General features: G+C 43.0%; 101 protein-coding genes, 2 tRNA genes and 1 pseudogene (1 of these 104 running past the window's edge). 50 read left to right on the top strand and 54 right to left on the bottom strand.

Going from position 1 to position 115,343, the window contains the following annotated elements; translation table 11 throughout:
* Positions 1–1,722, bottom strand: partial view of a response regulator gene (locus H571_RS0102340; RefSeq protein WP_036217301.1) — the 5' portion only. It extends 954 nt beyond the left edge of the window; the window shows 1,722 of its 2,676 coding nt (coding positions 1–1,722); its start codon is at positions 1,720–1,722; the stop codon falls past the left edge of the window.
* A 32-nt stretch (positions 1,723–1,754) separates the two neighbouring features.
* On the opposite strand from H571_RS0102340, the gene H571_RS0102335 reads away from it, so the two are divergent.
* Together H571_RS0102335 and H571_RS15405 are read left to right on the top strand one after the other, a co-directional pair.
* Entirely contained in the window at positions 1,755–2,507 is a 753-nt protein-coding gene (locus tag H571_RS0102335; RefSeq protein WP_027847901.1) for an NRDE family protein, read from the top strand.
* A complete protein-coding gene (locus H571_RS15405; protein ID WP_051168085.1) occupies positions 2,485–4,290 on the top strand; it encodes a L,D-transpeptidase family protein in 1,806 nt (601 codons plus the stop codon). Before H571_RS0102335 ends, H571_RS15405 begins: the two co-directional genes overlap by 23 nt.
* Here the strand turns inward: H571_RS15405 and ptsP are convergent.
* Together ptsP and H571_RS0102320 are read right to left on the bottom strand one after the other, a co-directional pair.
* On the bottom strand, positions 4,255–6,546 hold the full coding sequence (ptsP, locus tag H571_RS0102325; RefSeq protein ID WP_425411337.1) for a phosphoenolpyruvate--protein phosphotransferase: 2,292 nt from the start codon (positions 6,544–6,546) through the stop codon (positions 4,255–4,257). The genes H571_RS15405 and ptsP overlap by 36 nt on opposite strands.
* A complete protein-coding gene (locus H571_RS0102320; RefSeq protein WP_027847899.1) occupies positions 6,543–7,034 on the bottom strand; it encodes an RNA pyrophosphohydrolase in 492 nt (163 codons plus the stop codon). The genes ptsP and H571_RS0102320 overlap by 4 nt, the downstream gene beginning before the upstream one ends.
* 120 nt (positions 7,035–7,154) lie before the next feature.
* Here H571_RS0102320 and H571_RS0102315 point away from each other — a divergent pair, with 120 nt between their 5' ends.
* A complete protein-coding gene (locus H571_RS0102315; RefSeq protein WP_027847898.1) occupies positions 7,155–7,811 on the top strand; it encodes a histidinol-phosphatase in 657 nt (218 codons plus the stop codon).
* Between the two features lie 4 nt (positions 7,812–7,815).
* Positions 7,816–8,505: a tRNA (N6-threonylcarbamoyladenosine(37)-N6)-methyltransferase TrmO gene (gene tsaA / locus H571_RS0102310; RefSeq protein WP_027847897.1), complete on the top strand. Its 690-nt coding sequence runs from the start codon at positions 7,816–7,818 to the stop codon at positions 8,503–8,505.
* A gap of 41 nt (positions 8,506–8,546) precedes the next feature.
* Here tsaA and purC read toward each other — a convergent pair whose 3' ends face one another.
* The 4 genes from purC to dapA are packed head-to-tail and all read right to left on the bottom strand — an operon-like array spanning position 8,547 to position 11,945.
* Positions 8,547–9,260: a phosphoribosylaminoimidazolesuccinocarboxamide synthase gene (purC, locus tag H571_RS0102305; protein WP_027847896.1), complete on the bottom strand. Its 714-nt coding sequence runs from the start codon at positions 9,258–9,260 to the stop codon at positions 8,547–8,549.
* 35 nt (positions 9,261–9,295) lie between these two features.
* Positions 9,296–10,081: an MBL fold metallo-hydrolase gene (locus tag H571_RS0102300; RefSeq protein WP_036217299.1), complete on the bottom strand. Its 786-nt coding sequence runs from the start codon at positions 10,079–10,081 to the stop codon at positions 9,296–9,298.
* A complete protein-coding gene (locus tag H571_RS0102295; protein ID WP_027847894.1) occupies positions 10,078–11,064 on the bottom strand; it encodes an outer membrane protein assembly factor BamC in 987 nt (328 codons plus the stop codon). Before H571_RS0102295 ends, H571_RS0102300 begins: the two co-directional genes overlap by 4 nt.
* Positions 11,061–11,945, bottom strand: coding sequence for a 4-hydroxy-tetrahydrodipicolinate synthase (gene dapA, locus H571_RS0102290; RefSeq protein ID WP_027847893.1), 885 nt, complete (start codon positions 11,943–11,945; stop codon positions 11,061–11,063). The genes H571_RS0102295 and dapA overlap by 4 nt, the downstream gene beginning before the upstream one ends.
* 147 nt (positions 11,946–12,092) lie before the next feature.
* On the opposite strand from dapA, the gene H571_RS0102285 reads away from it, so the two are divergent.
* Entirely contained in the window at positions 12,093–12,560 is a 468-nt protein-coding gene (locus H571_RS0102285; protein WP_027847892.1) for a peroxiredoxin, read from the top strand.
* A 20-nt stretch (positions 12,561–12,580) separates the two neighbouring features.
* Here the strand turns inward: H571_RS0102285 and H571_RS0102280 are convergent, their stop codons facing one another.
* Positions 12,581–14,029, bottom strand: coding sequence for a M48 family metalloprotease (locus H571_RS0102280; protein ID WP_084482620.1), 1,449 nt, complete (start codon positions 14,027–14,029; stop codon positions 12,581–12,583).
* Positions 14,030–14,092: 63 nt separating this feature from the next.
* Here H571_RS0102280 and H571_RS13910 point away from each other — a divergent pair, with 63 nt between their 5' ends.
* The 3 genes from H571_RS13910 to H571_RS0102265 are packed head-to-tail and all read left to right on the top strand — an operon-like array spanning position 14,093 to position 16,285.
* On the top strand, positions 14,093–14,368 hold the full coding sequence (locus H571_RS13910; protein WP_051168084.1) for a sulfurtransferase TusA family protein: 276 nt from the start codon (positions 14,093–14,095) through the stop codon (positions 14,366–14,368).
* Position 14,369: 1 nt separating this feature from the next.
* Complete coding sequence (locus tag H571_RS0102270) at positions 14,370–15,467, top strand: AI-2E family transporter (RefSeq protein WP_027847890.1); 1,098 nt, start codon at positions 14,370–14,372, stop codon at positions 15,465–15,467.
* Positions 15,468–15,487: 20 nt separating this feature from the next.
* Positions 15,488–16,285, top strand: coding sequence for an undecaprenyl-diphosphate phosphatase (locus H571_RS0102265; RefSeq protein WP_027847889.1), 798 nt, complete (start codon positions 15,488–15,490; stop codon positions 16,283–16,285).
* A 61-nt stretch (positions 16,286–16,346) separates the two neighbouring features.
* On the opposite strand, the gene nadA is transcribed toward H571_RS0102265, so the two are convergent.
* The 8 genes from nadA to H571_RS0102225 form a co-directional block, all read right to left on the bottom strand.
* On the bottom strand, positions 16,347–17,381 hold the full coding sequence (gene nadA / locus H571_RS0102260; RefSeq protein WP_027847888.1) for a quinolinate synthase NadA: 1,035 nt from the start codon (positions 17,379–17,381) through the stop codon (positions 16,347–16,349).
* Positions 17,382–17,539: 158 nt separating this feature from the next.
* Positions 17,540–17,614 (bottom strand) — tRNA-Lys (locus tag H571_RS0102255).
* A gap of 37 nt (positions 17,615–17,651) precedes the next feature.
* Positions 17,652–17,726 (bottom strand) — tRNA-Lys (locus tag H571_RS0102250).
* Between the two features lie 69 nt (positions 17,727–17,795).
* Entirely contained in the window at positions 17,796–18,689 is an 894-nt protein-coding gene (gene rluB, locus H571_RS13905) for a 23S rRNA pseudouridine(2605) synthase RluB (RefSeq protein ID WP_051168083.1), read from the bottom strand.
* A gap of 35 nt (positions 18,690–18,724) precedes the next feature.
* Positions 18,725–19,465, bottom strand: coding sequence for an SMC-Scp complex subunit ScpB (gene scpB / locus H571_RS0102240; RefSeq protein ID WP_027847887.1), 741 nt, complete (start codon positions 19,463–19,465; stop codon positions 18,725–18,727).
* Positions 19,462–20,280: a segregation and condensation protein A gene (locus tag H571_RS0102235; protein WP_027847886.1), complete on the bottom strand. Its 819-nt coding sequence runs from the start codon at positions 20,278–20,280 to the stop codon at positions 19,462–19,464. The genes scpB and H571_RS0102235 overlap by 4 nt, the downstream gene beginning before the upstream one ends.
* Before the next feature lie 3 nt (positions 20,281–20,283).
* A complete protein-coding gene (locus H571_RS0102230) occupies positions 20,284–20,907 on the bottom strand; it encodes an L-threonylcarbamoyladenylate synthase (RefSeq protein WP_027847885.1) in 624 nt (207 codons plus the stop codon).
* 11 nt (positions 20,908–20,918) lie between these two features.
* Positions 20,919–21,764 carry a PHP domain-containing protein gene (locus tag H571_RS0102225; RefSeq protein ID WP_036217289.1) on the bottom strand — a complete coding sequence of 282 codons (846 nt, stop codon included), beginning with the start codon at positions 21,762–21,764 and terminating at the stop codon, positions 20,919–20,921.
* Positions 21,765–21,822: 58 nt separating this feature from the next.
* Here H571_RS0102225 and H571_RS0102220 point away from each other — a divergent pair, with 58 nt between their 5' ends.
* On the top strand, positions 21,823–22,122 hold the full coding sequence (locus tag H571_RS0102220) for a YciI family protein (protein ID WP_027847883.1): 300 nt from the start codon (positions 21,823–21,825) through the stop codon (positions 22,120–22,122).
* Positions 22,123–22,146: 24 nt separating this feature from the next.
* On the opposite strand, the gene H571_RS0102215 is transcribed toward H571_RS0102220, so the two are convergent.
* The 6 genes from H571_RS0102215 to H571_RS13900 all read right to left on the bottom strand — a co-directional run bounded on the left by H571_RS0102215 (position 22,147) and on the right by H571_RS13900 (position 29,446).
* On the bottom strand, positions 22,147–23,826 hold the full coding sequence (locus tag H571_RS0102215) for a flagellar assembly protein A (protein WP_027847882.1): 1,680 nt from the start codon (positions 23,824–23,826) through the stop codon (positions 22,147–22,149).
* Between the two features lie 134 nt (positions 23,827–23,960).
* Positions 23,961–24,275: a DMT family transporter gene (locus H571_RS0102210; RefSeq protein WP_036217287.1), complete on the bottom strand. Its 315-nt coding sequence runs from the start codon at positions 24,273–24,275 to the stop codon at positions 23,961–23,963.
* Positions 24,272–24,652 (bottom strand): SMR family transporter, encoded by a 381-nt coding sequence (locus tag H571_RS0102205; protein ID WP_027847880.1) that lies wholly within the window; start codon positions 24,650–24,652, stop codon positions 24,272–24,274. The genes H571_RS0102210 and H571_RS0102205 overlap by 4 nt, the downstream gene beginning before the upstream one ends.
* A gap of 326 nt (positions 24,653–24,978) precedes the next feature.
* Positions 24,979–26,346: an efflux transporter outer membrane subunit gene (locus H571_RS0102200; RefSeq protein ID WP_027847879.1), complete on the bottom strand. Its 1,368-nt coding sequence runs from the start codon at positions 26,344–26,346 to the stop codon at positions 24,979–24,981.
* A 2-nt stretch (positions 26,347–26,348) separates the two neighbouring features.
* A complete protein-coding gene (locus H571_RS0102195) occupies positions 26,349–28,301 on the bottom strand; it encodes a MacB family efflux pump subunit (protein WP_027847878.1) in 1,953 nt (650 codons plus the stop codon).
* Complete coding sequence (locus H571_RS13900) at positions 28,301–29,446, bottom strand: efflux RND transporter periplasmic adaptor subunit (RefSeq protein WP_036217285.1); 1,146 nt, start codon at positions 29,444–29,446, stop codon at positions 28,301–28,303. The genes H571_RS0102195 and H571_RS13900 overlap by 1 nt, the downstream gene beginning before the upstream one ends.
* A gap of 72 nt (positions 29,447–29,518) precedes the next feature.
* On the opposite strand from H571_RS13900, the gene H571_RS0102185 reads away from it, so the two are divergent.
* On the top strand, positions 29,519–30,211 hold the full coding sequence (locus H571_RS0102185; protein WP_245562311.1) for a class I SAM-dependent methyltransferase: 693 nt from the start codon (positions 29,519–29,521) through the stop codon (positions 30,209–30,211).
* Between the two features lie 43 nt (positions 30,212–30,254).
* On the opposite strand, the gene H571_RS0102180 is transcribed toward H571_RS0102185, so the two are convergent.
* The 4 genes from H571_RS0102180 to H571_RS0102165 form a co-directional block, all read right to left on the bottom strand.
* A complete protein-coding gene (locus H571_RS0102180) occupies positions 30,255–30,974 on the bottom strand; it encodes a YebC/PmpR family DNA-binding transcriptional regulator (protein WP_027847876.1) in 720 nt (239 codons plus the stop codon).
* A 160-nt stretch (positions 30,975–31,134) separates the two neighbouring features.
* The gene (locus H571_RS0102175; protein ID WP_027847875.1) at positions 31,135–32,790 is read right to left on the bottom strand and encodes a nuclease-related domain-containing DEAD/DEAH box helicase; all 1,656 of its coding nucleotides are present in this window, start codon (positions 32,788–32,790) and stop codon (positions 31,135–31,137) included.
* Positions 32,791–32,845: 55 nt separating this feature from the next.
* Positions 32,846–34,624, bottom strand: a complete 1,779-nt coding sequence (locus H571_RS0102170) for a hypothetical protein (RefSeq protein WP_027847874.1) — start codon at positions 34,622–34,624, stop codon at positions 32,846–32,848.
* A 72-nt stretch (positions 34,625–34,696) separates the two neighbouring features.
* On the bottom strand, positions 34,697–34,978 hold the full coding sequence (locus H571_RS0102165) for a DUF503 domain-containing protein (protein WP_027847873.1): 282 nt from the start codon (positions 34,976–34,978) through the stop codon (positions 34,697–34,699).
* A gap of 331 nt (positions 34,979–35,309) precedes the next feature.
* Here H571_RS0102165 and H571_RS0102160 point away from each other — a divergent pair, with 331 nt between their 5' ends.
* The gene (locus H571_RS0102160; RefSeq protein WP_027847872.1) at positions 35,310–35,732 is read left to right on the top strand and encodes a PACE efflux transporter; all 423 of its coding nucleotides are present in this window, start codon (positions 35,310–35,312) and stop codon (positions 35,730–35,732) included.
* A gap of 13 nt (positions 35,733–35,745) precedes the next feature.
* Here the strand turns inward: H571_RS0102160 and H571_RS0102155 are convergent, their stop codons facing one another.
* The 11 genes from H571_RS0102155 to H571_RS0102100 form a co-directional block, all read right to left on the bottom strand.
* A complete protein-coding gene (locus H571_RS0102155; protein ID WP_027847871.1) occupies positions 35,746–36,048 on the bottom strand; it encodes a helix-turn-helix domain-containing protein in 303 nt (100 codons plus the stop codon).
* Positions 36,045–36,392, bottom strand: a complete 348-nt coding sequence (locus tag H571_RS0102150; RefSeq protein WP_027847870.1) for a type II toxin-antitoxin system RelE/ParE family toxin — start codon at positions 36,390–36,392, stop codon at positions 36,045–36,047. Before H571_RS0102150 ends, H571_RS0102155 begins: the two co-directional genes overlap by 4 nt.
* Positions 36,393–36,493: 101 nt before the next feature.
* Positions 36,494–37,231, bottom strand: a complete 738-nt coding sequence (gene elyC / locus H571_RS0102145) for an envelope biogenesis factor ElyC (protein WP_051168082.1) — start codon at positions 37,229–37,231, stop codon at positions 36,494–36,496.
* Between the two features lie 45 nt (positions 37,232–37,276).
* Positions 37,277–37,579, bottom strand: a complete 303-nt coding sequence (locus H571_RS0102140; RefSeq protein WP_027847868.1) for a CopG family antitoxin — start codon at positions 37,577–37,579, stop codon at positions 37,277–37,279.
* A gap of 29 nt (positions 37,580–37,608) precedes the next feature.
* Positions 37,609–37,896: a hypothetical protein gene (locus H571_RS0102135; RefSeq protein WP_027847867.1), complete on the bottom strand. Its 288-nt coding sequence runs from the start codon at positions 37,894–37,896 to the stop codon at positions 37,609–37,611.
* Between the two features lie 79 nt (positions 37,897–37,975).
* Positions 37,976–40,102, bottom strand: coding sequence for an exodeoxyribonuclease V subunit alpha (gene recD / locus H571_RS0102130; protein WP_027847866.1), 2,127 nt, complete (start codon positions 40,100–40,102; stop codon positions 37,976–37,978).
* Positions 40,099–43,941 (bottom strand): exodeoxyribonuclease V subunit beta, encoded by a 3,843-nt coding sequence (recB, locus tag H571_RS0102125; protein ID WP_027847865.1) that lies wholly within the window; start codon positions 43,939–43,941, stop codon positions 40,099–40,101. Before recB ends, recD begins: the two co-directional genes overlap by 4 nt.
* A complete protein-coding gene (recC, locus tag H571_RS13895) occupies positions 43,938–47,507 on the bottom strand; it encodes an exodeoxyribonuclease V subunit gamma (protein ID WP_036217279.1) in 3,570 nt (1,189 codons plus the stop codon). Before recC ends, recB begins: the two co-directional genes overlap by 4 nt.
* A gap of 60 nt (positions 47,508–47,567) precedes the next feature.
* The gene (locus H571_RS0102115; protein ID WP_027847864.1) at positions 47,568–48,815 is read right to left on the bottom strand and encodes a type II toxin-antitoxin system HipA family toxin; all 1,248 of its coding nucleotides are present in this window, start codon (positions 48,813–48,815) and stop codon (positions 47,568–47,570) included.
* Positions 48,812–49,135, bottom strand: coding sequence for a helix-turn-helix domain-containing protein (locus H571_RS0102110; protein ID WP_027847863.1), 324 nt, complete (start codon positions 49,133–49,135; stop codon positions 48,812–48,814). The genes H571_RS0102115 and H571_RS0102110 overlap by 4 nt, the downstream gene beginning before the upstream one ends.
* 228 nt (positions 49,136–49,363) lie before the next feature.
* A complete protein-coding gene (locus H571_RS0102100; RefSeq protein WP_027847862.1) occupies positions 49,364–51,292 on the bottom strand; it encodes an acyltransferase family protein in 1,929 nt (642 codons plus the stop codon).
* Positions 51,293–51,404: 112 nt separating this feature from the next.
* Here H571_RS0102100 and H571_RS0102095 point away from each other — a divergent pair, with 112 nt between their 5' ends.
* On the top strand, positions 51,405–51,788 hold the full coding sequence (locus tag H571_RS0102095) for a transcriptional regulator (protein WP_027847861.1): 384 nt from the start codon (positions 51,405–51,407) through the stop codon (positions 51,786–51,788).
* 15 nt (positions 51,789–51,803) lie between these two features.
* Here the strand turns inward: H571_RS0102095 and H571_RS0102090 are convergent, their stop codons facing one another.
* A complete protein-coding gene (locus H571_RS0102090; RefSeq protein WP_027847860.1) occupies positions 51,804–52,841 on the bottom strand; it encodes a WYL domain-containing protein in 1,038 nt (345 codons plus the stop codon).
* Positions 52,838–53,782: an ADP-ribosylglycohydrolase family protein gene (locus H571_RS0102085; RefSeq protein ID WP_051168080.1), complete on the bottom strand. Its 945-nt coding sequence runs from the start codon at positions 53,780–53,782 to the stop codon at positions 52,838–52,840. Before H571_RS0102085 ends, H571_RS0102090 begins: the two co-directional genes overlap by 4 nt.
* Before the next feature lie 108 nt (positions 53,783–53,890).
* On the opposite strand from H571_RS0102085, the gene H571_RS13890 reads away from it, so the two are divergent.
* From H571_RS13890 to H571_RS0102065, 4 genes are read left to right on the top strand one after another with little or no spacing between them, the layout of a single operon-like run.
* Positions 53,891–55,054, top strand: a complete 1,164-nt coding sequence (locus H571_RS13890) for an ATP-binding protein (RefSeq protein ID WP_084482618.1) — start codon at positions 53,891–53,893, stop codon at positions 55,052–55,054.
* Positions 55,051–56,325: a vWA domain-containing protein gene (locus H571_RS0102075; protein ID WP_027847858.1), complete on the top strand. Its 1,275-nt coding sequence runs from the start codon at positions 55,051–55,053 to the stop codon at positions 56,323–56,325. Before H571_RS13890 ends, H571_RS0102075 begins: the two co-directional genes overlap by 4 nt.
* Positions 56,326–56,333: 8 nt before the next feature.
* The gene (locus H571_RS0102070; RefSeq protein WP_027847857.1) at positions 56,334–56,987 is read left to right on the top strand and encodes a hypothetical protein; all 654 of its coding nucleotides are present in this window, start codon (positions 56,334–56,336) and stop codon (positions 56,985–56,987) included.
* The gene (locus tag H571_RS0102065) at positions 56,959–57,519 is read left to right on the top strand and encodes a hypothetical protein (RefSeq protein ID WP_027847856.1); all 561 of its coding nucleotides are present in this window, start codon (positions 56,959–56,961) and stop codon (positions 57,517–57,519) included. Before H571_RS0102070 ends, H571_RS0102065 begins: the two co-directional genes overlap by 29 nt.
* A 13-nt stretch (positions 57,520–57,532) precedes the next feature.
* On the opposite strand, the gene H571_RS0102060 is transcribed toward H571_RS0102065, so the two are convergent.
* Both H571_RS0102060 and H571_RS0102055 read right to left on the bottom strand, forming a co-directional pair.
* Positions 57,533–58,768, bottom strand: a complete 1,236-nt coding sequence (locus H571_RS0102060; RefSeq protein ID WP_036217277.1) for a type II toxin-antitoxin system HipA family toxin — start codon at positions 58,766–58,768, stop codon at positions 57,533–57,535.
* Positions 58,761–58,997, bottom strand: a complete 237-nt coding sequence (locus H571_RS0102055) for a helix-turn-helix transcriptional regulator (protein ID WP_160169810.1) — start codon at positions 58,995–58,997, stop codon at positions 58,761–58,763. The genes H571_RS0102060 and H571_RS0102055 overlap by 8 nt, the downstream gene beginning before the upstream one ends.
* 152 nt (positions 58,998–59,149) lie before the next feature.
* Between H571_RS0102055 and H571_RS0102050 the strand changes: the two genes are divergently transcribed.
* The 12 genes and pseudogenes from H571_RS0102050 (at position 59,150) to H571_RS0102000 (ending at position 74,360) form a co-directional block, all read left to right on the top strand.
* The gene (locus H571_RS0102050; RefSeq protein WP_027847853.1) at positions 59,150–60,067 is read left to right on the top strand and encodes a metallophosphoesterase; all 918 of its coding nucleotides are present in this window, start codon (positions 59,150–59,152) and stop codon (positions 60,065–60,067) included.
* A gap of 24 nt (positions 60,068–60,091) precedes the next feature.
* A complete protein-coding gene (locus H571_RS0102045) occupies positions 60,092–61,015 on the top strand; it encodes an ADP-ribosylglycohydrolase family protein (RefSeq protein WP_027847852.1) in 924 nt (307 codons plus the stop codon).
* A 20-nt stretch (positions 61,016–61,035) separates the two neighbouring features.
* The gene (locus H571_RS0102040) at positions 61,036–61,779 is read left to right on the top strand and encodes a hypothetical protein (RefSeq protein WP_027847851.1); all 744 of its coding nucleotides are present in this window, start codon (positions 61,036–61,038) and stop codon (positions 61,777–61,779) included.
* A 260-nt stretch (positions 61,780–62,039) separates the two neighbouring features.
* On the top strand, positions 62,040–62,585 hold the full coding sequence (locus H571_RS0102030; RefSeq protein WP_027847850.1) for a hypothetical protein: 546 nt from the start codon (positions 62,040–62,042) through the stop codon (positions 62,583–62,585).
* A 45-nt stretch (positions 62,586–62,630) separates the two neighbouring features.
* A complete protein-coding gene (locus H571_RS0102025; RefSeq protein WP_036217272.1) occupies positions 62,631–65,480 on the top strand; it encodes an SNF2-related protein in 2,850 nt (949 codons plus the stop codon).
* Between the two features lie 154 nt (positions 65,481–65,634).
* Positions 65,635–66,594 (top strand): Abi family protein, encoded by a 960-nt coding sequence (locus H571_RS13885; RefSeq protein WP_051168078.1) that lies wholly within the window; start codon positions 65,635–65,637, stop codon positions 66,592–66,594.
* Between the two features lie 75 nt (positions 66,595–66,669).
* Positions 66,670–69,138, top strand: a complete 2,469-nt coding sequence (locus H571_RS13880) for a DNA methyltransferase (protein ID WP_051168077.1) — start codon at positions 66,670–66,672, stop codon at positions 69,136–69,138.
* A pseudogene (locus H571_RS16070) lies at positions 69,138–69,227 on the top strand (hypothetical protein); the annotation flags it as partial. The gene H571_RS13880 and the pseudogene H571_RS16070, both read left to right, overlap by 1 nt.
* 69 nt (positions 69,228–69,296) lie before the next feature.
* Complete coding sequence (locus tag H571_RS13875; RefSeq protein ID WP_245562309.1) at positions 69,297–70,103, top strand: hypothetical protein; 807 nt, start codon at positions 69,297–69,299, stop codon at positions 70,101–70,103.
* A gap of 10 nt (positions 70,104–70,113) precedes the next feature.
* Positions 70,114–73,461 carry a DEAD/DEAH box helicase family protein gene (locus tag H571_RS0102010; protein ID WP_027847848.1) on the top strand — a complete coding sequence of 1,116 codons (3,348 nt, stop codon included), beginning with the start codon at positions 70,114–70,116 and terminating at the stop codon, positions 73,459–73,461.
* Positions 73,462–73,830: 369 nt separating this feature from the next.
* Positions 73,831–74,055, top strand: coding sequence for an addiction module protein (locus H571_RS0102005; protein WP_027847847.1), 225 nt, complete (start codon positions 73,831–73,833; stop codon positions 74,053–74,055).
* The gene (locus H571_RS0102000; RefSeq protein ID WP_027847846.1) at positions 74,052–74,360 is read left to right on the top strand and encodes a hypothetical protein; all 309 of its coding nucleotides are present in this window, start codon (positions 74,052–74,054) and stop codon (positions 74,358–74,360) included. Before H571_RS0102005 ends, H571_RS0102000 begins: the two co-directional genes overlap by 4 nt.
* Positions 74,361–74,491: 131 nt before the next feature.
* Here the strand turns inward: H571_RS0102000 and H571_RS13870 are convergent, their stop codons facing one another.
* The 6 genes from H571_RS13870 to H571_RS0101970 all read right to left on the bottom strand — a co-directional run bounded on the left by H571_RS13870 (position 74,492) and on the right by H571_RS0101970 (position 82,264).
* Positions 74,492–74,725: a hypothetical protein gene (locus tag H571_RS13870; protein WP_051168076.1), complete on the bottom strand. Its 234-nt coding sequence runs from the start codon at positions 74,723–74,725 to the stop codon at positions 74,492–74,494.
* Positions 74,722–74,934: a hypothetical protein gene (locus tag H571_RS0101990; protein WP_027847845.1), complete on the bottom strand. Its 213-nt coding sequence runs from the start codon at positions 74,932–74,934 to the stop codon at positions 74,722–74,724. Before H571_RS0101990 ends, H571_RS13870 begins: the two co-directional genes overlap by 4 nt.
* A 229-nt stretch (positions 74,935–75,163) precedes the next feature.
* Complete coding sequence (locus tag H571_RS0101985; RefSeq protein ID WP_027847844.1) at positions 75,164–78,589, bottom strand: AAA family ATPase; 3,426 nt, start codon at positions 78,587–78,589, stop codon at positions 75,164–75,166.
* On the bottom strand, positions 78,589–79,806 hold the full coding sequence (gene sbcD / locus H571_RS0101980) for an exonuclease subunit SbcD (protein WP_027847843.1): 1,218 nt from the start codon (positions 79,804–79,806) through the stop codon (positions 78,589–78,591). The genes H571_RS0101985 and sbcD overlap by 1 nt, the downstream gene beginning before the upstream one ends.
* A gap of 66 nt (positions 79,807–79,872) precedes the next feature.
* Entirely contained in the window at positions 79,873–80,271 is a 399-nt protein-coding gene (locus tag H571_RS15400; RefSeq protein ID WP_051168075.1) for a gamma-glutamylcyclotransferase family protein, read from the bottom strand.
* 88 nt (positions 80,272–80,359) lie between these two features.
* Positions 80,360–82,264: a DNA topoisomerase III gene (locus H571_RS0101970; protein ID WP_027847842.1), complete on the bottom strand. Its 1,905-nt coding sequence runs from the start codon at positions 82,262–82,264 to the stop codon at positions 80,360–80,362.
* A 228-nt stretch (positions 82,265–82,492) separates the two neighbouring features.
* On the opposite strand from H571_RS0101970, the gene H571_RS0101965 reads away from it, so the two are divergent.
* Entirely contained in the window at positions 82,493–83,470 is a 978-nt protein-coding gene (locus H571_RS0101965; protein ID WP_027847841.1) for a malate dehydrogenase, read from the top strand.
* A 32-nt stretch (positions 83,471–83,502) separates the two neighbouring features.
* On the opposite strand, the gene H571_RS0101960 is transcribed toward H571_RS0101965, so the two are convergent.
* From H571_RS0101960 to H571_RS0101950, 3 genes are read right to left on the bottom strand one after another with little or no spacing between them, the layout of a single operon-like run.
* Positions 83,503–84,477, bottom strand: coding sequence for a 5-oxoprolinase subunit C family protein (locus tag H571_RS0101960; protein WP_036217266.1), 975 nt, complete (start codon positions 84,475–84,477; stop codon positions 83,503–83,505).
* Entirely contained in the window at positions 84,470–85,165 is a 696-nt protein-coding gene (pxpB, locus tag H571_RS0101955) for a 5-oxoprolinase subunit PxpB (protein WP_027847839.1), read from the bottom strand. The genes H571_RS0101960 and pxpB overlap by 8 nt, the downstream gene beginning before the upstream one ends.
* Complete coding sequence (locus H571_RS0101950; RefSeq protein WP_027847838.1) at positions 85,165–85,902, bottom strand: 5-oxoprolinase subunit PxpA; 738 nt, start codon at positions 85,900–85,902, stop codon at positions 85,165–85,167. Before H571_RS0101950 ends, pxpB begins: the two co-directional genes overlap by 1 nt.
* Positions 85,903–86,124: 222 nt before the next feature.
* Here H571_RS0101950 and H571_RS0101945 point away from each other — a divergent pair, with 222 nt between their 5' ends.
* Genes H571_RS0101945 through H571_RS0101930 form a run of 4 tightly spaced genes read left to right on the top strand, consistent with a single transcriptional unit; the run spans position 86,125 to position 89,598 of the window.
* Positions 86,125–87,120 carry a TRAP transporter substrate-binding protein gene (locus H571_RS0101945; RefSeq protein WP_036217263.1) on the top strand — a complete coding sequence of 332 codons (996 nt, stop codon included), beginning with the start codon at positions 86,125–86,127 and terminating at the stop codon, positions 87,118–87,120.
* 38 nt (positions 87,121–87,158) lie between these two features.
* Positions 87,159–87,698, top strand: a complete 540-nt coding sequence (locus tag H571_RS0101940; protein ID WP_027847836.1) for a TRAP transporter small permease — start codon at positions 87,159–87,161, stop codon at positions 87,696–87,698.
* A gap of 9 nt (positions 87,699–87,707) precedes the next feature.
* On the top strand, positions 87,708–89,006 hold the full coding sequence (locus H571_RS0101935; protein ID WP_245562315.1) for a TRAP transporter large permease: 1,299 nt from the start codon (positions 87,708–87,710) through the stop codon (positions 89,004–89,006).
* Between the two features lie 31 nt (positions 89,007–89,037).
* Positions 89,038–89,598 carry a winged helix DNA-binding protein gene (locus H571_RS0101930; RefSeq protein ID WP_051168074.1) on the top strand — a complete coding sequence of 187 codons (561 nt, stop codon included), beginning with the start codon at positions 89,038–89,040 and terminating at the stop codon, positions 89,596–89,598.
* A gap of 8 nt (positions 89,599–89,606) precedes the next feature.
* Here H571_RS0101930 and H571_RS0101925 read toward each other — a convergent pair whose 3' ends face one another.
* Both H571_RS0101925 and H571_RS0101920 read right to left on the bottom strand, forming a co-directional pair.
* On the bottom strand, positions 89,607–90,227 hold the full coding sequence (locus tag H571_RS0101925) for a flavin reductase family protein (RefSeq protein WP_027847833.1): 621 nt from the start codon (positions 90,225–90,227) through the stop codon (positions 89,607–89,609).
* A 26-nt stretch (positions 90,228–90,253) separates the two neighbouring features.
* Positions 90,254–90,979: an SH3 domain-containing protein gene (locus H571_RS0101920; RefSeq protein WP_169445755.1), complete on the bottom strand. Its 726-nt coding sequence runs from the start codon at positions 90,977–90,979 to the stop codon at positions 90,254–90,256.
* Positions 90,980–91,436: 457 nt separating this feature from the next.
* On the opposite strand from H571_RS0101920, the gene H571_RS0101915 reads away from it, so the two are divergent.
* Genes H571_RS0101915 through rep form a run of 4 tightly spaced genes read left to right on the top strand, consistent with a single transcriptional unit; the run spans position 91,437 to position 96,426 of the window.
* Positions 91,437–92,156 (top strand): response regulator, encoded by a 720-nt coding sequence (locus tag H571_RS0101915; protein ID WP_027847831.1) that lies wholly within the window; start codon positions 91,437–91,439, stop codon positions 92,154–92,156.
* 33 nt (positions 92,157–92,189) lie between these two features.
* Positions 92,190–93,848, top strand: coding sequence for an ATP-binding protein (locus tag H571_RS0101910; protein ID WP_036217260.1), 1,659 nt, complete (start codon positions 92,190–92,192; stop codon positions 93,846–93,848).
* Positions 93,849–93,855: 7 nt separating this feature from the next.
* On the top strand, positions 93,856–94,353 hold the full coding sequence (gene trmL / locus H571_RS0101905) for a tRNA (uridine(34)/cytosine(34)/5-carboxymethylaminomethyluridine(34)-2'-O)-methyltransferase TrmL (protein WP_027847829.1): 498 nt from the start codon (positions 93,856–93,858) through the stop codon (positions 94,351–94,353).
* A gap of 36 nt (positions 94,354–94,389) precedes the next feature.
* Positions 94,390–96,426: a DNA helicase Rep gene (gene rep / locus H571_RS0101900; protein WP_036217257.1), complete on the top strand. Its 2,037-nt coding sequence runs from the start codon at positions 94,390–94,392 to the stop codon at positions 96,424–96,426.
* A gap of 37 nt (positions 96,427–96,463) precedes the next feature.
* Here rep and H571_RS0101895 read toward each other — a convergent pair whose 3' ends face one another.
* The gene (locus tag H571_RS0101895; protein WP_245562308.1) at positions 96,464–96,898 is read right to left on the bottom strand and encodes a c-type cytochrome; all 435 of its coding nucleotides are present in this window, start codon (positions 96,896–96,898) and stop codon (positions 96,464–96,466) included.
* 247 nt (positions 96,899–97,145) lie between these two features.
* Between H571_RS0101895 and H571_RS0101890 the strand changes: the two genes are divergently transcribed.
* The 9 genes from H571_RS0101890 (at position 97,146) to H571_RS0101850 (ending at position 105,362) form a co-directional block, all read left to right on the top strand.
* Complete coding sequence (locus H571_RS0101890) at positions 97,146–98,513, top strand: V-type ATP synthase subunit B (RefSeq protein ID WP_027847826.1); 1,368 nt, start codon at positions 97,146–97,148, stop codon at positions 98,511–98,513.
* Positions 98,514–98,527: 14 nt separating this feature from the next.
* Positions 98,528–99,133: a V-type ATP synthase subunit D gene (locus H571_RS0101885; RefSeq protein WP_027847825.1), complete on the top strand. Its 606-nt coding sequence runs from the start codon at positions 98,528–98,530 to the stop codon at positions 99,131–99,133.
* Entirely contained in the window at positions 99,130–100,911 is a 1,782-nt protein-coding gene (locus H571_RS0101880; RefSeq protein WP_027847824.1) for a V-type ATP synthase subunit I, read from the top strand. Before H571_RS0101885 ends, H571_RS0101880 begins: the two co-directional genes overlap by 4 nt.
* Complete coding sequence (locus H571_RS0101875; protein WP_027847823.1) at positions 100,899–101,345, top strand: ATP synthase subunit C; 447 nt, start codon at positions 100,899–100,901, stop codon at positions 101,343–101,345. Before H571_RS0101880 ends, H571_RS0101875 begins: the two co-directional genes overlap by 13 nt.
* 9 nt (positions 101,346–101,354) lie before the next feature.
* A complete protein-coding gene (locus tag H571_RS0101870) occupies positions 101,355–102,038 on the top strand; it encodes an ATPase (protein WP_027847822.1) in 684 nt (227 codons plus the stop codon).
* The gene (locus H571_RS0101865; protein ID WP_027847821.1) at positions 102,038–102,733 is read left to right on the top strand and encodes a hypothetical protein; all 696 of its coding nucleotides are present in this window, start codon (positions 102,038–102,040) and stop codon (positions 102,731–102,733) included. The genes H571_RS0101870 and H571_RS0101865 overlap by 1 nt, the downstream gene beginning before the upstream one ends.
* Positions 102,733–104,583 (top strand): V-type ATP synthase subunit A, encoded by a 1,851-nt coding sequence (locus H571_RS0101860; protein WP_027847820.1) that lies wholly within the window; start codon positions 102,733–102,735, stop codon positions 104,581–104,583. Before H571_RS0101865 ends, H571_RS0101860 begins: the two co-directional genes overlap by 1 nt.
* A 106-nt stretch (positions 104,584–104,689) precedes the next feature.
* Entirely contained in the window at positions 104,690–105,064 is a 375-nt protein-coding gene (locus H571_RS0101855) for a type II toxin-antitoxin system RelE/ParE family toxin (RefSeq protein ID WP_027847819.1), read from the top strand.
* On the top strand, positions 105,057–105,362 hold the full coding sequence (locus H571_RS0101850) for a helix-turn-helix domain-containing protein (protein ID WP_027847818.1): 306 nt from the start codon (positions 105,057–105,059) through the stop codon (positions 105,360–105,362). The genes H571_RS0101855 and H571_RS0101850 overlap by 8 nt, the downstream gene beginning before the upstream one ends.
* A 26-nt stretch (positions 105,363–105,388) precedes the next feature.
* Here H571_RS0101850 and H571_RS0101845 read toward each other — a convergent pair whose 3' ends face one another.
* Complete coding sequence (locus tag H571_RS0101845) at positions 105,389–106,144, bottom strand: helix-turn-helix domain-containing protein (protein ID WP_211219747.1); 756 nt, start codon at positions 106,142–106,144, stop codon at positions 105,389–105,391.
* Positions 106,145–106,289: 145 nt separating this feature from the next.
* Between H571_RS0101845 and putA the strand changes: the two genes are divergently transcribed.
* The 4 genes from putA to H571_RS0101825 all read left to right on the top strand — a co-directional run.
* Positions 106,290–109,520, top strand: coding sequence for a bifunctional proline dehydrogenase/L-glutamate gamma-semialdehyde dehydrogenase PutA (gene putA, locus H571_RS0101840; RefSeq protein WP_027847816.1), 3,231 nt, complete (start codon positions 106,290–106,292; stop codon positions 109,518–109,520).
* Positions 109,521–109,538: 18 nt separating this feature from the next.
* Positions 109,539–111,023, top strand: a complete 1,485-nt coding sequence (gene putP, locus H571_RS0101835) for a sodium/proline symporter PutP (protein WP_027847815.1) — start codon at positions 109,539–109,541, stop codon at positions 111,021–111,023.
* A gap of 243 nt (positions 111,024–111,266) precedes the next feature.
* Positions 111,267–113,084 (top strand): ShlB/FhaC/HecB family hemolysin secretion/activation protein, encoded by a 1,818-nt coding sequence (locus tag H571_RS0101830; RefSeq protein ID WP_027847814.1) that lies wholly within the window; start codon positions 111,267–111,269, stop codon positions 113,082–113,084.
* Positions 113,029–115,343 (top strand): two-partner secretion domain-containing protein (locus H571_RS0101825; protein WP_156887826.1); only part of this gene is annotated, 2,315 nt, incomplete at its 3' end. The genes H571_RS0101830 and H571_RS0101825, both read left to right, overlap by 56 nt.

Raw genomic sequence — 115,343 nt, 5'->3', positions numbered from 1 at the left:
CGTTAGTTCATCATCAAAGCCGCGTGCATTTTGCAGCAGTTCCAGCAACAGCTCATTGGCATCACTAACAGCAACCTGAAAAAACTCAGCCTTCATTTTTGCCGCTAAACGTGCCCTTTGGCGCTCCCCCCTTAACTGCTGCTGTATTTGTTTACTTTCGCTAATATCGAGTAAAAGTAACAAGCCTTGCCCAGTTGGTGAGTAGTGCAAGCTTATCCAAAAACAGGTTTTTCCTTGCTGGGCTACAGACAGTTCAACTTCTTTCACTTCACTTGTTACTAAGGATCTTTTTATATCTAACAAATCAAAAAGGTGGCGTCCTTTTAAGTTGTTTTGGGTGCTGCCAGCCAGGTGCTCAAATGCTGAGTTACAAGCTAAAATAAGCCCGTCTTTATCAAACTTACAAACAATTAGAGGGCCTGTAATTAAAGAAAAAAAGTCTAACTCATCAAGATTTTTCTTAATAACAGCAGGTTTGTTGGTTTCTTTTATTAAAAAACTATTTTGATCAGCTAATTCAAACTGCTTATCACGACGAAAAACCAAATAAATTAGCAGGAAAAACATAAAAACCAAAAAAACACTTACTGAATAAAGCACCAATTTATAGTCATCTATTAACTGATTTTTAACGCTATAAGCTTTATCTAAGTTAGCTACATTAAGTAGCTTCCAACCGGTAGGTGAAACACTAGACCAGCTTAAAAGTAAGTTTTGTTCACTAACTTTAAGGTTAACTAACCCTGATGCATCTGAGCGCAGTGGACCAAGTTTATCTAGTAAATCACTCGCATTCATATTTTGCCAATCTGCTATAGCCTGATAAGGAAGTACCAACAGCTTCCCTTCAGCATCCATCAATAAGCTATAACCACCCCAAGGCACAGACATCTTGGTTAAATATTGGCCTAAAGAGTCTAATGAAATATCTAAACCACTAACTCCGGTCAACTCACCCTGATGAATAATAGGGTTTATTAAGGTTAGCGTTTTACTCTTATTAGTATTTTCCTTGTAGTTACTACGCCAAATAGCAACATTTTGCGAAGTATCTATACCTTTAGACAGTTTATAATAATCTAACCCTTTAACACTTGATGAAATAGGAAAAAAACCAGTTAAGTCTGGGTAAGGATAGATAAGCGTTTCAGCTTCAGACGTGTTGATATAGACTCTGTTAATTAAATTATGGCTAGTGTAAATGCTTTTCATCAAGGGCGAGAGAAGTGCAAGCTGCTGTAACTTCCGCTCTTTTTTATCTTGGTTTTGCTGGCTTTTAAAGGGTAAAAAAATAACTGGCTGGTTAGTGGTTTGACCAAAAATTGCGCCTTCAGGGCTGTGCTGTAACTTCTTAGCCAAGGTAGTTGGTGTGCTTATGTTTGGTGCATTTAATAATAGCTTAGTTTGCTGTGCCAACAGGTCACCCAAGCGTTCTAGCTGCTGAAGTTCACCTGATAATTTTTGTGTCATTTGGCTTATAGAAACAAGCATCCGTTCTTCAACTTCTTTTTCAGCCATATTTTCTATGGCATGAAAACTAAGATTCATCAGCAAGCCTATCAAGGCAAACAGAAGAGAACCTATACTAGCCATAGGTATTAACAAACTTAACCAACGACTTTTTGTTAGGCGTTGCTTTATATTTGATGATGACTCAAGCGCAGGCAAAGAAAGCCCCTTGTTTAATACAATTAAAAAAACGAGTATAACAATACTGGCCAAAAAATAATCGCCTTTCACGCTGGATTCAACTTATGTGCTTACTAGCTTTATCTTGGAAACAAGACCAACGTTACCCCTTTTTAATCGCCGCTAATCGTGACGAGGCCTATCAGCGTCCAACACGTCCTGCTTGCTTTTGGCCTGAGCAACCTAATATTTTGGGTGGTAAAGATTTAGAAGCAGGTGGAAGTTGGTTACTGGCTAGCAAACAAGGCCGCTGGGCAACACTTACGAATTATAGGGATGGTAAAAACCTAGCTGCAGGAAAAGTTTCGCGTGGTGAACTCGTTTTACAAGCACTAGAGCAACCTCTAGCTGAGTTACCCACTTGGTTGCTAGCGAATCAACAAGATTTTGCTGGTTTTAACCTAGTGTGGGGAGACAGTAATGAAGCTTGGTACTTTTCTAATCGGCTAGCCGAAAAACCTAAACAGCTTAACCCTGGGCTTTATTTACTAAGCAATGCCACCTTAAATACAGACTGGCCTAAAACACGCCGTTTAAGGCAAGCAATGGAAGCTTGGCAAGCCGCAGATAACTGCCATCCTCGTCAGCTTTTTGCTACACTTGCAGACCAAACAAGAGCAGCTGATGCAGACCTACCTAATACTCATGTAGGTTTAGAAATTGAACGCCTTTTATCACCTATATTTATTAAAGGTGAAAACTATGGCACACGCAGCTCAACACTTTTATGGTTAGAAGCTGATAACTCTTGGCACTTACATGAAAGAAACCACTCAACTAACACGAAGCTAAGTAATGAACAGTATTTTAACTGGTAAACTAATCTACCTACTTAAAATGGGATTTAATCAAAAAAAACTACCTGTTTACTGCCTACTTTTATTGCTAGCCTCCTTGCCTGCCTGCGCTTCTATTTCTAAATCGTCTAAACCAAATCAGCCCAGAACACTGAATTCTGTTGCCAGCCAAGAAACCCTAACCAACTGGGTGGATTCCACGCTAGCAACCTACTACCCTCAACAAAAATTAAAGCACCGTAATTACCTAGCAAAACTTTACCAACAAGCAGAGTTTAATAATTTCTGGTTTGATACCACCGGTCAACCCAACGCAGCTGCCCGCTTACTGTTCCATGATTTAAAACCTTGGTTAACACTTGAACCCCACCCTAAACTAGAAGTATACAAACAGCTTGCTGAATTACTCCATCAGCCAGTGAATACAGGGCTACCTAGACACCGCCAAGCAACTGACCTGCTTATTACTGATCTTTTTCTTAGTTACCAAGATGACCTACTCAAGGGTTACTGGACCAAGTTTGATCTAGACCAAGATCATGGTGTAACCAATGCTTATGAACGCTGGGACAACTGGCCAGATGAAGTTGTTAGGCAGCATTTAGCTGATATTTTTCCTAGCTGGCTACAAGAACTACAAGATCAGCAACCCGTAGTTTGGGCTGTTGCACGCATTCAAGAAACCCAACCTACAAGTCGCTATTACCTACCCTGGCGAAAAGCCTTTTCACAACTAGAAGAAATAGCCCTACTAGGTGATTGGCCACAGGTAGACAACTACCTAATGCTAGGTTCAAGAAATTCAGAGGTAACTCGGCTGGCTGTACAGCTTAAGCATCTAGGTGACCTTCTAGATTTACAAAACTACTTTCCTACAGCAAGTCAGCAACCTTTATTTGATGAACAGCTAGAACAAGCATTAAAAAACTTTCAGCTAAGGCATAACTTAAAAGTCACGGGCACAACCAATAAAGTTACCCGACAAAAACTCAACCTAACCCCTCAAGAAAAAATGAGGGTATTAGCCCACAATCTGCGTCGCCTGCATCATCTACCCAAAACCCCAAATAGCCGTCACCTGATGGTTAATATGGCTGATCAGCGCCTTGCTTTTATTGAAGACAACCAACTTAAACTAGACATGAAAATTATCATTGGACGTGACGGTTTACGTACACCCATAATGAACCAGTGGTTAACCTCTCTTGTATTAAATCCACTCTGGAATGTGCCTGACAGCATTGCTAGGCAACGTATTTTTCCACGTGCCCTACAAAATCCTCAGTACCTCAGCTCTCGAGACTATGCCCTGGTCGACGGCTGGCATACCCCTTCTCGCTTTGTTTCTTTAGATGAAGTATCAGCCAGTGACTTTCAAGATGAGAAATCTAGCTACCGAATAGTGCAAAAAACAGGCAGGTACAATCAGTTAGGTAGAGCAAAATTCCGGCTTTCTAACCAACAAGCAATTTATCTACACGACACACCCTACCGCCAAGCATTCAATCAGGATAACCGTGATATTAGTTCTGGCTGTGTGCGTTTAGAAGATGCTGATCAGCTGGTACTTGCTTTACTTAATCACAACAAAAACTGGACAGAAGAAGCTATCAATGAGGTTTATCAACAGGGTGAGGAGCGCTACTTGCAAGTAAGACCTAAAGTAGCCGTCTACTTAATGTATTGGACAGCCTGGACAGATAACGCAGGGCGCTTACACTGGCGGGATGATATTTACCATAAAGATAGCTTAAAAGATAACAAGCGCTTAGCTCTTGGGCCCCGAAAGCCAGCCCAAACCTAGCTCGCCCATAAATACACCCAAGTGCCCAACAACCTGATCTGTGCTAGCACACTTGAGCACCCTTGCCAGCAACTCCCTAGCTTGACCAATACTTACTCGACGAATAGCCGCCTTAACCCTAGGCAAGCTGGCTAGATTCATCGAAAGGTTTTGATAGCCCATACCCAAAAGCAACACAGCACCTGCTGGATCGCCCGCTAGCTCACCGCAAATACTAACAGGCAAGCGAGCAGCATGGGAGTCTGCGGCTATTTTAGCCAACACCTGTAACACAGACGGATGATAGCCACTGTACAACCTGGCTACCCGTGGATTATCGCGATCTACCGCCAACATATATTGGGTTAAGTCATTACTGCCCACCGACAAGTAGTCGACCCGCTCTGAGAGTGCGCGGATTTGGAAAATAGCCGCAGGCACTTCAATCATTGCGCCCACCAATGGCTTAGCAATGCGTAGACCTTCATTTTGACGTAATTCAACCCAAGCACGGCGAATTAAAGCACGGGCTTCTTCTACTTCACGTACCGAAGAAATCATTGGCAAAAGAATGCGTAGGTTATCTAACCCTTCACTTGCCCTAAGCATGGCTCTTACTTGGGTTAAGAATATTTCTGGATGGTCAAGAGTAAAACGTATGCCTCGCCAACCTAAACAAGGGTTGTCTTCTTCAATAGGAAAATAGGGCAGCGGCTTATCACCACCGATATCGAGGGTACGCATGGTGACTTCACGTGGTGCAAAAGCTGATAGCTGTTGTCGATACAGGCTGACTTGCTCTTGTTCACTAGGAAAGCGATCGGCCATCATAAACTGCACTTCGGTGCGATACAGGCCAACACCCTCTGCACCATAGGCAAGCGCTCTAGCATGGTCGGCAGCTAAACCAGTATTTAATAATAAAGGTACGCGATGCCCGTCACGTGTAATGCAAGGCAACCCTGCTTCTGCTTCTAATGCATCAGAAAGTGCTCTGTCTTCTTCAATAAATTCTACATACTGGCGGCGTAGCAGTTCATCTGGGTTAGTAATAACCTGACCACGGTAGCCATCAAGGATTAACAACTGCCCTTCTAATTGAGCAAAGGGCAGGTCTGTTAACCCCATCACCACAGGAATACCCATAGCCCGTGCTAAAATTGCCAAGTGGGAGTTACTAGAGCCTTTAACCGTTATTAAACCAGCTAGTTTTTCTTTAGGCACTTCACCCAACAAAGCAGGTGATAACTCTTCACCTACTAGGAGAGTGTTGTCTTCATAATCTCGTGGCGCTTCACCACCAGCCTGCAAGTAAGACAACACTCGGCGGCCTAAATCACGTATATCGGCTGCTCGCTCACGCAAATAAGAATCTTCAACTTTTTCTAGGTACTTAACATGCCGCCTTACAACAAAAGCTAAAGCGCCCTGCGCCCACTGCCCTTCTTCTATGTGTTTTAAAACCTCCGCACCCAAAGAATCTTCATCTAGCATTTGAATGTAGGCTTCAAATAAGGCTTGTTCTTGTGCACTAACACGGTTCGCCAGCTTTAAACCTACTGCACGAATATCATCTCTAACCGATTTGAGTGCGGCTAAAAAGATAACTTTTTCATCTTCTATCGACTCACACTCTCGGTCAGGCACACTGTCTAAGTCGGCAGGCGGCATAATAACGCGAGCTTTTCCTATGGCAGCACCTGGAGAAGCGGGAAGGCCTTCAAAGCGCACCATCTCTTGGCGCTGACCCGGAATAATTTTTAAACTACCACTTAGTTGAGCATGGGCAAGCACAGCGGCTAGCTGGGCTGCAATAGTTACTAAAAAGGCTTCTTCGCCTTCATCAAACTTGCGCTTATCCATTTGCTGCACAACCAGCACACCCATAGCACGCCGCTGATGAATTATGGGTACACCTAAAAAGCTGTGATAACGTTCTTCGCCTGTTTCTGGTAAATAGCGAAAACGTGGATGCAGGGGTGCATTATCTAAATTTATTGGTTCTTCACGCTGCCCCACATAACCAACCAAACCTTCTGAAGGGGCTAAACTAGCAACACCCACAGCAGCAGCATTTAAACCCAGAGTATTCATCAACACATAACGTTCTTGACGTGAGTCCATTAAATAAACTGAACAAACATCGGTATTCATTGCTTTACGCACTCTACGTACAACAATAGACAGGGCCGTATGCAAATCTCTAGCCGTGCTAACTTCCTGCACAATTTTGCGCAGAACATCTAACATATTTAGAGTGGTTGGTGTGTCAGTCATGAGTTTTCACGTAGCATCCTATGAATTCTAGGGCCTAACTCCAATAGAGCTCGACGGTATACATCTCGTTTAAAAGGCACCACCTGACCTAGCGGATACCAATAGCTAACCCAGCGCCAGCTATCAAACTCTGGCTTGGGAGAACAATCAAAACACACTTGCGAGTCGGCACAACGTATTTGCAATAAAAACCACTTTTGCTTCTGGCCAATACACAAAGGGCGGCTATTGCGACGCACCATACGTTTAGGTAAGCGGTAACGCAGCCAACCACGCGTTGCCCCTAAAAGCTCAACCTGATCAGGACACAAGCCTATCTCTTCTTTTAATTCGCGATAGAGTGCCTGTTCTGGCGTTTCATCATTTTTAATACCGCCCTGAGGGAATTGCCAAGCATCCTGCCCACAGCGCCTTGCCCAAAGCAGCTGACCATCACTATTCGTGATTATAATTCCAACATTCGGGCGGTACCCATCCTCATCAATCACCCTTGCGCCCTCAAAAAAGTCTTTATTACTTAATCTTCCGTAAAGAATCAAAAGTATTCAATTTAACACTGATGTAAAATGTATTAAACCTTCTCAACTAGTAACTTGGAGCTTTATAAAGTGAGTTTAGCCTTGTTTGACCTCGACAACACCCTGATAGCGGGTGATAGTGACCACGCTTGGGGTGAATTTTTGGTAAGTAAAGAGCTGGTCGATGCTGAAGAATATAAAAAAGCTAACGATCGCTATTTTATAGATTACCAACAAGGCACTTTAGATATCCATGATTATCTTGCCTTTTCATTACGACCTTTAACTCACTACTCTACCCAAGAAATGCTTGCTTGGCGTGAAGTTTTTATTGAAGAGTGTATCCGCCCGTTACTACTTCCTGCTGCTACAGAACTCTTAAACAAGCACCGTGAAGCGGGTGATGAGCTTCTTATTATTACTGCTACCAACCGTTTTATTACTGAACCCATTGCGCGTTTATTGGGTGTAAATGAACTAATAGCAGCTGAGCCAGAGTTTATTAATGGTAGTTATACTGGCAAGGTTGTTGGCATACCTAGCTTTAGGGAAGGTAAGGTTACTCGCCTGAATCAGTGGCTTGCAGAAAAAGACCTTAGCTTAAAAAACAGCTGGTTTTATAGCGACTCACATAATGACCTACCTTTATTAGAGATTGTTGATAACCCAGTTGCTGTTGACCCAGACGAAGCTTTGCATCAACGTGCAACCCAAGAGGGCTGGCCAATACTCAGCCTGCGTAGCTAAGCGTATGAGCTGGTCACTGGAAACGCTAGGTAGAATACATTCTTGTTATCAAGAAAAGTTTGCCGTACCTCGCCAGCCAGGACTAGCTCCTAGCGCCTTTGCTACACTTGAATTGCTACCACCCTACAATCAGGCTGCCTTAGTCGAGGGCTTAGAAACCTTCTCTCATCTTTGGATAAGCTTTATCTTTCATCAGAATTTAGAACAGGGCTGGAAGCCAAAAGTACGCCCACCCAGATTAGGCGGCAATAAAAAAGTCGGTGTTTTTGCAAGCCGTTCAACTTTTCGCCCCAACGGTTTAGGTTTATCGGTCGTAAAACTAGAAGGGATAGATTTAACCTCAGGGGTAAAGCTTTATCTATCAGGCATCGATTTAATTGATGGTACGCCCGTGGTGGATATTAAGCCTTATATTCCTTGGGTAGACAGCCAGCCTACGGCTTTATCAGCTTGGGCGGCTGAACCACCAGAAAGCCTAGTGGTTAGCTTTTTACCTAAGGCGGAGCAAAAGTTGGCTAGCCACCCTCAAGGCAGTCATTTAAAACAGCTAATAATTGAAGTGTTGGCACAAAACCCTCGCCCTGCCTACCAAAAAATAACGACTGAGCGTATTTATGGAGTGAAGCTGGCAGACTTAAATGTACAGTTTTGTTATTTAGATACTAAACATTTGGAAGTGGTAGCCGTTGACTAAATTCAACAACTGCCACTTACACAAGAAATAACTAAGCGGTTTTAATTAAAATTAATGCCTAAACGGCGACCCACTTCTTCATAGGCTTCAACTACACCACCTAAACCTTGGCGAAAACGGTCTTTGTCTAGTTTTTCACGGGTTGTTTTATCCCACAAACGGCAACCATCGGGTGAAAACTCATCGCCCAACACCACCTCACCTTTAAATACACCAAACTCTAGCTTGTAATCGACTAGCAACATACCTGCTTCATCAAAAAGCTGTTTTAAAACACCGTTTACTTTATAGGTTAGTTGTTTCATCTCAGCTAGCTGTGCTTCCGTTGCCCAGCCAAAGGTAAGGCACAAGGATTCGTTAATCATTGGGTCGCCCTGAGCATCATTCTTTAAGAAAAGCTCATAGGTAGGTGGGTTTAGCTCTAAGCCTTCTTCCACACCTAAGCGACGCACAAGACTACCAGCGCTGACATTACGTACAACACATTCAACTGGCATCATCGCCATACGCTTTACTAAAGATTCACGGTCATTTAAACGCTTTTCAAAGTGCGTAGGAATGCCTGCTGCTTTAAGCTTTTCCATAATAAAGGCGTTAAATATATTGTTGACCTTACCCTTACGCTCCAGCTGCTCAAGCTTTTTGCCATCAAAAGCACTGGTATCATCACGAAAATGCATAATAAGTAGATCGGGATCATCAGTTTTATAAACTGATTTGGCTTTTCCTGCATAAAGTTCTTCGCGCTTTTCCACAAATGTCTCCGGAAAGGTAGGTCATTAATTAATTACTAGGCTTGAATGTCTCGCCAGCCAAAACCTTCTTCCTGATTAGCCAAGGTTATCCAATCAGGCGTGGTATTTACTGCCTTAGCAAAAGCAGAACAAGCTAAGTAGGGATCGTTATTTTGTTCACTTAGATGCGATGCGACTAGGTGAGACAGTTTATCAGTTTCTATTTGTGTTAAGAAATCGGCGGCTTGCTGATTGCTTAAATGGCCAAAATCACCACCCACTCTACGCTTTAATGAAACAGGGTAAGGGCCGCGAGCCAACATGTCTGGATCATGGTTTGCCTCTAACACCAAAGCTTGGCAGCTTTGGAAATGACGCACCACATGAGGTGTAATACTGCCTAAATCGGTTAATACACCTAAACGATTAGCCCCGTCGCTTATTACAAACTGCACTGGTTCTCTAGCGTCATGCGGTACGGTCACTGGCCAGACTTCTAAATCTTTCACAGCAAAAGAATGCTCAGGGTTAATTGCACGCCAATCGGGCACTTCCCCATTAAACCGACCAGAAATCTTGGTACCATTGGTTGTATAAAGGGGCAGTTGGTAGCGCCTAACTAGCGCACCCGCACCACCAATATGATCACCATGTTCGTGCGTTATTAGTACGGCTGTTAACTCTGCTGGCTCTACACCCAAGCGTTGCAAACGCCTAGTTGTTTCTTTCATAGCAAAACCACAATCTATTAACAAATGGGTTTCACCACAACTTACTAAGGTTGCATTGCCTTTACTACCACTACCTAGCGAAGCAAATCTAATTTTACGGCTTTTGATCAACGCAGCTGCCGCTCCAGCCAGGTTAAGAGTTCTAACTCCACCTCTTTAGGCGCAGCTTGACCTGGTGCACTTTCTAAAATTAAATCTAGCTCTTGATGGTACTCAGATAAAAATAACTGGTAATAGTGCTCATCTGACTTGGGACCTTGGCTAAACAGGCGTGCAAAAAAACCAGTTGGACGCTTAGCTTTAGGTACATAACGAATATATAAGCGGCCTTCGCTACGGTTTAAATCTTCTAGTTTTTGCCAGTCATCGGTAAATTTATCATCTAATAAGTTAACCAGTTCTGACCAAGCTCGCTCGTACTCTAGCTGTAAAACAAGCACTTGACGTTCATCACGGTCTGTTAAGCGAACTAGCTGATTATCTTGCAAAGACTGGGCTTGCAAAGAAACGCTGGTGCTCGATTCACTTAAACTGGCAGTTAGAAATTCAGCCATGGATTTTAAACGGCTACGATCATAGTCATTCCAAGGTAAATTTTGCCCTGCTTGATAAGAGTGAAGACGAATTTCTGAAGTACCGCGGCGTACACCTTGCCGTAAATTAATTCTCTGTGCTGGCAAGCGGCTTTCTGGGTCTTCAGCTAGGGTTAACTCTCCACGGCGAGGACTAGCAGCAACTAGAGGCAAGTCTCGACTTTCTGCAAAGGCACGCAAACTTGTCCAGACTTCACTCGGGCTGCGCATAACCAGTAACCAAGCACCTTCATCGTCAGCACGTTCAATAACCAAGCTTTCACCTTCATCCATTACCCTTAAAGGCTCAGGTCGAGGTGCTTCATCGCTTGTTTGACCTATGCTTCGGTTAGCTTTGGCAAAAGGCATCGCATCCTGCTCAGGATAGCTAGCAGGCAAGTCATTGCTTGCCGCTTTAGCATCGTGATAATCAGTATTGCGATCTCGGTATTCACTGCTGCTGCACCCTGCAATCAAACCTACCGCCAAAAGTAGAGGCAGCGACAGTTTACCTAAATTCATTTTTGTATAACTCCAGCTAGCTGCAGTGCTTCATGAATTGTTGTGTGGTACTTGGTTGATAAAGGCGTTAATGGCAAGCGTATTCCTAAATCGATTAAGCCCATGTCGTAAAGTGCCCACTTGGTTGGAATAGGGTTAGATTCAACAAACAAGCCTGTGTTTAAGGGCATTAAACGCGTATTAATTTGGTGTGCCTTGCTAGTGTCGCCTGCCATAGCTGCTGCACACATCTCGTGCATTTGCTTGGGTGCCACGTTAGCTGTAACAGAAATATTACCGCTTCCACCCATAAGAATAAGCTCACAAGCCGTTGCATCATCACCAGAGAAAATTTGAAAACCCGTACCGGCTACGGCATCAATGAGCACCTTGCCGCGTTCTAAATCACCCGTGGCATCTTTTAAAGCAACAATTTTATCTAGCTCTGCTAAACGAAGCACTGTTTCGTTGTGCATATCTACTGCTGTACGGCCAGGCACATTATAAAGAATAATGGGTAAATCACTGGCTTCAGCAATGGCTTTATAGTGTAGGTACAAGCCTTCTTGTGTTGGTTTGTTGTAGTAGGGTGTGCTAATTAAGCAGTAATCTACACCCACTTTGTTGGCATAACGGGTAAGTTCGATGGCTTCTTTGGTTGAGTTAGAACCCGTGCCAGCTATAACAGGAATTTTTCCTTCAACACGTGCCACTACACGGCGTATCACTTCAAAGTGTTCTTCAAAGCTAAGTGTAGAAGGTTCACCTGTTGTACCAGCGGCAACTATGCCATCGGTACCGTTTTCTAAATGAAAATCTACCAAACGATCTAATGCAGGCCAATCAACTTCACCTTGCACTGTCATGGGCGTTACCAAAGCTACTAGGCTGCCTTTAATCATGCCGCGTCTCCAAAATTCAGAAATAAAACTTGTTCTCTATTGTCACTGCTGAAGCACTTAGTCTCAAGCAGAAAATGGGGTCTATGCTATATTAAAAAACACTAACGCCAACCCATCAGTTAATTTGCCTGATTATGGAGCTAAAAAATGAGTTTAACCCTAGGCCAAGCCGTACCCAACTTTACCGCTGAAGCGACTAGCGACCAACAAGTTAGCTTGTCTGACTTAAAAGGTAAAAAAGTAGTTCTTTATTTTTACCCTAAAGATAGCACTCCAGGCTGTACTAACCAAGGTGGTGATTTTCGCGACCTGTACAGTGACTTTCAAGCAGCAAATACCCTAGTGTTTGGTATTTCTCGTGACGGCCTTAGAAGCCATGAAAACTTTAAAGCTAAGCAGAGTTTTCCTTTTGAGCTTATCAGTGATAAAGATGAAACCCTGTGTAAACTTTTTGATGTTTTAAAGCTAAAGAAAATGTTTGGCAAAGAGCACTTGGGTATAGAACGTAGCACCTTTTTAATTGACGAAGAAGGCAAGTTAGTTCAGGAATGGCGCAAAGTAAAAGTGCCAGGCCATGTGCAAGAAGTTTTAGAGGCTGCACAAGCAACTTCTTAACTTATTTTTTTAAACTAGCGTTACATTTCCATTAGGCTGCGCAGGTTTTCTAAATCCCTGCGCCGCTCTCGAATAGAGGACTGCACTACCCAAGGTTGGTTTTGCAATCTTGCTTGTTCTAAAGCTAGGTCTAGCTGATCAAAAGCTTGGCGAAAGCGCCCAGTTAATTGAAAATACTCTGCTCTTGCCTGATGCAGTTGAATTTGCCTATCAACCTTGCCTGCCGCTTCAGCTAGCTGAAACCAAATAGCTGGGTCTTTGGGCCTGGCTTGGCTAAGTTGCTGTAAAGTACGACGTGCTTTATCCCACTGCTGCTGGCGACTAAATAGATCTGCCTGTAACTGCTGAGCTGGGTAATAGTCTGGGGCATAGCGCAATAGATCATTTAATTTTTCTGTAGCAGCTGCCCAGTCTTCAATTTCAGCCAAGGCTTCAATTTTTAGGTACTGCACCAACAACCAATCAGGTTCTTTGTTTGCCAGTTCAGCGATAAAAGCAAGGTAGGCTTCTAGGTCTTTATTCGACTTAGCTCTTAAGGCTTTGGCATAGAGTAAAGACTCAGCTGAACTTTGCTGCCTTGAAAACAAGCTAAAAGCATCATCTGCATCTGGATACTGGTGAAAAATAGCCCGAGCACGAAGCATTTCGTAATCTTTGCCTCTTACTCTAACCGCTGGCTTGGTTTGCTGGTCAGCCCTTGCTTGCGCGTCGGCAATACGCGATTCGGTAAGTGGGTGAGTTAGCAAAAACTCTGGTGGACGACCACTTAAACTAGCTAACCGCTGCATTTGGGCAAACATTTGTGGCATGGCTTCTGGTGCATAGCCAGCTGCAACCAAGGTTTCCATTCCTATGCGATCAGCTTCCTGTTCATACCCGCGGCTCCAAGCTAGCTGGCTTTGAATTGCCGCAGCTTGCGTTCCAGCAATGGCAGCTATTCCTGCATCCGCATGACCCTGACTAGCAACTAGAATACCGGCCAATAAACCCGCCATTGTTTTCCACTGAATATCTTGAGATGCTTGTACTCGCCTAGCAAAGTGGCGCTGACTTATGTGTGCTAATTCATGTGCTAACACTGAAACAAACTCATCTTCATAGGGCGCAAAGGTAAACAAGCCTGTATTAACACCCACCACCCCACCGGGCACAGCAAAGGCATTTAATTGGCGCTGATCAACAAGCAGAACATCTAGGTCTTTCATTTCTAGGTGTTGATTCCAAGTAGCTAGATGCTGAACTAAGCGCTCAAGGTAGTTTTGTGTTAAAGGGTCGTTGTAGAGTTTGCTTTGAGCACGAAATTGCCTTAGCCAGCCCTGCCCCAATAGCTTTTCTTGATTCAGGCTAATATCGTAGGAACTCGATAACCCAAGACTAGGCAATTCAGGCGCCTCTGCTGTTATACTTTGCAGCGGAAAAGTTAAAAGCAAAGCACACACTAGGTAAATCACTATTTTATTTTGATGCATTGTTAGCTTTTCTGGTAATGACTTGAGTGTCAAAGCACTTTCTATAAGACAAGGTAAGGCCTCATGAATTCAGAAAATAGTTCAGCTGTAGACAATAATAACTTAACACTAAGCTATGACCAGCACCTAGATGCACGTAATTTAAGCTGCCCTTTACCACTACTTAAAGCTAAACAGTGCCTTAATAAGCTAGATGTGGGGCAAGTCTTGTTTATTCAAGCAACCGACCCTGGCTCTTGGGATGATTTTGTCAGCTACGCCAACCTTAGTTCACATCAGCTAGTTTTGCGTAAGAAAGCAGGCAGCACCTTTAACTTTTTATTACGAAAAGGGGAATAGCATGTCTTTTCGTGATGTAACACTTAATTGGCTACACCGTTATTTTTCTGATGAAGAAGCAGTTATTTTTGCATTATTGCTAGTGTTTTTCTTTACCGCACTATTTTTCTTTGGTGCTATGTTACTACCTTTTCTTAGCGCTGTTGTATTCGCCTATTTATTACAAGGTATAGTAACGCCTTTAAAACGTATAAAAGTGCCGCAGTTTCCTGCTGTTTTAATTGCTTTTAGTCTTTTCTTAGGTATTTTACTAGCACTAATTTTCTGGCTTTTTCCACTTCTTTGGAACCAACTACTTAGCCTTGTAAGAGAGCTGCCCGTTATGCTGCGTGCGACTCAAGTTTGGATAGATCATTTATATGAAGCCTATCCACAACTCATTACACAACAACAGGCAAGCAGCATTCTCAATGAAGTCGTTAATGACATACGTATGCTAGGGCAAACCCTTGTTTCCTTTTCTCTTTCCAATATCCCCAACCTTATTGCTTGGCTTATTTACCTTATTTTAGTACCAATTTTGGTATTTTTTATGCTTAAAGATCAGCAGCAGCTAGTCGGTTTTATTACCTCACTGATGCCCAACAAAAGAACCTTAATGACTCAAGTTTGGCATGAAATTGATGCCCAAATAGCCAATTATATTCGAGGCAAGGTTTTAGAAATTATGATTGTAGCAAGTGTCAGTTGGGTTAGTTTTATCCTGCTCGGACTTAACTACGCAGAACTACTCGCTTTATTGGTAGGCTTGTCTGTTCTCGTTCCCTACATAGGCGCAACAGTTGCAACCCTACCCATAGCGCTGGTTGCCTTTTTTCAGTTTGGTTTTAGCAGCGATTTTATGTGGGTAATTGGTGTGTATGGTGTTATTCAATTATTAGATGGCAACGTGCTAGTACCACTGCTGTTTTCTGAAGCTGTTAATCTGCACCCAGTGTCTATTATTTTGGCGGTGCTTTTCTTTGGGGGTTTATGGGGTTTTTGGGGCGTGTTTTTTGCCATTCCTTTAGCCACCATGCTTAAAGCAATTTTTAATGCTTGGCCCACTGCCTTCTATCCTGAAAACGAACCACCTGCTCAATTGGCCAAATTAAATTAATTTTAAAAAGGAAATAAACAGTGGATTGGTTTCAGGTTACTTTGTTAGCCCTAATACAAGGGCTAACTGAATTTTTACCCGTTTCTAGCTCTGGGCACTTAATTTTACCCGCACAAATTTTTGGTTGGGCCGATCAAGGCTTGGCTTTTGATGTAGCGGTTCATGTTGGTACGCTGCTAGCTGTCATGCTTTATTTCAATAAAGATATTCGTCAAATGACACTAGCTTGGTTTGCTAGCCTAGCTAATCGCCAGCAAAGCCAAGAAAGCCTTATGGCTTGGTCTGTAATTATTGCCACACTTCCAGCCTGTTTTGCAGGCTTGGTATTTAATGACTTTATTGAATTAAACCTGCGGACTACTTGGGTAATAGGTTTAAGCACCTTGCTATTTGGTCTGCTGCTTTGGTGGGCAGACATTAAAGGTCGCCGTAACCGTGATGAAAGCCAAATAAAAATGCGTGATGCTGTCTGGATAGGTCTTGCTCAGGCTTTGGCCTTAATTCCGGGCACATCTCGTTCAGGTATTACCATTACTGCTGCCTTAATGCTGGGCTTAACTCGTCAAGCGGCTGCACGCTTTAGCTTCTTGCTATCCATTCCTTTAATTATGGCTGCTGGGCTTTTTAAAGGCTTAGAGCTTTACCAAACGGGTAGTGAAACACAAATAAGCCATACGCTTGCAGGAAGCCTAATTGCTTTTATTGCTGCTCTAGCCTGTATTCACTTATTTTTACGTCTGTTGGATCGATTTGGCCTACTACCCTTCGTAATCTATCGACTACTACTGGGTGTTTTGCTTTTGGTGTTTTTTGTTTAGTTAATGGGCGGGTTAAAACTGAGTAAGAAAAAGGGGAAGCTTAAGCTTCCCCTTTTCTATTTTAGCCTTTAGGAAAATCGAGCATTTTCTGCAAGGGTAGAAGTGCTTTTTGAATCAACTCAGGGGCTATCTGAATTTCATCGCTTCCTTCATTTAAAGAGCGTGCCATGCGTTCTAAGCTATTCATTGCCATCCAAGGGCAATGAGCACAGCTACGACAAGTAGCACCCTGGCCTGCGGTGGGTGCTTCTAGAAAGGTTTTGCTCGGGTTTTCTTGCTGCATTTTATAAAAAATGCCGCGATCTGTTGCCACTATAAGTGTGTCGTTAGGCAGTTCACCAGCCGCTTTAAGTAGCTGGCTAGTTGAGCCAGTTACATCGGCAACATCCACAACGCTGGCAGGTGACTCAGGATGAACCAATACTGCTGCGGTAGGATGAATTTTCTTTAAATCTAAAATGCCTTTAGCTTTAAATTCTTCATGCACAATACAAGCGCCATCCCAAAGCAGCATTTCTGCACCTGTTTCACGGCAAATGTAATCACCTAGGTGCTTATCAGGCGCCCAAAGTATTTTTTTACCCTGCTTGTGCAAGGAGGAAACCACCTGCAAGGCAATGCTAGAGGTGACCACCCAGTCTGCACGTGCTTTAACGGCTGCCGAGGTATTAGCGTAAACCACGACCGTATGTTCAGGGTGCTCATCACAAAACTGACTAAATTCATCTGCATCACAGCCAATATCTAGCGAGCAGGTTGCTTCTAGGGTTGGCATTAACACGCGTTTTTCGGGTGATAAAATTTTAGCTGTTTCACCCATAAAGCGCACACCAGCAACAACCAAGGTTTGTGCTGAGTGGCGGGCACCAAAACGTGCCATTTCAAGTGAATCACCAATAAACCCACCCGTCTCTTCTGCTAAAGCCTGAATGACTGGACTAGTATAATAATGCGCAATTAGCACAGCATTATGGTCGACAAGCAGTTGCTTCACCTGCTCACGCAGTGCTGTCTCCTCTAAGTCAGTAAGACTTGCAGAAGGGGTGGCGCGGGAAAGGTGCTCACGCACCAGTAACTGATCATAAACACTGTTCATCGTAGGCGAATATCGTTGTTCTTAGTAATGGGTTGATTTTGAATCATAACATAACGCCCAAGAAGTGACCCAATACAAGCTTATTTCTAGTAAGAAATAATTATACTGACCAGAATAAAAAAAGGCCGCCTTTTTAAAGGCAGCCTTTTTCTAAAATTTGGTGGGTCGTGAGGGATTCGAACCTTCGACCAATTGGTTAAAAGCCAACTGCTCTACCACTGAGCTAACGACCCAAATTTGTGTACTTTTACCTGTACTTAGGTTTTGCGTTGGTGGGTCGTGAGGGATTCGAACCTTCGACCAATTGGTTAAAAGCCAACTGCTCTACCACTGAGCTAACGACCCCTTAACGCGGCGCATATAATAGCTTTTTTTCAGTCGCTTGCAACCCCCTAAACTGAAAAAAGCCAATTTTTATTTATTTCTACGACCGATGGCATGAACTGGCTTGCGTGAATTACCACGATTTTTTTGACCAGGACGCCCAGTAGGTATAGCTTCGACTGATTTTTTAGCCAAGCCACCCAAGGCAGAAAGGTCATCAACTTCTGCTTGCGTTAATTCTATCCATTCACCCATTTTAGTACGCTTATCTAGGTAAATATTGCCATAGCGTACACGTTTTAGGCGGCTTACTGTTACACCCTGGGATTCCCATAAGCGGCGAACCTCACGATTACGACCTTCGTTGATCACCACATGGTACCAAACGTTAATGCCTTCACCACCGACTAGTTCAATGGCAGAAAACCGGCCTAAGCCATCTTCTAACATTACCCCTTCTCGCATGGCATCTAACATTTCATCGGTCACTTCGCCCATAACGCGCACCGCATATTCACGCTCTACTTGATGCGAAGGGTGCATAAGGCGGTTAGCTAACTCACCATCATTGGTAAATAACAATAGTCCAGCTGTGTTTATATCTAAACGACCAATGGCTATCCAGCGCTCCCCACGCAAACGGGGCAGGTGGTCGAAGACGGTACGTCGCCCCTCAGGGTCTTTACGCGTCACCAGCTCGCCTTCTGGCTTGTTATACATGATTACCCTACGGGGTAGATCATCTTCTGCCTTCAGCGTCACTGGGCGGCCTTTAACGGTGACTCGGTCTTGCCCAGAAATACGATCACCCAAAACAGCAGTACGACCATTAATGGTAACTAAACCTGCTTCAATCACGGTTTCCATTTCGCGGCGTGAACCCATACCAGAACGCGCCAGCACTTTTTGTAGTTTTTCCGTTTTCTCTGGGGTTACTTCTACTGCTTCTTTCTTTGATTTATCAAAATATTGTTTATTTTTCATGGGTGTTCACACACGGTAGGGAAATGGGTGGAGAATTATTCTCCATTGGGTTCAAAGCGTTGTGTTAAATCTGCAAAGGTTAGTTCTTTAACCTCAGGTAAATCTTCTTCAAGCAAATCACCCACAGTTGTGGGATCACTTGCTTCATCTAGGGCATCATTTTCATCTTCGGGTAAATCTAATAAAGGCGATCTTGGTGCTTGATCTAAATCATCTTGCCATTCTTTTTCTTCGCTGGCTGCCAATTCTCTTAGTTCATCGAGTTCAGGCAACTCATTTAAACTTTTTAAATTAAAATAATCTAAAAAATGCCGTGTCGTTGCATAAAGTGCAGGTCGACCGGGTACCTCTCTATGGCCAACCACACGTATCCACTCCCTATCTTCTAGGGTGCGAATAATTTGTGAACTCACACTCACGCCGCGTACATCTTCAATTTCGCCTCGTGTTACGGGTTGCCGATAAGCAATTAAAGACAAGGTTTCTAACAGCGCACGTGAATAGCGGGGTGGTTTTTCTTCCCATAAACGGCTTACCCAAGGGGCATAATCTGCTTTAATTTGATAACGAAAACCACTGGCCACTTCAATTAGTTCTTGGCTGCTCCCTTCGGCTTCTTGTTGCAAAACTGCCAAGGCTTCGCTTAGTTTAGCAGGCTGAGGGCGCTGATACTCTTCAAATACTGCTGCTATGCGCTCTAAGGACAAAGGCTCTTTTGCTGCCAGCAACAAAGCTTGTACAACACGTGTTAAATCTTGCAAAGAAAACGCATTCATAGCGAGGTTTCAGTTTTTAAACGTACATGAATCATTGCAAAAAGCTGCGTTTGTACCAGCTCAACCAACTGTTCTTTAACCAGTTCCAGCAACGCCATAAAGGTTACCACCTGCCCTTGGCGACCTTCTGTTAAATCAAATAGTGCATCAAAGGCTAGGTAATTATCTGCTTTACTTAAATAGTCGAGCACTTGCGACATGCGTTCACGGGTTGAAAGTGGCTCACGGCTTACTTGGTGGTGAACCAGTCTGTCGGAACGCTTCATTAAACGGGCAAAGGCTAATAACACTTCTTGTAATTCCACCTCAGGGTGAATAACTCGACTCTCTAGGCTTGGCAGTTCAGGATCAATTAAAAAAGTATCCCTTTCTTGCCGAGGCAAGGCATCTAATCGCTCTGCTGCTGTTTTATAACGCTCATATTCTAATAGCCGACGTATTAATTCAGCGCGCGGATCACCTTCCTCTTCTTCATCCACCTCTGTACTACGAGGCAGCAAACTACGTGATTTAATTTCGGCTAGTAGCGCTGCCATTACCAAATACTCAGCCGCCAACTCTATTTGCAAGTCTTGCATTAAATCTAAATAACCTATGTATTGGCGGGTAATTTCAGCCACATTAATGGTTAGAATATCTAGGTTATGCTTGCGAATTAAATAGAGTAGTAAATCTAGAGGACCTTCAAAGGTCTCTAAAAACACTTGCAAAGCTTCAGGCGGAATAAACAAATCATCCGGTAGTTGCGTATAAGGCTCACCATCAACGGTTGCTAAAAGCTCTAGCTGAATAGGCTCGGCAGTGGTTTGCTGCATTAATTAACCACCAAAAGCGGAAAGATCGCCACGGCCTTCACGCGTAATTTCAGGCACACCAGTACAAAGATTAATAACTGAAGTTGGCTCTATAGAACAAGCACCGCCATCAATCACTAAATCAACCAGCTTACCCAAACGCTCACGAATAATATCTACATCTGACAAGGGCAAGTCTTCATTAGGCATTATCAGCGTTACGCTCATCATTGCTGTGCCTAGTTCATCTAACAGAGCACGTGTAAGCACGTGATCTGGAACACGCAAACCTATAGTACGACGCTTAGGGTGCATTAAAAGGCGTGGCACTTCGCTGGTAGCATTCAAAATAAAAGTGTAAGGCCCTGGCGTGGCATTTTTTAGCATACGAAAAACCGTATTATCGACCTTGGCATAGGTAGATAAATCAGATAGGTCGGCACACATTAAGGTAAAGTTATGTTTGTCATCTAGTTCACGAATACGCTTAATGCGTTCTACCGCTTTTTTCTCACCCACACAGCAGCCTAGCGCATAAGCAGAGTCTGTTGGGTAGGCAATAACGCCACCCTTACGCAAAATAGCAACCGCTTGCTGTATTAGTCGCTGTTGTGGGTTTTCTGGGTGTATTTCAAAATATTGACTCATAAAAAATTACCCTAAAGGTTAAATACTTGGCTTATAGGAACACAAGCTTCAGGCAAGGCAGCATAACGACCGGGGGCAGGACAAATAATACCTGGGCTATGAAAATCACTACCCCAAGTCAGTTTAAGCTCTAACTCTTCGGCTAAACGTAATAAGCTTTGTGTTTGTTGTGGGTCTTGTTGTCCACTCACCACTTCAATTGCCTGACCACCTGCTTCAGCAAAAGCTACGATTAAGCGCTTACGTTTGCTGCGCGTTAATTTATAATATTGTGGATGCGCCAAACTCACAAAGGCGCCTGCCTCTACCAACCAAGGAACCGCTTCAGCTAAAGGCTTCCAGTGGTTTTTAATATCGCCTAATTTACCACTACCCAACCATTTACGAAAAGCTTGACTGTGGTTAGTTACATAACCTGCTGCAACCATGGCTTCTGCAAAATGAGGACGCCCTGGCACACCCCCAGCAGAATATTTTAGAACTTCATCTAACTCAAGGGGTGCGGTTGTTTTTGCTAGCCTTTGAATAATTTGTTCTGCTCTACTCCAACGTGCTTTAGCCTGTACCGCTGCTAAATCCTGTGCGGCAACTGTTAACCCTTGAGGCCATAATGCAACTAGATGGATTGTTATTCCTAGCCAGCTACAGGAAAACTCCATACCAGAGACAAGGCGAATACCCTGCTGTTCTGCAGCAATGCTAGCTTCTGCAAGACCGTCAAAGGTATCATGATCGGTCAGCGCCAACTCTTTAAGCCCCTGCTCGGCAGCAAAAGCCATTAGCTCTGTCGGACTAAGCGAACCGTCCGATGCAGTAGAATGCATGTGATAATCACATTGTTGACTAGTTAACGACATAGGGCTCACTGGTTTTTTAAAGCACTCAGATTAACATTTTTGCAAGGAGAAAAGTTGAATGTTTTACGCACTGATCTGTACAGACAAACCCGGTACGCTAGAAAAGAGAATGCAGGCTAGACCAGAGCATCTTGCTCGCTTAGAAGCCTTACGTGATGAAGGACGCTTATTATTAGCTGGCCCCCACCCTGCAATAGCTAGTGAGAACCCTGGTGAGGCAGGTTTTACTGGCAGCTTAGTTGTTGCGGAATTTGCTAGCCTTGAAGCGGCACAAAATTGGGCAGATGCTGATCCTTATGTTGCAGCGGGCGTTTACCAGCAGGTCAGCATTAAACCCTTCAAAAAAGTACTACCCTAAACTAAAGGCTAGGCCTTCTTTTTACTACTGACGGGTTTGCACCTGCCCGTCTTGTAAGAAGAAGGTAATTTTATCTAACTCACGGGTGACATCAAATTCTGATCCAGCCAATTTAATTTTAGTGCCCGGATAAGCACGACGATTCACTATTACCTTAGCGGCATAAAACCGTTTTAGCTGGCTCTCAACAGTGGTTAAAGAAGTATTTAATTCCCGTGCTTCAAACTGAATTTTTTCTTTGGTGGCAATTAACTTATCTTTCATTTTTATAATTTCAGCACGACCTTTTTGACGAACCTGACGCGCCAATTCAACTAGCTTATACTTTCTATCATCAATTTTATTTAGCATGGCTAACAAAGCGGTGTACTGAGCTTGCAGCTCGTCACACTCACCTACTTCTAACAAGGTTTCATTGTAGGCAACTGCGCCACTAGTACTAACCTCTATGTAATCTACAGCCTTCATACTACCGCCAACCACCTGCCCTTTACCCAACACTTGAATAAAACTGCCTGACGTTAGTTGAGAATGCATTACCTGATTGCTAATAATAATTTCATGACCCGCCTCTAAAACGGCCTCATGCGCAAAACGGGCTTTAATACTGTATTCTGCTTTAAGTGCTGCTTTCTCAGTCAAATACTCAGCATCTTTGTGCCCTATAGCACCACCTATGACCTCGATATGACCGCCTGCTTTAATAAAGGCAGCATCTACTCCACCTGCTATTTTAATATCGCCAGTTGCAACAACCTGCATACCATCACGCACATCGCCTTTAACTTCAACGCTGCCTCTATAGCGTACATGGCCAGTGGATAAGTCTACATTTTCAATTTTTAACGTATTTTCTACCTGCGCACCTTTATCATAAAGTACTGGCATTCCAGCAGTAGCGGCGATTAACAGGTTTTCATCATCATCAGCGGTTTTAACACTGGCATCTTTAATGCGAAATTGAATATCTTTACCATCTTTTGCACGAATAGTTTTACCTTGCACACTCATGCCAGGCGTACCTTTAGTTGGCGGGTAACGCCTTAACAAGGGTTCGCCTTCTTCTATATAAGGGAAGTCACCTTTTTCTAGGTAATGCACTCGCCCCTGATCATCTTCAATCGGGCGGCGATCTGAAGCATCTTCAACTAATACCTCTAAGCTTGCATCTTCACCATGCTGATGGCTTTCACCATAAGCAACAACAGTACAGTAAACATCACTCGTATTTCGTAAAGCCTCAGCACGCTCTGGACTTAAAAGCTCATCTAAAGCTTCTTCTATTAAGCCATGACTCACCTTAGCTTTTTTAAGTGCTAGGTCTATCGCTTCGCTTGTTAAGGTTTGCCCCTTGCCCTGAGCACCATAAAGCACCATTCCAGCTAAAAGTTTATTAGAACTAAGGAATACATCGACACGGGCATCTTGAGGGATACTAACGCAGGATAACTGAGGCTGCTTGCGCCTTACAGCATCAAGCAATACAGCCACATTGGCAGAAATAAGTGGGTAGTCTTCTGGTAGGTAACCAGCTTCAAAGACAAGCATTGCGAACTGTTCAATGCTTAATTCACGGGTTGTTTCTAGAGGGTTAAATTCTACCCACAGCTCGTGGTTGTCTTTAACACTAAAAACCATCCCTAGCTGCTGAAAAGTTGGCAGTTCAGCAGGTGCAGCGTTATCACTATCGGCTTTTTTATCCATAAAACCACCCTTTTCAAAACACCTACAGAGACTAGTAAAGTTAAGCTCAAGCTAACATGTTTTTTTAATACTATAAACACCTAGCAAGCGACTTAAATCAAAGTAGGTGCAGTAATCAGCAACTGGACTACTCATTATAGCTGTAGGGCAACAATACCTATAATAATAAATGCCACACCAATTAACCCTTGCTTACCTAAGCGGGAGTTAAAAATAAAACGGTCTATCAGCACTGTACCCAATACACCTAAACTTCCCCAAATGGCATAAGCGATACCTAGCGGCATATAACGCACAACAAAGCTAAGCAGTATAAAAGCAGCTATGATTGATATTAGACCAGCTATACCCCAGGCTACTCGCTTAAAACCTTTAGAGCGCTTGATGCAATAAAGGGAAACCAAGTCTAAAGAAACCGAACCCAACAATAAAGACACAGGAATAATCATATTGAAATCTCCTGTGCAAGTTTAACGGGCTGCTGTGCTTTCTCATCTTCAACTGTATGGCCTTTATCAAAGGTCACCAACATTAGACCAAACATCATAATACCAACGGCAAGTATTTCGTTTGGCTTTAGGTGTTCGCCAAAAAAAACGACACCAGAAAGGCCAATAAGGAATAAGCCTAAACCTTCCCAAATAGCATAAGACACTGCTAGAGGAATACGAATAACTGCACGCGAGAAGGCATAAAAAGAGAAGGAAATCATCACCGCCATTAACAAATAGCCAAGAGCAGGTGAAGTGGTGGCGGCAAATTTCATGCCTATGGTACTAGTAACTTCAGCTAGAACAGCCAAAGTAAGCATTATCCAATAATACATTTTAAAACCCCTTGAGGGAGTCTCTGAAAAAACACTGTTAGCAGGTGGCTAAATAATGCAGCGCTTTTTTAGAGCCTTCCAAACTTTTTGAACTTTAATACAACGGCTAGTTACAACAATAAGATGAGGCAAAGCAGGGAGTGCTTTAGAGCTCACCGCGCCAGGTGATTTCAAAAAGATGGGGTGTTAGAGAGGTGCTGAAGCCAAGGCTGCAACTAAACATAAATTCCTGAAAGTGACTAAGATGCAAAGAAGTATAACACAGCCACAAGCAAAATTGGGGATTTAGTTTAAGTTGAATAATTCACCGTTTTAAAATAACTTTATTAGTCTGCCTGCCAACCACCACCTAAAACCTTGTATAAATTTAAGCTGGCATTCAAGCGGTCTTGGTAAAGCACTAGCAGCTGGTCTTCTGCTTGTAATTCATCTAACTGAGCATCTAACAAGTTGGTTAGTTTTTCAGCGCCAGCGTCATAAAGCCGTGCTGTATTGGTTGCTATAATGCGGTTTTCTTCAATAAGCTGTTGTTGCTGAATTTCAAGTTTACGGCTTAGCTGCTCGTTACTTAACGCATCTTCCACTTCAGCCAAAGCAGTTAACACCGTCTTGTAATAGCTTAAAAGCATTTCTTCTTGCCTTGCTTCGCTTAATTCAATTTGACGGCGGCGCTTACCAAAATCAAAAATGCTTTGGGTTATACCAGCACCTAGACTGAAGGTTTTAGTTGGGTCGCTCAAACTTAGCGTATCACTAGCTAATCTGGCCGAAGCATTCAGGCTTAAGCTGGGGTAAATGGCTTTTCTTGCTACGGCGATATTGGCATCCACCGCCCTTAACATAGCTTCTTCTCTGGCAAGGTCGGGGCGGCGGGTTAATATTTCTGTCGGCAAGCCAGGGTTGGGGCGTGGAACGCTTAACTCTACCAAGTTACCTTGAGGCGGCTGAAAACCTTGTGGCACTTCGCCTAGCAAAATTGCCAAAGCATTGCTGGCAGCAAGGCGTTGATGAATTAATTTATTCAAATTGGCTTGGCGGGTTAATACTTGTTTGCGCTGCTTGGCTAAATCTACCCGAGTGGTACTGCCACGCTTATAGCCTGCTTCAACAAATTCAAGCTGTTGCTCAGCGGCCTGCAAATACCAATGGGCATTTTTAAGCTGCCCATCAATAACTAACCAGTTAAACCAACTACTGGCCACCGCAGCCGTTAAAGTTAGGCGGGTGGCATGCCAGTCATACACCTTGCTAGCTAAAGTTGCTTCACTGGCCGAACGCTCCGCCGCCACCCTGCCCCACAAGTCAACTTCATAGCTGGTGCTTAAACCCAAGCCCGATGACTTTTTATTGCCCGATTCGCCTAGCTGCTTATTAAAACCCAGCGAACCACTGGCATCCAAGCTAGGCAAAGCATTAGCACGGATAATACCTAGCTGGGCTTCGGCTTGTAAAATACGTTGCTGGGCCATTAATAAATCGGGGCTAGCCTCTAAGGCCTTGGCAATTAATTCATTTAATTGTGGGGATTGAAAAGACAACCACCAATCACTGGTAGCAGCCGTGTATTCAAGGGTCGATTCTTCTGCTGCCTGCCACTCTGCACTTAATTCAAGCGGTAAAGTTTCCTGCTTAGGGTTATAACCGCAGGCAGTTAACAGCACTAGCATTGCACTTATTACCAATAATTTAATCACTACTACTCCGAAGACAAAGCTTTAACAGGATCTAAATGCGCCGCTTTGCGTGCCGGTAAAAATCCAAAAATAAGCCCCGTGGCAAAAGCACAAGTAAACGCCAGTACCACAGGGAAAACAGAAAAATAAACCGTGGTGCCTAAATAGCCCACTAGCCAAGCCGTACCTAAACCTAATACCACACCAATAACACCGCCAAAAGCAGAAATGGTTAAGGCTTCAATTAAGAACTGTTGCAAAATATTGCGGGTGCGTGCACCTGTCGCCAAACGTATACCAATTTCTCGGGTACGCTCATTTACTGAAACCAGCATAATATTCATCACGCCCACACCGCCAACCAATAACGAAATGGCCGCTACCGAACCCAATAAAAGCGTAAAGGTATCTTGAGTTGCCGTTACGCTATCAATTAACGAAGCCATATTACGAATCTGGAAATCTTCCGTTCCATGCCTTGCTAGCATTAATTCAAAAATTCTATCTTGGGTCGCATCCATCTGGCTTACATCGTCGACTGCTACCGTTACATTACGCAAAAACCGCTGCCCAAAAATACGCAAGCTGCCGGTGCTATAAGGCAAGAGCACCACATCGTCTTGGTCTTGCCCCATAGGCGAAGCACCCCGCTCGCTCATCACACCGATAACTTGCAAAAGCGTGCCACCAGCCATCACATATTCACCCAAGGGTGATTGCTTGCCGAATAAATCTTTGGCTACGGTTTTACCTAATACAGCAACCGTGGCATAAAGCGCTTCGTCTTCTTCACTAAAAAAGGTGCCTTCAGCAACCGGCCATTGCCTAACTAAAGGGAAGTGGGTCGAAGTGGCATTCATGCTGGTGCTTTTATCCCGGTTACCGTAGCGAATCGTTTGGTTACCGGTTAGCTCTGGAATGGCGGCAATTAAATTAGGCACTTCCAAGTTAATGGCTTCGACATCTTCAGGCACTAGGGTGGCTATACTCCAGCGCCCACGCTGGTTAGGTGCGCCAGGGCGAACTAATAATAAGTTGCTACCTAAGGAGCTAATTTGGTCCACAATTTCTTTTTTAGCACCATCACCTATTGCCAACATGGCAATCACCGATGCCACACCAATCACAATACCTAGCAAGGTTAATAGGGTACGAAACAGGTTACGGTGCAGCGCTGTAAAAGCCGCTTTGGTCGATTCCCAAATATCCAGTAGCGGCTGTTCTTTGGCAGGTGTGGGTAAAGGCAGACGAGCTTTGGGTGAAGGCGTATTAGCCGATTTTTTATCGCTGATAATTTCACCATCACGTATTTCAATAATACGGTCGGCATGGGCGGCTACTTCAGGGTCGTGGGTAATTAGTAATAGGGTATGGCCTTGTGCCGACAGCTCTTTTAAAAGCTGCATCACTTCCACGCCGCTCTTAGTATCTAAAGCGCCCGTGGGTTCATCGGCTAAAATAATTTGCCCACCATTCATTAAGGCACGAGCAATGGAAACTCGCTGCTGTTGGCCGCCCGATAATTGCCCCGGCAAATGCCCTGTTCTATCACTTAATCCTAAGCGGTCTAATAATTCCAAGGCTCTTTCTCGGCGTTTAGCTGGTGGCTGCCCAGCATAAATAGCCGGTAATTCCACATTATTAACCGCTGGTGTGCCCGGGAGCAGGTTATAACTTTGGAAGACAAAACCAAACGCATCACGGCGCAGGTGAGCCAGTTCATCTTTTGTTAGCTGGCTAACGGCTTGACCACGAAACCAATATTCGCCTGAAGTGGGTCTATCTAAACAACCCAGCAAATTCATTAGCGTGGTTTTGCCTGAACCCGAACTACCTATAATGGCAACAAACTCGCCTTCACTAATGGTTAAATCAATCCCTTTAAGCACTTGCAGGGTTTGGTCGCCATTGCTAAAACTACGAGTGATTTTTTCTAGCCGAATTAAAGGCGTTCTTTGCTTATCCTGCTTATCCATTAACGAATCATTCCCGGCATACGGTTAGCGCCCGGCTTAGCTACTGCACCAGTTTGCAGTAAAAGTGCTTCACCTTCGTTTAAACCTTCTAACACTTCTGCTTGAATTCGGTCATTCACCCCCACCTTTATTTGGCGAACTTCTTGGCGGCCATCTGGGTGCAAAATCGTGGCTTGGTAATTTTTACCCTCTCGCTGCAAGGCTGCCGTAGGCACTAGCAACGCATTTTTAGCTTCTGCCACAATAAAAAATACCTGCGCAGTCATTTGCGGTAATAACTTACCCTTAGGGTTTTCTACATCAAAGGGCGCGTTATAAAGCACCACATTATTTTCAACCACAGGCGTAGGTTCTATCCGCAGCAAGTTGCCCTGCCAGCGGTCACCTTGGCTGCCAAGCGTTGTAAAATAAACCGGCATTCCGATAGTTAAACGGCTGATATCCGCTTCAGAGACTTGGGTTTCTACCCGCATTTTAGACAAGTCAGCAATTTGCAAAATTAACGGTGCTTGCTGATTCGCATTCAGCGTTTGTCCTTGGCGTGCATTAATAGAAACCACCGTGCCACTAATGGGGGCAAGAATACGAGCGTACTCTAGGTTGGCTTCATCGGCAGCTAATGAAGATTGATTCTGTTCAATTTGTGCTTCTAGCTGCTCAACTTGGGCTTGAGAAGAAATAAAACTCGCTTCGGCCTGCTGCACAGTTTCTTCGGTGACGGCTTCATCTTTACGTAGCATTTTTTGACGTTCAAAATGCTGACCCGCTAATTTTAACTGCGCTTTACGGTCTCTTAATTGTGCTGCTTGCGCACGTAACTGGGCACGACTGGCCGCTACATTAGCCTCTAAAACACGGGCATCTATTTCTGCCAAAAGCTGACCAGCTTCTACTTCACTGCCCACTTCTACATGCAGGTGAACCAACTGGCCGGAGATTTGTGCGCCCACATCCACGTAATTTTTAGGGTTAAGCGTGCCGGTGGCGGTTACTCTTTCTTGTAAATTACCCCGTGTCACCTTGGCGGTTGGCAAACGCTGTTCGCTTTCACTACTACTAAAAAACCACCAAGCACCCACCGCTGCAACTAGCAGCAATAAAACCAAACTAAAAACTGCCCATTTCTTCTTTTTAGAAAGCGCCATAATGCTGGAATTTCCTTAACTAACTGCATAATCCTGTAAACTCTAAGCCAAGTTTACTTTAGGATGCTTTTTGTGTTGTCGTACTTAGTGTTTTCTTGCCCTTTATGCCATTCAAACTCAACCGAGTTATGGCACATACAAACCCATAAGCCCTTACTAGGGCGTGAATACCATCGCTGCAAAGTGTGTGACTTAATTTTTGTGCCGCCTGCTTTTCATTGGGATAAACCTGCAGAGATAGCTATTTACCAGCAACATGAAAATAACCCCAACGACCTTGGCTATCGAAAATTTTTAGACCGCATAAAACAGCCAATGTTGCAGCAACTTGTTCTATTAAACAAATCTCAAGATAAAATAACTGGACTCGACTTTGGGTGTGGCCCCGGGCCAACGCTATCGTTAATGTTTGCAGAAGTTGGGGTTAGTTGTGCAAATTACGACCTTTATTTTGCAAATCACCCAGAATTACTTGAGCAAAAATACGACTTTATAGTAAGCACTGAAGTATTTGAGCACCTAGCCCAGCCAGCAGACGTGATGAACCAACTAGTGAGCTGCCTTAAGCCGGAAGGCATTTTAGGCATAATGACCCAACGCCCTAGAGACCTAGCCGCCTTTCAAAATTGGCGCTACCTAGCAGACCCCACCCACATCAGCTTTTTTAGCGAAGCCTGTTTTAAATGGCTAGCAAAGCACTGGCAGTTAGAGCAGGTTTATTTAGGTAGCGATGTGATTTTGCTTAAAAAAACGGCAGACAAATGATAATCTTTCACATTAGCATTTGTCCAGGTGTAGTTACAGTTGTCTATTCAAACATGCCGTTGTGATAAATTTGTGCAACGTCTTCTAGGTCGTTTAGTAAACCAACAAAACGTTCAAAACTAGCAATATCATCACCTTCTATAGGGTGATCTGTTTGTGGTAGGTAGGTGATTTCTTCAACTTCAAAGTCTATTCCTGCATTCATTTCTATCAAGGCTGTTTTAGTTTTGAAGTATTCAGTTGGTGGCACCAGCACCGTTATCATGCCATCTTCACAGTCAATATCTGAAACATCGACATCGGCTAACATCAGCGCTTCTAATGCTACTTCTTCATCTTCACCAGCAAATACAAACATAGCGCGATGATCAAACAAGTAAGAAACCGAACCCTGACTACCTAACTTAGCTTTGCACTTGGTAAAAATGCCACGAATATCACCAAAAGTACGGTTAGCATTGTCGGTTAACGCACTAATAAGCACCAGGCAGCCACCAGGACCTATACCTTCATAAAGTGAAGGCTGAAAATCTTCACCTGCACCGCCCTTGGCTTTTTCTATGGCTTTTTCTAGCACGTGAGATGGCACTTGGTCTTTTTTTGCTCGGTCAATTAAGCTACGTAAAGTAAGGTTGGCAGAAGGATCAGTCCCACCATTTTTAGCAGCCATATACACTTCACGACCATAGCGTGAATAAACTTTGGTTTTAGCAGCAGCCGTTTTGGCCATTGAAACTTTACGATTTTGGAATGCGCGACCCATAGGAAATGACTTCTAGTAGTTAGTGAATTGGAGGAAAAAACCATTTAATTGTAGCCTTTGCCCAACTTGCTGTCTTGCATTACAAGCAGGCAAAGTACACTTACAAGTTGGTAGTTCTGAGTCTTAGCTAGAAGCCAACAAATCGAGCAAGATTAAAAGATTAAGCTTTTTTAAAAAGTTTCAAAAATACTTTCGCACGTGAAGCACCCACATATTCCATCGCTGGCTTGCTAGTCCATTCATTGGTACCTAAATCTAGCAGTAGAACACCTCTAGCCTCTAAACCTTTGGCGGCAGCCACGTTATAACAAGAAACTTTGTATTCTGGCTTTTCTGCTAATAAGCCTTGCATTGCAGGGCTGTTAGGTAGGCTGTGCGGTGTAAGCAGTAGCAAGTCTTTAGGTTTAAAGCCTTCCTCTTCTAGCTTATTAAGTTGTTCTGTTAATTTTTCTAACTGTTGTTTGTCATCTTTCCAAGTAAACACTTCAACAGGTCGATTACTACTAGGCAGTTGGTCGTTAGGATCGGCTGCATAAACATGATTTTCTTTTAACCAAGTCGCTATCTCGTGGGCATTGCGGTAATTTTGATGCAGCACAAAAGGGTAAGGAACCATGTCTGAAAAAATATCGGTAGGTAAAGTAAATCCACGCATATATAAATCTTGTTGCGGGTCGGCCACTAAAGTGACGTTAGCTTTTTCTGCCAACATTTCATTTAAAATTAACCACCAGTCAGATAAATAATCTTGCGCTTCATCAACGACTAACGCATCCCAGCTTTCAGGGTTTTTTTCTAAAGCTTCTAATAAAAGATTAGGTGCCGTTTCGTTATAAAAACCGACAATATCTTCAGCTTTATTGGGTTGAAAAGCCAAACCTGCGGCTTCAGCACGACTAGCACACAGCTGATGAAAAGTAGCTATTTCGATATTTTCTAAGTTAGTAGAACCTGCTAGCTGTTTGCGGTGTTCATCGGCTAAGGCATTGTTAAAACACAAAAATAATACCTTTTTGTCTTCTTCAGCTAATTGTTGAACACGCAAGCGCGCTAAAATACTTTTGCCCGTACCAGCGCCACCAAATATAGCCATACGTGGAATATTTTCTAATAAGCGTAACACCCACTGCTGCTCGTTGCTTAGCCTAAATAGCTCTGCTTCCACTGCATCGGCTTGGTCGCTAGCTGTACTAATTAAAGCGCAAAGCGGGCGCAATAAACGGGTACGAATTAAATTGGCATTTACACTGCTTAAAGGTAAATCGTTGCTTGCCCTAGGCCCTGAAAAAGGTGCGTTTTTAAAACAGCGACTAATTGTTTTTACAGTGAGCGGGAAACATTGATTACGCAATAATAGATGGTCATCATTTAAAGCTAAATCTGGAAAACCACCTTGCCAAGTTGAAGTGTCTGGAAAAACTAACACCGGTGCGATAGGTAAACGAATTGACTGGCCGAGCGCCCTTTCTAGCCCTTTTAAGACACTGCTAGTGGTTTTTTGTAGTTGCGCTAAAGGCGTTGTGGTTAGTGGAAATTCACCCTGCCTACCTTGTGAAAACCAGCGGCCTTGACCATCAACACGAATACCACCGCCTTTTACTTCCCATAGCTGAATGCCTTCTTGTGGATGAAAAAGTAAAAAGTCGATTTCACCTATCCAAGTGCCCCGCTCATCACGATTTTGAGTGGCTAGGCTGTGATAAACCTCTAGCCCCGGATATTCAAGGTCGCGCAGTTGGCGATAAAGTGCCGCTTCAGCTTTTGAAGACAAGCTGTTTAGTTCAGTTTCACTTAAGCGGGGGTAGACCTGCGCCATTTGGCACTCCTTATTATTAGTTATGAGTCAATTCATTAGGCCCACTTTAATAGAATTAAGCCGGTTGTAAACTACCAATGCTAATTGCCATAGCTCTGGCTTGCCTTGGTAGGCTGGCTATTTCAGCTTTGCTGCCTCGTCCACGCCAAAACTCAGGCTTTTGTGCGGCAATATGCAATAAATGGCGGCGTGCAGCCGCCGGGTCTTCAGTGATTAAGCTTTGCATTCTTTCTAATAAATCACTGACTGCTAACATTCGGTACTCATAGTCAAACAAAGCTTGTCGCAATGGCTGGGTATCGCCTGTTAACACTTTTAGTTGCAAAGTAAGCTGCTTCAATAACTGCACAGGCAAGGGAGTATCTTCGGCAAAACCAACCATTCTAAGGTGGTTAACCTTGTATTCTTTCACCAAGGCTTTAAGTATTTTTTCTAGCATTTTTTGTACGGGCACTAATTGTAAATCGCCCGCATTTAACCAATGGCGTACCCAAAGATAAACTCTCATGGGTACATCTGGTTTTCTTGCTTGAATTTCTGCTTCTATTAAACGCTTAGCCATTACCTTGGCGTACGCTTGGGCTTTAGGGTTCTTAAGGCAAGCCACCCAAATACGCCAATCATCTAGCCAAGCATTTTCGTTAAGGTCGGTCGGTAAATTCCAGCGCCACTGTTTAAGTGCATATTGCAGCTGCTGCTCAGATAAAAGCAGGTTGCGTTGATTCGCTTTACGTCGTCCACGTAAATGCCGTGCCGATAGCTCTTGGCGTGTTTGCCAAACCCATTCTGGGTCAGCGCCAGCTTGCAGCAAATCATTCAACAGTTTTAAAGCCCTAGGCACTTGCACTGGTTCAACCATTTGCACTACTAAAGGCCGCAAATCTTCCAGGGCTTGTGCTTTACCTTGCTGGTATTCCTTCAGCAACTCTTTAACCGTGGCTTCATTAATAAACAGCCGCGCTGTTTTTCTTAAAGGCAAGGGTACCGGCCCTTCACAACTTACATCACAAATTGTGGGCAGAACTACCTTGGTTAAACCGCGGCAAAAATTAACTTCTAAGCGTTTTATATCTTGGGCTACCAGTTCAGTTATATCGGCTCTTTGCAATAATAAAAAATCCACCGCTTGATGAATAACTAACGAACCTTTGCCTTTATGATTACTCACTTGCAGGTAACTTAATTGCCCTTCAACACTGCTTAAATTGTGGCAAGCACGCAGCTCTAATGCTTCTACTAAGTGATTGGTGGTTATTGTTTGTAGGTTTAAAGCGTTATAAAGCTCTAGCCTTTCTAACTGTGTTGGCGCAACCACTTCAAGATGACTTAAGTGTTTGGCATCCAACCATAACAAATGGCGAGTCGCTGGCAATTTAATTGGCTGCTGCACCTTGACTGACTGACCATAAATAATAGCTAACTCGCTAGCCTGTTGTTTGGTGACTCTATTGAGTGAATCTGCCTCAGCAAGGCTGGCATTCTGCCACGGCTTTTCTACCGGCGCTTCCACACGAAATTGCTGACTAGGCCAGCAGGCATCAAAGGCGGCAATAGAGCCTTGAATAGTTAAGTTGGGGGAAGTGGGGCTGTCTAGGTGTAAATAGCAGGGCGCACCAGCCGGTAAAATAATTTCAGTAATCTTTGGGCAGTTAACCAGCATTAAATGCATGCCCGGCAGACAAAGGCTAAGGTCTAGCTTAGTAAGGTGCGGGGCATTCCATAAATCGAGGTTTTTGATTGAAGCATCAGGGCATTGCCACTGGCTAAGCTGAGTGTTTTCTAAGCGTAAACCACCCAAAGAATCTTTTTTAGAAATTTCAAACTGCTGCGTCATGGTGAGTCTCCCTGTCTAGTCTTCACCAGTATGCAGGGTAGATGCGACAAACCAAGTCGCTACTGTAGCAGACTAGAGAAATTCTCTGGTTGCTTTAATCACCCGCCCATCAACAGTGCTTTGTATTTTCTCTTCTATTTGACTACACAAAGATTCAACATCCCGCTTAGTATTGCCCACCACCACAAAAGACCATTCGCTCGATTCGTGTAAATCATGTTCACCACTTTCGCAAACGGCCACCGCAGGGTTACGCCCAAAACGCTCATGCATACCACCCATACGCTGCCGCTTTTCTTTTAAAGAAGCACAACCGGGTAACGAAAAATTTAAAGTTAAAATGCCTAGATGCAAAACCTTCTCCTAATTTAAAAGCTTAATTGGCTAGTCTATAGCGAGTGCTGCGCCCACCGCTCGGAAGCTAATCCATAAATAAAAGCATGAGCCGATTAAAACCCTATTCGGCTCATTAGCTGAGCCAAAAGACAGCTCTATTCGGCTCATAACTCAAGTTAGGGTGAAATTTAATTTTTTGAGTTTTATTAACGACAGGGTTAGAATCTTGCCCGCAGAGCGGAAACCGTGGTTCTGCATTTTGGAAGCAAGCTTCCACACTTAAATATCAACCGGGACGGGCCGGCTCTTCGTTGTTTAAAGGGCCAAGCAAGGCTCAGTGGGGTTTCAGTTGATTGTTTTAAGCCCTATCAAGCGCCGTCTTCTTTATGTCGCCCTCTTCGAACTGCTTGGTATTCTCTTCTCAACACTGCTTTTAATGGTAATTAATCAAGGTGATATGCAAGAATCCTTACCTGTTGCCGTTATTGTTTCGACCGCTGCAGTTGTTTGGAACTTTATTTACAATACTGGCTTTGAAGCTTGCGAGCAGCGTAGACAAGTTTTAGTCCGCACTTTTAAAACTCGCACCTTGCACGCTCTAGGTTTTGAAGGGGGGCTTTTATTAATTTGCCTACCGCTTTATATGCTTTGGTACGGCGTAGGCGTGTGGACAGCTATAAGTATGGAAATCGCCTTACTGACTTTCTTCTTGGTTTATACCTTTGTGTTTACCCTACTGTTTGACCAGGTATTTGCAAGAACCAATCACTAACTAAAAGAATAAACTAAAAATTTATTCCAATGTGGCGACCATCAGCGAGTTGAATATCTAAAGTTAGCTTACCACCCATTGCCTCAATATAACGCTTAAGCGAAGACAGCTTAATTTCTTGCCCACGTTTTTCTAAATTGGCAACCGATGGCTGAGAAATACCTAAACGTTTAGCTAATTCAACTTGTGAAAGCTCTAGCTCTTCTCTTAATAAGGCTAGCTGCATTTCAAAAACTTCCTGCTCGGCCTGTTTTTTTGCAGCTGCAACAACTTCAGGATTAACTTTTTTTAATAATTCACTTAGCGGCTTACTCATTTTTTTAACCTTTTTAAATATGCTTGAAATTCTTTTTCAGCTAGAGGCAGCAAAGTTTGGTAAAAGCGTTTGTCATTCGACTTATTGCCACCACACAAAATAACGGCTTTGCGTTGCGGGTCAAAAGCAAAAAATACACGGTAAGGTTTTCCTCTATGCTGAACTCTCAACTCTTTCAGGTTTTTAACTTTATGAGTAGCTGTCAAAGTATCGACATCAGGCCGACCTAACATAGGACCAAAAGCTTCTAGCTTATACAAACCCACCAATATACTTTGCTGCACATCATCACTTAAAGAAAGAAACCATTGGTCGAAGCAATCAACCGTAACAACCTCCCACATAAACAACCTGCCTAATTTTGTTAAAATAGCCAGCTATAAATATAGCCTAAAAGCTATATTCTGCAACTGCTAATTTTTAACGAAATAATCTAAAAAATGAATTAAAAACTTAAACGCTGCCACAAACTACCCCAAAACTCATAGGCAGCTCGTTCACTTTTTAAGGCAGCATTTGCATTTATCCGCCAATCAGATTTATTAGCGCTCATTTTTAGTGCTGGTGCAGCAATAGGGGTTAGTTGTTGTTGCTCAAAAAACTTCATGGCGCGTGGCAGGTGTGAGTTATCACTGACCAAAGCAAAGCTTTTACCATAAAGTTCGGCGTGCATCGCTTCCGCTTCTTCTTGAGTATCTTTAGGGGTGGAATAAATAAGGATTCTGTCTTCTGCCACTCCCATGCTTAAAGCTACTTCTAGCATAACTTCAGCATGTGGACGAATATCGGTACTGGCATAACCAGAAAGCATTAACTTAGCTTGGGGATTAGCCTGCAAAATACGCAAGCCTTCAATTAAACGAAATAAGCTAGAAGAACATAGTTGTGCGGCCGGAGGCATTTGTTTATCAGTGCTATGGCAACCGCCCAATACCACTACTGCAGCAACTGGTTGCTCAAGATTAAACTGCGGGTAATCTTCTTCATATGGTCGAATTAATCCATCACTAACAGGCTGCCAGCTAGTAAGCGCCAGCAACACACCAGCAACGGCAATTAGCCCTCGGCTTATTTTAGGTGCACGCTGCCAAAGAATTAACCCAGCCACTAACAAAAGCAAGGTAAAGGGAATAGGCATTAACAGCATGCCTATAACTTTTTTAAGATAAAAACCCAGCTGCATAAAAGTCCTTATTTATTTTTTGTATCGCTACTAGGTTAGCCAAACTCATGCTTGCTCCTTCATTTCTTCTGCGGCAAGCTCTTGCAGTAAAAGCTTTTTCTCCGCATCAACAAAACGCTTTAACACTTGTTTCATTAGCGGCTGATAACCTAACCCTCTAATTTGAGCTATGTTTTTAAGGTCTTCTAATAAGCCTTTTTGTAAACGAATTGAAATAGCCTGCAAAGCCAAAGCTTCATCAATTACTTCAGACTCAATGTTTACTTTTTGAACAAACTCTTCTTCACGTCCTAACAAGCCTTTTTCCCAAGCTTCAGTGGTTCCTTTAATACTATTAATCTTAGTCATCATTTCACCCCAACTTACCTAGAAACCTATTAAGCATGCTTATTATAAATATGTATTTCAGTTGCATTAGCTGGATAAGCTGTTTTTATTACCCACTTGTTTTCTGTCGCGTAATGCATAAACACAACTTTTAACCTTCTTCCGTAATCTGTTTCAGCTACAAACCAAAGTGTCGGAGGGTCTGTGTTATGCGCTTCACGCCTATCTTTTAAAAATGCCTTCTCTCGGTTAGCAAAACACTCGCGAATCTCATTTTCGCTAACGTTATGTTTAACTCGTAGTTTTTTAGCTACCGCTACAGAAATCAGCAATCCCATGCTGCACCCAGTTATTTAATAGTTAATTAACTCAAATAAAGTATATACCTAATGTATATACATCGCCAAGAAATATTACCTAACTCTGCAACCCACTGGTTCGTTCTACTTTCTTTTTTAAAGCGCTTTCTAACACGTTTTTATCACTATAAATTAAAGTAAAAGCTTGGCTGGAGCGGGTGATGCCTGTGTAGAGTAGTTCTTTGGTTAATACGGGATTATCGGCTGAAGGTAGCACTAATGCGGTGTGGGTAAATTCTGAACCCTGTGATTTATGTACTGTCATGGCAAAAACGGTTTCTACGCCTTGTAAGCGGCTGGGTAACACCCAGCGCACGCCGCCTTTTCCATCGGGGAAGGCGACACGTAGAATTTTCTTTTTAGAAAATGAGTTAGCCGTTTGTGGCCATTCTAAACAAATACCTAAATCGCCGTTCATTAGCTTTAAGCTGTAATCATTGCGGGTGACTAGCACAGGGCGGCCTGAATACCAAAGCTGGTTGCCCGCCAGCAAGTCTTTAAACTTATCGACTTGTTTTAAAGCTGTCAGTGTCATTTGGTTAAGGGCTTCTACACCCCAAACACCTCGCCTAACTGAGGTTAATAACTGAAACTTTTGGTGGGCAGCAAAAATGGCTAACGCCCAAGCATCTAAAGCTTCACGTTCATCACTGGTTGGTTGTTGTTCAAGCAGAGTGGTTAAGTAGCCGCTATAGCCTTTTTTAACCAAGTTTTTAAGTGGTGCTAAAGGGTCTTTTTGTTCTGCGGCTGATTTTTTAAAATCTGGCTTGGCTAGTTTTATTAATTCAAGGTTGGCATTAGCACTAATTGTTTCGCCTTCACGCTGATAGCTGGCAAACACTTTTTCTAGCTCTGCTTGGGTGGCTTGGCCTGAGTTAACTAACTGGGCTAATTTGCCTATACCGGGGTAAGCATCAAAGCGGTAGCTGCGCCTTAACATGCTGGTGGCTTGGGCTAAAGGGCTGCCTTGTTCATTAAGCATTTCACTGGGTAATCTTTGCCCTGTGGTTTCTTTCAGCCAAGCTTGGGTGGCTGGGGTGTAGTTGCCTGCTTCTGCGTTTTGGCAGAAATCACCCAGTACTGAACCGGCTTCAACCGAAGCGAGCTGGTCTTTATCGCCCAGTAAAATTAAACGCGTGCTTGGTGTTAAGGCATCTAACAAGCGTGCCAGCATTTCTACATCGACCATTGACGCTTCATCGACTACCACTAAATCGGCAGGCAAAGGATTACCCGCATGGTGGCGAAAGTGGCGAGTGTTTGGCTGGCTGCCTAAAAGGCGGTGCAGGGTTGAAACTTCAGTAGGAATAGCATCTCGGCAAGTGGCCAATTCAGCAGGTAATTTTACATCGGCCACACTGCCTGCCAAAGATTCACTCAGCCGTGCCGCCGCTTTACCCGTGGGCGCAGCAAGACGTATCACTAAAGGTGTTTTTCCAGCCTGCATTTGCAAGCCTTGCAGCAAAGCCAACAAACGCACTACCGTTGTGGTTTTGCCTGTACCTGGGCCGCCAGTGATAATACCAAAAGCTGTTCTAGCTGCTAGGGCGCAGGCTATTTTTTGCCAATCAAGGGGTTGTTCTTGGGTGGGTTTAAAATCGACAAACAACTGGTCTAATAACTGGCGTGTTGGCTCTAAAGGTAAATCTTGTTGAATGGCTAAACGCTGTTGAATGCCGTTTTGAATTTGTTGTTCATAAACCCAATAACGCCTCAAATACAGCAAGGGTTTTTCTTGGCTGCCTGCCAAAACTAATGGGCTGGTGTCAGCATTGGCATTGTTAGCATTACTTAAAGTTCTTTTATCGACCACCGCAGCCGTGGCTAATAACTGCTCAACCCAGCCATTTAAAGTCCAGTCCTTAACCCAGCGGGTTAGCTGTTCAGCAATACTTAGCCCTGAAACACCTGGCTCGGCTGCTTCTTGGGTTGATAAGTCTGCCTGCTCATCTTCTACTAATTGCAATTCAGGTTCTGCTAAAACTGCCTGCAAATCTAAACATACATGGCCATGCCCATTGCGTTCACTTAGCAAGGCCGTTGCCAAAAGCAAGGCATCACTGGCTTGGGGTATTTGTTCGGCAATAAAGCGAGTTAAAGCCACATCGAGTAAACGCAAAGCGCCTTTCTCGGCCCAGCTTTCTAATTGGGCTAGTCGTTGTTGGCTAGTATTTTGCTTACTCATGATGCCGCTCCTTGTTGGTTTTGATTGCTTCCTGCTAAAAGCGCATCCAGTTCTTCAATCAGTGCCTTGGGTGGTTTGTCACAAAACAGCCCTGCGCTTAGCTGATCATTCATGCCCCTTAAAAACACATAAATAGCGCCGCCCACATGCAGGTCATAGTTGTATTCTGGCAAACGTGCTTTTAGCTGGCGGTGCAGTGCCACCAAATACAGAACATATTGCATATCGTAACGGTGCTCTAAAATCTGCTTCAGCATGGCTTCTTGGGTATAGTCAGTGTCGCTGCGGCCTAAGCGGTTAGATTTCCAGTCAATCACGTAATAACGGCCATCGTGTTCAGCAACCAAGTCAATAAAACCTTTGAGTAAGCCATTTAAAAAGTTGGGCTTAGCCACCGGACGACTCACCTGATTCAATGTCTGCGCTCTAACTATTTTATCTAGCGTTACAGTATTTACTCGGTGACTTTCCAGCATAAACTCTAGCTCTACAGCTAGCTGGCTAGGTTTTAAATCACTCAGCGAAAAGCTAATAGCTTTACCTTCTGCATCTTCACCCAAAGCATCTAGCTGCCATTTTTGGTGAACAAAATTAACCAGCCAACCCCAAAGCGGTTCAAAAAACTTTTCAATACGTCGTCTTTTACAGAAAACAAAAAACTCACCTTCACTTTTTTTATTTTCAGCAATAACCGCAGCAAAACCTTTAACTTTTTTGCCTTCGGTTGGTGTGTATTCCTGAACAGCCGCCCATTCTAAAATACTATGCAACAAGGTTCCCCAAACTGCGCCAGCGGGGAAGTGGTGCATAATATTGGTGGCAGAAATGGGGCCTAGCTCTGCAGGGGGTTGTGCTTCTTCTGCTGGTTTGGATTGAGAAATTTTATCTTCTTCAGCCATTTGCTCGTCACTAGAGTGAGTCGTGTCTTGGTCTAGCGAACCTTGATTAACGGCTGGGCTGTCAGTTTCTAAAACCTCTTCAACCACTTGCCCAGCAACTGATTGAAATTGAATCGCAGAATAACTGGCAATCCACCAATTGGTTAGCTCGCCAGTTTGGGGTGTTGTAATCTTTTTAAAGTTGGTGGCGGGTTTAGGCTGAAAAAAGACATCGTTGGCTACTAGCTCAGTTACTTCTAACCCAGCATTATTAACCAGGTCGATTAAAGGCAAGTCTTCGTTAGCAGCTAACAAATAGGCTAGCGCACTTGCTTGGTAGTCCTGCGTTTCGCCTAGCCCTATCCATTGGCAATAACTGGCTCGGGTTAAAGCGACATAGAGTTTGCGCAAATCTTCGGCTAAACGCTCATTTTCTGCCTTAGCAAGAATTTCTGGACTGCTTGTTAAATGCAGTTGCAACAAACCTTGCTCATCATGCATTTTTAATGGCAAGTCAGAACTTTTAGTCACACGGCAGTTAGTAGCAAAGGGTAAAAAGACTAAAGGGTATTCCAGCCCTTTAGATTTATGAATAGTCACCACCTGCACCAGTTGCCGATCACTTTCTAAGCGCAGCTGTTGAAGGTCACTGTTTTCATCTGGGCTTGTATTTTGCTCTTGGAGATGACGAATTAACGCCTGCTCACCGTCTAATTCAGTTGATGCTTTTTGCAGTAATTCAGCCAAGTGCAACAAGTCAGAAACTTGGCGCTCACCACCTGTTTGTTGTAACAAACGCTCGGCAATTCCAAAATCTTTAATCAATAAATGAACCAAAGCAAGGCTACCTTTGCTTTGCCAAACCCAGTGATAACCTACAAATTGTTGAACTTTTTCTTCCCAAATTAGCTCATCATTATTTAATTCATCTAAAGCTAAAAGACTCAAACCCATTTGCGGCAAAGAAAGCGCTTTACGCAATAAGGCATCGTTGTAAGGTTCAGCTACCGCTTGTAAAAGGTGCAATAGCAGCTTGGCCGCAGCCGATTGATAAACGCTGTTATTTTCTGATAAATACACACTTGCCACACCCTTGTCAGTCAGTGCAGCACGCAAACTATCCGCTTCAGCACGGTTGTTAACTAAAATAGCTATATCAGCAGGTAACAGTACCCGACGCTCTTTTTCACCTTCTATTTTATCCGCTTCAACCAACCAAGCCTTTTCATTTTGTGCAGCAATTAATAACTCAGCAACCTGAGAAGCCGTTGTTTCACTAATCAGTTCGGCATAGGTTTCTTTGTTTAACTTACCGTCTTCACCCTTAGCGACCACCCAAGCCTGCATAGGCAAAAACCTTTTCCCTTCCACTTCTAACCAAAGGTCTGTTTTTTTACCTGCTTGCACTTCAACAAAAGGAATAGGGTCAACAGCAGCTTCAGCAGATTTAAAAAGAAAAGCACCTTGCGGACGTGCCGCACCTAAAGCAAATAAACCATTAACTGCTTTAATTAAATCTGGAGCTGAGCGAAAGTTACGATCCAAAGTATAGTGACGATTACCCGTGGCTTTTTTTGCGGCTAGGTAGGTATAAATATCTGCCCCCCTAAAAGCATAAATAGCCTGTTTAGGGTCACCTATCATAAAGAAGGCATTATCTTCAGAAGCGGCTTCAATAGTATAAATGCTATTAAAAATACGGTACTGCACTGGGTCGGTATCTTGAAACTCATCCACCAAAGCAACCGGAAATTGCTGACGAATTGAAGCAGCCAACTGTTCGCCTCGCTCACCTTGCAAGGCTTGGTCTAAGCGTGTTAATAAATCTTGATTGCTAATTAAGCTTTGCTGCTTTTTAACCTGTTCAACTCGCTTGGCAATCCAATGCGCGGCGTGGCATAACAAATCACTAAAAGGGCTAGGCAAGCTGGCCAGTTGTTCTGGTAGTTCTGCCAGTGCTTTGCTACCCGAATTACCCCAAGGAATGGCCGTTTCATCTGTCCAAATACTGGTATCTAACAAAGCCAAGCGTTTAAAGGAGTTGCTTTTGGCATAGTCTAGGCCAGTGCTTTCTTCATCGCTTGCTGCCCAAGCCGCTAGTTTCTCAAGAACACCTCGAATATGCCCCGCATTTAATGACTGGGCCTTATAAGCTTTTTTCTTTTTGGCTTCATCAAATGCCGCTTCCAATGCCGGTAAAAATTCTTGCTGCCACTGCTCTTTGAGTGGTTTTAAAGTATTGCTCTTTTCTTCTTCTGCCTTGCTAATTAACGCCGCAGGTGCGGCTTTAGGTGAAGCTAAAAGGTGCACGTTATCTAACAAACCATAGAGTTTTAAACGGGTTGCTTGGGGCGAACCAAAAAACTCTAAAACTTTTGCTAGGTTAGTGGCATCAAGTGATAGATAAAAGTTACGCCAATAGTCTTCCGCTGCCTGCTGCAATAAATCGACTTCGCTTTCAATTAGCTCTTGTTGAAAAAGATTTCCGCTATCAAAAGCGTGTTCTTTTAACATGCGATAACACCAGCCATGAATGGTTGAAATCGCCGATTCATCCATCCACTGAGCTGCAATTTCTAACTTGTAAGCAGCGCTAGCTAAAACTCTTGCTTGGTTTGTTTGACCAGCAGCTTCACCTTCATCAATTAATGCCTGACGTAATTCCAACAGCAATGGGTCGGTGGTGGTTTTGTCTAGCTGCTCATTGCGTAACACTTGGGCTGTTTCTACTAGGCGCTGGCGAATACGATCACGCAACTCTTTAGTGGCTGCTCGGGTAAAAGTGACCACTAAAATATTGGGTGGTAGCAGCGCTTCTTTAAACGCTAGCTCGCCCCCTTGCTGCAAAACCAAGCGCACATAAAGCAAAGCTAGGGTGAAGGTTTTACCCGTACCGGCGCTGGCTTCAATTAGAGCAGAACCTTTGAGTGGGTATTTTAAAGGGTTAATTAAGCTGCTCATGAGTTGGCCTCCGATTTAACGGCTTGGTAAAGAGGGCTGTAAACACCTTCTATTAAAGCTACAAAGTTGGCTTGTTTAGAAATTGAATCAAAATCTGGAAAAAGGTGCGCAAAGTATTCAGCATAATTGGCATCGGCTTGGTAGCCTTTTTCTGATTTTTCAAAGGCTAAATCTTGTTCACCTGGTTTTTTAGCTAAACTTTCTAGCCATTGAATTGCTAAATTTAATGCCGTTGGTAAAGGCGCTTGCATTGCTTGCCACCAATAGCCTACCAGCTGGTTTAATAGATTTTGTGCTTCTTCTAAAGGTAAACCTTCTAAAACCACCTTACCCTTGGGCGACAAAACATGGGTTGTAATGGGTTGTTTAACCAAGACTTGAGCCGCTAAATGCTGCAACCATGGCAGGGTTAAGTTTCTCCATGAGTAGGCTTTATTTTTATCAACTAGATGACTGGTTTGCACAATAATTTGCGAGTAGTGGCTTAGCTCTGCATTACTTAATAAATAAGCGCTGCTTAATTCAAGTTTAATTATGCCCTGCTCTAAAGGAGTTTCATGCCAGCCAGTTAAAGGCTTGGCTAAGGGTTGTAAATTACCTCGGGCTTCTTGCCAGTTAGCAAATAATTCGGGTAAAAGTTCGGTTAACTCTTTGCCCTTATGCTCACCAAAAGCGCCTTTAATTAAAGTGCCTTGGCTAACTAACTTGGTTAGTGCGCCCTCTAGCTGTTGCTCATATTCATCGGCGGTTAATCCCGCCTGAAAGGTTTGCTGAATAATCCTGTCTTTTAAGCCCCAAGCTTCTAATCCATCGAATTCAAAACCTTCAACTTCTGCCGGAATTTCTAATTCTCGGGAAGAATAAATTTTAAAACGCTCTTTAAATAAGGCTTCGGTTGGGCAACGCAAAAAGTCGTTCAGCTGCCTAAGCGTAATGGCGTTTTCAGGAAGCCAGAGCGGCAACACTTCGGGCGTAGCAGCCTCATGGTTAGCTGACTGGGAATTGGTTGTTCTAACTAACGCTTGCCACTCATGCGCGTAAGTTATTAAACGCTGATCGGCTTGATAAGTAGCACTGGTTTTATCTGGCTCAATAAAATATTTAGGACTAAACGCTTGTAACGGGTGCTCGGTAGTTAAGTCTTCTAGCTTTAAATTCCAACCAGCGGCTAGGTGGTCTCGCAGTTGCCCAACCAGTACTGAAGCGGGTCGTGGGGTGTTGTCTCGAATGCTACGCCCCACCCAGCTAATCACTAGCTTTTCACGGGCTGAAAGCAGTGCTTCTAAAAACAAATAACGGTCATCTTCACGGCGGGAACGGTCGCCAGGGCGGTAGTCTTTGGCCATTAAATCAAAGTCGGCAGGGCGAACGCTGCGGGGGTAATCACCATCATTCATGCCCAATAACCACACCTGCTGAAAAGGTATCGCACGCATGGGCATTAGGGTGGCAAAGTTAATTGCACCGCCTAAAAACTTTTGGGTTAGGGTGGGCTGATCTAACGCACTGAGTAATTCTTCTGCGACTACTTCAAGCGGTAATTTTTGCTTATTAAGGCTGGCGTGTTGCCAAACTTTTTCTAACTTCTCTAACTGAATTTCTAAATTCATTAACGCCCAGCTATCGGCTTTACTGGTATCAACAAAAAAACGCGTCACCAAGTTTTCAAAGGTTACTAACCAGTCGGCTGGGGTATGTTTCTTTTGCAGTTCAGCACGGGTGAGTTCTAAATCTTTTAATAATTGCGTCAAGGGGCCTAATAAAGCTGCTTCTAAACCTGCGACTTCATCATGTGGTTCTATACCTTGCCAAGCGTCACTGGAACCGCTGGCAAAACCTAATAACAAACGGCGCAAGCCAAACAGCCAGGTATTTTGTTCTTCGGCTGGCAGGCCTAAATCGCCCCTTTGCTGAGCATTCAAACCCCAACGGATATTAGCGCCCTGAATCCATTCTTTAAGGCGTGGCAAATCTGCTTCTTGTAACTGGTAACGCTCACGTAACGCCGGTGTGTCTAATAAATCGAGCAGCTCACTAACCGCAAAACGTGAACTAGGTAATTGCAGTAGTTTTTCTAGGGCAATCAATAAGGTGTTCTGTCCACGCTGGCTTTGGTCGGTAATATGAAAAGGTAAAAAACGTGGGTCTCTTTCTTCATATTTACCTGCGTAACGCCCAAAGACTGCCTGAATGTGCGGCGCATACATATTAATGTCTGGTACCATCACCAGCACTTCTCTGGGTGGCAGTTCTTTACCTTCTTGCTGAGCTTTTTCAAAAGTAGCTAACAGTTGGTCGTGCAGAATTTCCACTTCACGCTGGGCGCTGTGGGCAACTAAAAACTGCAGGCTGGTATCTTTTTCAGGGTCGATTGGGGTATTGAGTTCTTGGCGTTCTTTTAATGGCCGTAAGTTATAAATATCTGATTGCAGCTGATTTAGTAAGCTGTTGCCTTCATCAAGCGGGTCACGGTAAAGGTCGATACTGCGTTTAATTGAGGCTAGCTTTTCACGGTAGCTGTCGGGTTCATCTTGCTCATCTAACAGGTGTAAATAGTCACGCCCTTGTTTCCCCCAAGAAGCTAATAAAGGATGGCCTTCTAGGTGCAAATCTTCGGGGTTAAGGTCGGCAGAAATTTTGCGTTCGCTAATGCGCTTGTATTCCCGCTTCAGCAGTTCTTTGCCTTCTACTAAATCGCCCCAATAATGCTGACAAGGGTTGCTGGCAAATACCATAATTTGCGTGAAAGGTGCCAAGGCATGTAGCAGGTCTAGGGTTTGGCGTGGTAGAGAAGAAATACCAAAGACTAATACCCTGCGGGGTAAATCTTCTGGGCGGTTTTCTGGCGTATAGCTTTCACATTTTTTAATCACAGCTTGGTGAATAGTGGCGCGGCTAGCCCTTGCCCAAGGGCTAGTAGCATCGGGCAAGTCGGTATCTTGCTGTACATCTTCTACTAATAAACGCCAGACGACTGCTTGCCAAAGGTCGGCTTTTTCTAGTGGTTTAACTTGGCCTTTTGCAGTAATTAAGCTGTTATTGTTTTTTTCCCAAGCCTCTAGCCAATCGGCACGGTACACCTGATATTGGTCGTATAAATCGGCAAGGTTGGCGGCTAACTGGTGTAAACGGCGGGGGTCGGTATCTTGGTTAAGAAAGCCTTTTAATGGCTCTAGCTCTTCAAGGTTTTCGCCCAGTTTTTGCACACGAGCTTCTAAAGCAGGCCAGTCACCTAATAGGCGGTAAAGTCGCCAAGTTAAGGGGGCTTTGTCGTAAGGGGAAATCTCGGGTAATTCATCAAAAACACTGCGGTAAGCCTGCCACAAAAAGCGCCCGGGTAAATCTACCTTCATGGCCGCAGCTATTCCACAACCCCCTTGGTCTCTGGATAAAGCCATTTTAAGCCACTGAGCAATACCGTTGCTTTGTACTAAAATGCATTCGTCTTCTAACGGCTTTAGTGGGTAGCTGGTAATCCATTCGCTTAGCAAATCACGCAAGTCTTCCAAGCGATTGCCTTGTAATAGCATAAAGCCAGGTTCTAAAGGGCCAAGGGTGGTAGGCATAGTGCTTCCTTAATAGTTAGAGTCCATTTTGTATTAGACCAGAACAGTTTCACTGACGACCTAAATACGAAAATCTTTGTGTAGTAATTTCCAATGTTCTTTTAGTTGCAGTTTATGCGCTTCATTCATGGGCAATTCCTTCATTGCATTTGGCCAAAGGCTTCTAGCTTTATCCATAACATCATCTAAATGTGATTGAATAGTTCGCCAAGGTATTCCTGCACTTTTTGCCCAAGATTGAAAATGTGCTAAAGAAACACTGTACCAGTCTTTAGTTTTACCTAAATTCAACGCAAACTGTTTTTCTTCTTCAATATAAACACTAGTCGTTAAAATATCGTAGGCAGGTGATAATCTAGGTGTGATTTTATCAGCATAAATTAGGCTCCAGTTTTTAAGATGAGCATCACCATTGGCAAGCAAAATATTGACTAATAAGCGCTTAGAAAATTGCTGTATATCGACTAGTCCGTTACCTGAAAAACGATAAATAATGCGGCCAATCTGCTCATAGTTTGCTGAGTTGTATTTTTCATGAGGGTACTTAACCAGCACTTGAGCAAAGTCTTCCATATGAACTCGTCTACCATCATCACGGTCAAAACGTTTGATAGCAAAAGCTAGCTCTTCATCGGGTAAGTTAATGGGTGGTAAATTATCCAACTTGCTCAGCTGAACTAGTTTAACTTCTGGAATATTAACACCGACCAACTGGGCAAGCCTCATAGCCGTGTATTCATTTACAGGTACATCTCGATGCTTTGTTGAGGGCGTTTTAATTATCCAATCACCCAAAATATTATTATCTGATAAGTTGTAGCGTCCATCCTTTTCTGTCATAGAAAACTTCATCTGAACGCCTGCCAATGAAAACTTGTTATTTAGCTGCACCTTGTCAAAGAGTACTGCCTTAACCTTGCCGTAAGGTGCCAAAATGTAATCTGGCACCAGTTCTGGCTCCATAGGCTCTGCTATTAAAGCACCTGGTAAATCGTTACCTAGGTAAGAAAGCAGATGAAACTCATTATCTATATGTACTTTAAGTCTTTGTGTAATTAACTCTCGTAGCGCACCTTCTGGCAACAAATTGGAAAGAGTGGGGTACAAGCGTTGCTTTCTTACCCAAGGTTCTGCTAATAGCTTTTCTACATAAGGAAATGCGGGGTGGGTAATTAAGCTTAAGGTAGGACGGCTTAAGTTTTCTTTAAACTCTTCAGAAAAACTAAAAACATTTTTGCCATTTTGAAAGCCAGCCAAATAACCAACTAGCTGGCCATGTAAGCTTAACTTAAGAACTGTGACTTTCACTCACTATCTCCCAACAAGCCTTGCCATGGGTCATCTGCTAGCGGTAACGAGTTTTCATAATGCTGGCTAGGCTCGTGTTGTTTTTGATTTAACACCGCCATTACCTCGCTTAGTTTTTCTTGTGGAATAAAAACCACCTGACCATTTAAGCCTTTGGCAACTAACTCTAGCGTATCTAATCTTGGATTACCTTGTGATTCTAAACGCTGATACTGCTGACGTGACATACCAACACGCATCAGCATATCACTCTGTTTTAAACCCAATGCAAGTCGTCTTTGTTTAAGCTGCTGGTGTAGTGAACCTAACTTTGTAAGCATATAAGTTGCCTCTTGACATATAAGCAACACATTAGCTTCTTAATGCAAGCTAAGCAATAGATTAGTTGCTTTACTTGAGGGTAGGTCAAAATAGTTGCAAGTAAGGGGTGGGAAGTGCAGGTATTTATTTTGTTTAAGGCTTAGGGGCTGTGCTTCTAAGCTGCGCTGGCTAAAAACACAACGCCCCACGCCAAATTCACAAAACAAACAACCTTCTTTTTGCTCAAATTAATCGATACGTTCACCTATATTTTTCAAGATATCCTTAATGAAAAGCTCTGCTCCATAATAAGATAAATGTTGCCCACCATTATAAAGACCACCTTTTTCATTAAAAATTAAGCATCCCTTATCTTTATCACACATTCTATCATTCAAATCAATAAAACTAACATCAAGGCCTTTCAAATATAATCTTACGTCTTTATCAATGCTTGAAGTAGACTCTGCATTATACTCATTTTTGAAATACAATATACCAGACTGCACTTTCCGTACTAATTCCTTTCGTACATCAATATTAGGTCTTGGTGGCATTAATAAAACAATAGGTTTATGACCTAAATAAATAAGCTTCTCTATTGTTCCTTTGAATGAATTATAGGCAGTTTCTTTGCTAGCTTTAGCAGTCAGGTTAGACTCACCCTTTACAAAATTATCTTTAGAATGTTTAACGTTATACATATAGTTATAATTAACACCTAATAAAACATTTGCCGACTTTAATTTTTTTAATTCAGCCCACCTTGCTTTATTAATTTCCCAACAGTTTGGCATATTGCTAAACCATAATGGCGTACTCATTAACGGACATTGCTCATGTTGAAAACTCGTTAAAGATATAAAGTTTTTTTGCTCTTTTAAGATTCTTGTAAAAACACCAACAAAAGAATCGCCCACTGCTACCAAATGCGGTTTTCCATTATCAAAATAACAAGCATCCTTAGGGTCTAACATATTACAGCTTTTATTATTATCATCCAATAAAGCCCTATACTCTGCTACACTGAAGTAGCTTAAAGCATCTCTAATCTCTTGTGGTTGTCTTTTAGGGTAGCCCTTGGTGTTTATAGCTCCATTTGCAAAGGAGTAAACAACTAAAGCCAAAGTTAATAAAACTAGGTACTTAAAGTTGTTTTTTGATTTTCGCATTGGGTCTTCAAAAAACTTATAGGAAAGATAAGCTAAAATAAAAGTCAATGCTAGCAAGACTAAAAAAACCTTGTTGCCAAACTCTCCAAAATAAAACCTATAATAAACTTGTAGTGGCTGATGATACAAATATAGTGAGTAAGAAATCAAACCCAAATAAACCACCGGCTTAAAACTGAGAACTTTATAAACAAGACTTTCCTTATTTACAAACACTATATAAAACATACTGCCTAAAACAGCTACCAAGCTGATAAATCCAGGGTGATTATCACTATCCTTGTAAAATAAAAATGAATAAGAAATAACTATTACACCTGTAGTTGCTAGGCCTCCTTTTAGCTTACTATTATCTGAGTTTTTACTTAATTGATAAGCTAAACCCCCGGCAAATAATTCCCAAATTCGTGATGGAGTTGAGTAAAAAGCATAAGTTGAGTTACGGTCAAGAAGATGCAAACAATAAAAAAATGAAGCAGCAATCAATAAAACAAGTATTTCAGTCAAATTTTCAGCAAAAAACTTTTTAATAAAAAGTATTAGTAAAGGAAAAGCTAAGTAAAACTGCCACTCAACACCTAAACTCCAAATATGTAGTAAAGGTTTGTATTTACTACTTTCTGCTATATATGAGTCTTCATGCATAAAAATATAGTTAGCATAAAAACCTAAAGAGCCTTTAATTGACTCCACTGTAGCTAGCAAGTCTCCAGGTATTAAGATTTTATAAGAAACTAAACTGCTAAAAAATAGCAGTAGTAACAATGCTGGATAAATCCTATCCACTCTACCTTTATAAAAAGAAAAAAGACTTCTATTTTTCTCCCATAAAATCCCTGTAATCAAGTAGCCTGATAGAACAAAGAAAATATCTACGCCTAAAAACCCACCTGGTAACAGGCTAAAGCCTTTCCAGCTAAGCTCCGCGTGGTAAACAATAACTGCTAGTACCGCTATAGCCCTTAAGCCATCTAACTCTTTTCTGTATGTAAATGCTGGTGTCATTTTTTTGTCCGTTAAAAAATTCACAGCAGTTTAACAAAAAAAGTAAGTTTCGGTTACTTTTGAGACAATCAAATTGCTTACTTGGTTGTTTATTCATTTAAGTTCCTGTTACATGAATGAAGCCAAATTATTTAGTGAACGTCTTACCGAGGCTATGCTTGCCGCTGGTTACGCAACTCGCCCTGTTGTATTAGAAAAAGAATTTAACCAACGCTACTGGGGTAAGTCTGTATCCGTCCAGGCTGTAAGGCGCTGGTTATTAGGGGAATCTATTCCAGCCCAAGACAGATTGCAGGTTTTAGCCGAGTGGCTAAATGTAGACCCGCACTGGTTGCGTTTTGGTGAAAAGTTGCACGGCTCGGTAAAGCAACAGCGTAAGCGCTGGGATGCTGCTATGACGCCTGAAGAGCGCCAAGCAATGGAGGTGTTTTTATCTTTGCCGCCAGAAAAGCGAAAAATGGTCGGTGAAATTATTTATGCTTTGGCTAAGCCTTAAAAAGCTAAAACTTTACTACCCCTTCTCTAACCGCTTTAACCACCTTTTTACCCTTTCTGAACCCATAACCTTTAGCTGGTTTTGGTGCTGTGTTAACCAGTATTTAAAGTCTGTTCCTAGTTCTATCCAGCAGGTGAGTTGGTGGGTGTAAGGGCTGGTTGTTTCGGCTAGGGGTGTTAATTTCATGCCTATGCCTAAAGGGTAATCTAGCAGGTAATCGGCCAGTTCTGCGGTCACTTGTAATTCTAATTTTTGGCTGCTTGCGCCTGTACCCAGCATTTTCCTTAGGGTGGTTTCTGCCTCAAATTCTGATAAATTCAAATACAACCCAACCTGTTTTGCACTGGCCATTCTATGCAGTGCTAACAAAACAGGTTCTGGCTCACTAGCGCTCTTTTGTACTGCCAATAAAAACAGCCGGTCTTTTAAAACCACCAGTTTAAGCGGCAGTAGGCGGCTTAATTTTTGCTCACCTGCTAAGGCTTGGTAGGTTATATCTAAATATTGTTCGTTTTTTAATGCATCTAATAGGGTTTGGTGTACTTCTTCTAATACAGGAGGAAATTCAGGGTGAATAGAGTCTTTGGTAATGCTTAAAGCACGGCTAAATAATTGGGTTAATTCAGAAAAATGGGCTTCAAGATTAAAACTGCCAAAAGCATTTAGCTTGCGGAGTTTTTCTTGTAGGTTGCTGGGCAGTAGTTGCAGGGTGCGTTGTTGGTGCAGGTGTAAATAAAGCGCCAGCTGTAAATCGGCTTTAAATAAATTAGGTATAAGTGATTGCGAACCTACACAGCGCCATATATAAGGCTTTTGCAAATCATCTAGGTCGATTAAATCACCATAGGTGGCTTTTAGTTTTGTAAGGTTGCGTTCAACTCGGCGCTTTAAGTTGTCTTCTGGTGAATTAATCAGTTCTTCTAGTCTACGTTCTTCAGCAAGTTCTCGAATGGCTTGGGTTAATTCTCGTGCAGTAATGCCTTTAGGGTGGGCTTCTAATACTTCGAGCATTAGCAGCTCGAATTTAAACTTTTCCTTGTTAGCCTCGCTCATGCCGCTGCCCCTTTTAATAACTTTTTACCCAAGGCTTTAATACTGCTGGCTTCGACTAAATCATCTAGCCAATCTTCTGGCAGCTGTTCAACGCCATACCAAGCGCCAGCTAAGGAGCCGGTAATGGCCGCTACGGTATCGCAGTCACCACCCAAATTTACTGCGGTTATTAGTGCTTCTTTTGCTGTTGAACTGGTTGAAAAAGCCCATAAAGCAGCTTCTAAAGTTTCTAAAACATAACCGCCTGAACGTATCGCAGCTTCTGGCTTAGTTAAATAATCACCGGCAGCTAAAGCGCCAATATCTTCATCTTCCCAATAGGCATCTGCAAAAGCTAACAGGCAAGTTTCTATCTCAGCGGTTTCATCACGCAACAAAATATGGCGCAATAATAAAGCCAGTAGCTGGCTGGCTTCTATGCAAATTAAGCTGCCGTGGGTGGTGCGTGTTGCATCGGCTACCTGCTGTAAAAACTTACCTTCATCGGCTAGGTTTAAATTCCAAATCACCAAGGGCAATAAACGCATTAAGCCGCCATTACCTGCTGAATAGTTGGAAGTATTACCACTAAACACTTCATCAGTATGGCGAAATTTTTCCAGCGCGGCTTGGGTTGAACTGCCTAAAGGTGGCGGCGGTGTCTCTAAAGGCCAGCAGCGTTTATCGGCTTTTTTATCTTGCCAAGCTAAATAGCGCAGCATTTGGTCTTCCGGCTCAAAGCCTTTTTCTAACAAGCTATAAGCCAAGCTCAACATTAAACCTGTGTCATCCGACCAACTGCCTGGAGGAAGAAAACGCCCCGGCATAGCTAGGCGGTCAATAAAGGGCAGGGTTTCACGGCTGCAAGATTCATAACCCAAGCCCAAGGCATTACCTAACGCATGGCCAAGTAACGCCCCTTCCGCACGGTGAATAAGTAATGAGTTATTTGTATTAGGCATAGATTATTCCGGTAACCAAAGGTAATGTTAACTGCTTAGTCTAACTAAGTGCGACCTAGTTTGTCGCTACCTCAGTTTATAGTTGAAGCATCGACAGGGAGAAAACACATGAGCCAAACCGCTAGCCTAACTCAAACACAAGAAATCATTAAACACCAATTACAACTACTTTGGCAGCACCCAGAAATGGCCGCTCAGTTACCGCCCATTATGTTGTGGGGGCCGCCTGGGGTGGGCAAAAGCACGGTTATTCGTGAGCTTTGCAAAGAGCAGGGCGTTGATTTTATTGATGTGCGCCTTGCCCAGCGTGAACCTGTAGACCTGCGTGGTTTACCTGTGCCCGAAGGCGATGAAGTGCGCTGGCTGCTTTCTTCTGAATGGCCCAGAGACCCTAACAGCCGTGGCATTATTTTGTTTGATGAACTCACCGCTGCCGACCGAATGCTACAAGTGGCTGCCTATGAATTTATTTTAGACCGCCGCCTTGGCGACCTTTATAAAGTACCCGATGGCTGGCTAATTTGTGCGGCAGGTAACCGTTCTGAAGACAGAGCCGTAGCCATGACGCTTTCGAGTGCTTTAGCGAACCGTTTTTGCCACCTAGAGTTAGCACCTAACCTAGACGAATGGGTGCGCTGGGCCTCTAGCCAAGCACTTAACCCTAGTGTAACGGCTTTTTTACGTTTTCGCCCTCAGGCCTTTTTTAGTATGCAAGGCAACCTAGAACGTGGCTGGCCTAGCCCCCGCAGCTGGGAAAGGGTTGCTCGTTTAATGACCCACAAGCAGTTATTAAGCCAAGATTCTTTTGCGCTAATGGTGCATGGCCTAGTGGGTGAAGCCAGTGCCACAGAATTTCTAGCCTTTTGCCGTTGGGCAGACGAGTTGCCGGATATTCAAGCCTTGCTAAAAGGCGAAATTAGCTTTCAGTTGCCCGAACGTGCCGACCAACGCTTCGCCCTTTGTGCTGCTTTGGGTTATCACCTATGGCGTGCGGAAGATGAAAAACAACAAAGAATTTACCTAGAGCACTTTTTTAGAATTGGCCTAAAGCTACCCAGTGACTTTGCCACTATGGCCATGATGGATGCAATGGACGGTAAAGATGAAGCCGAACAACTCGCCCGTGCGGAGGCTATTTTTTCTCACGGCCAGTTTGACGCTTGGTCAAAACTGCATGGGCAGGTGTTAGCTCGTGCTCAGCAACATTGTTTTGATAAAGAAGATGGCCAAACAACCCAGGCGCTACCACAAATGGCAGGTAACTCACTATGATTGAAGCGGCCACCAAAAATAGCTTTAGGTTGCCTAACGAAGAAGAACAGGCGCTTAAACAAGCCATGTTACAAGCTTGGGTAGATGACCGTGCTCGCCTATTATTGCAGCACCCTTTTACTGCCAGCCTAGCCTTGCACCTAGAGCTTATTCCGGTGGTCGATTCACGCCTACCCACCGCCGCCACGGATGGTGAACGGGTATTTTTTAATCCGTTATTTTTACAACAGCTCAACCCAGATAACCGGCTGTTTGTGCTCGCCCATGAGGTTTGGCACTGTGTTGCTAAGCACTTTGATAGAGCGCTGGGCAGAGACCATCGCTTATGGAATTTAGCCACCGACCATGAGGTGAACAGCCTTTTGGTACAAGATGGTTTTAGTATGCCATCCAACGCAGTGCTGTTTAAAAAATACCTAGCCCAACACCCAGACACCACGCCCAGTGCAGAAAATATCTATGAGTGGCTATTAGCCAACCCTAAAGAAGCGAACCTGCAACAAAGCTTTGACCTGCACAACCCCATTGCTGGCGACCATTCAGCTGGAAAAGGCAACAGCTCTGGCGAAGAGGGAGAAGAAAACAAGCAGTGGGTTTTAGACCCAGACTATGCGCCCGGCTCAGGTGGTGAACAGGTTAAGCGTGAATGGCAAGAACGCCTAGTAGCTGCCAGCCAAGCTTCGCAACAATACGGCAACCTGCCCGAAACACTTAAACGGTGGATAAACGAACGAGTTATACCGCAAGTGCCTTGGCAGCAAACCCTGCGCCAATTTGTGCAGCGTACTTATGGCGGTAGCCGCAGCTGGAACAGGCCTTCACGCCGCCACCTGCACCGCAAAGTTATTTTGCCCGGCATGCAAGGCAGTCGCCTACAGCTAGTAGTGGCGCTGGATATTAGCGGCAGTACAGCCGATGAACTACCCGCCTTTGTTAGCGAATTAAAAAGCCTGTTAACCAGCTTCGACAAGGTTGAACTCACGCTAATACAATGCAGCACCGAAATTACCCACGAGCAACAACTTAGCTCTGAAGACCTGCATAAATTAGATGATTTTGAAGTGGTAGGCGGCGGTGGCACTAGCTTAATTCCACCTTTTGAACGTGCCGCCAGTATGCAGCCCGACTGCTTTATTTACCTGACGGATGGCTTTGGCCCAGCGCCAGCTCACCCGCCTAGCTACCCAGTGCTTTGGGTACTAACCGAAGATGGCGAACAACCTGCAGAATGGGGCAATGCTGTTTACTTAAACAATTCAACCAGTGACTAGGAGTGCTTATGACTGAAGATGATTTTTTAGGAAGCTTTGATTCACTTTTTGATGATTTTGATACAGCCCCAACTCCTGAAGAGCTTGAAAAACAAGCACAAGAAGAATACTTAAAAAATGAGCGTGTTCTTTTAGAAGGGCTAGCTACTTGGTTACTGCATAGCCACCCCATCGACCGCTGGCAGTTTTATGGCAATCGCAGCCAACACACACTGCACATGGAAGAAAACCTACTCAAGCGCTTAGATGTTTGGTTAGAAAAATATGCAGCTAATTGCCAAGAAAAAGACCAACTAGGTCATAGGCGCTTGTTTCAACTAGCAAGGCACCAAGACACGCTTTACCAGTGGTTAAGCCAGCAAAACCCACCGCCTAAAGTTCTGGCTCACTACATTTATTTATGCGTTCCTTTACCTTGGACAATGGATGCACTCACCCTAGCTTGGCGAGCAAACGCGCCTTCAATACGTGTGTATTTAAAAATGCTCGGCAGCCAAGCAAGCGAAAAACTAGAAGGCATGCTCCCTTGGCAAGAAGACATAAGCCTTAACGACCTAAATATTTATGGCTTACAACAAAGAGCGCTAAGCCTAGCTTTTAGCAGCCCCAACCCAACCACCCAAGAGGAAGGCAATGCAAAAAACTACCTGGCCACTGCTTGAAGAACGCTACCAACTCGAAGGGCTAGCCCTTTGGTTAAATAAAAATGCCCACAAATCGAATCAGGCAAGCGAAACTTTCAACGACCCTATGCAAGTGCAACTTAACGCCCGCCTAAAAGATTGGCTAACGGCTTACAGTCATTTTTTACAAACCAGCAGCCCGCAAGAAGCTAGGCCATTACTGCTACGCCCCCACCAAGACCCCATTTACCAATGGCTAGCTAAATTTAAACATCACCCGCTTTTTAGCCACTATGTTTACCTCTGCACGCCCCTGCCTTGGCAACTCGAAGCACTAGAAAAAACCTTTTTAGAACTGAACGCCAACCCAGCTAAAGATGTAAAAGAAGACCAGCAAGAAGTAGTACAACAAATCAGAAGCTACCTAAAAATAATTGGCAGCCAAACCAGCGAACAAATGCAAACCAACTGCGACCCCTCAATCGACTTTAGCGAACTCGACCCACAAAAACTAAGGCAACGCGCACTAACGCTAGCTTTTAGTCAGTTGACTACGAAAGAAAATGACTAAGATAAACTTAAGTTTAGGTTTTAAAGACTTGCTGAACCCTTTGCGCCTGCTCTTCACTAACACCCGCTTGTTCTGCATAACTAAACCATTGCTCAATTGCATGGCGTACTTCCTGAGCGATAGCACTAACCTTACTTTTAGGTAAACCAAATATTTTGCTCATTTTCTCGGCTTCAGTAAGAGTAGGAAGGTAGGGCTTGTAATCAAAACCTGCTGCATGGTATTCACCTAAAACCATACTCGGCACCAAATCATAAGCTGGTGCTAACTGATAACCCTGAGCAGTGTGAATAAAGCTAAAGTTACGCTCGTGATCATCGGTATTATTGATTGCACCATTAAATAACATAAGCCTTAAAAGCTGCTCTAAATCTTCTTCTATATTGAAAGAATAACGCTGCAAAAGCCGGTACAAATCATCGTAACTAAAGCTGTAACCCGGGTCTTGCTGTGTATTAGGTTGCTTAAGCAAACCATTGGCAGTAATTAAATGATGGCGAGTAGTACGCAAAATATCGAAGCGGTTAAGGAGCAAAACATCACGTTGGTTAATATCAGTAACAACTTTACCTTTACCGATATTAATACCTGCACCCTGCGCCATTAGTAAGCAAGCCAGCTCTATTCGTGCATTATTGTAAGGGTCGCTGGTACGGTTAAATTTAGCTAAATAAGCTGAAGTTTGGTCATGCACCAAAGCTTTAGGCCTTGCACCTCCTACACCAGAACCCGAGTTAGCTAAGTACATTAGCCCTATAGCATTAACATCCAAGTTCACAAAATCTTGTTGATCAATTTTATGCGCTGTTAACTCTGCCTTCTGTAATTGTTCAAGTGAAATACCTACAGCATAATTAGGTGCTTGTCCCTGCTCAACAAAACACAAGGCACCAATACGGCTATGAACCTGTTGAGAAAAACTAAGCATTTCGCTAATACAGTTAGCATTTAAGCGTTGTTTATAGTGTTGCATTGCTAAGCGCGTTAATACTTTTCTGCCCCAAGCATCAGGCAAATAATCATCAATAAAAGCAGGTGCAGCTTGTTTGCAAGTTAAGTTAAATTCTTTATTGCTTAAAGGTAACTGGGCTGAGTCTATAGCAAAAGCTTGAGGATGATTAAGGTATTTAGCTGTGTAGCGAAAGCCTACCCTGCTAACCGTGCCTTGCTCTTCTTGCAAAGCAACATCAGCTAAATGAATAACACCTAGTTCTGCAGTATTTAGATAAAGATCAAAACGCTTAATCATCAAATAGGCTCACTGGCAATTCCAGAAGTTGCATAAAAGGCTCTTCTAACCCTAGCACCTGTGCAGCTTGGTAATATCTCCCCATAGAAACACTTAAATCCCCTTTCTCCATACGCTGTAAAGTAGCTCGACTTACACCTATGCGTAACGCAAAAGCGTTTAAATCATCTCTAGGGAAGTGTTTTTTACGAGCCGCCCTTAAGTTGTTTCCTAGCTGTACTAGCGCCAAAGCATTCACCCTAAAAAGTATCAAATATAAGTATATCTAGCCTTTATTCAAGCATTATACTCATATTTAAGTATTTATAAATAATAAAAATTATGAGCGACACTGATTGTCGCATCGGCGGGTTATTCTTAAGTTCACTTAGGAGAAACAGGATGACAGCCATAAATCAAACAGCAAAGCACTTCGACATTATTGGTGATGTACACGGTGAATTACAGCTACTTAACCAGCTACTAGCCAACTTAGGTTACCAGCAAGAACAAGGCGTATGGCAACACCCAGAACGCCAAGCCATTTTTGTAGGCGACTTAATTGATAAAGGCCCAGAAGCAGGCCAGGTATTACTCCAAATTAAAGCCATGGTAGAAGCTGGTGCTGCCCAAGCCGTGGTAGGCAACCACGAGCTTAATTTATTACGCACAGTGCAAGATTCACTACTGGACTGGCAAGATGAAGACTTTGCTTATGACCTGTTTGATTATTTACTTGACCATCATTTTTATGACTATAACACCCTTGCAGACGAATTAATTAGCCAGCAAGAAGCGCTAGCAGAAGCACTAATTTGGTTAAAGAAACAGCCCCTATGGATAGATGAACCAGATTTACGTGTAGTTCATGCTTGCTGGGACGATAAAGCCATTGAGTGCCTCAAGAAGGCCAAAATTACCAGCCTAAATGATGCTGCGCTCAATGCCTGCATAAGAAAAGGCAACCCCGTTTATTACGCTATCGATTTAATCGTGGCTGGTTGCCAACACACACCTTTAGATAAGCCCGACCGCAGTGGTTTTATTACACGCAGACAACGTGTGCGCTGGTGGCACGACCCAGTTGCAGACTATGAATTTTCAGAAGTTCCCCTACAAAAGGATTTAGCACCGCCCACTTCTGATGCGCCGGTTTTCTTTGGTCATTACGGCTTGCTGCCCAAGGCTAAATTAGAACCCATCAGCGAGTTTCAAGTTTGCACCGACTTTGGCGTTGCCTATGGCGGCACTTTAGTTGCTTATCGCCACACTGTTGGCCAAGCAATTCACCCCCAGCACTTTGTTGCTGTTAAACGCTAAACCCACTTAATTAGGAGAAGCAAAATGAAAAACTTAACTTCTGCTTACCGCGGTGCTCTGCTGGGTTTAGCTTGCGGCGATGCGCTAGGTGCACCAGTAGAATTTAGAAGACGCGACAGCTTTGAACCCCTAACCGGCATGAGCTCTGGCGGCTGCTGGAACCTAGAAGCAGGCCAATGGACAGACGACACCAGCCTAGCCCTATGCCTTGCTAGAAGCTTGGTAGAAAAACAAGGCTTTTGCGCCAAAGACCAAATGCAACGCTACTGGCGTTGGTACAGCGAAGGCTACATGAGCTGCACTGGCGACTGCTTCGATATAGGCAACGCCACTCACCGCGCTTTAGCAAGATTCAACCTAAGCGACGACCCTTGGGCAGGCGACACCAACCCCAGCATGAGCGGCAATGGTGCTCTAATGCGCTTAGCGCCAGCGGTTTTGGCAGCCCACGGCCAACAAACCCTGATATGGCGCTGGGTAATCGACAGCACCCGCACCACCCACGCCAGCCCCGACTGTATAGATGCAGCTTTAGTTTTTGCCAACATTCTAGACAGAGTAATCAGCGGCGAAAGCCTACGCAGCGTGTTAATGAACCCAGAACACCCAGGCTTACCCAAAAGCACTGCTATTCAAAGAATACTCAACGGTGAATACTTACACCTAAAAAGAGAACACCTAGGCGATGGTTTTTACGTTATTGAAGCGCTAGAAAATGCCCTTTGGGCTTGTTGGCAAGGCGAAGATTTAGAATCCACCCTACTGCTAGCCGCCAACCTAGGTGGTGATGCCGATACCGTCGCAGCTATTGCCGGGCAATTAGCCGGTGCTGCTTACGGTGAAGAACAGTTACCCAAAGCCTGGTTAAAAAAACTTGCCTGGCGCAAAGACATAACCGACCTAGCCGATGCACTTTTAGCACTTAACCAACAACTAGAAGCAGCTTAATAATTTAAGGAGAAACACCCATGAAATTCAACCGTCAAGCAATGCGCAGCGCCCTAGAAGAAAAAGCTGTTGAAAGTCTTCCGTTAGCACTCACCGAGCTAAGGGATTTAATGCTAACCAAAGCTTCACTTAATTGGGTATGGAACACACGCCAACACCTAGTTATGCGCCACAAAAAAAGCAATAAACACAAAAAAATGCGCAGCTTTAAAATGCCAAAAAAATGGTCATGGAATACAGACGGACTAAGCGCCCGTGAAAGTTTTACGGTTTGGTTTACAGATTGGCAAATTATTCATACCTGCGCTACCCAGCTAAAACGCCGTGAAATGCTGGCATTATTAGAAAAAACCAAACACAAAATATTAGAAGGCTTAAGCACAGGTAACAAGTTAATAGCTATTGATATAGCAGGCTCTAGCCTTGAAGATTTTCGTGCGCTCTTTGATGATCCCGCCGCCACACCCGAACTAGATGACTGGATTCAATACTGGCACACAAAAAACCTGCTTAAAGACACTTGGGTAATCGAAGTTATCACCCATGCTTTAAGCTTAATAATCCAAAACCTAAGCCTGTTTGATGAAAGGTTTCCAGCCACCCAAGGCAAGCTGCTAGTGCCTGATGAAGACGAAGGTGAAGAAGACGAGCCAGAGTTTTCACTGGAGGTAATGGAGATTTTAAAAACCACTTATACAGCAGGAGAAAGCCAAGCCATTAATAAGCTGGTAGAGCTATTTAATAAATACCAACAAAGCGTTTAGTTAAAAAAGGAGGTTATTAATGGAAATTGTTATTGGCCTAGCTATTTTGGCATTTTTTCAGGGCTACTGGTTGCACCCTTTAAAGTTATTTATGCACTTGTTTTACCGCTAGTAGCCCTAGCTGCTATTCAAAATATCTTTGGTAAAGATAAATCCTTAACAACCAGAGCACTTTGGGTTACCTTGTTTGGGTTCGTTTGGTGGTTAACCAGTATTTTAATTAATGGCGAAGAAGAATAACTAAAGACCAAGGATGAAAAATGAAAGACTATTTTTATAACCATTTCACCACAGCGCTGCGTCAAATAAACTTCACCCAGCCAAATGAAACTGTTCGCAATCGTATGAGGGATCCTCAAGCAGTATTTTTTGGTGGTAATTCTTGGGATAATGTTAAAGCTGATTTAGCCCATGTACCTGCTGATGAACGCCCCAAATTTATACTGTCATTATTTATGGTTGTGTTAATGGACCAATGCATTTACACCCATTTTCGTGATAACTACCCAGCTTGGCGAAGAGAAACTAACTGCCCTAAGTTTGGTAGATCTCGCTTATTTAGTGCGCACCATTTAGACCCATTTAAAATCATTTGGGCACCAGAGCGTGAAAAAGAAGTAGAGCTTGATCAAGTTTTAGCTTTGCTGCCTGAGTTTGTTGCTTTTATGAAAGGTGAAATAGACCACTACTTTAAAGATAAGCCTAATAACATAAATGCCGAACGCTTTTTTGATCTACTGAAACAAGAAAACGCCTATCAGTATAAAGAAGGCAAGCTGGTTACTAGGCTAAAAGAACTGCTGTAAAAAACGTGTTAAGTAACTTACTAAATAAAGGATGGCTGGTTCAGGATGATTAGTGAATACCATGCAAAGTACTTTGCTTATGAATTAACTAGACAAAAAAGCGGAGGGGATGTAGACCGTATTTCATCTTCACTTTTTGATGCTGCCGTAGACCTTAACCCCCACCAAATAGATGCCGCTCTTTTTGCATTACAAAACCCCTTAAGTAAAGGTGTGCTACTAGCCGATGAAGTAGGCCTAGGTAAAACCATTGAAGCAGCACTAGTACTTTGCCAATATTGGGCAGAACGCCGCCGTCACTTACTTGTTATTTGCCCTGCTGCCCTGCGTAAACAATGGGCTAATGAATTAAGCGAAAAGTTTCACTTACCCACCCAAGTATTAGATGCACGAACTTATAAAGATTTGCGTAAAGAAGGCATTTATAACCCCTTCGACCAGCAAAAAATACTGATTGTTTCTTACCATTATGCTGCTCGTATGGCAGATAAATTACGCACAACCCCTTGGGATTTAGTCGTTATAGATGAAGCCCACAAATTGCGTAATGCCCACCGCGAAAGCAATGTATTGGGGCAAGCAATTAAGTCTGCACTGGTAGGTTCACGCAAACTACTCTTAACCGCCACGCCATTACAAAACTCATTAATAGAACTCTACGGGCTATCAACACTGATTGACGAGCAACTATTTGGTGATTTAACCAGCTTTCGTAAACAATTTATTCGTAATGGGCCAGATATAACCGGCTTACGCCACCGCCTTAAAGAATTTAGCCAGCGCACCTTACGTCGCCAAGTGTTCGAATACATTAAATACACAGAACGTAAAGCCATCACCATTCCCTTTAGCCCAAGCGATGAAGAACAACGGCTTTATGACTTACTCTCAGCCTATTTACAGCGTTCCGGCACTTATGGCGTACCTAGGCAACAAAGGCACTTAGTTTCTTTAGTTATTCGCAAACTACTGGCGTCATCTACCGAAGCCGTTATACAAACCCTTAGCACACTGCTTAAACGTTTAAATCAACTAAAAGAAGACACCCGCCAACAAACCAGTTGGTTTAATCAGCTAATAAGCGAAGAAGAACTCGATGAAGAATGGCTTGATGAACTAGAACTAGAAGAAAGCCCAGAAGAAGAACAAGAAAACCCTGTTGATTTAACCCAGCTACAAGGTGAAATAGCTGAACTAGAGTCTTATCTAACCCTAGCCCAAAGCATTAAAAGCGATGTTAAAACCCATGCACTGGTTAAAGCACTAGAGATAGGCTTTGAACGTATGTCTGCTATGGGAGCAGCCCGTAAAGCAGTTATTTTCACTGAATCTAGGCGCACTCAAGACTACTTACAACAACACCTAGAACAACATGGCTACGCCAATAAAACCCTTAGCTTTAGCGGAACTAACGCATCAGCAGCTATAACCGGCATTTACCAACGCTGGATAAAAGAAAACCAAAACAGCGATAAAATTACCGGCAGCCCTGCCATAGATAAACGTTCAGCCATTATTGATTATTTTAAAACCGATGCTGAAATACTTATTGCCACCGAAGCGGCTGCAGAAGGGATAAACCTACAGTTTTGCAGCCTAGTAATAAACTACGATTTACCGTGGAATCCTCAAAGAATCGAACAGCGTATTGGCCGCTGCCACCGCTATGGTCAAAAGCACGATGTAGTTGTTATAAACTTTTTAAACCAACGCAACTCAGCAGACCAGCGCGTAATCGAGCTTTTAACAGAAAAGCTTGAGCTATTTGAAGGCCTGTTTGGTGCGTCTGATGAACTTATAGGCCACCTAGAAGCCAACATTAATTTAGAAAAGCGCATGGCCTCTATATACGACACCTGCCGCACACCCAAAGAAATACAAACCGCTTTTGACACCCTGCAAGAAGAATTAGAAGAAAGTATTAGCAAGCGCCTTAAAGACACAGAAGAAAAACTATTAGAAAACTTTGACGAACAAGTACACGAACGCTTAAGACTGCAAAAAGAAAAAGCCGTTGCCCACCTAGACAAAATGCAGCGCATGTTCTGGCAGCTAACCCGCTTTGTATTAAAGCAACACGCAGCATTTAATGAACAAAACCTAACTTTTAATTTGCAGCCAACCTTAGGCATAGCAGCACCCACAGGCGAATATCAGCTAATACAAAAAAACCAGCTAACCGATAAAAACAGCTACACCTACCGCCTAACCCACCCCTTAGGTGAATACGTACTAAACAGCGGTCGCACACAAACCTGCCCTTTGGCAAAAGTTACTTTTGATTTATCCGGTTATGCAGGCAAAATATCAGTGCTAGAAAACTTAACCAGCAAAACCGGCTGGCTAGCACTTAACCTACTTGAATTAGAAAGCTTTCAACGAGAAGAGCACCTAGTTTTTAGTGGTCTAACCGATGCCAATGAACTGCTAGACCAAGAAGCCTGTGAGCGCTTATTTAACTTAACCACTACAACTCAACCCTCTTCTGCAAACCTGCCTGAAGCTTTTAACCAGCAAATAAAAAGGCAACTTGAGGTAGCTTTAAGCAAAGCACTAGAAGAAAATACGGTGCATTTTAAAAGAGAACAAGAAAAGCTAGAAGCTTGGGCAGAAGACCAGCTGCTATCTGCCGAACAAGCATTAGAAGATACCAAAATTAAATTGCGTGATGCCAAGCGCCAAGCAAGGTTAGCAGCCAGCATAGAAGAACAAAAAACAGCCCAAGAAACGCTAAAAAAGCTTGAAAACCAACAGCGTAAGCAACGCAATGGAATTTTTGATGTAGAAGATGCTATAGAAGAACGACGCGACCAACTAATAACCGCACTAGAAAAACGCATGCACCAACAAAGCCATACCCAACCGCTTTTTAAAGTGCAATTTGAAATTATTTAACAGGGTTTGAAAGTGGTAACTAAGAGCTTACTCGCAATCAGTTTATTCAAACGGCAGCTTCTTTTTGTTTGCGCCCTAGGCGTGGTTTTGTTAAAGTTCTTATTAACAACACCCGCAACGCCTCTGACACAAGCGTACCAGTGCGGGTTTTTTTATGTCTAATAAACGTATTTTCGATAAAAAACCTTTAACTATCCCAGAGCTTATACAAAAATTAGCTAACAAAGGTTTGGTTATTGAAAACGATGCTCGAACACAAAAATACCTACGTGATATTGGCTACTATCGCCTTGTTGGTTACGGGCTAGCTTTTGAACAATATCACGAGGGTCAACGCCTTGGTAAATACCGGCAACACACCCACTTCAAGCAGCTATTAAATGCCTACATTGTTGACCGCAAGCTACGTCTTTTAGTTTTAGCTGCCATAGAGCGCATAGAAGTAGCAGTACGCAGCATAATTATTCAAACACTTTGTGAAAAGTATCAATCTGCACACTGGTACCTTGAGCCGACCTTATTCAAATCAAGCATAAACTTTAGCCATGAAAACCTATTAAAAGAAATAGCACGTATCACAAGAAAAAAAGCAGCTAAAGATAGTGAACAAGACAAAGGTCGTGAGTTGTTTATAAGGCATTATTATCAGCATTACACTACGCCCGACTACCCACCCAGTTGGATGTTAGCAGAAGTTCTTTCATTAGGTAGCTGGTCAAAAATATACGAACACCTAGCTATTAGTAAAGACAGAAAAAACATTGCAAAACAGCTAGATTTATCACCCATTACTTTAGAGTCATGGTTACATAGCCTAGTAATTGTGCGAAATATTTGCGCTCATCATGGTCGCTTGTTTGCACGTAAGCTAACCATGCCACCTAAAAAAGACAAAAAACTACCCTTACAAAAAAATAACGCTGTTTTTAACTTTATTTGTATTCTTGCTTGGCTTATGAAAGAAATATCGCCAACAACCCAATGGATAAATGAAATAACTAACCTATTTACAGAGCTAGAAAGCGACCTTAAATACTATGGCTTGCCTGCCTCTAGCTTAGATGCATTAGAAGCTCTAAAAAAACCTTATAAACAAAGCAGGTTTGATTTTTAGCTAACAAACTTTCAAAACAACACCATTATTTGTAATAAATTGGCAATTAATTTAAAAATTAAAAGGTAAGAAGTTATGCCCACAACCCAAGAAGTCAGAGCTAAGCAGCAAAGAGAAAAATTTGCAGCCTTATTAAAAGATATGTTCCAACTTGATCAACCCGAATTGGATTTTGGTTTATACCGCATTATGCATGCGCGTAAAGACGATATTAACCGCTTTATCGAGCAAGATTTACCCAGCATTGCACAAGATGCCTTTGCTGACTTTGCAGGGCAAGATAAAGCCCAGTTAGAGCAAGAACTTGAAGATATTATTAATGGCCTACGTGCGGCACGTCGGTCAGAAGAGCAGATCAAGCAAGACGAAGAAGTAATTAAACTTAAAAACCAATTAGAAGGTGGCTTTGATACCGCTCGTGAAGAAGGCGAAGTTTACAATGCCTTAGTTACCTTTTTTAGCCGTTACTATGATGAAGGTGATTTTATTTCTCGCCGTATGTACAAGGAAGGCACCTATGCTATTCCTTATCAGGGCGAAGAAGTAGTAATGCACTGGGCAAATAAAGACCAATACTATATTAAAAGTAGCGAAACACTACGCGACTACAGCTTCCGTTTAAACCCAGCAGCTCAGCAAGGCGAAGACCCTTTAAGAGTACACTTTAAGTTAGTTGATGCAGAGGCAGGTGCTAAGGACAATAATAAAGAAGCCGATGATAACAAACGTGTTTTTGTGCTAGATGCAGAACAACCTTTTGAATTGCTTGATGGTGAAGAAAAAACCTTTAAAGAGTTGCATTGCCGTTTTAAATTTAGGCCAGCAACACTAAATGACTGGACAGAAGAAGTAAAAAATAGCGCCACAGCCGCAGCTAAAAAGAACCCACCAACTCAAGCGCATTTAGTTAGTATTGCACAAGAGTTGCTACTAGGTGAAAACAGCCAGTTACCAGCAAACTGGTTAACACTTTTAACTAAACCCTACCTTAAAACTGATGGAAATTTTGCTGACTACTCCACCCTAGTGGGCCAGCTTAACAACTACACCAAGAAAAACACCTTCGACTATTTTATTCATAAAGATTTAGGTGGCTTTTTAACTAGAGAACTCGATTTCTATATAAAAAACGAACTAATGCAATGGGATGATATTGCTGCCTTAAAAAACAACCCTGCACGTTTAGCTCCACTGCTTAGTAAACTTGATGTTATTCGTAACCTAGGCGAAAAAATTATTACCTTTTTAGCCCAGCTAGAAAACTTTCAGAAAAAACTCTGGCTAAAAAAGAAGTTTGTTACTGAAACCAACTACTGTATTACCCTAGACCGGGTTCCAGAAGTGCTGTACTCAGCCATTATTGAAAACACAGCGCAGCTAGCCGAATGGATTAAACTTTTTGCTCTTGATGAAGTAGAAGGCGATTTAACTAACCCAACTTTTAGCAAACCATTAACAGTAGAGTTTTTAAAAGCTAATCAAAACCTAGTACTAGATACCCAGTTTTTTGATGAAGAGTTTAAAGCGCATCTAATAGCCAGTATTGAAGAGTTTGATAAGCAATGCGATGGCTTGATTGTTCATTCAGAAAACTTTCAGGCTTTGAACTTGCTACAAGAGGGTTATAAAGAGAAAGTAAAATGTATCTATATCGACCCACCATATAATACTGGTAGTGATGGGTTCGTATATAAAGATAGCTACCAGAGTTCTAGCTGGATTTCATTTATGGAAAACAGAATTTCAAAAAGCACTAATTTTATTAGTAATGATGGTGTTAACTTTACAAGTATAGATGAAAACGAACTAGGTAATTTATCAAAGTTGAGTAATGATATATTTGGTAATGGCAACTTTATAAATCAAATTGCTTTAAAAACGAAAGTTGCTGGGGTGTCTGGAAGTCATCATGGAAAATCTCTAAAAAATAGTGTTGAATATCTTTTACTACACTCAAAAAATCAGAGTGATTTTAAGATATCAGGTAGTGTCTATGATAAAACTGAGCTAATGGATTTTATTGATGACATGGAGAGTGAAGGGAAAAATTGGAAATATGTTCAGGTAATGATTAATGAAGGCAGTAAAGAAGTATCACGTAAATTTAAAGATGGTTACGGTGACGAAATAATTCTTTATAAACATACAGGTTATAAATTCGAATCCATAAACTCTATAGCAAAAAAAGAGTTTGATGGTAATTTAAAAGAAGCATATTACTCATATATAAACAAGATTTTTGATACTACTAATGCTCAGTCATCAGTTCGGCAAAGAGTGATTGATAATAGTGTTGACATAGAAACCGATCTTATTAGCATTATGTACATACCTAAGAGTGGTAGAAACCAAGGAAAAATCACCAATCTTTACTATAAAGGACCTAGTAGAAGATTATTTACTTGGTTAAAAGATACCGTAGAGATCGACAGTGAAATATTTGAAAAAATAAATGCTGGAAACTTATGGATGGATATTCAATATAATAATGTTGCTAAAGAAGGGGATGTTTCGTTTCCTAATGAAAAAAACCATTCAGTTTAATTCAAAAAGCATTTGGACTTGTAGCAAACAATCAAGACTATTGTTTAGACTATTTTGCTGGCTCTGGCACCACAGGTCATGCAGTAATCAATTTAAATCGTGAGGATAACGGACAGCGTAAATATATTCTCGTTGAAATGGGTAATCATTTTGATTTCGTGTTAAAGCTGCGTCTTGCCAAAGTTGTTTACTCTCAAGAGTGGAAAAATGGCAAGCCAGTGGCTCGTGATACCGGTATCTCTCACTGTTTTAAATATATCCGCTTAGAATCTTATGAAGATACTTTAGGCAACTTGTCATTAAAGCGCAGTGCAGGCCAAGAACAACTTTTTAAAAACAATGAAAATGATGAAGCGCGCCAAGCTTATGTAATGAACTATATGCTGGATGTAGAAACCCGTGATTCTCAATCTTTACTTAATACTCAAAAGTTTTTAGACCCTACCCAATACCAGTTAAATGTACGCTCTGCTGCTGGCGATGAAACGGTACCGATAAATGTAGACCTATTAGAATCCTTTAACTATTTACTTGGCTTAGAGGTTGAGCATATTGCCGCACCGATTTATTTTAATGCTGAATTTAAGCAAGGTGATTTTGGTCGTTTGCAAGCTGAGGTTAAACAAAAAAAAGATGGTAAATGGTGGTTCCGTACGGTTTATGGCAAAAATAATGCTGGGCAGCAGGTTTTAGTCGTATGGCGTAATTTACCTAGCGTTATTGCTGGTGAAGACGATGGCTTATTACACGACAATGCTGTTCTTGATGCTGTACTAGTCGAGAAGTTAAAAATCCGCTTATCTGAAAGCCAAGATGATGAAATTGATATTCTTTATATCAATGGCGATCATAACATTCATATTCCCCGTGATCGCAAGGGCGAGCTAATGGAACAAGCACGTCTGCAGCTAATTGAAGAAGCTTTTCACCGTTTAATGTTTGCTGACACAGAAACAACTCATTAAGGATTAACCGATGCCTACTAGACTCGATTTTCGTCATCACCTTATTCTTAATCAGTGGCTTTTTTCACTTTTTGGTTTTAAGAGTGCCAACGGTAACTTTGAATTAGCAGAAGGTTATGAAATGTCTGCCCTTGCAGCTTTTAGGGAGCGCTTTCAACTGCAAGGTGAAATAAGTGGTCGCACTGCTGAAGGTGAACACTACCTAATTCAACGTATTCGTGAACATTTAACTAATGATGCTGTGTTAACCGATGAGCAGCTAGTTGAGTATGACCGACGCATAAAAAACCTAACCGATACCATTAATTTAGGCCGTGCAAACGCTTCTGAAGAAGCAGTCGAGTGGAAGTATTTTCAATACTTAATGCTGCTTTTTACTGAAATTTATTTAGATTACTTTTTTACCCGCCCAGAAGATTTAGTCGAAGGCTTAAACAACCAAATAGCGCTTTGGAATGAAACTTGGGTACATCAGGATTTTCAGCATCAACCCTTAACCCCTTTTAATTTAGAGGATAACCCGTGTCAGCAGCTAAATATGCTTGCCTTTTGGAGTGCTACTGGATCAGGTAAAACGCTAGTAATGCACGCCAATATTTTACAATACCGCTTTTATTTACAGCGCTATAGTAAAACCAATGATATTAATAAAATCATTCTGCTAACCCCTAACGAAGGGTTAACTCACCAGCATATTATAGAGCTAGATAAATCAGGCATAGTTGCTAGTCAGTTTTCATCACAAGGTGGTGATTTGCTACCCAGTGATGTGGTGGTTATTGATATAAATAAACTTGCCGAAACCCAAGGGGATAAAACAGTCGCTGTTGATTCTTTTGGTAGCAATAACCTGTTGCTGGTTGATGAAGGTCATAGAGGTATTGCTGGTGGTAATGGTGGCGTTTGGTACCACTTCCGTAGAAAGCTTGCTTCCGAAGGTTTCACCTTTGAATACTCAGCCACTTTTTCGCAAAGTGCCATGAACGACAACACTAATAACATATTAGGTACTAGCCTGCGTGATTCCTACACTAAGGCTATTTTGTTTGATTATTCTTACCGGCACTTTTATGAAGATGGTTACGGCAAACAGTCGCAGGCTTTAAATATTAATGAAGAAAATGAGCAGAGCAGGTTTCTTTACCACACTGCATCACTGCTTAGTTTTTATCAGCAATTACTTTTGTTTAAAAATGAAAGCCAACAACTTGCCCCCTTTAATTTAGAAAAACCCCTATGGATTTTTGTTACCTCTAAAGTAACCGCTGGCTTTAGTGCCAATGAAGCTAACGACATGGTTAAGTCATTACAGTTTTTAGATAAAGTAATGACCGATGCAAGAGCAACCACGGCTGCCATTAATACACTTTTAAATACCGGATTAGTGGGCGCAGGGGGTGTTAACTACCTGTACGGACGCTTCAACTATCTAAACACACTGAACCTAACAGCAGAAACTATTTACTCAGATTTACTAGAAAAAGTGTTTAATTCAACAGGTGGGCGCTTATACATTGAAAACATAACTGCTGTACCCGGTGAAATTGCTTTGCGTTCAGGTGCAGACTCTATTCCTTTTGGAGTAATCAATGTTGGTAATGCAAGCAGGCTAGTAAAGCTATGTGAAGAGCATGGTCTATTAGCTCAGGATGCACGCTTTGGTACATCGCTGTTTAATAGCATTAATCAACCAGACTCTAGTGTTAATCTTTTATTAGGCTCACGAAAATTCACTGAAGGTTGGAGCAGCTGGCGGGTATCTAATATGACCCTGCTGAATATTGGGCAAAATGAAGGTGCTCAAATTATTCAGCTTTTTGGACGTGGTGTACGCCTAAAAGGTTGGAAAACAACCCTAAAACGCTCTTCTGATATAGCCATTCATTTAAAAAGTGCCCAAGTAGAACGACCTAACTTTATAGGCGTTTTAGAAACCCTGAACATTTTTGGTCAAAACGCTGACTATATCGACAGATTTAGACAAGAGTTAGAAAATGAAGGCATACCCGTTAATGAAGGGTTAGAAGAGTTTGTTTTACCTTTATCACCTAAAGCTCAACTACCTAATAACCTTAATATTATTCGAGTTAAAGAAACCGTTGCCAATAAAGCTATAGGTGGTGCGGGTACAGCATTTTTGGAGTTAGCAAAACAGGTAGAATTAAAAACACCTGCCCAGTTGGAGGCTAGCGAGCAGAACTATTTTGTTGACCCAGCAAGGGTTATTTTAGACTTTTATCCGCAAGTTAAAGGCTTTGCTACCCAAAGAGACAACATTCAAGCTGCTGATGTACAAAACCAGCAAATCAGCATAAGTCACCTCGCTTTATTGGACACCCGCCGCTTGTACTTTGAGTTATTAGATTTCAAACGTAATAAGCGTTGGTCTAACTTAACTATTACAGAAGAAGTAGTTGCCAAGCTGCTTAGCGAAACTGGCTGGTATAAGCTATTAGCACCGAATGATGCTATGGAGCTAAGACGCTTTGAGAATCTAACCCTTTGGCATGATATGGCTATTGGCTTGCTTCGCAAATATTGTGAAATGTTTTACGGCTTGCGCCGTAAGCAGTGGGAAGGCGACAAACTAGAATACCGCTCCATTACAGAAAACAATAATCACCTACCTGGGGTTAATGATGCCAACCCTAACGGCAGCTACATTATTACTTTAGACCCTAGTAAAGCTGTGGAAGATACTAATAATCAAACGGTTAGTTTGTTAGCCCAGCTTGAAACGATTAAAGATAAGTTAGCTGCTAATGATATAGCTTGGCAAGGCAAAGTTATTGATGGTTTAGAGTTTATTTGGTGTGAACCACATTTCTATCAACCCCTAGTAACAGATGCTAATAGGCTGGATTTTAAGGTTTCACCTGTGCCATTAAATCTTGGTGAAGCAAGCTTTGTAAAAGACCTACAAAATGCCTATGCCAATAATTTATTTGCTGGTTATGAAGTGTATTTATTACGCAACCAAACTGGGCAAGGTGCTGTGGGAGTGTTTGTTGATGGGGGCTTTTACCCAGACTTTATTTTATGGCTGGTAAAAGATGGGCAGCAAAAAGTAATTTTTATTGACCCTAAAGGACTGCGTAACCATCACCCTAACGACCCCAAAGTGCGCTTTTTCTCAACCATTAAAGGTATAGAAGAAAAATTAAACCAGCAGGCAACTCAACCAAAAGTTGAACTGCATGCTTTCCTTATTTCTGAAACTCACTCAGCAGTATTAGAGAGTCAATGGCGAGAATATGAAGGCGAAAAGGTTACCCGTGCTCTTATGGAAAGCTGGAATATTTTATTCCGTGGTGAGGACCCTGACTATGTTAAAAAGCTTATAGAAAAAGTTAAGTAGTCTAGTCTTTAGCTAAAACAGGTAATTGCCTAACACTTGTTAGGTAATTACTTATGAAATAAAAACCCGCTCGATTTGTGCGTAACTTGCAAGCAAGCCCTAGGCATGGCGGGTGTATTGCTAATTATTTTAAAGCTAGGCTGTGCTTACTACAAACTTTAAGTGTTAACTATTTACTCGTATAAAGCGCTAATAAGTAGTCGCCATTTTGGCTTGGGTATGACTTACCCGTTTTGGTGTAGCCTAAGGCTTAAAACAGCTTGTGCATAACTTGATTGTTTTCATGGGTTGTAGCATAGCTTTTTTGACCTGTACATTAATGGCTTATTCGTGACAAAATTAAAGTGGATTTAATAAGAGGTTTTATCTATGAACCTGCAAAAAATTGAAAATGAAGCTCTGCACCTTACTAGAGAAGAGCGATCACAATTGATTCAACGGTTAGTGCTGAGTTTGGATTCCCCACCCGCAGAAGAGCTAAAAACAAACTGGTTGCATGAGGCGAGACAACGTGCAGAAGAACTAGATAATGGTTCAGTTCAAGCGATACCCGCTGCAGATGTTATGAAAAAGGCCAGAGCACTCATTCAATGAGCTATTTTTTTCATCCAGCAGCGGAAGCTGAGTTTTTGGAATCAGTCGGCTATTATGAGTCGAGTGTTTCAGGGCTGGGTAGTGCCTTTATAGAAGAATTTGAGGCTCTGGCCAGTCTAATAAGTGAGTCACCAAAAGCTTGGCAAGTTGAGCTGCAACCTGATATTCGCCGAGCACCTCTTGATAAATTCCCACTATCAATTATATATCGAGAAAAGCTAACAGGCTTTCAAATTTTGGCTATAGCTCATGACCGGCGACGGCCACAGTATTGGCTTGAAAGACGTAATCAGCATCATGCCTAAAGCAAAAAAATAAAAACGACTTAAATGTTCTACCCTAATCGATTGAAGTATTACAGTAAGTTCACTACCTAAGCTTTATACACAAAGTGCAGTGGAGTACAGTTGGTCACCTTCTATTTTAGTGTTGCAAACTAGCCTGCCTTATTAAATACGCCTGCTTTGTAACCAGGGTTAGGGTTTTTAATTGCACCTATAGCAACGCACCTACCAGCTTGGTTAATAAGCACTAGTTTTTCAGCTTGTAGAATACGGCCTCTTAAACCTACGGCGGTAACTTCACCACCTTCATTAATTAAGTGCTCGAAGTCTGCAAGCTCTTCTTGGCTGCAGTCTGCTGGTTTTTTTATTGTTGTTTCTAAGCTCATATTACTTTTTCCTTATTCTGCTGCTCTTGCTGCTCACGCTCTATCTTAGCGAAAATCTCTTCCAGCATCGGTGCCATTTCTGCATCTAACTTGGCATTTTTTCTATCAATAAACTCTCGCTCTTCTTGGCTTTTTTTCAGGTACTCTCTTTTTAGGTGTTGCCCCCAGTTAGTGAAAAAGCTGCCTTTCCTACCTTCTTGGTTAGCCATAATATACCCCTTCAAGTTAAGCTTGCCTTTGTGCCTTGGTCTTATTACAGATTAAAGCATGAGCGCGACAACTAGAGTCGCTAGAGGCTTTTTAATTTACCAACAGTTGTTGGACAATTTAGTGTTGCTGAGCAGGCTCCTTAATACGTGTCTAAATTAGCTAGGAATTTAAACATGACTTGGCGTGCAGATCAGCCTTACAACCAGTTACCGCGGGGCAGCTACTAGGCTAGCTTACACGGTACTGCTCTTCTAATCGGCTGTAGCCCATGCCTGCGTTTTTCTTCACTTGTATTTGCACTGGAATGCGTTCTTTTAAGGCTTCTACGTGGCTAATAATGCCGATGGTTTTGCCTTTGGCGTTTAAGTTGTCTAGGGCGTTGAGTGCCATTTCTAGGGTTTCGCTGTCTAGCGTGCCAAAGCCTTCATCTAAAAACAGTGATTCTATGCGGGTGTTTTGGCTAACCAGTTCCGACAAAGCCAAGGCCAGCGCTAAGCTAACTAAGAAGCTTTCACCGCCCGATAAGGTTTTAATGCCACGTTTTACATCGGCCTGCCAGGTATCAATAATTTCTATTTCTAATTCGGCTGCTTCGTTACGGCTTAGTTGGTAGCGATCATGCAGGGTAGTTAACTGCTGGTTTGCCAAAACAATTAAATGGTCTAGTGTTAAACCCTGCACAAACTTGCGGTATTTGCTGCCATCCCCTGAACCAATTAACCCAGCTAGCAGCTTCCATTGGTCAACTATTGTTTGCTCTTGCTGAATTTGTTTAACCAGGTCTGCTTGTGCGGCTCGGTTTTTAGCATCGGCTGCTAAGCGGCCTTCGACCTGCCCTAACTGGCGGTCGTGTTCGGTGACTTTTGCTTCTTGTTCTTCTAATAAGATCGCCAATTCTGCAAGGGCTAGTTCTGTTTTGGGTTGTTGGTTAAGTGTGGCTATTCTTTGCTTGGCGGCTTTTAACAGCGTATTGGCATCTTGTAGGGCGGCATCCAAGGCTTGTTTTTGTGCTTGAAGTTGTTCGGCTTCTGCTGCGGGTAGCAAGGCTTCTAGGTAAGCGGTTTGGTCGGCAAAAGGGCTGGCTTGTAATGCGTGTTGCCAATCGTCTGCCTGTATTTTGTGGGCGGCTTGGGCTTCTTCTAAACGCTTGGTTAGGCTTTGAATTTGTCCCTCTAGTGTTGCCAGTTGGCTTTTTTGTGCTTCTAGCTGCTTTTGGCTTTCTATTAAAGCTTGCTTACTATCGGCTAGTATTTGGCAGGCAGGTTTTTCTGCTAGGCCAAGGCTTTGCCAATAAGCTTGGGCGTTGGCTAGGCTTTCTTGGGCGCTACTTTGCTGGCTGGCTAACTGGCTAATACGCAGCTTTAAATCAGCCAATTTAGCAGTGTTGGCTTGCCAAGTTTGCGCTTCTTGCTGCCTTGCTGCTAACCAAGTTTGTGGGTTGTCGGGCAAGTTGTAGCCTAGTTCTGTTAGCTGTTGGTTAAGCTTTTCTTGCTGGGCTGCTTTTTCATTTATTTGTTTGTTTATAGCTTCTTGCAGGCTGTTTTGCTGCTGTTCTTTGTTGGTTAATTCATGCCCTTTTTCTATTCGCTTTTGTTCGCTAGCGGCCAGTCTTTGCTGGGCAGTGGCTAGTTGCTCTTCGCTTATTTTTAAGCTGGCTTGTGCTTGTGTAATGGCAGTTATGCGGGCTTGGTTGGCGGTTAAGTTTTGCTGGTAGCTGGTGTGGGCGGCGGTAAAGTCGGCAGCACTTAGATTACTGGCTAGGTTTAAAGCGGCTAAATGGGTGGCTTGGGTGGCGTAAAGGGTTGCTAGCTCTTCTTCTAAATTAGTTTGCTCAGTTATTAAAGACTCTTGCTTACTGTTAAGTCGCGCTAACTTTTCGCTGCAGGCTTGCCCTTCTGCTGTAACCCTTTCTAATTCAGCTTTTTTGGCCACCAGCTCTTGTGCTGTTACCGATACATTTAAGGCTTGGTAAGTTGCTATGGCTGGGTGGTCGCAAGAACCGCACAAGGGGCAGGCTTCTTCGGCTTGTAATTGTTGGCGATACGTTTCTAGGCTGGCAATGCGTTCTTCTTGTTTTAAAAGGCGCTCTTTATCGTCAACCTGTTCTTTTATTTGGCTATAAGCAAGTCGTAATGCAGCACGCTGTTTTTCTTGTTGCTGAATTGCTTCTGCAAGCCCAGCCTGTTCTTTTACTAGGTTTTCTAGGGCTGAATTTTTAGCAAGCAAGGTTTGGTAAAAGCCTTCTAACCACTGGTAATGTTTGTTTTGTTGGTACAGGTTGTTTAAGGCTTCTTGCCAACTTACTGGGCTGTGCCCTTCAAGTAGTTGTTCAAGCTTTTGTTCTTCTTGTTGCTTGGCTTCTTTTAAAGGTGCTAGGGCATTTTTCTCTTCCTCTAGCAGGCGGCTAAGTTGTTTTGCTTCTGCTTGAAGGGCTTCTAGTTCTTGTATAAAACCTTGCTGTTTTTGTTGGTTTTGCTCTAGATTGTGTTGCTGGGTAGTTAGCAGTTCAAACTGGTATTGCCAGTTGTTTAAATATTCTGCCAAGCGTCCGTGGTGGGTATTTTTTTCTACCTCTGCTAATAGCTTTTGTTCTTCTTGGCGAGTGGCTGTTAGCTGGTTATTAATTGCATTTAAGGCTTGCTGGGCATATTGGTAGCTTTGCCAAGAATAATCGGCCAGTTGGTTTTGGCACTGGTCTTTTTCTGCAAAAGCAGTATTTAGGTTTTGCTGGCTTTGCGCTATTGCTTGTTCGCTAGCCAGTAGGTTTTTATAAGCTGGTTGTAGCTGGGCTGCTGGCTGGTGTTGGGCAAGGCGTTGCATGGCCGGTGCTGCGGCTAGTTGTTCTGCGGCTGCCTTGGTTTGTTGTTCTTCTGCCTGTTGCTGGCTAGCCAGTGCTTCATCTAAATTGCTTCGCCATTGGTATTCTGCTTGGCGTTTTTGCTGTTCTTTTTTTAGTGCTGCCGCTTGGTTTGTTAATTGGGCTAGTTCTTCTTTAGCGGCGGTTAATTCTTCTGGCGTTAATAGCTGAAAACCTTCAGCTTTGCTGGTTAACTTAGTTAGTTCTAGGCTTAAATCTCTCTGTTTTTCATGCACATACAAAGAAATTTGTCCGTAAATTTCTGTACCGGTTAGCTGTTCTAACAAGCCAGCTCGGTCTTTGTTGTTGGCTTCTAAAAAGGCGGCAAAACCACCTTGAGCTAATAACATGGATTGAGTAAAACGCTCGAAGTTTAAGCCGGTTATCTCCTCAACTTTGCTTATTTTTTCATTAAGCTTGCTGGAAATGATTTCGCCCGTTGCATAGGCTAGCTCGCAGCTGGCGTTTTGTAATGTGCCGTCGGCTTTGTTATGCGCACGTTTTTGGCTCCAAAAGGCCCTATATTTTTTATCTTTAACAGCAAATTCAACTTCGACTAAACAGTCAGCTGTGTGGCGGGTCATTAATTCATTGGTGTTTTTGGAAATATTACTAAGGCGAGGCGTGCGGTGATAAAGCGCCAAGCAAATGGCATCTAGCAGGGTGGTTTTTCCTGCACCCGTGGGGCCGGTAATCGCAAACAGACTGCTGCCGTTAAAAGGTTCTTGGGTGAAGTCTATTTTCCATTCGCCTTTTATGGCGTTAATATTTTTAAGACGCACACTTAAAATTTTCATTAATCTGCCTCCTGCAAAGCTTCTAGCACTTGGGCGTGTAAGCCTTTAAGTGTTGTTATTTGTTCATCCGTTAAGGTTTCTTGGGCTAGGCGTTTGGCGAACACATCCTCTGGGGTGAGTTCTGCCAAAACTTCGCCTGTTTCATAGCTTAAACTGGTGGCTAGTTGCTTACGCTGGCGGCGCACTCTTAATACTTCTACCGGTAAATCGGCACACAGCTGGTTAACTCTTTCACTTAGGTCTGAATAAAAGTCCTCTTCTTCTACCGTCACTTCTAGCCAAGCTTTGGGTTCGGGTGCTAGCTCTTTAGCCAGTTGGCTTAGTTGTTCTTTTAGGCTGGCGAGGTTGCCTTTTAAAGCGATTAAACGCTGAAAGCTGGGAATGCGAATGGGCGTTACAGCGGTTAGGCCGGTGGCATCAAAATCGACACAAAGGATTTCTTTTTGGCGGTTGGTTTCATCAAAACTTAATGCAATGGGCGAGCCGCTGTAGCGAAGGTGTTCTTCACCCCCAACCTTTTGTGGGCGGTGAATATGGCCTAGGGCTAGATAGTCGAAGGCTGGAAAGGCGTTGGTGGGAAAGGCGCTTAAATTACCCACATAAATGTTGCGTACTGATTCCGTTAAACTAGCGCCTACAGTGGTTAAATGGCCGGTGCCTATGATGGGTAATTGAAGGTTTTGTTCTTTACAAAATGCAGTAGCTTTAGCAAAAAGTTGGGCGTAATGCTCAGTAATAGCTGCTTGTAGGCTGCCTTGTTTTTCTTCGGCACTTTGTCCGGCTTGGCTGTAGTGAATGTCTCTGGCACGAATAAAAGGCACGGCACAAAGTACTGCGCCTAGTTCACCATTGCGTTTTTTAAGTGGAATCAGTTGCTCGTCTAGGTTGTCACTAACGCTGGCAATCACTTGAGTGTTTAGTTCGGCTAAAAGGTCTTTGCTTTCATTAAGCATGGTGACTGAATCGTGGTTGCCAGCCAGAAGAATAAGCTGGCAGCCGGTGGCTTTCATTTGCAGAATAAATTGGTTGTATTGTTTGCGGGCGTAGCTGGGCGGCGTGCCGGTATCAAAAATATCGCCAGCCACTATGAGTGCATCGGCTTGTTGTTCAACCACGGTTTGAACAAGCCAAGCACACCAAGCGCGGTGTTCAGCTTCACGGGTTTTGCCCATAAAATGCTGGCCTAGGTGCCAGTCTGAGGTGTGAAGAATACGCATGAATTATTTCCCTATTTTGAACATTATTATTTTAGCGGTGTAGCAGCAGTGCTTAGCTTTATTACCTTAGCTTTTAGCTAACCAATCACCTTCTTCTACAGGCTCTTTGTCTGATAATTCTTCTTGGCTCATGTGGTAAATCCAAGCTTTTATTGGCTGCCCATTAGCTAGCTTTACTTCAATTTGGCTACGATTATAAAAGTCTGGGTAGCCTTCTAGCTGATCTAGCCTTGCAAAGGTTGCCTCGTCTACTAGATAAAGCTCGGCATGAATAGCTTTGTCTGCTTGATTATTCATGTAAACAGCTGGATAACTACCTAGACTAACCATGCTAAAACCAGCCAGCTTTAAGTTTGCTAAAATTTCTACTTCACCCATTAGGCCATGATTGTAGCCACCCTTGCGCAGCGTACCGTAAACTAAAACGTAGTTTTTTTCTTGCTGGCTGGCTTGGTTATTAGTCATAAATTACCCCTTGAATTATTTAACTGAGATAAGTTTAAACCCTAGCAGCGACAAAAAAGGTCGCAGGAAAATAAGCCAAGGGAAAAGCTTATTTCCTTTTCCTCTTATACCGCCTTGGTGCTGTGCCTTGGCCTTTTAGTCCTGCAAATTGTATTTGGTTTACTTGGTTAATAAGTTGCGACAAGCCTTCTAGCAAGGGCTGCATAAATTGGCTGTAGTTTAGGCGTTTTTCAGCAATGGCTTCTAGTTGGGCTTCCCAGTGGGCGGTCATATCGGGTACCACCATGGCTTCAGGTAGGGCTAAAATAAGTTGCCTTCCAATGGGTGTGGCATGAATTTCTTTGCCATTTTTGGTTAAAAAACCGCGTTTAAACAGTAGCTCTATAATGCCTGCACGGGTGGCTTCTGTGCCTAGCCCATCGGTTTCTCGCAGCACTTTTTTAATGTCTGGGTTGGCAACAAAGCGGGCTATACCTGTCATGGCGGCCAGTAGCGTGGCATCGGTAAAGTGTTTGGGTGGGCTGGTTTGTTTTTCATCCAATCGCCCATCAATGCATAAAACGCTTTCGCCTTTAACTACCTTAGGTAGCTGCACTGGAGCAAATTCTGGGTCTTGTTTATCGGCTGGGCGTTCGGGCAGCAGGTTTTTCCAGCCTTTATCTAGCACTTCTTTTTGGCGGCTAATAAATAGTCCACCACTCACCTGAGTATCAATTTGTTTTTCTTGGTAGGTAAAAGGCGGGTAAAACTGCATTAGATATTGTCTGGCAACCAGCTCATAAATTCTCTGTTCATCTTTGGATAAATGGCTAGCATCCATAGCACGGCTGGTAGGAATAATTGCATGGTGTGCGCCTACTTTGGCATCATCCCAAGCTTTAGATTTCAACGATAAATCTGCTTGTTCTACGGCTTTACCTAGTGCTGGGCTGGTTTTAGTTATGGCTTGGGTAACAGTATTTCTTTCTTGAAAATGCCCTTTAGGAAGGTAGCGGCAATCTGAACGTGGGTAGGTAATCAGCTTGTGGGTTTCGTAGAGCTGTTGGCAAATATCGAGGGTTTTTTGGGCATTAAAATTAAAGCGTTTAGATGCATCAATTTGCAAGGCAGACAAACTATAGGGCAAGGGCGCAGCTTGTTTTTTAACGCTTTCGCTAACAGCTACCACCTGCCCCGTTTGGTTAAGGGTTTTGTTGATGACCGTTTCTGCTAGCTTTTTTAATAACACTCGCCCCTCTTCATCCATATAAGCTTGGCAAGCGTCGCTAGGTTTCCACTTGGCGGTATAGGTTTGGTTTTGGTCGGTTTGAAGTTCAATAAACACTTCGTAAAAAGGCTTGCTGACAAACTTTTCTATGGCTAAATCTCGGTGTACTACCAAGCCTAATAAGGGCGTTTGTACTCTACCTACCGATAATACGCCTTGATAACCTGAAACTTGGCCTTGTAAAGTACACAGACGAGTCATGTTGATGCCGTAGAGCCAGTCGGCACGTGCTCTGGCTAAAGCAGAAGTGGCTAAGGGAATAAAATCCACATTGTGGCGCATATCTTTTAAAGAACGCTTAATTGCCGCTGGGTTCATATCACTAATTAAACAGCGCTGAGCAGCTAAGCGTTTGGCTTGGGGTACTTGGCAATAGTTAATAATTTCATCCACCAAAATTTGCCCGACCCTATCTGGGTCGCCCATATTTACCAATACTTTGGCTTGCTTAACTAGCTTTTTAACCACATTAAACTGCTTTTTAGTGGCGGGCTTAACTTGGTATTGCCATTCACTTGGCACTATGGGCAGGTGTTCTTTGCGCCATTTTTTATAGTCGGGGTTATAGGCTTCTGGTTCGGCCTGTTCTAGTAAATGACCTATACACCAAGTGACTACATCGCCATTGGCAAGCTGAATAAAACCATCACCCCTTTTATGTGGCTTAGGAAAAACATCAGCAACAGCTCTACCGACGCTAGGCTTTTCGGCGATATATAAAATCATGGTTTACCTTTACTTAAACCTCTCTCACGCGCAATTTAGATAGCTACTAAGCTTAGCTCAATTACAACCCGCTTTTTTAGAAACGTCTTCAATTCACCTATACCTTTAGTAGTCTTGTACTTAATTCGCTGGCTTTGGTAAAATTCTATTTCCTATTTTTAGGGTTTAGCATACAAGAGCCCCAAATTCTCACAGATTTATTCAGTAGTTAAAACTTGGAGACGCACAATGAAAGCACCCGTACGTGTTGCTGTTACAGGCGCAGCTGGCCAAATTGGTTATGCTTTGTTGTTCCGTATTGCTAGTGGCGAAATGCTTGGCAAGGATCAACCTGTTATTTTGCAGTTGCTCGATTTACCTCAAGCACAGGACGCGCTTAAAGGCGTAATGATGGAACTACAAGACTGTGCATTTCCTTTGTTAGCAGGCATGGTTGCTTCTGATGAGCCAGAAGTGGCTTTTAAAGACACTCAGGTAGCTATTCTTGTTGGTGCTCGCCCACGTTCAAAGGGTATGGAGCGTGCAGATCTACTCGCTGCTAACGCTGAAATTTTCACTGTTCAAGGCCGCGCTCTTAATGCTGCTGCTGACCGTAACGTTAAAGTTTTGGTGGTAGGTAACCCTGCTAACACCAATGCTTACATTGCTATGAAGTCTGCGCCAGACCTAAACCCTAAAAACTTTACTGCCATGCTGCGTTTAGACCACAACCGTGCACTAAGCCAGGTTGCTGAAAAAACCGGTAAAGAAGTTAAAGACATTAAAAACCTATGTGTTTGGGGTAACCACAGCCCAACCATGTATGCTGACTACCGTTTTGCCACCATTAACGGCGAAAGCGTTAAAGATATGATTAACGACCAAGAGTGGAATGCTAACGTTTTCCTACCTACGGTTGGTAAGCGCGGCGCGGCAATTATTGAAGCGCGTGGTCTATCTTCTGCAGCTTCTGCGGCTAACGCTGCAATTGACCACATTCATGACTGGTGGTTAGGTACTAATGGCGAATGGACTACTATGGGTATTCCTTCTGATGGTTCTTACGGTATTCCTGAAGGCACCATGTTTGGTTTCCCAGTAACCTGCGCTAATGGCGAATACGAAATCGTACAAGGTTTAGAAATTGATGAGTTCAGCCAAAAGTGCATTAATGTTACTTTGGATGAGCTAGAGCAAGAAAAACAAGGCGTTGCACACCTACTTTAATAGTTAGGTAAACGCTTAAAGCCCTACAAAGTTTATTTTGTAGGGCTTTTTTTATTAAAAAACTGTAAAAACTCTTTTTCTCTTAGCTGGGCTTGGTGAAGGCTAACTGCTTTAAAGCGCACTTCACTGCCGGGCAGGCGTTGGGCTAAGGCATCTAGACTGCGGGGTGTAACAGCACCCAGCTTTGGATACCCACCTATCGTTTGTCGATCATTCAACAAAATAATTGGCTGACCATCGGCTGTTACCTGTATTGCACCTAAACTTATTCCTTCTGAAATTAATCGTTCGCCAATAACCTTTAAAGGCGGGCCATCTAAACGTGCACCCATGCGATCCATTTGTGGGCTAAGGCGATAAGTTTCATTAAAAAAACGCGCTAAGCTTGCGGCAGGAAAACGATCGACCTGCGCACCTAAAATTACATCGAGTAATAATGGTTGTTTATAGTCTGGAATGTTAGCTGCCGGTACTTTAAAAGATTGCTGAGCTAGCTCTTTAGTTGTTAAAGACTGACAAGGTAATAAATCACCCTCTGCAACTTTTTGACCATTTTCATTCTGCCCACCCGTTCCTTCTCGCACTAGGGTTGCACAGCTACCACCTAGGTTTTGCGGCACACTAAAACCACCACCCACAGCTAAATAACTACGCAAGCCTGCTTTAGGGGCATCAAGTTGTAACTTATCGCCGGGCATTAAATTAATGCTCGACCATAAAGCTTGTGGCTGGCCATTAATTGTAAAGGGAACCTCTGCTCCGGTAATGGCAATGCGTGTTGCTACTTGGCTTATTAGTTGCAAACCACCAAAGGTAATTTCTAAAGCAGGTGTATTGTAATTATTACCTAACAAACGATTGGCCCAAGCCCAAGCGTGCCTGTCCATCGCGCCACCATTGGCAAGCCCTTGGTGCATTACTTGGTTGCGCCCTGCATCTTGCAATAGGGTTAAAAACCCAGCATTAATAATCTCTAACCCGTTTTTTGGCTTGGTTGTTTTAGTCATCTAACTGCCCACCTAAGGCTTGGTATTCAGCAAAATTTATGGCTCTAAACTTAACCTGCTGCCCTGCATTTAAAAGGCTAGCGGGTTCGCGCTTAGGGTCAAAAAGTGTAAGCGGTGTGCGGCCAATTAAATTCCAGCCACCAGGTGAAGCTAAGGGGTAAAGCGCTGTTTGGGTATCAGCAATGCCTAGGCTACCTGCGGGCACTTTGATTCTTGGTGTGGCAAGGCGTGGCGCGGCTAGTTGTTCTGGTACTTCGCCTAAATAGGCAAAGCCTGGTGCAAAACCTATCGCAAAAACTTGATAAGGCTGACTAGAATGAAGCTCTATAACCTGCTGTTCCGTTATTCCTGCCAGTTCAGCAATGCGTGGTAAATCTGGGCCGACTTTTGCATCGTACCAAATAGGAATTTCAATAATATTGGTGGCTAACTGGCTGTTAGTGCTTGTGGATAGATTATTTAACAGCGGGGCGACATCGGCCATTAAGCTGGCAAGGTCATCTTTTAATAGATTATAGCGCAGCATAATTGAGGTATAAGAAGGCACTACATCTAATAGGCGAGCACCTAGCTGCTGACGCAAGGCCTGAGCCGCTTGTTGAATTGGATTCACTAAGGCTAGCTCAATACGCTCACCAAAATGCAGGGTTACCGTATCAACGCCGGTTATATCGTAGCGCCAATGCATTAGGCTTTTTCTCCTAAGGCTGCGCGTATGGCTTTTACCGCTTTTATTGATTCTGGGTTGTCGCCATGCACACAAAGCGTATCTGCTTCTAAGATTAAATCTTCACCCTCTAAGGTTTGAATGGCTTTTCCTGCCGCTAACTTGGTTGCCTGTTCCACTATGGTTTCTTGTTGGTGATAAACCGCACCGGGGGTGGAACGAGAAACAATAAAGCCTGCTTTGTCATAGGCTCGATCAGCAAAGGCTTCTAATAAAAGAGGAACTTGGTAATCGGCACACAGCTGTTTTAAGGCGCTATTATCTGCTGTCGACATGGCCATTAACGCTAAGGGTAACGGTGATTTTTTAACCGCCAGCATAACTGCCTTAAGCACTTTTGAATCACGCATCATATCGTTATAAAGCGCACCATGAGGTTTTACATAACTTAGCTTGCCACCTTCTGATGCAGCAATGTTTTGTAGCGCTCCAATTTGATAAAGCACTAGGGCGGTAATTTCTTCGGGTGTACAGGCCATAGAGCGGCGGCCAAAACCTTGCAAATCTGGATAAGCAGGATGCGCACCTAAGCTAACGCCTTGGGCTAAAGCTAGGTGTACAGTTTTTTGCATAACACTAGGGTCACCTGCATGGAAGCCGCAGGCAATATTGGCTTGGTCTATTAAGGGCATTACTTGGTCATCTAGCCCCATAGTCCAAGCACCAAAGCTCTCACCTAAATCACAATTTAATAGCATTAGCTCACCTCTCCCTTACTTTATTAGCTATTCAACAACCTACCACCTTAACAATTTATCGATAAATTACCTGTATTACAAAGAATATTTATCTATGAATTTTTAACAAAAGGTTTGACACTGGAAAGCTAGGCAGCTAGCTTTCACTTAGAGACTGCTTACCTAAAGCATGAATAGGCTGTCTTCAAAATAATAATTAGTGGTCGACCGGAGATTAACATTATGATTTTCAAAGCAAAAAAACTACAAAGTAAGCTGCAATATTTTACCGCAGCCGCTTTTCTAACCTTGGGTGCAACCAGCCTACAAGCTGCAGACTGGGATATGCCTACCCCTTACGGTGACACTAACTTTCATACCGTCAACATTAAGCAGTTTGCAGATGAAGTACGTGAAGCCACTGATGGCGAGCTAGATATTACTGTTCATAGCAGTGGCTCACTCATTAAACATGCCGACATTAAAAATTCCGTTCGTCGTGGATTAGTACCTATCGGCGAAGTTATTATGTCGCGCCTTGCCAATGAAGATGCGCTTTTTGAAGTTGACTCTGTGCCTTACCTGGCAAGCAACTACGAAGAATCTTGGGACTTATGGCAAGCTTCTAAAGGCATTCTTTCAGAGCGCCTAGAAAAGCAACGTTTAATGCTATTGTTTGCAGTGCCTTGGCCTCCTCAGGGTATTTACACCAGCTTTCCTGTTAAAACGGGTCAAGAGCTACGCGGTGTAAAAATGCGCGCTTATAACAAGTCGAGTGAGCAAATTGCTAACTTGCTGGGTGCTTTACCTACCCAGGTTGAAGTACCAGATATTCCAACAGCCTTTGGTACAGGTCGTGTCGATGCCATGATTACTTCGCCTTCTACCGGTGCAAACACGCGTGCTTGGGATTACCTAACCGACTTTAACCATGCCCAACTTTGGTTACCTAAGAACATGGTTATCATTAATGCTAAAGCCTTTGATCGTTTATCTGATGATGCAAAAGCTGCTGTAATGGCCGCTGCTGAGCGTGCTGAAAAACGTGGTTGGGCTGCTAGTAAAGAAGAAACTGAAGCCAAAATTGCCATTATGCGTGATAACGGCATTCAAATTTCTGAACCTTCAGAAGCCTTAATGACGCGCTTAAAAGCAGTAGGTGAATCTATGACTGCGGAATGGCTAGAGCGTGCTGGTAAAGATGGTGAGAAGCTTATTAAAGCTTATCGCGCTAAGTAATTAACTGTTTATTTAATGCCCGCTGAGCAGGAGTGGCAATGCGTAAAGTACTTAATAATTTATATCGGTTAGGGGGTGCGCTTTCTGCCCTTCATTTAACTGCCATTATGCTGCTTATAGTGCTACAAGTGCTCGGTCGGGTGCTAGATAAACTATTACTTTGGGTAGGCATTAATCCTTTAGGATTACACCTACCCGGCTTGGCAGAAATATCTGCTTTCTTACTTCTAGGTGCTACCTTTTTTGGTTTGGCTTACACCTTCTGGCAAGGTGGACACATACGCGTAACGCTTATAATCCAACGCTTACCTCTGTGGCTACAGCGCTGGTTAGATTCTTTGATGGTGCTTATCGCCATGGCAATTACTGCTTTTGCTTTATGGTTTAGTGTTTTGTTAACCCTTGATAGTTACGATTATGGCGATTTATCTATAGGTATGGTGCCAGTGCCTTTATGGTTGCCACAAGTGGGTATGTCTTTAGGTTTGCTTTGGTTATTAATTGCATTAACCGATGCTTTATTTTCTTTATTGAGTGGTCGTATCACTCAACTCGACACTGACGCCCCGCAGGAGTAACCGATGGATATGATTTGGATGACCCTCATCCTATTGCTAGTTCTCTTAGCACTATTAGGCGTTGGTTTATGGGTTGCTTTTTCTTTAACTGCTATAGGTTGTATTGCTTTATTTTTCTTTAGCGGTATTCCCGTTGGCGATAGCTTAGCCACTGCCTTTTATAGTTCCAGTGTTTCTTGGGAACTAGCAGCTTTACCTATGTTTATTTGGATGGGTGAAGTGTTATTTCGCTCTCGCCTTTCTGAAGAAATGTTTCGTGGCATTGCCCCTTGGGTAGGTAAAATTCCGGGGCGTTTACTGCATACCAACATAGTGGGCTGCGGTATTTTTGCTGCAATATCTGGCTCGTCGGCTGCTACCGCTGCCACCATAGGCAAGATGACAATTCCTGAATTGGATCGTCGTGGTTACAATAAAAACCAAGTATTAGGAACCTTGGCAGGCTCGGCTACCCTGGGCTTATTAATTCCACCTTCTATTATTTTGATTGTTTATGGCGTAGCCACTGAGCAGTCAATAGCACGTTTATTTGTAGCCGGTATTTTACCCGGCCTTATGTTGATGGCACTGTTTGCTGGTTATGTGATTATTTGGTCTTTGCTTAACCCTAAAGGTGCACCTGCGGGTGAGTCTGAAAAGCTTTCTTTTGTAGAAAAGGTTAAGCGTAGCAAACCATTAATCCCAGTTTTCTTGTTAATAGTAGGCGTTATAGGCTCAATTTATACTGGCTTAGCTTCACCCACTGAATCTGCAGCGGTGGGCGTTGCTTTAGCACACTTACTATCGGTTCAATCCGGCTCAATGAACTGGAAAACTTTCCAGTCTGCTTTGATGGGTACGGTTAAAACCTCTTCCATGATTGCTTTTATTTTAGTTGGTGCTAGCTTCTTAACAACCTCTATGGGTTTTACAGGCATACCAAGAGAACTGGCCGCTTGGATAAGTACACTTGGTTTATCGCCGCACATGCTTTTATTTGTACTTACCTTATTTTTTATTGTGCTTGGCTGCTTTTTAGATGGTATTTCTGTAGTGGTACTAACCACTTCCATTATCTTACCTATGGTGCAAGCAGCAGGCATTGATCCGCTGTGGTTTGGTATTTACCTAGTCATAGTGGTAGAAATGAGCCAGATAACACCGCCAGTAGGGTTTAATCTGTTTGTGATTCAAGGCTTAACAGGCGAGAATATTCTTCGCATTGCTTGGGCTGCCTTCCCTTATTTCCTATTAATTTTATCAGCCGTTATATTGATAACTATTTTCCCGGAAATCGTAACCTACCTTCCTAGCCAGATGGGTAACTAATCATTAAAACTTAGAGTGAAAAAATCTAACAATGAGCAACAAGACAACTAAAAACCTTGATTCAGCAGCGCCAACTAAGCCAAACCGTAAAATTGGCCCTATAGTGTCATCAGCGCACTTGGCTTCTGGCCGTTCCAGTGAACTGTCTGAGCTGGAGTTTGGTTTGATTGTTGCTAGTAATGCTTTTAATCGTTGGATGATTCACTGTGCAAGTGCTGCGGGAATACCTGATATGAGCCCTTTAGATGTGCTGGTATTACATAGCTCTAACCACCGCAGCCGCGCAAAAAAAGTATCCGATATTTGCATGGTTTTAAATATTGAAGATACCCACACGGTTACTTATTCATTAAAAAAACTGCTTAAACAAGAGCTGGTTCAATCTGAAAAACGTGGTAAAGAAACCTTTTATTCAGTGACCGACAAGGGTGCTGAGCGTTGCAAAGTTTACAGCGAGGTTAGAGAAAACTGCTTAGTAGACTCACTTAAAACACTGGGTTTTGGTAAGGATGATTTAGGTGAAGTGGCTGTGTTGTTGCGTGGTATTTCAGGCTTATACGATCAAGCGGCAAGGTCTGCCGCTTCACTATAAATAGCTTTTTATTTTGGTCGAGCAATACTAAATATTTTATCTATTCCTGTATAGCTTGCACCGCCTAGTCTAGCCAGTGGGTTAATAGCTTTGGCATCTACTAGGTAGCGTCCTTTTTCTTCGTCTTCTTCAATAGCAGCATCATCTATATAAGCTTGAATTAGCTCAGCATAGATGACTGCCTGTTTTTGATTGCCTAAATAATGAACTTCATGCAGTTTGGCATGAAAGGCAACCGGGGCAGCTTTTAATCGTGGTAAGGGGCAGCCGGGGAATTCAACCAATTCATTATCTTTTATTAACTCTAATTCTGACTTGCCATAAGGTAAGGTTGCGGCACTGGCTGTTACATCTTCTGCCTGAGCAATTGCGGGCAGGTGAATAACAAACTCCCGCCCAGAAAGAATATTGTGCCTTGTGTCTTTGGCTTCTTCGGCTGTTTTTTTACCGATTGACATCATAACAATGGGTGGGCCTGAACAAACGCCATTAAAAAAAGAAAAAGGGGCTAGATTAAGCTCGCCATTATCTGAAGCAGAAAGCACCCAAGCAATGGGGCGAGGAATTAGTGTTTGCGTCATCAGGTGATAACAGGTGTTAGGTTTTAGCGAGGCTAAATCCAATAGCATTGCATTCTCCAGCAAAAGAATATTTGTTAACGAGGCTGTAGCTCGGCCTGCATTTCGTTTAGCCGATTAGTTACCTCATACACAACGTAGGTAGTAGTATCTGGCCAACCACGATGAACTAAAATACGTAAATCACCCCGTTGCCATTCAAATTCTACAGGACCTTCTGCACGACGACCAAGTACACGTTGCCAAGGGCCTAATTCTTTACGAACCCCTTCAGCAACTTGGCGCACTTGCTCAGTATCTTTTTCTGAACGGTAAGTAATTTCAGCCACAGCAAAAAGCTGATCTTTTAGGGTGTAACCTAACGTCATCTCTGTCGCCCCTTTCTTCCATTCACTCGGGTCGTAAAGGTCGTAAGGGTAAGTATCAACCTCTCTTACCACTTTAACTTCGCTTGATCGAATGGCTTTACGCATTGCCGTTCGATTAGCAGAGTCCAGCGCTAATCCAAAAAGTTCAATACTCTGGCTAAGCGTTACCTGATGCATCCAAGCCATTGTTCCGTCAGCCAGTTGCACTTGCAGCCAAATACCCTCACGTGCCATCTCAGTTACACTTGTGCCTTTAGGCAGCTGGCTAACTAAATCTGCGGAGGTTTGTGGTAAAGCACGTGCATTACCAACAGGTACAGAAACCTGCCAAATATCGCCTTCTGCTGCATTGACTAGCGGCGCAGTAAATAAAAAAAACAGGGTAAAAAGACTGCTGACCACTCGCTTTTTTAGTCGTAAGGTTTGTTTTGTCATTCCTTTCATCGTTTTCCTATCCACCTGCTTAAAAGCCTGCTCTTTTTGATTTTTAATGACGAGCTTTAGTGTTTGTTGCATAAGATAACCACAGCGCTAAGATAATCGCAAATACCTTAGCGGCTTTATTAATAGTAGTATTGTAAAGGCTTTTTATAACCAGCCAAATACAGCAGGAATATGCTGTTATTCAGTGTTTTTATAGCTGTTTTCTTTCTCTCTAGGCCTAAATGGATACTTCTAGTGCTTTGTTTGCTTTTCTTTACCGTGTAAAGGTTTTTTATAAAGTTTTGTAAACCCTAGGGTGAAAGTGGTTATTTTTTTACTCTAAGGGCAATCATTTGATTTCTACCCCTTTCATGCCTAGGTTATTACGGTATGATGAAGCTTAGCTACTACCAAAAAAATTGTTAGCAAATTAATTTTAAACCGGGAATATAAGCGAGAGACCTATAAAGTGGACGCACACCAATCACCCCATATTTTGATTGTTGAAGATGATGCTCGTCTTGCAACCTTGACCCGTGAATACCTAGAAGGTAATGGTTTTCAAATTTCCATTGAAGGCGATGGCTCACGTGCAGTTGAGCGAATTTTTCGCGAAGAACCAGACCTAATCATTCTCGATGTAATGCTACCAGGTGAAGATGGCTTAAGCATTTGTCGCAAGGTTAAAATGGAAAAAGACATTCCTATTTTAATGCTCACGGCCCGTACCGACGACATGGATCAAGTAGTTGGTTTAGAAATGGGCGCAGATGACTATGTTGCCAAGCCAGTTCGTCCTAGGGTTTTACTCGCTAGAGTTCGCGCCTTATTGCGTCGTGCTGAGGCACAAACCGCTGCACCTGATACCACAACCACTCATGCAGCCCGCTTAGATTTTGGTGACCTAGTTATCGATTCGTCTATGCGTGAAGCCTGGTTGAACACTGAAACCATCGATTTAACCAGTGCTGAGTTCGATCTGCTTTGGTTGCTCGCCTCCAATGCTGGCCGTGTTTTAACGCGTGAAGAAATTTTTACTGCTTTACGTGGCATAGAATACGATGGGCAAGACCGCTCGATTGATGTGCGTGTTTCTAGAATCCGTCCTAAAGTTGGTGATGACCCCATGCACCCACGCCGTATAAAAACTGTACGCAGCAAGGGCTACCTTTTTGTTAAAGAACTTTAATAGCTTTCTAGCTAAGCATTTAACTAAAAGCTGATGTTAGGTTTTAATCGTCAACATAAGCGCCTAGGTAATATTTTTTTACGTGTTTACCTAGGCGTGTTGGGTGCTTTTGTAGGCACGCTTTTACTGAGTGTCTTTTTAGTCAACCTCTCCAATCAAATTCGCCTTGAAGCCTACCATGAAGATCTATTATCTGGACTTTATGCCACCCTAGTAGAAGACTTTGCACAGGTTCCTGCTAACCATGAAACCGAGTGGCTGCAAGAAATAAACCTAACCCTTGGTATAAACATTACAATTAGCGACTTAAATACACAGGATTTAAGCAGACGCCAATTAAACCGTCTTCAAGAAGGTCGCCTTTTAGTTATTAATGAAACTGACCCTATAAAGCTGCTCTTCCCTACACACACTTCTAAGCAGCTACTAGTAACCCAGCTATCTAGAGTTACCGAACAACAAGCCAGTGCTTCTACTTACCTTGTATTGCGTGATTTACAACGCACTCCAACTGAACTAAGACAACAACGACTTACCCAGCTTAGCCAACACTTTTCTTACCCCTTAGAGCTTTTAACCGTCCTGCCTGAAACAACAGATCAACTGCAAAAGCGTCGTTTAGCTAGGGGCGAACAAGTCAGTCTTTTCCTAGACAAAGAACGCAGCATTATTAGTTATATTCAGCTAGGCGACTCTAGCTGGTTAAAGGTTGGCCCAGTACGACTTTTTAATAGCTATCCCACACTTTTGGTTGTTAGTGTGTTTTTAGCTTCGCTACTTATGCTGGCAGCATCTATCTGGTGGTTTTTGTATGGCCTAGAAAGCCGCCTACGCCATTTAGAAAGGGCTTCAACCCAGTTAGCAGCAGGCAACCTTCATGCTCGCGTTAAAGTTAGTGGCGATGACTTTATAGGCAAGCTTGCCCTTGCTTTCAACCGTATGGCAGAGCAGCTACAGCGCCTATTACGCACGCAACAAGAAATGATTCATGCTGTATCTCACGAGCTACGCACGCCTGTTGCCAGAATACGCTTTGGCCTACAAATGATTGAAGACTTAAGTGAAGAAGGCAGCCCTCATAAAATGCTTGCCAAGCAAATTGACGGTATGGATCACGATATAGATGAGCTAGACACGCTTATTGATGAAATTTTAACCTATGCCCGCTTAGGACAAGAAAAACTTCAATTACAGTTTATTAGCCAAGATGTTACTGGGTTAATTAGTGAAGTTTTGTATGGTTTTGAGCGTACCAACCCTAATTTAAACATTAGCTTCATTGTAAATAACCCAGCCAACCTTAGCCCCAAAGTCGATATAGAAGGCCGCTACTTTCAGCGTTCAGTACAAAACCTAATAGGCAATGCAGTGCGCTATGCAAAGCAACAAATACGTATTAGCTGCCACCTAGAAAATGACAGCTTTCGTGTGGATGTTGAAGATGATGGGGCGGGAATACCTGAAGAAGATTGTCAGCGTGTTTTTATGCCTTTCTCTCGCCTAGATGATAGCCGTACACGTAGTTCTGGTGGTTATGGCTTAGGCTTATCTATAGTGCAGCGCATCGTTTACTGGCATAGAGGGACAGCTTTAGTCGATCGTAGCCCTGACTTGCTAGGCGCTCGTTTCAGTTTAATTTTTCCTCGCACCCAGTCTGATAAACTACCGCCTTTACAAGTGCCGCCCCAATAGGTCAACCATGCCCGACATCGTACTTTATCAGCCTGAAATACCGCCCAATACCGGTAATATTATTCGTTTATGCGCCAACACCGGTTTTCGCCTTCATTTAATTGAACCCTTAGGTTTTGTGCTAGATGACAAACGCCTACGCAGAGCGGGTTTGGATTACCATGAATGGGCAGCCGTGAGTGTACACCCAAGCCTAGAAGCGCTATTAACTAGCCTTAACCCTAAGCGGGTTTTAGCTTTAACTACCAAGGGTAAGCGCTCCTATCATCAGGTAAACTACCGTGATGACGACCTGTTAATTTTTGGCCCTGAAACCCGTGGTTTACCAGCCGAGTTTATTGAAAGCCTACCAGCAGAACAGCGCATACGTATTCCTATGCTACCTAATAGCCGTAGCATGAACCTATCTAACGCTTGCAGCCTAATTGTTTATGAAGCTTGGAAGCAGCTGGGTTTTACAGGTGCTGAGCTAACACTTGACTCAACATCAGCTGCAACCCTTTAAGCCAGACTAGCCACTATTTGAGCAATAACTTTTACTATGCAAAAAATTCTTGCCCGCTTAAACGAACATCAGTTAGAAGCCGTTAAACAAGTGGATAGCCCACTGCTAGTTTTAGCCGGTGCGGGTTCAGGCAAAACCAGTGTTATTACTAGTAAAATGGCCTATTTAATTCGCAATCGTGGCATGGCAGCTCGTAACATCTGTGCCTTAACTTTTACCAATAAAGCCGCCCGTGAAATGCGTGAACGGGTGAACAAAATGCTCAGCCGCGAAGAGGCCAAAGGTTTAACCGTTTCAACTTTTCACTCCCTAGGCTTAGACATTATTCGCAAAGAAGTTAAACATTTAGGCTATAAAAGTGGTTTCTCTCTCTTTGATACCGAAGACACCAAGGCTTTAATGCGTGATTTAATGCACAAGGATGAGCAAGCCGATACCGACACTATTAACCAGGTTCAATATTTAATTTCTAATTGGAAAAATGATTTAGTTGAACCAGAAGAAGCAGCCAACCTAGCAAGCGACAACCCTAAAAGCCCACTGGCTGCTAAGGTATATGAAGAATATAACCGCCACTTGCGTGCCTATAACGCTGTTGATTTTGATGACTTAATTCGCCTGCCTGTACTGCTTTTTCAAAACCAGCCAGACGTGTTAGAAAAGTGGCAACACCGAATGCACTACCTTTTGGTAGATGAATACCAAGACACCAATATCAGCCAATACCGCTTGGTTAAGTTGCTCACCAACTTAAGAAAAACCTTTACTGTGGTAGGTGACGATGACCAGTCCATCTACTCTTGGCGAGGTGCTAGGCCAGAAAACCTTAATCAACTGAGTGAAGACTTTGTTAATTTAAAAATTATTAAGCTAGAACAAAATTACCGTTCAACTGAACGTATTCTAAAAGCTGCTAACCAGCTAATAGCCAACAATCCCCATGTGCATGAAAAAAAGCTGTGGAGTGAACTCGGTTTTGGTGACCCTATTCGAGTAATAGAATGCCAAAATGAAGAAGCGGAAGCCGAACGAGTAGCGGCAGAAATAATGACCCGACGCATTAAAGAGCGCTGCCACTGGAAAGATTTTGCTGTGCTTTATCGGGGTAATTTCCAGTCGCGTATTTTAGAAATAAAACTGCAAGCCTTTCAAATTCCTTACAAAATAAGCGGCGGTACTAGCTTTTTTGCTCGCAATGAAATCAAAGATATTATGGGCTACTTGCGGCTACTCATTAACCCAGCAGACGATAACGCTTTTTTACGCATTATTAATATTCCACGCCGTGAAATTGGACCGGCTATTTTAGAAAAACTAGCCACCTATGCAAAAGATCGTGAAATCAGTCTTTTTTCAGCCTGCGATGAAATGGGTTTAGAGCAGTACTTAAAAGCAAACCAAGTGGAGCGTTTAAGACGCTTTACGCATTGGCTAGGCCGTATTATGCAGCAGTGTGAAACCGGTGACCCTATAGCCGCCTTAGGTGAAATGATTCGTGACATGGATTACGAAGCTTGGCTACACCAAAATGCCAGTTCACCCACTGTCGCAGAACGCCGCTATGCCAATATTTGGGTATTAATAGATTCTTTAGCAGAAACCTTAAAGCGAATGCAGGAAGACGACGACCAAGTAGGTATTCGTGAAGCCATAGCCCGCTTGGTTCTACGTGATTTATTAGAACAGCAAGAAGAAGAGGATGATTCTGACAAGGTACAACTCTTAACTTTGCATGCTTCTAAGGGGTTAGAGTTTCCTCAAGTATTTTTAATTGGCATGGAAGAAGAGTTGCTACCCCACCGCAATTCCATAGAGTCAGATACTATTGAAGAAGAAAGACGCCTTGCTTACGTGGGCATAACGCGTGCCCAAAAGGTATTAACCCTTTCTATGGCAAAGCAGCGTAAAACTTATGGTGAAATGTTCGACTGCACACCCAGCCGCTTTTTAGATGAGCTACCAGAAGAAGATTTAAAGTGGGAAGGCCGCAATACAGAAGAAGAAACCAAAGAAGATAAGGTGCAACGTAAAAAAGACCGGATTAGCGCTTTAAGAGCCATGCTGAATAGCTGATGTAAAAAAAGCCTGCATTAATGCAGGCTTTTTTGTTTTAGCGGCTAGCTTCTACTATGTAATCTACGGCTGATTTAACTTCGTCGTCAGACAGCTTAGGGTTACCACCTTTAGCTGGCATACCGCGAATACCATTGATAGAGTGATCATACAAAGTAGCTATTCCCTGCTCTATACGTGGTGCCCAAGCTGCAGCATCGCCACGCTTAGGAGCGCCAGCTGCACCCGTATCATGGCAAGACATACATAAACCGTTATAAACATCTTCTGCAGATTTAGGGCCAACCACTACAGGCGCAGCTACACCGCCACAATCCATACCCTGCAAGCAAAGCTCACCCGATGGCTTAAGGCGTTCAGCAATAGCGTCTGCACTTACGTTACTGGCCGTGGCTTGCGCTGCAATTAAAAGGCCTAAACCTAAAACAGCTGCTGCAGCCAGAATACGGGCAACCTGAATGTTATGTTTCACTCTCACCACCTCTAGTCTGTTTTTTTGGGCAACTAGGATAAGATTCATAACCCTTAAGCCTGCTGTTGCCTGTTGTATTTAATTTAATGCTAAAAATTTGTGGGCTGATTATACCCAACTAAGCACAGCTGCGTAACCATCTATCTAATGATCTTTTGTCGCATAAAGAATTATTATCTTGCGAAATAAATGTAAGCTGCTTAAATAGAAGGCAGTTTTAGCGTTCCCGCTTTGCATGGAGGTGGAAGTGTCTCAGTTGTTAATTCGTTATTCTCGTATCCTTGAAATCATTGGTGATATCGTCAAGGTACAGGTTCCCGCCTCTGAAGCTAGCTCTTCGCAAATCAGCTTTGGTGACCTAGCATTAATTGAAGGCAGCACAGATAACCAAGATGTACTACCCAGAACCGCTCAGGTTATTTTATTAAAAGGTGAAGAGGTTTCGTTACAGGTTTTCTCTGGTACTAAAGGCCTTTCTACCCATTCTGTTGTGCGCTTTCTAGGTCGCCCTATGGAAGTTACCTTTTCTCCCAATATTTTAGGTCGTGCTTTTTCTGGTACAGGCAGCCCCATAGATGGCGGCCCTTCTTTAGCTGATGAACCTAAAATAGAAATCGATGGCCCTACCGTTAATCCAGCCAGACGTATTCTAGCTTCTCGCATGATTCGCACCGATGTGCCGATGATTGATGTGTTCAATTGCCTAGTTGAAAGCCAAAAAATCCCCATTTTCTCTGTTGCTGGTGAACCATATAACCAGCTATTAGCCCGCATTGGTTCGCAAGCCGATGCTGATATCATTGTTTTTGGCGGTATAGGCCTTATTTTTGATGACTACCATTTCTTCCGCAAAACCTTTGAAGACTCAGGTGTTTCAGCACGTACCGTAATGTTTGTACATCAGGGTTCTGACCCAACGGTAGAAGCCTTGCTAGTTCCTGATATGGCACTGGCGGTTGCTGAACGTTATGCCGTTAATGAAGGTAAGCGTGTATTGGTACTGTTAACTGATATGACAGCCTATGCCGATGCGCTTAAAGAAGTTGGTATTTCTATGGAGCACGTCCCTTCTAACCGTGGTTATATTGGTGACTTATATTCTCAGCTAGCAAGACGCTATGAAAAAGCCTGTGACTACAAAGGCGCAGGTTCAGTAACGATTCTTTCGGTAACCACCATGCCCGGCGATGATGTGACTCACCCAGTACCCGATAACACGGGTTATATTACCGAAGGGCAGTTTTACCTAAACAATGGCGTTATTGATCCTTTCGGCTCGCTGTCACGCTTAAAACAACACGTTATTGGTAAGGTAACCCGTGAAGACCACAGCCAAATTATGAACACCCTAATTCGCTTTTATGCTGCCGCACAAGATGCCCAGCAAAAGCAATCCATGTCGTTTGACTTAAGTGAATTCGATGAGCGAGTGCTTAAGTTTGGCGAACTTTTCCACGAACGCTTTATGGAAATTAGCATTAGTATGCCGCTTGAAGAAGCCTTAGACCTAGGTTGGCAAACCCTTGCAGAATGTTTCAAAGAAGAAGAACTGCTAATGCGCCAAAACTTAATTGATAAGTACTTCCCTAAACAAACCGCTACTGAAAACGCCTGACAGGAGTTGCAGCCGTGAGAAAGGTAGCACTGAATAAAAGCACGCTAAATAAAGAAACGGGTAAGGTTAAGGCCTATAAAAAGTTTGTTCCTGCGCTAGACTTAAAGCGCAAACAACTCTTAGCCGCGCGTGCCAAAGCACGCCAAGCACTCTTAGAAGGAACCCAAGAGCTAGAAGCGCTGCACCGTGAAGTAAGCGAACAGCTACCTATGCTGGCTAACTTTCCTGGTGCGGTTGATAAACTGATTGATGTGCAAGAAATTAAAGTGGGGCAGGTTAACTTGGTTGGCTTGTTACTACCTGAAATCACCAGTTTAAAACTTGCCATCAAACCCTATTCTTTTTTAGCCACTGATCACTGGATGGATCATTTAGCCCGCTTGTTAATTAAAGCAACAGAAATAGAACTGCAACAAAAAATATTGAATAAGCGCTTAGAATTACTCAATAAGGGTGTGCAAAAAACCACTCAGCGCTTAAATCTCTTTGATAAAGTGCTTATTCCTCAAGCACAAAAGAATATTCGTAAAATTCGTATTGTGCTTTCCGACAATGAGCGGGCAGCTGTAGTTACTTCTAAAATAGCTAAAAACAAACGACTTAAGGCAGAACAGGCATGAGTATTCTGCAACTTAAAAAAGCCTCGTTAATTGGCTTAACAGAAAACAAAATGCACACCCTAGACAAGTTACAAAAGCTAGGTTTAATGCATATTATTCCTCTACAAGAAGTCAGCACCCACAAAGTAGAAGAAGATGAAGAAATTAATCCAGAGCTTTTAAAGCGCTCTTTGCAATACCTGCTTAGTTGTCCTAACAAGCGCCGCCAAGTTACCCGTGAAAACAAGTTTAATCTAAAAGAAGTGGTTCATGCCGTTGATAAAAACCACTCAGAGCGTCTTTCGCTCACGGAAGAGCGTGATTTCTTAGAAAAACGTATAAAAGATTTAGAACCTTGGGGCGAGTTTTCGCTACCCGATTTAAATGATTTAAACCATCAGCGTTTTTGGTTTTATCTAGTTCCCAACTTTAAAATGAAAGAAGTGGCAACCACCAGCCTACCTTGGACAGTGGTTCACCAAGGTAACCGTAATAGCTATCTAGTGGTTATTTCACCAGAAGAACCTGCCGCTAATTTAATGCCAGTAGCACGTACTCACACAGGCTATATTCCTCTTAGTCAATTACGTGAAAAACTAGAAGAAACCGAAATTGCTTTAGAAGCAACCGAAGCGCAGCGCGAAGCCTTAACCCGTTGGATTTATCTATTACAGCGTAGTATTGCTAGCACTGCTGATGCTTCATTATTAACCGAAGTCGCTAACCAATCCTTAGACTTTGATGAAGTCTTTGCCCTGCAAGGCTGGATAGCTGAACGTGATTTAGACCAGCTACAACTTTTTGCAGAACAACAGGGTTTAGTCTTATTAAGCGAAGACCCTGAAGAAACTGAATTACCACCTACCTTTTTAGATAACTCTGAACGGGTGGGTGGCGGGCAAGAAGTGGTGAGTTTCTTCCAAACACCAGGCTATCGTAGCTGGGACCCTTCCCGCGTGGTGTTTTTCTCTTTTGTTAGCTTCTTTGCCATCATCATGTCCGATGCAGGCTACTCGCTGGTTTTAGGTGCCATTATTGCCTACTACTGGAAAGCCATGAGCCACACAGAAACCCATCGCCGCCTGCGCGCTATGGGAGCTGCACTTGCCGGTGCTGGCTTTGTTTGGGGTGTGCTGGTCGGTGGGTATTTTGGTGCTTCTGCGCCGCTGCCCTTCCTTGGCTCGCTAAAAATACTTGATGTGAATGACTTCGATTCCATGATGCTACTGTCTATATGTATTGGCGCCGCGCATTTAATTCTTGGCAATCTAATGATGGCTTGGGTTAGGCGCAAGTCAACGCAAGCCCTGTCTTCAATCGGCTGGGCAACGGCTGTTCTAGCCACATTATTTGGTTGGATATTTGGCTTTACCCAGCTGCATTGGGTGGTATTTGGTGTTGGGCTGGTAATGGTACTGCTTTTTTCTGGCGAAAAAACCAGCTTCAGCCTAGCAACCCTTGTCTCTGGTTTACTGGCTTTAACCAACCTAACTAAAATTTTTGGTGATGTGCTTAGCTACCTACGTTTATTTGCCCTAGGCTTAGCTAGCGCCTCACTTGCCATTACATTTAACCAACTCGCTGCTGATGTTGGTGCTGCCCTACCAGGCATAGGTTTACTACTACAAATGCTTATTCTATTAATAGGCCATTTACTGAACTTTGTTTTAACCGTGGTTAGCGGAGTCATACATGGCCTGCGCTTGAACCTTATTGAGTTTTATAACTGGAGTTTGGCTGATGAAGGTTACCCCTTCCAGCCTTTTGCAAAACGGGAGGTAACACCTTGGATAACCTAATACTCGCCCTTGGTTGGGCTGGGCTTTATGGCCCTATGGCACTGGGCGCTATAGGTAGCATGATTGGCTGTTCTTTGGCTGGTCAGGCTGCGGCAGGCGCACTGTTAGAAACTGAAACCGGCCATGGCCGCTATATAGGTATCTCTGCGATGCCTTCTTCTCAGTCTATTTACGGCATAGTGGTTATGTTTGCGCTTAATCGTGAGCTTACTTTAGACAACGCCCCTGGCCTTGCAGCGATAGGCTTGCTTTGTGGTTTGGCGCTAATGTTCAGTGCTATTTATCAGGGTCGCAGCTGTGCTTCTTCCATTAATGTGTCAAAAATTCGTCCAGAAATTTTTGGCATGTCCTTAGCGCCAGCCGCTATTGTTGAAGGCTTTGCTGTTTTCGCTTTTATTTTTGCTCTGGTAATCAGTGCTGGTGTACCTGCCTAGGAGCTGAAAATGACTGAATTGCAGAAGAACCGCGCCTCGTCAGGTATTGAAGCTTTAATTGATCAGCTTAAAGATCAGGGTGTGCAGAAGGGTCGTGATAAAGCTGCACAAATTTTAAAAGATGCTCAGGCAGAAGCTAAGTTGCTGCTTAAACAAGCACAGGATGAAGCCAATCAGCTAAAAGCTAAAGCAGAACGAGAAGCAGCTCAGCGCCGTCAAGCCGGTGAAGATGCCCTAAAAATGGCCGCTCGTGATTTACTACTTGATGTGAAAGAAAGCCTAGCCCGTAGTTTTACCGATCAAGTTGAGCGTCTCATTAAACAACAGATGGACAGCCAAGAGTTTATGCAGCGCATGATTCTAGAGCTAGTCGGTCGCGTTAGAGATCAGTCTGAAATTAATGCCGCAGACCAAGTAGAAGTTCTCTTACCAGCTCAATTTATTGGTTTAGATGAGCTACGCCGCAATGCCAGTGAATACAAAGAAGGCCGTTTAAGCCAATTTGTACAATCACTTTCTGCCGACTTGCTACGTGAAGGCGTAAGTTTTAACAGCCATCAAGGTGAAGGTATTCGTGTTCGTTTGCTAGATAAAGAAGTGGAAGTTGATCTAACCGACAAGGCGATAGCACAGCTTTTACTACTTCACTTGCAACCCCGTTTTAGGGCGCTGCTCGAAGGAGTTATTCGCTAGTGACTCGCTATTATACTCTGGTAACTGCCTTGCCAAACCTCCCTGCTTTGGCCAAGTGCAAGCAACTGCCTATCTCAAGAATTGCATTAGATAGACGCTTAACAATGCTCAGCGATGAGGACTTGTTACAGTTGCAGTTAGCTGAAAAACTTTACCACCAGAGTGAAGCATCACTAGAAAACCTGCCCGACAAACCGCTAGTGCTTAATTGGCAGCGCCAGCTAGAAAAAATAACCTCCCAACCTATTCGTGAACGCATTAGTTTACGCCTTGAATGGCAAACCTTATTAGCGGCATTACGCTATCGCCGTGAAGGGCATAGCCCAGAAAGCTTTTATGGTTATGGACGCTGGACAGGACTCATTCGCCGTAATTGGCACGACCCTTTATTTGGTTTAGACACTGCTCTGCCTTTTTTAAGCAAGTTACAACCCTTGCTAAACAAAGGGCATTCGGGCGAGCTTGAATATCAGCTTACTAATCTACTCTGGAAGGACCTGTTATTTGTTGAACGCAGCTTTCAGTTCACCCTAGAAAGCGTAATTTGCTTTGTATTACGCTGGGGTTTAGCAGAACAGCACATTAAAAGTGATGCTTCTCTCGCGCTAGATACCTTTAAGCGCATGAGTGAACAACTGCTGGGAACTTCAGCCATCACAAAACACTTGGAATCAGCCTTTGAGGAACTTTCCTAATGAAGGATGCACAGATTACTGCCCGAGTTGCTGGTGTACGTGACGATATCGTTACTATTCGACTTGAAGCAGATGAAAGAGGGAAGCTTTTCCCACTGGTTAAAAACGAAGTTGTTTATATTTGCCCAACACGTACGCCCGACGATGGTCGCCAAGAATTTTTGCAAGCCGAAGTATTGCGTGTTCGTCATGGCGAAGCCGATGTACAGGTTTTTGAAAACACCCGTGGTGTGGCGATAGGTGACCCTGTTCGCCAATCAGGCCAAATGCTTTCCGTTACGCTGGGTCCAGGCTTGCTGGGTGAAGTTTATGATGGCCTGCAAAGCCCCTTAGAACAAATTGCGACCCAGCACGGTTTTTTCTTGCCACGAGGTTTGCAAGTCGAAGGCATAGACACTCAAAAGCAATGGGCTTTTCAGCCCAGTGTTAAAGTGGGCGCACGTTTAAAAGCCGGTGACCCCATAGGCCAGGTTCAAGAAGGCCGTTTTAAGCACAAAATCATGGTGCCTTTTGCTCAGGTGGGTGAAGTAGAAATCACTTGGATTCAAGAAGGTACTTTTACTGTAGATACTGCCGTAGCACGCTTTCGTGACCGCCATGGTGATGAAAAAGAAATGACTATGCAGCAAAAGTGGCCAGTGCGCATTCCTGTTTCTCAGCCACTCTTAGCTCAGCGTTTCAGTGAGCGGCGTTACCCAGACGAACCCATGCTGACTTCAATTCGTCTGATCGACACTTTCTTTCCTGTTGCTAAAGGTGGTACTGCCTGTATTCCTGGGCCTTTTGGGGCGGGTAAAACCGTTCTACAAAACTTAATTTCACGCTTTTCTGATGTAGATATAGTGGTTATTGTTGCCTGTGGTGAGCGAGCCGGTGAAGTAGTAGAAACCATTACCGAGTTTCCTGCCCTGCCCGACCCCAAAGGTGGCACCTTGATGGACAGAACCATCATTATTTGTAACACCTCATCCATGCCAGTTGCTGCCCGTGAAGCCTCGATTTATACAGGCATCACTTTAAGCGAATACTACCGCCAGATGGGTTACAACGTATTGGTTATTGCTGATTCCACCTCACGTTGGGCACAAGCCATGCGTGAAACCTCAGGCCGCTTAGAAGAAATTCCAGGCGAAGAAGCCTTCCCAGCTTATCTAGACTCGTCTATTCGTGCGCTTTACGAGCGAGCTGGTTTAATTGCCAACAACGAAGGTGAGCTAGGCAGCCTAACTTTAATAGGCACGGTTTCTCCAGCGGGCGGTAACTTTGAAGAACCCGTTACCCAATCTACGCTGCGTACCGTTAAAACCTTCTTAGGTTTAAGCGCCGACCGTGCTTATAAGCGTGCTTATCCTGCCGTTGACCCTTTAATTTCTTGGTCACGTTACCTAGATCAGCTTTCAGAATGGTATGGCGAAAACCTAAGCGAAAACTGGGTAAACAATGTTAAAAAGATGCATAACTTACTGCTGCAAGGTGAAGAAATGCAGCAGATGATGCAAGTAACCGGTGAAGAAGGTGTCACCTTGGGCGACTTTTTAATCTTTAACCGTGCCCAATGTTTAGACCAAGTCTATTTGCAGCAGGATGCTTTTGATGATGTTGATGGTTCAACCTCGATGCAGCGCCAACAAACCATGTTTGCACTTTTACAGCGTTGCTTGTTTGAACACCCACCCCTGCCTGAAAAAGACACGATTCGTGAGCATTTCACTCGCCTAACCAGCGCCTTCAAAAACCTTAACTACAGTGCTGAAGGCAGTCCAGACTACCAACGCTATTGGAAAGAAATCCACCAGCTCAGTGGCTTAGTCTTGCCTAAGGTAGCCGAAGCAGAAGAAGAGCAGGACTAGCAATTAACTAAATACTTACACTAGCGACCCCCACCCAAATAATTGCGTGGGGTTTTTGTTTTTATAGCACTTAGTGCTACAATAAAACACATTAAGGGGCTGCTGAATGAGAGTATTTAAAAACCGCTGGTTCAATCAATGGGCAACAAGTGAAGGCTTAAGTGATACTTCATTACTAATAGCTATTGATGAAATTAATCGTGGCCTTGTCGATGCAAACTTAGGAAGCAATGTTTTTAAAAAACGTATAGCGTTAACAGGAAAAGGAAAAAGTGGTGGATTTAGAACACTTTTAGCCTACAAGACTGGTAAAAGCGCATTTTTTATTTATGGGTTTTCTAAGAAGGCTCGTAGCAACATTAACACCAATGAATTAAAAGCATTGAAACACCTAGCTAAAGAGTATTTTAGTTACAGCGACCAAGAGCTAACTAAAGTGCTTTTGCAGGGTGCATTAATTGAGGTAACAAAAAATGAATAAATCTATTTTAGATGTCATTCACTCTAGTGCTGAAGACTTACATGCTGCTGGCGTAATGGATTTAGCCACCTTGCGTGAGTTTGATGCTCTCTGCTTACCTCCTGTAGAGAAATATACGGCATCACAAATTAAAAGTATCCGCACACACATTAAAGTAAGCCAAGGTGTGTTTGCAGCCTACTTAAACACGAGTATTTCTACCGTTCAAAAGTGGGAGCAAGGTACAAAAAAACCTAATGGGCCTTCACTTAAACTACTTAATCTTGTAGCAAAAAAAGGGCTAGATGTTTTAGCCTAAGTATTTATAAAACATTGACTTAAAAGTCAGTGCAAACGCCTTACTTGCCCCGGTGTTTGTTGGTAGGTTCGTTTAAAAGCATGGGTTAGTGCGCTTTGGCTAGAAAAACCAACCTGATGGGCCACTAAGTCTAAAGGTAGGTGGGTTTGTATTAACAGCTCTCTGGCTCTTTCTAAACGTGCTTGCAATAGGTATTGCCCTGGCGTTTTTCCCGTGGCCTCTTTAAAAAGCTGATGAAAGTGCCCCGGGCTTACGCAGGCAACTTGGGCTAAACGCACCACTGGCAACTTTTCACTTAAATGCTGTTGAATATAAACTTCTAGCTTGACTAAATCTAAGCGTTTGCGAGAGCCAGCTAACTGAGGGTTAGCAGTAAACAAGCGTTGGTAAAGTGAGCCTAAAAACACCTGACTCATGCCTTCTGCCGCAGCATCTGAAACCTGCCACAGACTTGCTTCTCTTGCCATAAAACTAAGCAGTAAGCGCAAACTGGTATCAGCATTAAAGTAGCGGGGTTTATCAAACAGGCGCTGAAAGCTATGGCCTGCTGCCAACTGCGGCAAGTCCATGACTATATGCTGGTTTTCGCCCAAGCCCTCATAAAAATGCACTTCGCCCGAAGGCACTAAACAACCATGCAAAGCATCTACTCGCCCACCATAACCGGCTATTTCAAACTCGGCACTGCCCGACAAGGCAATCACTAGCTGATGGTAATTATGATCATGGTGCAAACAACGCTCAGGTAAAGGAAAACACCTTATTCTTGTTCTTGGCTGCATAACGCTTACCTTTTAATAAATCCCTACTAAATAACTCTACTACTGAGTTTGGAACAAAAGGTTCAGAGTTTCAAACAAATAAACCTTCTTAATACCCGCCAGAATTCAATTAGAGAAGAACAATAATTCTTATTTGGAGTTTGCTATGACCCACTGGGATAAAACTACCCACCATTTAGATGCCCAAGGCTTACTCTACCCAGAGCTAGAAAAAGCTAACTTAGCTGAACTAGAAGAGTCGATTACTCAACATGCTTTAGTTGATGAAAACACTTTTATGGATGAGTTGGTAAAAATAGTTAACCACTCGCCCTCAACTATAGAAAAGTTAAAGCAACAAACCATTGAACTGGTAAAAGCCGTACGTCAGCAAGATGATGCCGTTGACAGTATTGATCTGCTTCTACAGCAATATAGCTTAGATACTCATGAAGGCGTGTTGTTAATGTGCCTTGCTGAAGCCTTGCTGCGTGTACCTGATAGCGCTACTGCCGATGCGTTAATTCGTGACAAGCTTTCTGTGGCAGACTGGAAACAACACCTAGGTAAAAGTGATTCCCTGCTGGTTAATGCCTCAACTTGGGGCTTATTAATGACTGGCAAGCTAGTTAATTTAGATCAGCGCAATCAAAAACCTGTACCCGTTTTAAATAAGTTAGTGAACCGCCTTGGCGAACCCATGATTCGTGCTGCTATGGCACAGGCAATGAAAATTATGGGACACCAGTTTGTATTAGGCCGCACACTGAATGAAGCCTTAAAAAATGGTCAGCCCTTATTCAATCAAGGTTACACCTACTCCTTTGATATGCTCGGTGAAGCTGCACGAACAGCCAAAGACGCTCAAGTTTATTTTGATGCCTACCTAGAAGCCATCGAGTTACTAGGTAAAAAAGGTGCCAAGCTAGCCGGTGATGCGCCCGCCCCCTCCATTTCTATTAAGCTATCTGCCTTACACCCTCGCTATGAAGCGGGTAAACGTGAGCGTATTTTAAAAGAGCTGACTGCCAGCTTAACGCAACTCACACTAAGAGCGCGTGAGCTAGATGTCGCCGTTACTATTGATGCTGAAGAAGCCGACCGCTTAGAGTTATCGCTAGCAGTGTTTGCCGCTGTTTATGCCAGCCCAGCCGCCAAGGGTTGGGGAAGTTTTGGCTTAGTATTACAAACCTACTCCAAACGTGCTTTACCGGTGATGCATTGGTTAATAAAACTGGCACAAGAGCAAGGTGATGAAATTCCTGTTCGCCTAGTGAAAGGTGCTTATTGGGATACCGAGATTAAACATGCTCAAGAATTAGGCTTAGCTGGCTACCCTGTTTATACCCGCAAAGCCAATACTGATTTAGCCTACCTAGCCTGTTCCCGTTTAGCCCTTTCTGATTTAGCTAAAGGGCATATTTTTCCGCAGTTTGCTACCCATAATGCGCATACATTAAGCTGTTTATTAGAGATGGCAGGCGATAGACCTCTAGAGTTTCAACGCTTGCATGGTATGGGTGAAGCACTTTACAACCAAGCCCTTAAGCTTGCACCTAAAGGCAGTTATTGCCGTATTTATGCTCCTGTAGGCGCTCATAAAGATTTACTCCCCTATTTAGTTAGACGCTTATTAGAAAATGGTGCCAACTCTTCTTTTGTTCACCAGCTAGTCGATGAGAAAGTACCTGTTGAGCATTTATCCGTTCACCCACTAGAACAGCTGGCCAATAAAAAATCTTGGTCTAACCCAAACATTCCTCTTCCTTTAAATCTCTATGGCAAAAACCGTATTAATGCTCGGGGGCTTAGCTTGAATATTAACGCACAACTTAAACCGCTCTTAGAAAAAATTCACAGCTACGCTGCTCACCAATGGTCAGGCAAACCTTGGCTAGCTGAATCAATTAATCTACCTGCTGGTGCTACTAGCAAGGTTTTCAGTCCTTTTGATCAAGAACAGTTGGTTGGGGAAATGCAGTGGACTTCACCAGAGCAAGTAAGTGCAGCACTGGATGCCGCTGAACTAGCTTTTCCAAGCTGGAATGCTACCCCTGTAAGCGAGCGAGCAGCCTGCCTTTATAAGTTAGCTGATTTATTAGAAGAAAATATGCCCGAGCTAATGGCTTTATGTGCCAGAGAAGCCGGTAAACAACTGGCTGATGGCATTGCTGAAGTACGTGAAGCAGTTGATTTTTGTCGCTACTACGCCCAACAAGCAGAAGAAAAGTTTAGTGAAGCACAGGTTATGCCTGGTCCTACAGGTGAATCTAACGAGCTGTATTTAACCGGTCGTGGCATTTTTGTAACCATTAGCCCTTGGAACTTCCCCGTGGCTATTTTTCTTGGTCAAACCCTAGCTGCGGTGGTGGCTGGCAACAGCGTTTTAGCTAAACCGGCCGAACAAACATCTCTGGTGGCTAGTCGTTGTATGGAGCTGGTTTATGAAGCCGGTATTCCACGCAATGTATTGCAGTTGCTACCGGGCAAGGGTTCTGAAATTGGGCCTTTATTAACCAGCGACCCTCGAGTAACGGGTGTTGCTTTTACTGGTTCTACTGCCACAGCTCAGGTTATTAATCGTGCACTTGCTGCTCGTGAAAATGCACCGCTGGCCACTTTAATTGCTGAAACAGGCGGTCAAAATGCCATGATTGTTGATTCAACCGCACTGCCTGAACAGGTAGTTGCCGACATAGTTGAATCCTCTTTTACCAGTGCAGGGCAGCGCTGTTCTGCACTGCGTATTCTTTTTGTGCAAGAAGAAATTGCCGAGCGGCTAACAGAAGTATTAATTGGCGCTATGGCCGAGTTGCAACTAGGTGATCCACGCGACCCGGCAACCGATGTAGGGCCGGTGATTGATGAACAGGCTAGAAAAGGCCTAACAGCCCACCTAGATAAATTTCGCGCACAAGGCCGTATTATTGGTGAAACTCAACTGCCAGAAGCACTTAACCAAGGCTTTTTTGTTGCACCCACAGCCATAAAGATTGAACAGCTAGAAGAGTTAGAAGAGTTAGAAAAGGAACAATTTGGCCCTATCTTACATCTGCTTACTTATAAAGCCTCTGAAATTGATCAAGTTATTGCTAGTATTAACCGCACAGGCTACGGCCTAACTTGTGGTATTCAGAGTCGTAATGAACAGTTTGCCGCCTACTTAGATAGTCAGTTAAGGGTTGGCAACCTTTACATCAACCGCAACTTAATTGGTGCGGTTGTTGGCGTTCAGCCCTTTGGTGGTATGGGGCTGTCTGGGACCGGTCCAAAAGCGGGCGGTCCTCATTACTTGTTGCGCTTTGCTACAGAGCGCACTCGTACAATTAATACCGCTGCCATCGGGGGTAATGCCAGTTTACTTGCCCAGTCAGATGAAGATACGACTCAACTATAAAAACAAAGGTATTCAATTATGATTGTAAATAACACTGTCGTAGGCTGGACGTTTATTGCCTACATAGGCGTGATGCTGGCAATAGGCTGGGTGGCCTATCAGCGCACACAAAACCTTGCAGATTATATTCTAGGTGGCCGAAGCCTTGGCCCTTGGAGTTCTGCCCTTTCAGCTAGCGCATCGGATATGTCTGGCTGGTTGCTTTTAGGTCTGCCGGGTGCAGCCTACGCCTCAGGTTTAAGTGCTAGTTGGATAGCGATTGGCTTATTAGCAGGTACTTGGTTGAACTGGCTATTTATGGCACCTAGATTACGTCTTTATAGCTTCAAAGCGAACAATTCTTTGACCTTGCCAGAATTTTTGGAACAGCGTTTCCGTGACAAAACCAATATGTTAAGGGTGGTTTCGGCTTTATTTATTCTGCTGTTTTTTCTCTTCTACACTTCGTCAGGTTTGGTTGCAGCAGGCAAGCTTTTTGAAACCGTTTTCAACCTAGATTACAAAATGGCCGTTATCTTAGGTACCTTGGCGGTTATGTCTTACACCATGTTTGGTGGCTTTTTAGCTGTTTCTTGGACAGACTTACTGCAAGGTTTAATGATGGCAGTCACGCTTGCTATTGTGCCGCTTTGGGCTATGGGTGAACTGGGTGGGGTTAATGCAACCTTCAGTAGCATCAATGACCTAAACCCTAACCTGCTCACTTGGTTTAGTGATGCCGAAGGCAAGGCCCTAAGTGCCCTAGGTATTATTAGTGCCGTTGCTTGGGGGCTGGGTTATTTTGGCCAACCCCACATTTTGGCACGTTTTGCGGCGATCAAATCACACAAACAAATTCCAACAGCTCGCCGTATCGCTGTAATTTGGAGTGGTTTAACCCTCGTTTGTGCCATGCTAATCGGTTTAATTGGTACGGTATTTATTAAAGGCGACTTAGGTGATGGCGAAACCATATTTATGTTTATGGTGAATGCCCTTTTCCACCCACTGATTGCTGGTATTCTGCTCTCCGCTATTCTTGCAGCGATTATGTCAACAGCCGATTCTCAGCTATTGGTTTCTTCTTCAGCCTTAACAGAAGACTTTTATAAATCACTGTTCCGCAAAGATGCCAGTGAAAAAGAACTTGTAAAGGTTGGTCGCTTAACCGTTGTCTTCATCGCTTTTGCTGCCATGTTGTTAGCGCTTAACGAAAACAGCACTGTATTGGATTTAGTTTCCTATGCTTGGGCTGGCTTTGGTGGCACCTTTGGTCCTGTGCTACTGCTTTCACTTTTCTGGAAGCGTTCGACAGCACTCGGCGCAATGGCGGGTATTGTTGTTGGTGGTGTTACTGTTGTTAGCTGGGCGAATATGAGTGGTGGTATTTTTGAGCTTTACGAAATAGTCCCCGGCTTTATCTTGGCGGGTATCGCTATGATTGTAATGAGTTTAATAAGCCCTGAGCCTAGTGAAGAAGTTCAACAAGAGTTTGATGCGGTAGTTGAAGAAGCATCTAAATAAATCTTTAGCCAGGGACGGCTTTCAATAACAAGATTAGAGAAAACTTAAAACAGCAAAAACTTATATAGAAAAACAATTGGTGATATATCAATGCTATATATTAAAAATAATACTAAATAACCCTTCTTACCTCAAGTCTATAGTGCTAGCATCTGCTTAGTAATACTGCAGCCTTTCTTTACGCTAAAACCTTTATGTAACTAAATCAAATCAAGCAAAACACCCAGGTTGAGTTTGTTGTTTATGCTATTCATTAAACTAGAAATCAAGCAGCATCCTATCGTTGTATTGATATTAATGTTATTTGTTTATCATATTCCAGCTTGGGCAGACGTTGTCCTGCCTGACAGTGCAAAACCTGGCAGCTCTAGGCAAGATTTAGAAACCAAGTTGCCATCTTTGCCTGAAAATCTGCTAGCTATCCCACCTTTAGTTGAACGCCCTTTAGCTACGGATGAAGGCGATAGAATTACAGTTAATAAGTTTCTTCTTATTGATGCAAGAGACTTGCCTCACCACTCTATTCTTGTTGCTGATTTAGAAGCCATATTAGAAGATGCTAGAGCTAGCACATCAGAGTTTACAATTGGTCAACTAGAGCAGGTTGCCAACCAGATTACTAACTACTATAGGTCACGAGGCCTCATTTTATCTAAAGCTGTTTTACCTGTACAAACAGTTGAAGATGGTCAGGTAAAAATACAAGTTATCGAGGGAAAGCTTGGGCAAGTATTAGCTGATGGCAACAAGATTTATAGTAGATCAACACTTGAGCGACCTTTCAGAAGCCTGCTAAATGAACCAGTGGCTCAGGATGACATTGAATCCTCCCTGCTTATTTTAACTGATTTCCCCGGCTTAGCAGCTTTTGGTATGTTCCAGCCTGGTAAAAAAATTGGTGAAGCTGACCTGCTCATCAAGGTACCTAATGAAGAACGCTTCAATCTCACCCTCCGTGCTGACAATCATGGATCAGAAACTACCGGACAATACCGTGGCCGTGCACAAGTTCATTGGAATAATTTAACAGGAAATGCAGATAGGTTAAGCCTTGTCCTTCAACAAAGTGCCCAACCAGCTAATAGTCTTTATTTAGCAGGTGAATACCACCTAATTCTTAGTAAAAATTGGCAAGCCAATGCTTTTTTACGTCACAACACTTTTGATGTTGACTTGGGTAAAGAGTTTGAAGGTTTGGAGATAAGCGGCTCTTCTAGCCAATATGGTTTAAGCGGACGTTATATTTGGATTCGTAGCCGAGAAAAGAACCTTTCAACCCGATTAGATTTGGCTTCAAAACAAGCAATAACTAACCGCATGGGTAAAAAACAAAATAGTGACCAGCTTACCGTACTTACTCTTGGTGTTAACTATGATTCCGTTGATACTCGTTTTAATGGTTTAAATTACTTAGGTGTAGAAGTAAGTAAAGGCTTTAATGACTTTCTAGGTTCTATGGGTGATTCTGCCAGCGCGTATGAAAAAAGAAGTGCGAGAGATGCTGTACCTAGCCGACAAGGCGCTACGCTAGATTCAGACAAAAGAGCACCCTATGCAGAAGGTGAGTTTACTAAGTTGTTTTTCTTTTATTCTCGCCTCCAAAACTTAACAAATAACTCCTCTCTGTTACTAAGAAGCGAGCTGCAATACTCACCAAGCCTACTGGTTCCTATTGAGCAATATGCTGCAGGTGGACCTGACCATTTAAGGGGTTATTTAGCTTCTTATACCCTTTATGATTCAGCAGCTTTTATTGCACTTGAATACATTATTCAGGCACCTTTCTTGGGTGATAGCCAAGCTTTTTCTGGCTGGAAGTGGCGAGATCTACTCCAGTTTTCAATTTTTTATGATCATGCCATTGGTAATAAGAACGACCCTTTACCTAGAGAAATTGAAGGTAATTTTCAATTATCCAGCCTAGGTGCGGGGTTACGCTTTTCTGTACCTAATGAACTAAGCTTAAGATTACAACTAGCCAAACCTTTACTTGACGAGACTGGAAATGACAAAACAGAAGCGAAACCACAAGCGTGGTTCGACTTTGCCTGGCATTTCTGAACAGCCTAGGCTTAAACCCACAGCACTAGCTGTTGCGCTAGCTATGCTTGCAATGGGCAGCAGCCAACTCTATGCGGCAGGGCCAACTGGAGGCGCTGTGGTTGGTGGTACAGGAACAATTACTAACCCTGACGCCAACAATACTAAAATTGAGCAAACCAGTGACCGCCTAGCGATTGAGTGGGCTAGTTTTAATGTTAGCAAAGACCATACTGTACAATTTGCACAGCCAAACTCTAATGCTTGGGTGCTAAATCAGATTAATGATACTAACCCAAGTCTTATTGAAGGAAACATTAATGCCAATGGACGGGTTATCCTTGTCAATTCCAATGGGTTACATTTCACCAGCACTGCTCAGGTAAATGTAGCTTCATTAATTGCTTCAGGACATCAGTTAAACACTACTGACTTTATGGCTAAGAACAGCCAGCTAACTGCTAATCAAACTACTGGGAACGGAGATGTAGTAAATGCCGGAACGATAAAAGCAGCAACTGGAGGTACTGTTACTCTACTGGGTAAGCGTATTGAAAATACGGGTAAAATTTTTGCTAATGCAGGACAAGTAAACTTAGCTGTTGGTAAAACCATAACTTTAGACTTTGCTGGTGACAACCTTTTAAAATTTACTATTACTGAAGCTCTAGCAGAAAACCTAGAAACAAAAAGCTCTGCTATTTTAAATAGTAATACAGGTGAAATTAATTCTGAGAGTGGCAGTATAATTATTGAAGGCAAGGTTGCCTCCAGCGTTTTTGATAATGTGGTAAATAATCAAGGATTAATTAGGGCAAAAGGTATTAGCTCGTCTGGTGGTACAATAAAGCTTATTGGTAGTGGGGGATCTTTAAGTTCTGTTGCTAATACAGGTGAATTAGATGCCAGCGCAACAAGTGCTGGAAATAACGCAGGAACAGTCACACTTAATGCAATTAACTCCTTATTAAATTTAGATGATCAAAGTAAAATTATAGTTAATTCAACTGATGCAAAAAGTGGAACCATTAACCTTTTAGGCAACAAGATAAATTTAAGTGGAAACCAGATATTTACTACTGGCGGAGCTATTGATTCAAAATCAGACAACCTTATTATAAAAGCTACTGACAGCATAAGCCAAGATACTAACGCAAAAATAAATATAATTACTAACCAGTCTGGCATCATTCTAGAGGCTGTAAATAAAATAACTTTAGATGGTGGTATAACAACCAATAATGGCAACATTAAAATAGAAACAACAGCTGCCACAAGCAGTATTTTGGGTAAAGGTGATCTAAGTGGTAATGAAGTTACCCTTAATTCTGCAGGAGAAATTGCTGTAGAAGGAGAAATTGCTGGCAGCAAGGTTTTACTTGAAGCAAAAGGTAGTCTTGGTACGAGTGATACACTAAGAATAAAAACAAAAACAAACAATCTAGGTGTGTTCAGTGATGATGTAGCTTGGATTAGCAATACGAGTACAGATGAAACAACCCTAGTAGCAAATACAACTGGTTCTTTTAATTTTATCAATACTGGACACAATATAACAATAGATAAAATAAAAAACTCATCAGGTACTGAAAAAAAAGGGATTACTGCTGAAAAAGTTCTCATGGGCCTATCTGCAGGCTTAACACTAAATGAAGCAATCAATACCACTGGCACTATTAGCATTGAAGCAACAGGTACTATTACAACCAAGGCAAGTATTAAAAGTAGTAACAATGAAATAAACTTAAAAGCTAGCACCTTTGAATTAAACCTAGGTGAAATAAACTCTGGTACTGGTGGCTTAAAAATGGAAGCTACTAGCACTGCCAACGCTGCAACAATTATTAATCAAGATTCTGGCCAGGGTGGGATAATTGCAAATAACTTATTACTTATAATCTCTGGCACAGGTACAGCACGAAATATAAATCTTGGCTCAAGCAGCAACAGCATTACACGATTAGCTGGAAACAGTAGTGGAACTAGTGGAGGCGGAAGAAATTCTGCAAAATTAAAGTTAAAAAATAGCAAAAACCTAACTATTGATAAAATAGGTGATGTAACTGGTTACCAAGGCGAAGATGTAGATATAGAGTTAATAGGTTTAGCATCTAAACTAGAAATAAAAAGTAACATGGATGTACATTCTCTTAAAGTTACTGGTAATTTTGATTTAGCAAATAACAAGGAGCTAAAAGCTAGTTCTCTAGTAATTACAGGCACTACCAACTTAGCTGGTGATGTCACTACCACAGGTACCCAAACCTATACCGGTGCAAC

This window comes from Marinospirillum minutulum DSM 6287, from assembly GCF_000422325.1.
GTDB classification, from domain to species: Bacteria; Pseudomonadota; Gammaproteobacteria; order Pseudomonadales; family Halomonadaceae; genus Marinospirillum; species Marinospirillum minutulum.
The sequence above is the reverse complement of the archived record's forward strand: the minus strand, read 5'-3'. Positions and strand labels throughout refer to the sequence as shown.

Bases quoted from the DNA above. Each gene is read 5' to 3' on its own strand.
- H571_RS15405 (WP_051168085.1), top strand. From the start codon at position 2,485: ATGAACAGTATTTTAACTGGTAAACTAATCTACCTACTTAAAATGGGA.
- rep (WP_036217257.1), top strand. From the start codon at position 94,390: ATGCAAAAAATTCTTGCCCGCTTAAACGAACATCAGTTAGAAGCCGTT.
- H571_RS0102040 (WP_027847851.1), top strand. From the start codon at position 61,036: ATGAAATTCAACCGTCAAGCAATGCGCAGCGCCCTAGAAGAAAAAGCT.
- dapA (WP_027847893.1), bottom strand. From the start codon at position 11,945: ATGATTAAAGGCAGCCTAGTAGCTTTGGTAACGCCCATGACAGTGCAA.
- H571_RS0101870 (WP_027847822.1), top strand. From the start codon at position 101,355: ATGACTGAATTGCAGAAGAACCGCGCCTCGTCAGGTATTGAAGCTTTA.
- H571_RS0102030 (WP_027847850.1), top strand. From the start codon at position 62,040: ATGAAAGACTATTTTTATAACCATTTCACCACAGCGCTGCGTCAAATA.
- H571_RS0101830 (WP_027847814.1), top strand. From the start codon at position 111,267: ATGCTATTCATTAAACTAGAAATCAAGCAGCATCCTATCGTTGTATTG.
- H571_RS13900 (WP_036217285.1), bottom strand. From the start codon at position 29,446: ATGGCGCTTTCTAAAAAGAAGAAATGGGCAGTTTTTAGTTTGGTTTTA.
- H571_RS0102215 (WP_027847882.1), bottom strand. From the start codon at position 23,826: ATGGATAAAAAAGCCGATAGTGATAACGCTGCACCTGCTGAACTGCCA.
- H571_RS0101920 (WP_169445755.1), bottom strand. From the start codon at position 90,979: ATGACAAAACAAACCTTACGACTAAAAAAGCGAGTGGTCAGCAGTCTT.
- H571_RS13880 (WP_051168077.1), top strand. From the start codon at position 66,670: ATGCCCACAACCCAAGAAGTCAGAGCTAAGCAGCAAAGAGAAAAATTT.
- putA (WP_027847816.1), top strand. From the start codon at position 106,290: ATGACCCACTGGGATAAAACTACCCACCATTTAGATGCCCAAGGCTTA.
- H571_RS0102195 (WP_027847878.1), bottom strand. From the start codon at position 28,301: ATGGATAAGCAGGATAAGCAAAGAACGCCTTTAATTCGGCTAGAAAAA.
- H571_RS0102235 (WP_027847886.1), bottom strand. From the start codon at position 20,280: ATGCAGCAAACCACTGCCGAGCCTATTCAGCTAGAGCTTTTAGCAACC.
- H571_RS0102000 (WP_027847846.1), top strand. From the start codon at position 74,052: ATGAGCTATTTTTTTCATCCAGCAGCGGAAGCTGAGTTTTTGGAATCA.
- H571_RS0101985 (WP_027847844.1), bottom strand. From the start codon at position 78,589: ATGAAAATTTTAAGTGTGCGTCTTAAAAATATTAACGCCATAAAAGGC.
- H571_RS0101950 (WP_027847838.1), bottom strand. From the start codon at position 85,902: ATGCTATTAAATTGTGATTTAGGTGAGAGCTTTGGTGCTTGGACTATG.
- H571_RS0102050 (WP_027847853.1), top strand. From the start codon at position 59,150: ATGACAGCCATAAATCAAACAGCAAAGCACTTCGACATTATTGGTGAT.
- H571_RS0102005 (WP_027847847.1), top strand. From the start codon at position 73,831: ATGAACCTGCAAAAAATTGAAAATGAAGCTCTGCACCTTACTAGAGAA.
- H571_RS0102155 (WP_027847871.1), bottom strand. From the start codon at position 36,048: ATGAGTAAGCCGCTAAGTGAATTATTAAAAAAAGTTAATCCTGAAGTT.
- recB (WP_027847865.1), bottom strand. From the start codon at position 43,941: ATGAGCAGCTTAATTAACCCTTTAAAATACCCACTCAAAGGTTCTGCT.
- H571_RS0102295 (WP_027847894.1), bottom strand. From the start codon at position 11,064: ATGAATTTAGGTAAACTGTCGCTGCCTCTACTTTTGGCGGTAGGTTTG.
- H571_RS0101940 (WP_027847836.1), top strand. From the start codon at position 87,159: ATGCGTAAAGTACTTAATAATTTATATCGGTTAGGGGGTGCGCTTTCT.
- H571_RS0101850 (WP_027847818.1), top strand. From the start codon at position 105,057: ATGAATAAATCTATTTTAGATGTCATTCACTCTAGTGCTGAAGACTTA.
- H571_RS0102170 (WP_027847874.1), bottom strand. From the start codon at position 34,624: ATGACGCAGCAGTTTGAAATTTCTAAAAAAGATTCTTTGGGTGGTTTA.
- H571_RS0101960 (WP_036217266.1), bottom strand. From the start codon at position 84,477: ATGACTAAAACAACCAAGCCAAAAAACGGGTTAGAGATTATTAATGCT.
- H571_RS0101930 (WP_051168074.1), top strand. From the start codon at position 89,038: ATGAGCAACAAGACAACTAAAAACCTTGATTCAGCAGCGCCAACTAAG.
- trmL (WP_027847829.1), top strand. From the start codon at position 93,856: ATGCCCGACATCGTACTTTATCAGCCTGAAATACCGCCCAATACCGGT.
- H571_RS13910 (WP_051168084.1), top strand. From the start codon at position 14,093: ATGAATTCAGAAAATAGTTCAGCTGTAGACAATAATAACTTAACACTA.
- H571_RS0102095 (WP_027847861.1), top strand. From the start codon at position 51,405: ATGAATGAAGCCAAATTATTTAGTGAACGTCTTACCGAGGCTATGCTT.
- H571_RS0102010 (WP_027847848.1), top strand. From the start codon at position 70,114: ATGCCTACTAGACTCGATTTTCGTCATCACCTTATTCTTAATCAGTGG.
- elyC (WP_051168082.1), bottom strand. From the start codon at position 37,231: ATGCAGCTGGGTTTTTATCTTAAAAAAGTTATAGGCATGCTGTTAATG.
- H571_RS0101965 (WP_027847841.1), top strand. From the start codon at position 82,493: ATGAAAGCACCCGTACGTGTTGCTGTTACAGGCGCAGCTGGCCAAATT.
- H571_RS0102285 (WP_027847892.1), top strand. From the start codon at position 12,093: ATGAGTTTAACCCTAGGCCAAGCCGTACCCAACTTTACCGCTGAAGCG.
- H571_RS0101855 (WP_027847819.1), top strand. From the start codon at position 104,690: ATGAGAGTATTTAAAAACCGCTGGTTCAATCAATGGGCAACAAGTGAA.
- H571_RS0102085 (WP_051168080.1), bottom strand. From the start codon at position 53,782: ATGCCTAATACAAATAACTCATTACTTATTCACCGTGCGGAAGGGGCG.
- H571_RS0102175 (WP_027847875.1), bottom strand. From the start codon at position 32,790: ATGGCGCAGGTCTACCCCCGCTTAAGTGAAACTGAACTAAACAGCTTG.
- H571_RS0102060 (WP_036217277.1), bottom strand. From the start codon at position 58,768: ATGATTAAGCGTTTTGATCTTTATCTAAATACTGCAGAACTAGGTGTT.
- H571_RS0101925 (WP_027847833.1), bottom strand. From the start codon at position 90,227: ATGCTATTGGATTTAGCCTCGCTAAAACCTAACACCTGTTATCACCTG.
- putP (WP_027847815.1), top strand. From the start codon at position 109,539: ATGATTGTAAATAACACTGTCGTAGGCTGGACGTTTATTGCCTACATA.
- H571_RS15400 (WP_051168075.1), bottom strand. From the start codon at position 80,271: ATGACTAATAACCAAGCCAGCCAGCAAGAAAAAAACTACGTTTTAGTT.
- recC (WP_036217279.1), bottom strand. From the start codon at position 47,507: ATGCCTACCACCCTTGGCCCTTTAGAACCTGGCTTTATGCTATTACAA.
- H571_RS0102070 (WP_027847857.1), top strand. From the start codon at position 56,334: ATGACTGAAGATGATTTTTTAGGAAGCTTTGATTCACTTTTTGATGAT.
- pxpB (WP_027847839.1), bottom strand. From the start codon at position 85,165: ATGCATTGGCGCTACGATATAACCGGCGTTGATACGGTAACCCTGCAT.
- tsaA (WP_027847897.1), top strand. From the start codon at position 7,816: ATGAGCTGGTCACTGGAAACGCTAGGTAGAATACATTCTTGTTATCAA.
- H571_RS0102075 (WP_027847858.1), top strand. From the start codon at position 55,051: ATGATTGAAGCGGCCACCAAAAATAGCTTTAGGTTGCCTAACGAAGAA.
- H571_RS0102180 (WP_027847876.1), bottom strand. From the start codon at position 30,974: ATGGGTCGCGCATTCCAAAATCGTAAAGTTTCAATGGCCAAAACGGCT.
- H571_RS0102025 (WP_036217272.1), top strand. From the start codon at position 62,631: ATGATTAGTGAATACCATGCAAAGTACTTTGCTTATGAATTAACTAGA.
- H571_RS0101845 (WP_211219747.1), bottom strand. From the start codon at position 106,144: ATGCAGCCAAGAACAAGAATAAGGTGTTTTCCTTTACCTGAGCGTTGT.
- H571_RS0102335 (WP_027847901.1), top strand. From the start codon at position 1,755: ATGTGCTTACTAGCTTTATCTTGGAAACAAGACCAACGTTACCCCTTT.
- H571_RS0101910 (WP_036217260.1), top strand. From the start codon at position 92,190: ATGTTAGGTTTTAATCGTCAACATAAGCGCCTAGGTAATATTTTTTTA.
- H571_RS0101990 (WP_027847845.1), bottom strand. From the start codon at position 74,934: ATGGCTAACCAAGAAGGTAGGAAAGGCAGCTTTTTCACTAACTGGGGG.
- H571_RS0102140 (WP_027847868.1), bottom strand. From the start codon at position 37,579: ATGACTAAGATTAATAGTATTAAAGGAACCACTGAAGCTTGGGAAAAA.
- H571_RS0102065 (WP_027847856.1), top strand. From the start codon at position 56,959: ATGCAAAAAACTACCTGGCCACTGCTTGAAGAACGCTACCAACTCGAA.
- H571_RS0102270 (WP_027847890.1), top strand. From the start codon at position 14,370: ATGTCTTTTCGTGATGTAACACTTAATTGGCTACACCGTTATTTTTCT.
- H571_RS0102220 (WP_027847883.1), top strand. From the start codon at position 21,823: ATGTTTTACGCACTGATCTGTACAGACAAACCCGGTACGCTAGAAAAG.
- H571_RS0102205 (WP_027847880.1), bottom strand. From the start codon at position 24,652: ATGTATTATTGGATAATGCTTACTTTGGCTGTTCTAGCTGAAGTTACT.
- H571_RS0102090 (WP_027847860.1), bottom strand. From the start codon at position 52,841: ATGAGCGAGGCTAACAAGGAAAAGTTTAAATTCGAGCTGCTAATGCTC.
- recD (WP_027847866.1), bottom strand. From the start codon at position 40,102: ATGAGTAAGCAAAATACTAGCCAACAACGACTAGCCCAATTAGAAAGC.
- sbcD (WP_027847843.1), bottom strand. From the start codon at position 79,806: ATGCGTATTCTTCACACCTCAGACTGGCACCTAGGCCAGCATTTTATG.
- H571_RS0101860 (WP_027847820.1), top strand. From the start codon at position 102,733: ATGAAGGATGCACAGATTACTGCCCGAGTTGCTGGTGTACGTGACGAT.
- H571_RS0101935 (WP_245562315.1), top strand. From the start codon at position 87,708: ATGATTTGGATGACCCTCATCCTATTGCTAGTTCTCTTAGCACTATTA.
- H571_RS0102150 (WP_027847870.1), bottom strand. From the start codon at position 36,392: ATGTGGGAGGTTGTTACGGTTGATTGCTTCGACCAATGGTTTCTTTCT.
- H571_RS0102225 (WP_036217289.1), bottom strand. From the start codon at position 21,764: ATGTCGTTAACTAGTCAACAATGTGATTATCACATGCATTCTACTGCA.
- H571_RS0101880 (WP_027847824.1), top strand. From the start codon at position 99,130: ATGAGTATTCTGCAACTTAAAAAAGCCTCGTTAATTGGCTTAACAGAA.
- H571_RS0101945 (WP_036217263.1), top strand. From the start codon at position 86,125: ATGATTTTCAAAGCAAAAAAACTACAAAGTAAGCTGCAATATTTTACC.
- H571_RS0102045 (WP_027847852.1), top strand. From the start codon at position 60,092: ATGAAAAACTTAACTTCTGCTTACCGCGGTGCTCTGCTGGGTTTAGCT.
- rluB (WP_051168083.1), bottom strand. From the start codon at position 18,689: ATGAAAAATAAACAATATTTTGATAAATCAAAGAAAGAAGCAGTAGAA.
- nadA (WP_027847888.1), bottom strand. From the start codon at position 17,381: ATGAACAGTGTTTATGATCAGTTACTGGTGCGTGAGCACCTTTCCCGC.
- H571_RS0102210 (WP_036217287.1), bottom strand. From the start codon at position 24,275: ATGATTATTCCTGTGTCTTTATTGTTGGGTTCGGTTTCTTTAGACTTG.
- H571_RS0102230 (WP_027847885.1), bottom strand. From the start codon at position 20,907: ATGAGTCAATATTTTGAAATACACCCAGAAAACCCACAACAGCGACTA.
- ptsP (WP_425411337.1), bottom strand. From the start codon at position 6,546: ATGACTGACACACCAACCACTCTAAATATGTTAGATGTTCTGCGCAAA.
- H571_RS0102110 (WP_027847863.1), bottom strand. From the start codon at position 49,135: ATGCTTACAAAGTTAGGTTCACTACACCAGCAGCTTAAACAAAGACGA.
- H571_RS0102135 (WP_027847867.1), bottom strand. From the start codon at position 37,896: ATGGGATTGCTGATTTCTGTAGCGGTAGCTAAAAAACTACGAGTTAAA.
- H571_RS13870 (WP_051168076.1), bottom strand. From the start codon at position 74,725: ATGAGCTTAGAAACAACAATAAAAAAACCAGCAGACTGCAGCCAAGAA.
- H571_RS0102100 (WP_027847862.1), bottom strand. From the start codon at position 51,292: ATGACACCAGCATTTACATACAGAAAAGAGTTAGATGGCTTAAGGGCT.
- H571_RS0102280 (WP_084482620.1), bottom strand. From the start codon at position 14,029: ATGCATCAAAATAAAATAGTGATTTACCTAGTGTGTGCTTTGCTTTTA.
- H571_RS13885 (WP_051168078.1), top strand. From the start codon at position 65,635: ATGTCTAATAAACGTATTTTCGATAAAAAACCTTTAACTATCCCAGAG.
- H571_RS0101970 (WP_027847842.1), bottom strand. From the start codon at position 82,264: ATGATTTTATATATCGCCGAAAAGCCTAGCGTCGGTAGAGCTGTTGCT.
- scpB (WP_027847887.1), bottom strand. From the start codon at position 19,465: ATGAATGCGTTTTCTTTGCAAGATTTAACACGTGTTGTACAAGCTTTG.
- H571_RS13890 (WP_084482618.1), top strand. From the start codon at position 53,891: ATGAGCCAAACCGCTAGCCTAACTCAAACACAAGAAATCATTAAACAC.